A 115343-nucleotide genomic window follows, 5' to 3' on the forward strand; every position below is an offset into this window, starting at 1 on the left:
GATCTTATGTATATAGTTGATTCCTTAGTGAAAGTACCAGTAGAAAAAGCAGATGAAGTTATATCTATTTACCAAAATAGGTCCAAATCCGTTGACGAACAAGACGGATTCATAAAATTCCAATTGTTACAGAACGATAAAAAACCTGAAGAGTTGACGGTCCATACCGTCTGGGAAACGAAAGAAGACTATTTGAATTGGGCAAGAAGTGAAAACTTTAAAAAAATCCATGATATGGAGAAGAACTATCCAGATCAAGAGCTTGCCAGTATTGTGCCCATTGTTAAAAAGTATAAGGTGGTGGCGGAATGAAACTACAATCAAGAAATATTACCTTTGACCCAGCAATCGGAGAGGTAGTAAAGTCGATTGTGGATGAAATATATCAGGAAAACCCTCAATTGCACGATCGTTTCGGTCAACGAGGTATAGAAAAATGTACTGAAGATAATTTCTATCACATGCGTTATCTTCACACTAGTTACCAATTAAACAACCCATCTATTTTCGAAGATTACACACATTGGTTGAATTCCGTACTAACAAATAGAGGGGTGCCTACGGAGTATATCATTCAAAACTTCGACTTGATGATTAGAGTTTTTGAACGTCAAGATGAAGGGCTGACTTGGTCGTTTTATATTGAACTATTAGAAAAAGGCATTGACGACTTACAAAAAGAAATCTTAGACAAATAATAAATAACATGGGGAGATTATTAATCTAATCACTCCATGTTATTTTTATATCTCCAGAAATCTCATGACCATGATAGATAAGTTTTATTTCACCTTCTTTATCAGCTTGGAAACGATAAGTCCAGTCGCCTGTTCCTTCAACACTTCCAAGAGATAAATTGTCTTGAGGCCATTTCAATCCTCTTCTACCTGAATCTTCAACATCCCAGTCCACTTCAACAATATATTGCTCCCCCGCTCTTACAGGTATGTAAACTTCTTCTTGGCCATTCAAGTTTTCAAATGTTGCGATGTATCGGTCGCCTTGATATTCACTTTTAAAATGGTCGCTTAGCGTGGGATTGACCCAAATCAACAGGAAGATCGTCGACAATGCAACGGTAAGCGTTAAGATCATCCGACTTAATGAATCTGAGAGGATCTTTTGAATTCCATAGAATAAAATGAAACCTATTCCTAAAAATATACCTAAATACATCACCACGTAAAAATACCAGCCCGCCGAACCGGAAAGAGCAGGTAAAAAAAGAATCGCTCCTCCAATATATCCTGCTAGTGCATAAGAAAAGGTGAAACCTTTTTTTGAATCAATCTCCATTCTCCTAAGGACATACTCAATAATAAAGGAAGCCAGAACTGCATAAGTCACACCATACAACCAAATCTTTGACGTTGAAAGTAAATCATATGATGCTGATACATCATAACCGGTATAGAAAAAATGCCCTATAAGTACTAAGAGGATTGCTGTAATAGCTGATGTTATTTTATTAATCAATGAATGAACGCTCCACACGGAATTCCCTCCCCCCTTTAATCAGTTTAATATACTTTTTTTCAAATTCACGAAAGTGTCTAAAACTTTTCACTTACTTTCTAGTCGAATATCTACTATAATCTTCTTGTACAATGATTTATGAAGGAGTAGCCATGAATAAAAAGAATGAGAACTTAATGATATTTAGTTGGGTGGTAGCTTTTGCAGCGACACTAGGGTCTTTATACTTTTCAGAGATCCGTTTATATGAACCATGTAAACTTTGCTGGGTCCAACGTATATTCATGTACCCAATCGCCATTATATTATTAATCGGCGTTATATTGAAGGACTCTAAAGCATTTGTTTATAGCACAGTTTTTGCAGGGATTGGTTTTTTAGTTTCAACCTATCACTATGGCTTACAAAAGCTCCCATTCCTCCAAGAATCGTCACCTAGCTGTGGAAGGGTCTCATGTACCGCTGGATATATTGATTGGGCAGGCTTTATCACGATTCCATTCTTAGCTATGACGGCATTTTTGATCATTTTGATTATCAGTATCGCTGGATGGAAACATTCCAAGGAGGTTTAATATATGAAAAAATTACTTATATTCGGTGGAATCATCGTTATTTTATTTATTGCAACGGCATTCTTAACTAATATGGCTGAAACGGAAAATGTCGAGGAGGATAACCCGTATGGTAAAGATCGCCTCCATGCTGAGACAGCTGACCTTTTAGATGATCCGCACTATCAGAACATCATCACACCTGAAGAACTTGATGAAAAGTTAGAAAATGGTGAAGATGTGACGGTTTATTTCTTCAGTCCTACTTGTGGCATCTGTCAGGAGACTACACCTGAGATCATGCCTCTTGCTGAAGAAATGGGTGTCGACTTAGTTCAATACAATGTGTTGGAATTCCAAGAAGCATGGGATAGCAAAAGTGAAGGCGGCTTCGGGATTGAAGGAACTCCAACTGTCGTTCACTTTGAAGATGGAGAAGAAGTAGACCAAAGAGTAGTTGGTCGGACTCCTAACGAAGGTTACCAAAGCTATTTTGAAAAATATGTATTAGATTAATAATTAAAGCCCCCTTTCGGTAGAAAGGGGGCTTTGCTATATCACTAAACTAATTATAGTTCAAAAATTTCATCTTTAATCTTATTTTCACCTGTAATCAAATCGAACCCTTTATTATACGATTTAGGGTTATCAATCAGGTGGAAGATGGTAAGCGCTACATCTTCTCGAGGAATGGAACCTGGTGCAATTCCCTCTCCTATCTTAATTTTACCAATGCCTTCATCGTTTGTAAGACCACCTGGACGAACGATAGTGTAATCCATATCACTTCGCTCAAGTGCTACATCTGCATAATGTTTTGCGACATAATAGTGTCTGATTTTATCGTTCCAGTTTTCACGATTATTCGCCTGATATGCGCTAACTTGGATATACCTTTTGATTCCTGCTTTTTCTGCAGCCTCAACAGATTTAACTGCGCCATCAAGGTCGATCAATAATGTTTTATCTGAACCAGTATCAGGACCTGAACCAGCTGCGAATACCACCGCATCGCAACCTTCAGCCGCTTCTGCGATATTATCAACGGAACCTTCTAGATCTGCCAGTACAGCCTCGATTCCTTCCTGTTCGAATTGTTTCTTCTGTTCTTCTTTTCTTACCATTGCACGAACTTCGTGCTCTTTGCTGTCTTGTATAAAATGAACTAATTGTTTCCCTATCTTACCATTTGCACCTACTACAAAAACCTTCATGATTAAAGTCTCCTTTATTGTTGAGAGTTAAATATAATCTCACACTACAACTTATACCCGGAATGGTGAGATTGTATTCAGGTATGTAGTAATTGAGGGTTTGAACGAGATTTTAATTAACCAATATAACATTAATGACGCAAAATCCAAACTACAGGAAGCCCCAAAATTGATCCTTTTCCACACCGCGACTATCGCCAAAATCAAAAAAAGATCCTTGGTTAATCAATAACCAAGGATCTTCCTTTCAATGACTACTCTTTATTATCAGAATCGGAGTTATCATCATCGCTTTTCTTCTCGTCTGGTAAAGGATCCACTTTATGTTCATATGCGTAACCTTTAGAAATGGCATAAATCGTCAGAAACATAACGGCTATGATAATTGCGATTGATACAATCATTATCTTGACCATAGGATTACCCCTTTAGAATCTGTATGAATTTATCCCCATTATACTAACGTGCTCAAAAAGAAACAATTCTAATTTATTAAGAGCGTTTGTTGTTGTAATTCTTACCGCGTGAGTTTTTGTTGCGATCGTTGTTGCGTCCGCCGCGACCTTTGTTGCGGTCGTTACGTCCGCGGCCACCGCCGCCTCCACGGTAATTGCTGCGCTTTTTATTGTCGTTGCGAACACGTTTACCACGCAATGGTGCAACTTCAGTCAGCTTAACTGGTGTTTGGTCTGGTTCTTTAGCTAACAATTTCAACGCTGCTGCAACCACGTCAACCGCATGATGATTTTCTAGCAACTGTTCTGCTGCGTGAGTGAATTTTTCCGCTTCGCCTTTATCGATCATTTCGATCAGTTCATCTCTAGCTGCTTGTTGAACTCCCTCTACAACCTCATCGTAAGAAGGGATGTTTTTCTTAATCATACGACGCTTAGTCATACGTTCAATCGCTTTAAGATGCTCAGATTCACGGAAAGTCGAGAATGTAATCGCCTGACCTTTTTTACCTGCACGACCTGTACGTCCGATACGGTGAACATAGCTTTCTGGGTCCTGAGGCAAGTCAAAGTTGTAAACATGGGTTACACCTGAAATGTCCAAGCCACGAGCTGCTACGTCCGTTGCTACTAAGATGTCAGTAGAACCTGACTTAAAACGACGGATAGTGTGTTCACGCTTGTTCTGAGGGATATCACCATGGATTCCTTCTGCGAAGTATCCACGTTTTGATAAACCTTCCGATAGTTCATCGACACGCTTTTTCGTACGACCAAAAATGATCGCCAAGTCAGGTGACTCGATGTCTAACATACGGCAAAGCACGTCAAACTTCTGGTTTTCCTTCAATTCAACATAGTACTGTTCAATATTATCGACTGTCAGTTCTTTTGATTTTACCTGGATCAATTCAGGTTCTTTCATGAACTTCTCAGCCAACTTCTGAATTCTCTTAGGCATTGTCGCTGAGAACAATAGCGTCTGATATTCAGATGGAATAGAATCCATAATCGCTTCGATATCTTCGATGAATCCCATGTTCAACATTTCGTCTGCTTCATCTAAAACAACTGTTTTGATATTGTCCAAACGAATCGTTTTACGACGGATGTGATCCAATAAACGACCTGGTGTAGCTGCTACCAGTTGTGGTTTGTTTTTCAACGCACGAATTTGGCGGTTGATGTCTTGGCCGCCATAAACTGGTACCGTTTTGATTTTTTTTGTTTGACCTATACGATTAAGCTCTTCGGCTACTTGGATTGCTAGCTCACGTGTTGGAGCGATAACAAGTCCTTGAATAGCTGATAGATCCATATCGATGTTTTCCATCATTGGCACACCAAATGCAGTCGTTTTACCTGTTCCGGTTTGTGCTTGTCCAATTAAATCTTTTCCTGTTAATGCTGTAGGGATCGATTGTTCCTGAATCGGTGTTGGATTTTCGAATCCCATGTTTGATAAGGCACTTAAAATATCCTTATCAATGTTAAAATCACTGAATAATTTCAAATTGCTTTCCTCCTAAATTTACCTCTGTAAATTTTCCTATTATATTTTCCAGAGAAAAGTTAGAGTACTTTTCAACTTTTCTTATACATTTACATTCATTTTTATTGTAAATTGTTCCGAGTATAAAAATAGCTACTATAAATTGTAGGAAATAACTGAATTGCCTACATCTAAAGTAGCTACGTAATCTATTTCCTTATTTATATCTAACTTTTCACAAGACAATTTAGTATAACTGTTTCAAGGGTCAAAAGTCAACCGTGATCAATTAATCATCGAGCAAATCTTTAGCAAATTGTTCTAATACCATATCATCCATGGGTGGGTTGTGAAGACCCGCCCGGACATCACGATAATATTTTTCAAACAACGCATCTTTCGAAAGACCACGTCCACCAGACACACGCATTGCTAAATCAACGATTTTCTGCGCGTCATTTGTTACAGAAACTTTGGCAACAGCAAGAGATGACATAAGTTCCGGGCGACGTTCAGGATACTGATCCCATTTTTCCGCCACACGGTACAAGAGGTGCCTGGAACGCATGAGTAACATCTCCATCTCACCTATCTTCTCGCGGATATGATGTTCTTTTGAAATGGTATGGTCGAGACTATTCGGTTGGAAACTCTTAGAAAATTCAACAGCTTCCCTTGTTGCGGCACTCGCAATCCCTAAGTAACACGCAGGGATATGTAAGAGCCACCCTTTTGGACCCGAACGCTTACCTGACTTACGCTCGACTAATCTTTCTTGTTTTACACGGACATCTTGTAAAACAAGATCATCACTTCCTGTACCCCTCATACCTAATGTGTCCCATGTTCGGTCAACTGATACACCCAAATTGTTCATATCCACTAAAAAAGACCCTACTTGGTCATCGTCTTCGATATAAGCTGAAACGATTGCGTAATCCAAATGAGAAGCAAGAGTAGTGAACGTCTTTCTTCCATTCAAAATATACCCTTGTCCGTCCCAAATAGCTGTTGTTTCTGGACGACCTCCTCGCGTCGGACTACCTGTATTTCTCTCAGTCGAAGCACGGTTGACCAACTTCTGTTTACTAACTTCCCGAGCTAGAAATTCGAAATTCTCTTCGGTCCATTTATGCTCATCCCTTAGTTCCATGATGATACCTAAATGCCAACCGACTGAGAGCGCAGTCGCGCCATCACCTTCAGCTATCTTTTCCTGCATCACTAACCACTCGTATAAAGATAAGTGCTCCCCGCCATATTCTTCCGGAAGGGTCATTGATAAGTAGTGATTATTTTTTAATTGTTGTATTATTTCTTCAGCTAATTGACCTTTCTTATCAGATTCTTTTGCAAATGGTTTAATTTGATCAGCCAATTGGCTTGCGCGGTCATATAATTGATGTTGCCGTTCATTTTGTAAAAACAATCCATTTCCCATTTATTTCACCCTTCTCTATTAACCGATAAACTATCATATGTTATTACCCGAAAATCGGAAATGATAAATGTCTGTTCAAGAATAATTTTTTAACAATCTATGCTTATTTCCAAGCAGCAACAGTCCTACAAATAACAATGCTAACCCGATACTCGACAGAAATGTCAACTCTTCTCCCAAAAGGAAAATTCCAAGCACAGCCGCGGTCAATGGTTCTGCCAAGGCTAAAGTTACTGCTGAGGATGACTGTATCTTTTTCAACCCTCTTGCGAATAAAATATAGGCGACGCCTGTTGCAATAATCCCCAAATGTAAAACACTTAAGCTCCCAGACAATGTCCCAATCCACTGGAAATTATGAAAAAACAATATCGGTAGCAACATAACTGCAGCAGAACTGAAAACTACCGCGACTACTAAATCAGAGGAGTGATTTGTTACTAAAGATTTACTGACGAAAGTATACACAGCAAACGAAAATCCAGCTAAAAGTGAAAAAGTTATTCCTAGTGGTTCAACCACAATTGATTGATTCGATTGGAATAACAACATACAACCGATAACTGCTAATAATGTTGAAAGGCCCCATACCCAGTCGGGAACCTTTCGGTATAGAAAAACCTCAAATAGACCCGCAAAAATAGGCGCACTGCATAAAGCAACGACGGTTCCGACAGCTACCCCTGTAACAGCGACTCCCGTGAAAAAGAATGGTTGGTAAGCAGCCATGGCCAAAGCGCTGAAAAACAGTGGGAGTAGCGGAAGGTTCCATTGATAATTTTCACGCGATATAAATATGTATACGAGTAAAGCAATTCCACCAACTAGTAATCGAAGAGCCCCTACAACTAACGGAGTTGCTTCTTCCGGTGCAAGTGCTTGAGCCGTTCCTGTGGTCCCCCACAAGATGGCTCCCAGCAAGACGAAAATAATATATCTATTCATAAATAGACCCCTGAACATTTTTATTTTGTATCATTTTAACACGAAATAAGTGAGAAAAACTTGGCTTGTCGCCAAGTTCTAATGGCGAAAGCCTTTGTTTTTCACATACTTTAATCATTTAACAAAGTTAAACATTCTTAAAGTGTTAAAAAAGCTGATGTGTCATCTACACATCAGCTCTTAAATCAATATTTTATCGGGTTCAATTTTTGTTCGATCTCTTCTCTTTTCGATTCTAAGAATGGAGGCAATGCGAGTGATTCACCAAGATAATCTTGATCCTCGTCGGTCGCAAAACCCGGTCCGTCTGTTGCTAGCTCGAATAGGATACCATTAGGTTCCCGGAAGTAGACGGACTTGAAATAAAAACGATCAACAAAACCTGAATTACCGACACCAATTTCATTAAGTTTAGCTAGCCAATTTCTTAATTCACTCTCCGTGCTCACTCGGAAAGCGACGTGGTGAACTCCACCTCGTCCTAGACGTTCTTGTTTCAACTCAGGACGCTCTTGGACGTGAAGCTCTCCACCCGTACCACCTTCACCTGTCTCATATACAACTACAGAGTGACTGGATTGATGGTGTATATAATCACCCGCTCGTCTGAAGCCCATGACTCGTGTAAGGATGGCTTCTGTCGGTTTGATATCTGGGACGGTTAAATGGATTGGCCCAAGTCCTATAATTCCATGAGTAGAGTCGACAGGACTCTTCTCCCAAGGGTGACCACCTACCACACCAAGGTTTTTCTCATCACTGACTAAGATCAAACGCTGTTTTTCAAAGTCTTCGAAAGGTAGAACTTTTCGGCCAAATTGTTCAATGATCCCTTCATTTTCTACTTCATATTGATTCAAACGGTTCTCCCAGTAACTCAGAGCCTCATCAGATGGAACCCTGAGTGAAGTGGTTGAAATGCTATTATTTCCGTTATGATTTTGTCCGGCTCGTGGAATTTCAAAAAAAGTCAGCTCTGTCCCAGGATTACCAACTTCATCCCCATAAAATAAATGGTACATGGAAGGTTCATCCTGATTGACCGTTCTCTTTACCATTCGCAACCCCAATATTTTCGTATAAAAGTCGACATTTTTTTGTGCATTTGCCGTCATTGCTGATAAATGGTGGATACCTAGTAGCTCCATGTTATTACCTTCTTTCCTCTTGTTAATAAATATTTTAACAAGAATTATCTCGAAATCAAAATAAATAGCATTTTTGAATATTTGTACTATAATGTAGAAAAGAGGTGAGGAACATTTTGATAGCAATCGAACCATTCAGAAAAAATCATATGGACTTATGGGCGAATTTTCGCCAAAAATTATGGCCAGAGCACTCACTGGAAGACATGACTATTGATGTTCAACATATTTTCGAAGGAAAGAAACTCGTTGGAGATGAAAAGACTTATGAAGGCTTTCATTTATTAAAAGATGATGAACCGATCGGCTTTATCGAGGTCAGCCTCCGTGATTCAATCGATTGGTACGATGCTTCTCCCATTGCTTATATAGAGGGATGGTTTGTTGAGCAATCTGAACGAAAAAAATCATTCGGAGCGAAATTAGTAAAGCATGCAGAAGAATGGGCCCAAGAACAAGGCTGCGATTATTTAGCTTCAGACTTAGAAAAGGATAATCGAATCAGCTTGCTGGCACACCAACGACTCGGCTTTACCATCGTCGATGAAAATGTAAAAGAGTACTTGTTGATTAAAGAAATAGAGTGATATATTAAGGCACCCCACTGCTTTGGGGTGCCTTTTTTAGAGAACATCGATCCAATAACGTTCAACGATATTACCGCTCTCTTCAACAAACGATTCGTCTTGCTTTCCACCGTTTTTCAATATAACTTTTTGGGATGCTGGATTGTCTTGATTACACGTGATCAATGCTCGTTCGATATCCATTGCCTTTAAAATACTCAAAGACTCTCCTAACATTCGCGAAGCGTATCCCTTCCCTCGCTCAGTCGGCCGAACACCATACCCTACGTGACCTCCAATTTGAAGAAGTGGTTCATTCAATTCATGACGAATGTTCGCAGCTCCAAGGATTCTTCCGCCCGAATCCAATAGAAAATATGTAGAACTCGGAACCCAACCAGGTTTAACCCCGCTTGGATCTTCTTTCTTAATCAGACGCTTCATAAACTCACTAAAGTCATCAGGGATTTGTCTAAGTCCCGATGGTACAATCTTTTCATCATAATCTAGCCAATCATTGATGTATGTAAAATATTCTTTCTCAGAAACTTCATTTGCCTTCACAAAATTCATCTCGCATCCCCCTAATGAATGAAAAAAGCAGGGGGCTCCTGCTTTTTACACTCGTTCGTTCACTTCCTGTACAACTTCTTCTGCTGTCTTTCCGTTACAATTTATAACTGGTGCTTGAGTGGTTGCCTCACTCATACCCATCACATTCTGATCTTGTCCTGAAACGCAACAACAATCACAATCTTGTGCTTGGTCCGCTTCTAATGCAACTACTTGGTGCCCGTTCTCTTGCAATGCTTGTTTCACATCACTCAAATTACCTTCTACTGCTATTCTAGCCATTCATTTCACCTCCCGTTTTCCCACGTTAGTTTGCATAACGAACAGGAAAATTATTCTCAAGGAGGTGAATTTTTTCTTTTATAGGATTATATCTTTTCCCAACTTGCAATCGGTCCCTCTTTTTTTTCAAATAATGGATGAGGGATCAGTACTTTACTCTTCGATTCACTAATCTTCTTCAACCTTTCGGGATCCCGTTTTCTAAGCTTGGCACGCAAATGTGCCCACTCGTAATCTAATTGGCCTGTTGTTACAGGAATCGGGTCACACGCTTCGGGTTGTAAAATCTTTGAAGAATCAAAATTGTAACCTCTTGATTTTGCTTCAATATATACATATTGAAGATAAATGCCAATTGCTTTCATCGGTTCCTCGTGTTGATAAAACCTTTCTAACTGGGGGTGGTTTTGATAACCCTTCGTTTGTCCAGCTAACACTTTCTGTGCTAACAATGTTTCTCGCCATAGCGCAACTAACCCTTTGGCGTCCAAATAACTAGGATTGATTGACCATAACCTCATTCAACACACCCCTCTAAAACAACGAATCTAACCGTTTGAATTCAAGCTCTTGGAATTTCTCCATTGCACGTTCACGATTGATTCGAAATTCAGCTTCATTCAGGTCACATGTCACGCCTGTTTCGCAATTGATTTCAGCCAGTTTTCTAGATAAATGAACCATCTCTAGATCATTCTCGAATTTTGCACGCTGCGCTTTTGTCAATTGGTCCAAATTGGCCAAAATATCTTCCAAAGTCCCATGCTTTTGTAATAATTTCAAAGCAGTTTTCTCACCAACACCACGAACGCCAGGGTAATTATCGCTCGTATCACCCATCATCGCTTTCAGCTCGATCATCTGGTATGGCGTAATTCCTTTTTCTTCAGTAAATCTCTCAGCATGGTAAATATCATAATTTCCATACCCTTTTTTCAACAAAATCACTTTGATATTCTCATCCAATAACTGAAGAATATCTTGGTCCCCTGTTAAAATATGTACCTCCGCTTCACTTTGATAGGCTTTTGCAAGTGTACCGATACAGTCATCCGCTTCATAACCGACTTCTCCAATATTCGGGATTTCCATCGATTCAGTCACTTCTTTGACTAGATCGAATTGTGGTACTAATTCTTCTGGAGGTGCTCCTCGATTGGCTTTATAGTCTGGATACAGATCATTCCTGAACGTATGTGCACCCATATCCCAGCAACAAATCACATGGCTAGGTTGGAAGGTGTTGGCTGCAGTCATCATATGACGGACGAATCCGTGCACGGCATTTGTCGGAACCCCTTTGCTATTGACCATGAAATAACCACTCATCGCAGTTGAATAAAACGCTCGAAATAACAATGCCATCCCATCTACTAATAATATCTTTTTTTCCATTATGTTCCCCTCACTTTCGCTCTACTTCTCTGAATTTCTCTATGAATTCACTCGGATTCTCTTTGACCTGCAATGTAAAAACACCCTTAGAAGTATGCAAATAAAAGAATCCATATCCCTCAGATAACATTTTGTAAGATAGATCGAACACTTTCTCTATAGAAAAAACAAGCTCATCTGTCGTAATCTTCTCTTCGGTCAATTCGACCCAGAATTCCTCTTCGATATATTTCTGTTCGAAGTTCCAATGGTCTATTTCTCTTCGCACTTTCACATAAGGATGTCTGAAAACCATTTGAATCACTCCTACTTTGATTGCCCGCAGGTGACTAGAAGCATCGCCAACAAGGCACTTCTTTTTGGCATTTCTTCTATGATCACATGTTCATGTGAAGCGTGTGCTCCATCACCAACTGCCCCTAAACCATCAAGGGTCGGGGCTAATTCAGCCGTGAAATTAGCATCACTGCCACCACCTGTAGACTCTTCTTCTAATTCAAACCCTAGATATTTTTTTGATAAAACACTCGCCTGATCGAATAGGGCTTCAATTTCATCCGTCCGCTCAAGTGGGGGACGGTAGATTTCACCTGTAACTTCAATCTTAACCTCATCATCTTGAGGAGAGAGCGCTTCAATCAATGGAACGACTCGGTCCATTTCTTCTTGAGTTTGGACTCTTACATCCACTACTGCGTGCGCTTCTTCAGCTACCACATTCTTGGACGAACCTCCGTCAATAATCCCAACATTGACTGATGTCCCTTTAACTAAATCAGTCAAAGATGATAGATAAGTGATTTGTTCAGCAAGCTCTGTAATAGCACTTGCTCCCTTTTCAGGCTCAATTCCGGCGTGAGAAGAAACTCCAGTCACACTGACATCGAATGTTCCAACGCCTTTACGCGCCGTTTTTAACGCACCGTTTTCCCCTAAAGGTGGCTCCATTACAAATACATGTGAACTCTTCTCAGCTTCCTCCATGATGGCTTCCTTGGATGTCGGGCTTCCAAGCTCCTCGTCACTCGTCATTAACAAAACAATTTTTTTGTTCAAATGGATATTCAGCTCATGAATCGCTTGAATAGCGAATAAAGCCTGTACAATGCCAGCTTTCATATCAAAAGTCCCTGGTCCGTATGCTTTTCCATCTTCCACGTAAAATGGCATTTCCTCAATTGTTCCTTGTGGCCATACGGTATCAAAATGAGTGAGGATTAATAACTGCTCCTCACCTGTTCCCCATTCAGCACGTATATGATCGGTATATTCGTCACTTGAAATTCGTGTATAAGTTCCCTCTGTCATTTTCGTAAAACAGATCGTCAGATATTCAGCAATTTGCGAAGTAAGTATCGGCTCCTGTGATGGGGATTCCATTTTCACCAAATCTTCCACAAGCTCAAGCATCTCACCCTGACGATTCTTCAAATACTCAATTATTTCCTCCATGTATATCCTCCAATGTTGCATCTCGCTAGTTAATATTATACACGTTTTCGTTTAGCGTTTCCTACCAAAAGGGAACTGGAATTATAAAAATGCAACCACTAATGTAAAGGAAGCGTCATATTAGGTAAGAAAGGAGGTTGGGGATGTCAGTGTTCGAACACGATAAAGACTATAGTCAAAAAATGACCGAACAAGATAGATTACGAATCGTAGAAGAATGCATGAATGAATACGGGGACGAAATCAAACGTCTTGTTTTCACATACGTGAGCAATCATGCCGATGCAGATGACATTTCACAAGAAGTATTTCTTAAGGTTTATCAAAAGATAGACCAGTTCAAAGGTGAATCAGAGCTCAAAAGTTGGATTTATCGCATTGCTATTAATAAGAGCAAGGATCACTTAAGAAGTTGGAAATACCGGCAACAAAAGTTAAAAGATAAGATGGAAAGAACGTTCAAGAAAGAATCAGCTGTAGAGCATCAAACGCCTGAACATATTTCCATTGAAGATGAAGAGGCGAATACATTAATGGAACATGTATATGAATTACCGGTGAAGTATCGTGAAGTGATTATTCTTCACTACTTTGAACAATTATCCACAAAAGAGATAGCTGAAGTATTAGAGACAAATTTGAATACTGTCAAAGCTAGATTGAAGCGCGGTAGAGAGCGTCTAAAGACATTCCTTGATGGAAACGGGGGTGAACAGTTTGGATAAAAAGTTAGAAAAAATGCGAAAAGCATATCAAAATAACGAGAATTTACGCTTTACTAAATCGGACAAAGAAGAAGTGTTTGATAAAATCGCACGTCACAATGAACCTCCTCAAAAAGCTCCCCTATTTCCTTGGAAAGTTGTTATGTCCATGTTAGCTGTAATATTGATTGGCGCAGTCATCTTTGCCAGCGCTGACGGGGATTTCTTTAATACTGCCGAAGCCCCTACTACGGACGATGAACCTTCAAACGAGGAAGATCCATCTATTGAAGGTTATGTAATGGAGATGGACGAAGATCGAATATTGGTCGTTGAACCTGAGCTTTCTGATAATGATCAATACCAAGCTGTTTGGTACAGTGACGTACCGGATGGAATAGAAATGGGACAGTTTGTGTATGTATGGCATGAAGGTCAAGAAGAATCTTATCCAGCTCAAGCTTCTATTGATGAAATCGAAATTCAAGAAAGCGAAACGGTCGATGAATCTAATTTGACCGAACAAGAAGCTTTGAATACAGCATTATCGTCTACTGATTTCGAAGATACTGAAGTTTTAGTGGTTGATTCAGTTTCATTTGATTCAGATTCAAGTATTTGGGAAATTTCTCTGAACGATAGCGAAGGCACATCAGTAAGCACCATTCAAGTTGACGATGAAAAAAATACGGTCGTTGAAGAGGAAGAAGAATCTTTCTTCGATTATGAACCGTATGGCAAACCTTTTACAAAACTTGAAATTGATGTAGTCGAGGCAATGCAAGATAGCGAGAACATCTTGAATCAACTTTCCGGAGATGCCACGTTGAATGCTGTTGCCATTGACGAAAAGGGCACAGTAACGATGGACTTCGAACCTTTTGAAGAATCTATAACGAGCGGGGAAAAAGGAGAACTGACTCAGACGATTGCTGAATTAGCATTTGCATACGACGAAAGCGAAGAAGTCTACGTTCAGTTCGAAGGTAGTAGCGAAGCATTCCGAGATTATATGGAAGCTGAAGCAGTTACTCCAATTACAAGGGATAACCTAGAATCCAATCAAGGACCACCTGAACCTGATTTAGAAGAAGTTCTGACCGAATATGAGGAAAAGGTTAATAATTTTCTTGAAGGCCAAGCTGACGATCAAAGAATCACAACGCACGACTCAATTGAAGAAATTCGAAACGATTTCATGACAGTCATGTCTAGAAGCCAAGCACAATATTTGATTGAGACCTACGTCCGGGAAGATAATGGACTATATCTAGTAGCAACTGGCGGGCCAGTATTTATTAACCTAGAAGAGCCTTATAGTACAGAGCAAGTTTCTGAAAAGGAATATCAGGTTATCCAGGAAAAGGACGGACAAATGAGAAACGGAATATTCACATTTAACATTGTATACAATGGAGAGGCCTATGTCGTTGACTCAATAGAGCATGAGGAAACTCAATAAATAAGAACCATCAAAAATGATGGAGGATTTAATCGGTTAATCGACGTATAGCTTCAGTTAATTCTGTTATAGATTCAGTTAATTAACGCGTAGCTTCAGTTGATTCTGTTTTAGGTTCAGTTAATCAACGAATAGATATAACTTTGGTTTTAATTAAACCAGAAAAAACGGAGCTCACCTTTAGAGCTCCGTTTTTCTTATGACTATTTTTTCTTAAATGGGAACCAAGCAACTTTTCCGAGCAACATTGTTACAGCTGGGATGAACAGTGGCAGAACAATCAACCCATACATGAGTAACCCAGTGATAACAATTGTTGCAATCTGAATCAGACTAAGTACACCTGATGGGAGCATGGCACCAAAGGTACCTGCTAGAATGATGGACGCTGTGATGATCACAGTACCCATTTTCGCCATTGCTTTCTTCATTGCAAATTGTAGGCGAACGCCATTAGTCGCTTCTTCGTTATATCTTTCTAGTAAAAAGATCGAGTAATCCACACCAAGTGCGATTAACATGACAAACCCGAAGAATGGTACAGCCCAACTGATTCCGTCATAACCTAATAGATTCACGAAAATCAATTCTGCTGCAGAGACAGATGCAAAATAGGTCAATAACAACGAACCAATCATGTAAATCGGCATGACGACTGATCGAAGCAAGAATAGTAAAACCACGAATAAACTACTCAACATGATAATAATCGTACGAGTGTAGTCATCGGAAGAGATTTCATCTAAATCATGGTTAATACTAGTAACCCCACTATATGCTATCTCCGCATCACTCAGTGCACCACTTAAATCTTCTGAATCCAACTGGGCTTTGATTTCTTCCAGAGTATCCATCGCTTCTACAGAATATGGATCATCTTCTAGAACGACTTCAACAGTCATCCCATTACCTTCACCGAATGTATACTGATCTACTAATCTACTGAACGACTCTTCTTCTAAGACCTCTTCAGGAACATAAAGACCTGTCGATTGAGCTGCTTCACTCTCTTCAATTGAAGTTACCATTTCTTCAGCATCTTCTAACCCAGAACGGATCTCCTCAATTCCAAGTCGTGATTCCTCAATGCCTCCTGACATTTGTCCGAGTGCTTCTGCTAGGGCTTCTCCCTGAGATCCTTGCTGTGAAAGTTGTGACTGGAGTTCTTCCATATCACTTTCAGCAGTGTCCAGTTGATCTTCAACCTCTGATAATCGAGTGACTGTAGAAGGAAGATCCTCAGCTTGGTTCAATAGACTTTCAGCTTCATTCAATCTGTTGAAGGCAGTTGCTAGATCATTTTGAATATTCACAAGCTCTTCAGACATCTGAGGTCCTGCTTGGGAAGTCAACTCGCCCAAGTTTTGTTGAATGGATGAAATTCCACCCGATACACCAGACAATCCTTCTCTAGCCTCAGGAAAATTCTCTTCGATTTGTTCATATTGTTCATCGACTTTCAAGTCTTCTAATAAATTGCCATCAGGTCGAGTAATGGTTCTGACAGATTTAACACCTTCAACCGATGCAACTTTACTTACCACTTGTTCAACATATGGAATTTCTTCTGAAGTTGCTAGTTCTTCTTCGCCATTCAGAACAATTTCTATCGGTAAAGAATCCCCTGTGCCGAAGGCCTCTTCGATTCTTTCAAGTCCTTGAACAGACCCATAACCATCGCCAATTTCATCTACCATGTTAAAAGATAGATCCTCTTCATACATCAGCAGTAAAGGGACTGTGATAATGGCCACGATGAAAATTGAAAAGATAGGTCTCACCACGGAGACTTTACTCATCCACGCCCATAGCTTGCTATCGCTATGTTTTGCTGCCTTTTTAGATGGCCAGAATAGTTTATCTTTCAGTACTGCCATGAAAAATGGCATGACTGTAAACAGTACTAACAGCAAGATAGCAATACCTATTGCGACCCCTGCTGCAGATTTATAGATTGGAAAGTCAGCAAAAATAATCACCATGAACGCTATAAACCCTGAGATCGCGCTTGCCACCAATGTTTTTCCTGCAGTCCGATATGTCTCAATGATTGCATCGTTTACTGACTTCCCTAATGTCAGCTCTTCTTTATACCTACTCAATAGCAAGATGCAATAATCCGTTCCGATCCCGAAGAGCACCGCTACTAAAAAGATCTGTGTATAATTTGATACCGGGAAACCGAACCAATCAATGAAAAATGCCACAACCGACTGACTCATAAGGTAGGTCAAACCGACAGCTACCAGAGGAACTAAAGGAGTTACAATCGAGCGGAAGACCGCCAGTAGTAAACCAAAAATAAGTACGACGGTTATAATTTCAGTTCTTTCCAGCCCTTCTTGTGCACTCTCATTCACTTCATGATTAATAATTGGTTCGCCCGTAACATAAGCGGTCCACTCATTCGGGATGATATCGGCCCTTATGTGCTCAGCTAGTTCATTAATTGCGACCTCTTCACCATCTACCTGTATTGGTAAAAGAACAGTTTGCTCATCTTCTGAAACAAACTGAGATTCTAGTTCATCTGATTCAAAAGGATTCACCACTTCTTCAACTGGTGCACCATATGAATCGATTTCATCGACCATGTTTTCAATCGATGAACGTTGATCTTCATTCAGCTCACTTTCAAGGGCAAATACGATTGATATGGTATCTGAAGTTGAACCAGCTTCCTCCAGAATTTCAGCCGCACGCTGTGAATCGGCATCGTTCGATAATTGGAAGGTGCCAGCTTCCTCCGCCTGCTCCGTTAAATTTGGAGACAAAACAAACAAAGCCCCTGTAAGAGCAATTATTCCTATCAAAATGTACCATCTGAACTTTATGACTTTACCCATCTGCTACTCCCCATCCACTTTCAATATCGATTTTATTTTTCGGAACATGCTGATGAACTGTTCCAATTCCTCTTCTTCTATATGCTCAGAGAAGATTCTTTCAATATATTGAAAGACCATTTCATTCGTCTTCTCCACCACTTGTTTTCCTCTCTCAGTAAGCATGATCAACTTCGTCCGTTGATCATTTTCATCAGGAATCATCTCGACAACTTCTTTATCTAATAACTTTTTCAAACGGTTCGAGACTGCACTTTTATGTACCCCTTGCAGTTCTGCGAGTCTATTAGATGTCATTCCTTCTTCTTTCTCAATAAGCTTCATCATCTGGACTTGTTCTCGAGAAAAATCTCGCCAAACGTCACCATCAACAGATTTCAAGATTCTACTCGTACCATAAATCATCACTTCTTCAAAAAGTTCTACTGCTTCATACAATCGCTTATCCAAAGGTTTACCCCCTAAACTAAAAACAACTATCAATTAGTTTAGGGGGTAAACAATCTGTCTGTCAACTGAAGCTTATAAATTTTTTTGATAATAATAAACATCCAACCAGCGGTTAAATTTCCAACCTACTTCTTTTAAAGTTCCTCGATGCTCGAAACCGAACTGTTCATGCAAGTACACACTAGCTTCATTTCCCGAAGCTATCAAACTCAATACAGAATGGAATCCATTATCCACAGCCTGATCAATCAAAGCTTGCATCATCCTTGCACCGTAACCCCTGCCACGGCATTCAGCTTTCAAATAAATCGATAAATTACTGGTGGGACGATACCCTTCCTTGGATGAGTGTGGTGAGATCGAACCATAACCGACCACGTTGCCATCAATTTCTCCAACTAACACAAAGAAAGGGTCTTCATGACTTTTCAACCAATTTTCCCGCTCTTCTAAATCCATCTCTTCGTTATCCAATGTGGCTGTCAGCGTCCGTATCGCCTCATTATAAATCTCTAAAATGACCGGTAAATCCTTTTCTGTAGCATGCCTAATGTTCATAGTTGACTCCTTTTTCAGAAAAATAACTCAAATCTCTATGTAAAATGATTAAATCGAGATAAAATAAGTATCATTGGTATATTATTCGAATTCCGAATTATATCTCTATATAGAATAACATCAATCGGTGGAGGAGCCATCATGAAACAATCAATTTTATCTTATTTAAAACCATATAAATTACACGTAGGCATCGCTTGGACTTTAATGCTCATTGAATTATCAGTTGAGCTGATGCTCCCTTTCATATTGGGTAAAATGATCGATGACGGAATTGAAGTAGGCAACTACGATCAAGTCATATTCTGGGGATCCATCATGATTGGTCTAGCGTTGTTGTCTTTTTCAGCGGGAATAACCAATTCTTTCTTCGCATCACACGCTACATATCGTTTCGGCTATGATGTACGGGAGAAATTATTCGAAAAAGTACAATCATTTTCGTTTAAAAATTTGAACGACTATCCAACTTCATCGTTAATTACTCGCTTCACAAACGATGTAAGGCAAGTTCAAACAGGGATATTCATGGCACTTCGAATCATGTTACGTGCACCTTTGCTTGCGCTCGGCGGAGTCATTATGGCATTCATCGTCAATTGGAGAATCGCACTCGTTTTTTTCATATCCGTACCGCTTTTGATCGGATTCTTGTTCTTTTTATTGAAAAAGGGAAGCAGTCTGTTCAAAAAGGTGCAATCGCGACTGGATTTCGTCAACCGTGTCATGCAGGAGAACTTAGCGGGTATTCGGTTGATCAAAGCATTTTTACGCAAAAACCATGAGAAATCAAGGTTCATGGACGCGAATACAGATTTGATGAAACGCACGAAAACCTCCTATCGAGTGATTGAATCCTCGATGCCCGTCCTACTTTTCGTAATGAACATGAGTTTAATAGCAATCATCTGGCTCGGTTATATCGAGGTAGGTAATAATCAGGCAACAACAGGAGAAATTGTATCAATCGTGAACTATGCCTTACGAGTATCGATGGCGATTTCCATGTTCGGCTTTCTAACGATGGCTTTTGCCCGTGCCAAAGCATCTGTAGAACGTCTACAAGTAGTGATGGATGCCGAAGTGGACTTATTGGAAGCAGATGATGCGGATGACTCTCATAAGATCACCGAAGGAAAAGTGGAGTTCTCAAACGTCACTTTCCGTTACCCAGGATTAAAAGCGAATGTACTTGATAACGTTTCATTCACAGCAAAGCCGCGCGAAAAGATTGCTATTATAGGCTCCACCGGATCAGGGAAGACTTCTTTATTTCAATTAGTGCCTAGACTTTATGATACGAATGAAGGAAAAGTATTTATCGATGGGTATCCGGTCGAACGCTTGAAACTCGATAACTTAAGAAAGGCAATTGGTTATGTGCCTCAAGCGCCTCTCTTATTTACCGGATCGGTCTTCGACAACATCGCCTGGGGGAAAAACGATGCGACAGAAGCCGAAGTCATGCAGGCCGCCAAAGATGCCCAAATCCATGATACGTTAGCTAATCTTCCAAATGGTTATCAAACGAAGATCGGCCAAAAAGGTGTCAATCTATCTGGAGGGCAAAAGCAGCGTGTTTCCATAGCTCGTGCTTTGATCCGTCAGCCCAAGATATTAATGCTCGATGATAGTACCAGTGCACTGGATTTAAAGACTGAATCGAAATTGCTTGAAGCCATTCAGGAATACGAATGTACCACGTTGATTGTCACCCAGAAAGTGACTACGGCAATGGAATCCGATCGTATTTTACTATTAGACGACGGGGAATTGATTGCAGAAGGAACGCACGCAGACTTATTGCAAACGAATGATCTCTATCAAAAGGTTGTCGAGTCTCAGTTCGGAAAGGAGGAAGCATATGATCAGAAAGCAGCTCGCTGAACCGTTCCGTTACGAAAAAATTGACCTGAACGAAGCCGAACATGTCCAGGATGAACGTGCCAAACCTCGCGTGCGAGATTGGAAAGGGACCATCAAACGTATTTGGAGTTTGTTGATGAAAGATAACAAAATCCTGCTGTTCGTATTTATGATGGTTGTAATCAGTTCAGGGCTCGCAATACTGGGTCCTTACATGATTGGTTCATCTATTGACCGCTTCATCGACAATCAAAATGTCGAAGGACTAAGTAAGACGTTATGGGCACTGTTTTTCATATATCTCTTTTACTCACTAGCGATTTTTCTTCAAAACTTTTTTATGGTGGGAATTGCTCAGAACACTGTTTTCGACCTGAGATCTCAACTGTTCAACCAACTACATCAATTGCCGATTTCATTTTTTGATAAAAGACAATTCGGCGAAATCATGAGTAGGATTACCAATGATGTAGATAATGTCAGTAATACGTTGAATCAATCAGTAATCCAGATCTTCTCAAGTATCTTGACACTGCTTGGGACGGTCGCAGTAATGATTTATTTGAGTCCAATTCTGGCACTTGTTACGATGTCGATCATTCCAATGATGGTGTTCGGCATGAAATGGATTACGAAGCGTACCGGACCCCTTTTCAAAATCCAACAGAAAAGGTTAGGAGATTTGAACGGGTATGTAGAAGAAACGGTTTCAGGACAAAGGATCGTGAAAACTTTCTCCCAAGAAGATCGTGTGAAAAGTGAATTCCATCAACGTAACGACCGTGTTATGAGGTCGAGCTATTGGGCGTCTGTCTTTTCAGGTTTCATTCCTAAGCTGATGAATATGCTGAACTCTTTCAGTTTCGCAATCATCGCTTTTATCGGTGGTATTCTCGTAATTCAGGGGTCTGTCACAGTGGGTACGATCGTTATTTTCACTGAGCTTGCCCGACAGTTTACACGCCCACTCAACGAATTATCCAATCAATTCAACCAGCTACTATCAGCAGTAGCCGGGGCTGAACGCGTCTTTGATATTATTGATGAAGACAGCGAGGAACTAGACGAATCAGAGGCCATAGAGATTGATGAACCAAAAGGTGAAATGGAGTTTAAGGACGTCACATTTTCTTATGACGAAGATGAAGTTGTTTTGAAAGGTGTATCTTTCAAGGCTAATGCCGGAAATACTATCGCATTCGTCGGGCACACAGGCGCAGGAAAAACAACAATCATCAACTTGATTTCCCGCTTCTACAATTATGATAGCGGACAAATCCTGCTAGACGGAACCGAAATCAAAAATATTAAGCGTGCTAGCTTAAGAAAACATATGGCTTTCGTATTACAGGATGCATTTTTATTCCAAGGAACAATCCGAGAAAATATCCGCTATGGCCGACTGGATGCAACAGATGAGGAAGTGGTCGAGGCAGGCAAAAATGCTAATGCTCACTCATTCATCATGAAAATGCCCGACCAATACGACACGTTACTAAGCACGGACGGAAGTGGGATTAGTCAAGGACAAATGCAATTGCTGACAATTGCCAGAGCGATTTTAGCTGATCCAAAAATTTTAGTGCTAGATGAAGCAACAAGCAGTATCGACACTGTTACAGAGGTGAAGATCCAAGAGGCTCTAGGACGACTAATGGAAGGACGCACAAGCTTTGTCATCGCACACCGACTCAACACGATCCAAAGTGCTGATCAAATCATCATGCTCGAGCATGGTAAAATCATTGAACAAGGTTCTCACGATGTGTTGATCAAACAAAAAGGACGCTACGCAGACTTATATCAGAGTCAATTACGAACAAGCAGTTAAGAAAAAATGAGTTTATACTAAGTAGTTCAGTTTTGGAGTACATATTCCCTGTACCCATGATTGGACTACTTTTTTCATACAAAGCATTTGTCGGAGATTGTAGAAAAGTAAATTTATTGAATTTTAAGCGATTTGGTATTTTTATGGTAATATAACAATAATAACTGTTTCGGTTAACTTATAGGAGGACAAAAATATTATGAAGAAATACTTAATCATTGTTGGATTGTTTCTCTTAGTAGGGTGTGGGCAAGAAGCTGGCAGTCATTCAGATATTAGTGATGAAATAAATAATCATTTAGGAATTGCACCTTACTTGCCTGAGATAGATGACCCCATTGGCCATGTTCATGTAGAGTATAGTCCAGAATTCGAGGACGGTGAACCTATTAATGGTGAGCCCTTTCAAGCTACGGTAGAATATAAAGTTTCCCTTGATGAAAAAGTTGATGAAGAATTTAAAGAATCATGGGAAGAAATTAACCCACGCCGAGAAATTATTTACGGTGAATTATATAAAGATAGAACTGCTGTCATGGTAAGAGTCTCTAAAGGATCAGGGGAAATTCAAGGCGCTAAAACGATTGAATTTAAGAATCATGATGTTCGATATCAACTAATTGAAAGAGAAACTAAGACAGTTTTTATGCTTATTAACTTTGAAGATATCGGATATGAAATCCAATATCGAACGGAAGAAAACGATATCGAAGAAGAAGCTAAAGCATTTGCGAAGGATATAATAAACAATAATGATTAATATAAAAAGAGCATTAAATTACTTATTTAATGCCCTCATATCATACATTCTTATTGTTTACGTTCCGAAAATGGATGCTACTTAGTCAAGTGAGCACCCGATTTTTTTCCGTTAATTTGGTTCGACTTTCTATTCACTTTGAAATCTTTTTAGCCACTCATCGTCTATTAAATCTTTTACTTCGGAAATTGGAATGACGACTTCAGGCATGCCTGCAGCTCCAGCTAAAACTTCATATTTATTGAACTTGAAAACAAAGGCACCGTCTCGTACGTAGAGGTTTGAGAAGTCATAGCCCTCCTGACTCAACCACTTATTTAATTCATCTTCCAGTACGTACCCTTCATATTGCTTAACTAGACCTTCTTCCACCAATGGTAAAAGTACATCCCTTGCTTGATTAGGATCTTTGAAAATTTTCGACCGATCGACTAGCTCTTTACTCTTCATATCTACCAAAAAGACTTTTGTTCTTTGGTTTACATTTGCTCCGCCTGTGTAACTTTCTTCATCAATAACAATTGAATACAGACCTTCTCCACCCTCATAAATGTCAGTGGTGATGTATAGACTCCCTCTACGCTCAGCACTAACTTGATCATACATTTTAATCGCTGTTAAAAATTGAGTTTTCATTGTCTGAACTTGCTTTTCGAAAAAGTTCGTAAGGTTTTCATCTTTAAATACAGGAACCTGAAAATTCAGTTCATAAGTCTTTGCCTGCTTATGAAGTGGTTGGATTCTTATTTCTTCATATTCTGTTGCATTTGCTTTTACCACCTCTTCTGTGAAAACAGGCATACTTTGTTCATCACTTTCCGTATACCAAAGATACAGTTGTCCTAAAGCAAGACTGATCAGCAATGTTACTAGAAACATTCTATATATATTCATCTGCTCAACTTCTTTCATAAGATGTCGTTTTGATTCCTTAATCAAAGTATGAGCAGAACAGGAGTGTTTTTATTCATAAGAAAAGAGATGCAGTCCTGCACCTCTTCACTTTATTCTCTATACAAGAACTACCCAGAGCAGGATAGAAACAGTGATCGCAACTAAACCTTGTACGAGTGTACCGCCTGTTTGAGCTTTGTATGCCTGTGTTACAGACATACCACTAAATTCTTTTACGACCCAGAAGTAGCTGTCATTGATATGAGAAACCACCATTGCACCTGCACCGACTGCCATGACAACTAGAGCCAATGGTAGAGCACCATCGATTCCTACGTCAGTCAATAACGGAGCGACTAGTGTTGATGTAATGACTAGTGCTGTCGTTGAAGAACCTTGAGCCGTTTTCAAAGCTGCTGCAATCAGGAATGGTACAAGTAAGAATAAAGCACCTGTCAAGAAGGAGTTACTTGCGAAACCTTCTATAAATCCTGAAATATTCGTAGAAGAAATGACCGTTCCAAAGGCACCACCTGCACCTGTGATCAGCAAGATTGGAGCTGCCTCTTTAATTCCTATTCCTACCCAGTCATTCATCGTTTCTTTATTGAATTTAGGAACTAGGGCAAAGGCGAAAATTACACCCACTAACAATGCGACAACTGGTGCGCCTAAGAATAATAGAATGTCAAAAAATAGTCCTTCCCATCCCGCGAATGTTACGACTGAACCTAATCCAATAAGCAGGATCGGAACAAGAATAGGCGCAAAAGCCTTTCCAGTTGAAGGCATTTGACCGAATTCACTAACAACTTCGTCATAATCAAAATCCCACTCGTCTTCACCTTCGACTTTAATTTTCGTACCGACTTTGATCGCCCAGAAATAACCTGCCATAATTGTCGGGATCGCTACGACAATACCGATTAGAATGATGGTTCCTAAATACTGTTCAGCACCAATGTTTCCTGCGGCCGCAATCGGACCAGGTGTCGGAGGAACTAGCGTGTGAGTCGCAAATAGTCCAGTCGACAAAGCAATCGCCATTGAAGCTACTGCCACTTTTGCACGTTTCGCCAACGCCTTTTTCAAGGATGATAAGATGACATATCCTGAATCACAAAACACAGGGATACTTACAATACTGCCGATGACACTCATCGCTAGCTGGGGACGTTTCTGTCCTACTATTCTCAGGACGACCTCTGCCATACGATAAGCAGCTCCTGTCTTTTCTAATAAGACCCCAATGATCGTACCGAATACGATCACCAGTCCGATGCCACCCATCAAGCCACCGAATCCGTCGTTGACCGCTGCAACAACGTCACTTAACGGTAACCCAGCTACGATTCCTAATGCGAACGCCGCAATTATGAGTGATAAAAATGGATGCAAATTCAATTTCGCCGTTAAACCGATGACCAGTAGAACTGACGCAATGATTACTAGTACTAAGCCAAAACCTTCCATCATTGACCTCCTCTTTGTTATCTATTAATTCTTTAAATATTTGTAGAACTGAAGTACTCTAACTGTTTGATTAAAAAGTAATTCCTCCGCTCGTTCCATGCTTTCTTCTACAGACATAGGACGCTCCATAATCGAAAACACTCCAGAAAAATGTTTATTCAATTCTTGATCTTCATCATCTATTCCACCGGATATCACTACCACAGGAACATCATGTTTGTTAGCGAGTCCTGCGACATATCCCGGAGCTTTCCCAAACAATGTTTGTCGGTCCGACTGTCCTTCACCCGTCAAAACCAATTCACTTTTCATAATTTCTTCTTCTAATTTAATGATTTCACTAACCAGTTCTGCTCCAGATACCAGTTTTCCACCGGCAACCAGTAAAGCAAAACCTAGGCCTCCTGCCGCTCCCGAACCTGCCGCATTACTGTATTCATGACCAGATTTCTTTTCAACCATTTCAGCGAATTTATTCAGAGCATCATCGAGCTGGGCAATTTCATTTGAAGAAGCGCCCTTTTGTGGACCGAATATGTAACTAGCTCCTTCTGGCCCACATAACGGATTCGTTACATCAGTAGCAACAGATATTTCAGTGTGTTGTAAACGTCGGTCTAACCCAGACAAATCAGCTTCTTCGACGTTCAACAGATCTTCACCAAACCCTCTTCCAATTAGCTTTTGTTGCGAAAAGAACTTTGCGCCTAAAGCTTGAAGCATTCCTAGCCCACCATCGTTGGTTGCACTCCCTCCAAGTCCGACGATGACTCTTTCAGCTTTATTGTCTAAAGCGTGAATGATTAATTCACCTAACCCATATGAAGTAGTTTTCATTGGGTCGCGCTTTTCAACAGGTATTGAAACCAAGCCTGCAACTTCAGCAATTTCTATATAGGCCGTCTTCGTTGCGTCATTCCACCCATACAAAGCTTGAACTTTTTCCCCGAATGGCCCGGTTACTTCTTTATGAAAACGCTTACTTTTTGTTGCAAAAATCAAGGCATCTACAGTACCCTCCCCGCCATCAGCCATAGGCTTTGTGACGACTTCTTCTACAGGGAGCACTTGTTTACATGCCTTTTCCATCACCTGAGCTGCTTTCTTTGCCGAAATACTTCCCTTGAAGGAGTCCGGGCAAATCGTAATCATAACCTCTCCCCTTTCTGACTACACAGTTTAAATTATGACAATTTTATAAACAATCATCATAATGAACAAAATATTTAAATTTTCTGTTAATTATTTTGTGCAAATGCCCAATCAATTCTGATGAATGAGCATCCATAAAGTCATCAAATCCTTAGTGTTGCGAGGGTCCAAGCCAGTCTTTTTCTTAACCATTTCCAAACGATAATTCAGAGTATTTCTATGAATATGAAGCATCTTGGACGTCCGGTTGATCTGCAAATTATTTTCGACATACGCAAGAAATGTATTTAGATAGATTGGTGACAAGTCAGTCAGTTGTCTATCTTCATATGGGTAAAGAAGGTCAATTGATTCATAATCCAAATAAGATATCAATATTTCTAACCTGTGGTTTTCAGAAAATATAACCTTACCCTTAGTATTTATTGCCGATTGTTGTTTAATCTCAGATGTCTTCTTAGCAGTAAAGTACGATTGCCTGATTCCTTTTAAACCACTTCTGAAATCACCAATAATCACCTGTTGGATAGCTAGTGAGTTTATGAAGGGGTCCAATTGCTCTTCTTTAATTTGCATAGGTAAGGCGACGATGATTTCATGCTTTTGTGCAATCGTAGCAAAAAGGTGTGAAGGAAAGTATTTGGTCATGAAATGTTTCACTTCATCTATGACAAGGTTTTCGTGTTCACAGACGAATAGAAGTATTTGATATGATTGATCCTCATCGAAATTAATCACTTGCTTCGATTCTTCCCTCACTTCCTCTATATCTACCGTTGAAGGATGTAATAAGTGTGAGAGCCAATTCTGTAGCCTCTGTTCTTGATAAAAATACTGTCGTTCATTCAAGTTTTGTTCAATTAATATTTCAACTGTGGCCTTGACCACATTTGCGATTAATGTCGTGCGCGAAGGGTTACCTGTAATTCCAACTACTCCGATTATCTCATCATGCAATACAATCGGTACATTCGCTCCAGGCTTTGAATTCGCGTATTCGTCATTGTTTTCCTCTGTAACGATGATTTCTTTTTGTTTCTCTAGTGCACGCTTAGCACCGAAATGGATACTTCCAACTCTCTTAGGGTCTGAACTTGCTACAATCATTCCGCTATCGTCCATAATATTTATCGGAAACTCTATGTCATCAGCCAAACGCCGAATGACTGCTTTGGCTAAATCTTTTGTTAACCTCATGCTGGTCACGACTCCTCATTTTGAGAAAAACTTGGCTTCTCGCCAAGTCCTAATGGCGAAAGCCCTAGTTTTTCACATACTTTGATCCTTTAACAAAGTTAAATATTCTTAAAGTATAAAAAATACATTCTAATTATACACATTCAACGAAAGTTAAAAAACGCAAGTGTCCTCCTACCAGCTTATAATAGTGGCGCAATTATTAAAGAAAGTGGCGCAATAATACCTATAATTTCCCAAATTAACATCTACTCAGTCCTTTATTAACGAAAAAGGGAAGAAAAGTGGCGCAATTCAATTCTTATCAACAAAACTCCGTGCTAATTCTTCATTTTTTCTTAAACATAAAAAAACGGATGTGGTTTACCACACCCGTTTCAAACTCTATTCTTTATTGTCTTCTTCAGCAGCATTTTCCAATCTCTGATGGCGTCTCAAATCCCGTTTCGAGATAGGGATTGGTTCTTTTTTGAGCATCTTGAAAATACCGGCTAGCATAATCAACATGATCACCGTGAACGGTAAGGCGGCCACCAGCGAAGCGGTCTGCAACGCATCAAGTCCTCCAGCAAGTAGCAACACTGCTGCTATTGCTGAAATGAGGACACCCCATACTAGTTTTAAGAACATCGGTGGATTCAAGCTACCCTTCGATGTCATCGTTCCTAAAATATATGAAGCTGAGTCTGCTGAAGTCACTAGGAATGTAAAAATCAATAGGATGGACAACAGCGACATGACAGTAGTTAATGGTACAGTCTCATAAACCTGGAACAAGGCCACTGTGATATCATTATCTACTGCTTCAGCAATCTCTCCTCCGCGATTCAAATCTTCAAATAATGCTGTACCTCCGAATGCTGCAATCCATACACATGCAATGACTGGAGGCACGACCATGACACCAAAGATGAATTCGCGGATCGTACGTCCTCGTGATACTCGAGCTACGAACGCACCGACGAAAGGAGACCAAGCAATAACCCAAGCCCAATAGAAAATCGTCCACTCACGAACCCATGTGTCTCCCTCATATGGGGTTAACCGCAAGCTATATTGGAAGAAGTTTGTGATGTAGTCACCTATCCCTAGAGTAAAGGCATTCAGTATGAATACTGTCGGGCCTGCGATTAGAACGAATAATAATAGCAAAATACATAGACCTAAGTTCACATTACTCAAATATTTAATACCTTTATTCAAGCCTGTCGTTGCTGATGTCATGTATGCAACAAAGACGACTAATGTGATGATCAACTGGACCCACACCGCGTTAGGAACGGCTGAAACTGACGTCAGACCACCATTCATTTGTAAAATACCTAAACCTAATGAGGTTGCTACACCCATTACTGTCGCAATAACAGCCAATGAATCAATGGTATTCGTAACGATTTTATTTTTACCAGTGATTGGCTCCATTGCTGTCGAAATCAAACCTGCATCTTTTTTACGGAATTGCATGAAACCTACTACGAGACCAACAATGGCAAATACTGACCATTGGCTGATTCCCCAGTGGAAGAAAGAGTACCCCATAGCAACACGTGCTGCTTCTTCTGTCTGTGGTTCAATGTTATCAAATGGAGTTGTAAAGAAGTGAGACATTGGTTCTGCAACACCCCAGAACACTAGCCCTGCACCAAAACCAGCAGAGAACAACATCCCGATCCAAGTGAACCATGGATATTCTGGTCGTTCATCCTGGCCACCAAGACGAATCTTACCAAATCGACTGAATGCTAGACCTGTTAAGAAAATTAGGATAACCATTACTGAAATTAAGTAGAACCACCCAAAATTAGCGGTGGTAAACGTGAACAATTTACCTGCTACCGTACCAAATTGCTTCGGTGCTATAGCTCCTATTATTACGAGTATCGTTATAACAGTAGCTGATACATAAAATACAGGATTCTTAAAATAGTCTGTGTTCAATGTTTTCACCTACATTTTCTGAATATTTTGTGTCCATGTTCATTTTTTACCCCAAAAAATGTAGGCGTAACCTTCTATTAAACAATTAATCCATCAGTACTATAGCACTTTTGCTAGAAAATCCTTGGCACGCTCCGTGTGAGCTTCCTCAAAGAATTTTTTCGGAGAATTTTCTTCGACTATCTTCCCGTAATCCATAAAAATGATTCGATCAGCGACCTCTTTTGCAAATCCCATTTCATGGGTTACTACTACCAAAGTCATGCCTGAGTGTGCTAGCGATTTGATAACATCAAGCACTTCTTTTACCATCTCAGGGTCAAGAGCAGAAGTTGGCTCGTCAAATAACATTAACTCTGGTTCCATAGCGAGTGCTCGAGCAATTGCAACACGTTGCTTTTGCCCTCCTGACAAGCTGGTTGGATATGCATCTGCTTTTTCATTCAAACCAACTTGATTCAAGAGGGACATTGCTTTCTCCTTTGCCTCTTTCTCTGACATCCCTTTGACTTTCATCGGCGCGTACGTCAAATTATCGATCACTTTCATATGAGGAAACAAATGAAAATGTTGGAATACCATGCCGACCTTTTGGCGAATCTCTAAAATATCTGTTTTAGGCTGGGTTATATCTTTCCCATGTACATAAACAGATCCTGAAGTCGGTTCTTCTAATAGATTGATACAACGTAATAGAGTTGATTTACCAGATCCAGATGGACCGATAATGGCTACAACTTCCCCTTTGTCGATCGTCGTATTAATATCCGTAAGCACTTCATTTTTTCCAAACTTTTTATGCAAATTCTCAATTCTAATCACTTTGTCTCATCCTTTTCTCAACATATTTGCCGAGCAATGTCAGAAGCATGACCATAATATAATAGATGATTCCCACAAATAATAGTGGCTCGAAGTTTCGGTAGATTTGTGAACTTACCACCTGTGCACGACGCATCAAGTCTAAATAGCTGATTACCGACACAATCGCTGATTCTTTGGTCAATGTAATAAACTCATTCATTAAGGCAGGAAGAATATTCTTCATCGCCTGAGGTAGAATAATTTTCAACATCATAGGTCTGTATGGAATACCTAAGGCTTCTGCAGCTTCACGTTGACCTTTATCAACAGCTTGAATACCTGCACGGATAATTTCTGATACGTAAGCGGAAGAATTCAGTCCAAACGTCAAAATTGCTGATAAGAATGGAGATATGTCGTAACCCGTCAGTTGCGGGATCGCATAATAAATAAGTAAAAGTTGCAAGATCAGAGGTGTTCCTCTGAAGATGGATGTATAAAAATCTGCCATCCATCGTAACCAGCCTGTTTTACCAATTTTAATCAAGGCAATAACGGAGCCTAATATAAAACCAAAAATAATTGCTATAATTACGAATTGTAATGTGACCCATATTCCTTCCAACATAAAAGGAATATAAGGCACGATTTGGCTAAAGTCCAAATTCATGCCTTATTCACCTCTTTCTACTAAGCTAATTGTCTAGTTGTCTTATTCGTCTTCCCCAAGCTCCCACTTTTCTTCAAGCTCTTCGATCGTTCCATCTTCTAGGAACTTTTCAATTACTTCACTTACTTCATCAGTAAGTTCACTATCTTTTGGAAAAGCAACTGCCATTCCTGGTGAAGCTGTTGTTGGATCTTCAAATCCAGCTAATCCTTGCTCTTCGATATGTCCCTCTGCAACAGTCGTGTCCATGTAAGCAATATCGACACGCCCAGTTATCAATTCTTGGATTAAAGTAGAAGATTCAGTCATTCCTTTGATTTCAAAATCATAGTCTTCTTGAAGTGTTTTTGCTCCTTCTTCTTGGATGGTACCTTGTTGAACACCTATGACTTTGCCTTCAATATCCTCGATTGAAGTAATGTCCGAACCATCTTGAGTGACAAAATATTCACCTGAGTGGTGATAAGCCGGTGAGAAATCAACGTTCTCTTTACGCTCTTCCGTTGCTGACATCCCAGCTAGCACCATATGCACACGTTCAGATTGTAGTGCACCGATCAAACCGTCAAAGCTCATATCTGAAATTTCTAATTCATAACCTAACTCATCAGCAATCTTATGTGCTAAATCAATATCGAAACCTACAAATTCTCCTGATTCATCTATGGATTCAAAAGGAGGAAAATCTGCTGATGTACCCATTTTAAGTACTCCATCTTCAATAGCCGCTTCTCCGCTAGATTCAGAAGACCCTTCAACTTCTTCATCACTTTCTTCCTCTGCACCTGATGACTCTTCAGATGACTCTTCCTCTAAGTCCCCCACTGCTTCGTCTTCACTTTCTGCTCCGCATGCTGAAATGACCAGCATCGCAGCTACAATAAACAAGATTGATAATAACCACTTCTTCATTTATAAAACCCCTTCCCAATTTATGAATATTTATTCGATTAAATGAATATTATCACACAAATATACAAACTTAAAGGGTTTTTGCTGCATAAAAATAAAATAAAACTATTCAGATAATTGAAAGGGTTTTCAATTCTAAGTTACTCTTTAACAACGTCAAACATAAAAAAGACGAAGCGTAACCGCTCCGTCTCTTCATTCTCCTATTCAATTAACTATCTGAGTCGTCATCTTCTTCTTCTGATTCTTCCTCTTCCATTTCTTCTTCAGCTTGGTCAGATGCTTCATCAACATCATCTTCAACTTCTTCTCCTACATCCTCTACTTCTTCGCCAGTGTCCTCCATCTCTTCTTCCATTTCTCCATCATCTCCACAGGCAACTAACCCTAGCGAAAGAACTAAAAATAGACTGAATAAAAGATTTCTCATGCTTATGAACACTCCTCATATAGATTCTATTAATGCTGTTGCTTACCAAGAAGATACCCCTATGTATGAATTCTAAACAATTCATAAACAAACAAAAAAGCAGGGACAGAATCCCTGCTTTTGCTTATAAGTTAATATTATTCAGTGTCTTCAGAGTCGCTCATGTCGTCTTCAGAGTCGCTCATGTCGTCTTCAGAGTCTTCCGTGTCGCCTTCTGTATCTTCAGAATCTGTTTCTGTGTCTTCAGAATCGCCTTCTGTACCTTCAGAATCCTCTGTGCCTTCAGAATCTTCTGTGCCTTCACTGTCTTCCATTTCTTCAGTGTCTTCTGTGTTTTCTTCTGGCTCTTCATCTCCGCCACCACAAGCAGCTAGCCCTAATGTAAGAACTAAGAATAAACTAAATAGCATTTTTCTCATTTTAAAAGCACTCCCTTTTTTTGTGATTATCTTGCACAACTTTATGTTTTTCGCTGCGCGTATTAGAGAGATACCCGGATAAAAATATATTTAAACAATATTTCCAAAAATGGAACTTAAGTCATGGATAGAACATATTTCAAAAATAGTTTTGATGCTTCTTGCCTATGGTTGTCCTATGACCTATCAGTGACTACTTTCCTAACAACACTAGAAATGTACGATGATTCCCGATGGATCTCGCACTTCATAGTAATCTAGTGATTGATTCACATCATAATCCAATTCCAGCAAACCTCTTAAAGTGTTCTTCCGTTCGCTTTCAGTCATCTTCACTCGAAACCAATTCAACCCCGCTTCAGTTGATTCTTTAGGTTGGCTATTGGCACTGCGCCATATGTTTAATCCAATGTGATGATGATACTTTTGATCAGCTATGAAAAAGGCTTGGCTACCATAGTTAGCTACTTTCTCAAAACCTATTTTTCTATAAAACGGTTCGGCCAGTGCTAAATTGTGAACTTGAAGGTGTATATGGCCGATAGTCGTTTCCTGAGGAAGCCCATTCCATCCCCCAGGTGTTCTCCTAGCGATCAATTCTTCTGATTGGATTGGTTCTGTCATCATTTTCACTTGACCGGCACTCCATTTCCAATCCTTTTCGTCTCGGTCAGCATAGATTTCGATTCCATTGCCATCAGGATCTGCTAAGTAAATAGCTTCTGAAACCCCATGATCCGATGCTCCTTGAATCGGAAACTCTTCACTCAAAAAATAATAGAGGGCATTCGCCAAATCAGCTCTTTTAGGTACTAAGTATGCTACATGAAATAGACCAGTCTTATTAGGATCTAAAGGTTCAGCATTTGCTGGCTGGACTAACTCGACTAATGCTCTCTCTCCATCTAAAGTCAGTTCAACATGGTTTTCATGCTTTGTAAGAATATCAAAGCCTAAGATATGTTTATAAAACTCAATTGATTTTTCAAGATCGGTCACATTCAGTGATATTTTTTCAATGTGTTTAGTCGGTAACTGGTGAAAATTCATTCAAACACCTCCTACCACATGTATACCACTTATCGATCAATCCTAAATGATTTTTTCATAAAAATATTCTATCCTTCGGTCGTTACACCATAGGTTGAAAGCCAGTATTCAATTTGGCATAGATGCGCAATCAACTGAGGTCCAGCCATCAGTTGGCCATACCATGGTGTAGAGAAAGCTTTTCCGTCGGTGTCGATCAGTTCTTCTAATCTTTTTTTATTCAAAAATTCATGTATCCTTGCATCTTTATGCAACAATATTTTCTTTGCCCACTCGTTCACCAATCTTGTGTACTCAGGCTGGAATGTTTTCGGGTAAGGATTCTTTTTCCGGTAAAGCACTTCATCGGGGAGTACTCCCTCCATGGCCTTCCTTAATAATCCTTTTTCATATCCCCCGACTCGCTTCATCTCCCAAGGTACATTCCACACGTATTGGATCAACCGATGATCAGCGAATGGTACCCGTACTTCTAAGGTAGCTCCCATACTCATCCGATCTTTTCTTTCCAGTAATTGCGCCATGAACCAATGCATGTTCAAATAAAACATTTGTCGCCTTTTCGCGTCAGCCGCTGATTCTCCTTCGAGTTTTGGAGATTCATCCATTGTTTCTTGAAACCTTTGATGAACATAATCTTTTATCGACAGTCGATCTTTCCATTCATCATGCAGTAAATTTTCGCGCCCTTCCAACGAACGAATCCACGGAAAACTGTCAGCCTGACTGAGCGTCGGTTCTTCAAACCAAGGGTAACCACCGAATATTTCATCAGCGCATTCACCGGATAGACTGACTGAAGTATGTTGTTTAACCCTCTGGCAAAACCATAGTAAAGAAGAGTCAATATCCGCCATCCCTGGTAAGTCTCTCAACTCAACTGATCGTTTCAACAATTCTGCAAGCTCATTTTCACTTATTCGTTCATCGTGATGTTTCGTTTCGAATTTCTGTACCATTTTTTGAATGAATTCACGATCACTTGAAGGTTGAAATTCATTCTTCTTAAAATATTTTTCGTTACCTTCATAATCTATGGAAAAAGTCGAGAGTTGCCCTCGATGATCTTTTTCAAATCGACGGGCTGCTATAGCAGTGATTGCACTTGAGTCTAACCCTCCAGACAAGAAAGTGGATAGGGGAACATCTGAGACTAGCTGCCGTTCAATTGCGTCTGTTAATAAAAAACGCACCTTTTCCACAGTTTCTTCAAAAGAGTCTTCGTGAGGATGACTTTCTACATTCCAATACCTCCAAGACTTCAATCCATTTTTCGAAAAAATCATTGCATGACCAGCGCGGAGTTCTTTTACTTGTTTAAAAATCGCATGGCCTGGTGTCGATGATGGACCAAGGCCGAATATTTCTGCGAGTCCGTCACGATCAACTACAGGATCGACCGCTGAATGAGCAAGAATTGCTTTTACTTCAGACCCGAAGATAAGGTTCTTACCTTTTTCAGCGTAGTACAGAGGCTTTACCCCTAAACGATCTCGAGCGATGAAAACTTGTTCTTTACTTGAGTCCCAAATGACGAATGCAAAAATCCCGTTCAAATGATCGAGACAATCTTCTCCCCAGTGAATATAAGCACAAAGCAGGACTTCTGTGTCACATGTGGTATTGAATGTATACCCCTGACTTTTCAGAGACCGTCTAAGTTCTTCAGTATTATATAATTCACCATTATAAATAATCATATATTCATCATGATCGATCATTCTTTTCATCGGCTGCTTACCTTTTTCAACATCGATAATAGCTAATCGTCTATGGCCGAATGCCACATGTTCGTTCATGTAATACCCTTCATCGTCTGTTCCCCGATGTGTGATTGTAGCTGTCATCTGTTTAAGCATGCTGTATTGGTCCGGTTGAACCCCATTCCAACTGACCCATCCTGTTAGTCCACACATATTTTCCCCTCCATATGTTCACCCTGTGGTCATCATATGCGAGAGGGGCTGAAAGATTGCAACTTTTGTATTGAATTCTCCAATATTAGACTGTTTAAAGGAAGTATTGGTATCATAAGATATAACGAATCCTAAAAAAAGAGGTTTTGACATGTCCAATCGTTTCAAACAAGCGCAGATCGCATCTATAATCGGCATCGTAGCAAACTTACTCTTAGCAATCCTCAAAGGGGTCACAGGGGTCGTGGCAAATAGTAAAGCTTTAATTGCCGATGCCTTCCACTCCGCTTCAGATGTTGTCAGCTCAGTAGCAGTCCTTGTCGGTATCCGCGCTGCCCAAAAACCACCTGACTCAGAGCACCCGTACGGTCACGGTAAGGCAGAAAATATAGCAACCTTGATTGTTGCTATTCTTTTAGTAGTCGTCGGATTCGAAATTTTAATGGACTCTGCTACCGCCGTCTGGAGTCGCGAATCCAGTAACACAAGTATCATTGCTCTTTATGTAATTATTTTTTCTATCATATTAAAAGAAATTCTTTTTCAATATAAAAATCGATTAGGAAAAAAAATCAATAGCCCTGCGTTAATTGCAGACTCTTGGCATCACCGATCAGATGCAATCTCGTCTGTCATAGCCTTAGTGGGTATTGGTTTATCCATACTAGGAAACCGCCTAGATATCGCTTATCTATTCTTATTCGATCCAATCGCCGGAGCTCTTATTGCCCTATTAGTAATGTGGATGGGCGTCAAAATCGGTAAAGATGCAATCAACGTCTCCTTGGAAACTGTTCTAGATGAAGGTAGAACGAAGAAGTTCGAACACACCACATGGAAAGTTGATGGAGTGAAACGAATCGATACCCTAAACGCACGGACCCACGGTTCATATGTCATTATTGATGTTAAAATCAGCGTTCAACCATATATTACAGTTGACGAAGGGCACGCAATCGCAGCCCGGGTAAAAGAACAGCTGATCAATGACCATTCAGAAGTCCAAGACGTCTACGTACACGTAAATCCATATCACTAAATGAAATGCCCAAGCGCTTGATGCGCCTGGGCATTATTTGTGCATGATTTATAGGTCCCGTTGGAGGGGAAATTCGAATCCTTTCAATGATATTCAGATGCATTCACTGAAATTTTAACTGATTCACTGAAACTTTAGGGCATTCACTGAAACTTTAGGGCATTCACTGAAATTCGGGTTTGAATCCATGAAATTTTAGAGTTATTCCATGAATTCTAGCCTGGTTTCCATGAAATTGAGGATGGATTCCCTGAAATACAGCTTCGTTCCCGTAACTTTCAGCATTTGCCCGTGAATTCTCCTTCATCTCACACATCTTACATCGATTGTTCTTTTTTCCTCAGTTCTATTCTGCGAATTTTTCCTGAAGTTGTTTTCGGTAGTTCATCGATGAACTCGATTTTCCTTGGATATTTATATGGTGCAGTTAGTTTTTTCACGTGATCTTGTAACTCTTTTTCAAATCCTTCTTTATTTGGATCGACTCCATCTTTTAACACAACAAACGCTTTGACCACTGCTCCTCGGACTTCATCAGGGCTTGCGACGACGGCACATTCCTGGACGTCTGGGTGTTTGACCAGCGCATCCTCTACTTCGAATGGGCCGATAGTATAGCCTGAACTGATGATAATGTCATCACTACGCCCTTCGAACCAAAAGTACCCTGCGGAGTCTTTCGAAGCTTGGTCTCCAGTCAGATAATAGTCGCCTCGGTAGGAAGCGCTCGTTTTCTCTGGATCTTTATAATATTCTTTGAAAAGAGCTGGGGTCGTTCGATGAACAGCGATATCACCGACCTCTCCTTCTTCGACCGGATGTCCGTCTTCATTAATGATTTCAACGGAGTTCCCTGGTGTCGGCATCCCCATTGAACCAGGGCGCACCTCCATGTCCTTCGTGATACCAACTAATAAAGTGTTCTCAGTCTGACCATAACCATCTCTTACAGTTACATCGAAATATTTTTCAAAAGTGTCAATTACTTCACGATTCAACGGTTCACCCGCAGAAACTGCGCTGTGTAAATGAGTCAGTGAATATTTATCCAAGCCGTCTACTTTTGACATAAGACGATATTCAGTCGGTGTACAACATAGCACATTAATCTGTTGCTCTTGTAGTAACTGCAAATATTTATTCGGGTCAAATTTTCCATTGTAGACGAAGCCCGTACCACCAGAGCCTAGAACGGAAAGGAATGGGCTCCATAACCACTTAGCCCAACCAGGGCCTGCAGTCGCCCAAACTCGATCACCTTCATTGATGCCGAGCCAATTTTCAGAAGCTGTCTTCAAATGGGCATAACCCCAACCATGTGTGTGGACAACACCTTTTGGATTCCCGGTTGTACCCGATGTATAAGATAAGAAAGCCATGTCATCACGATTGGTTTCAGCCATATCAAATGATTCAGGTTGCTCCCCCATAAGTTCATCTAAGAACAACCAGCCATCAGTCTTTTCTCCGATTGAAAACTTTACTAAGTCCTTCACACGATCGACTTTTTCAAATTCATCTGTGAACGGATGATAGCTGACGATTGCTTTTACTTCACCGTGGTGAATACGGTATTCAATATCTTTTGCGCGAAGCATCTCTGAACTCGGAATGACCACGATCCCTGCTTTAAGAGCTGCGACATAAACCTCGTAAGCTTCTATTAATCTAGGAATCATAATCAGAACCTTGTCACCTTGTTCTAAACCGTTTCTCTTAAAAGCATTCGCAATCTGATTCGCTCGCTTGATTAAATCATAATATCCTATCTCTTTCTGATCTCCACTTTCGTTTTGCCAAATAATCGCTGGACGGTTACCTTCAGTAGCATACTTCTCGAATTCTGAGACAATGTTATAGTTTTCGGGTGCTATTAATTCTTCTCTTTTCAATGCTTTCCCTCCAATGACTTGATGCTTATGATTAAAATCTCAATTCTAATTATAACAAAAATTCAGAATACGAATGTTATATCTTTTTATAAATAGTCATATTTTGCTATGATAGGTAGGAAAGGAGAATGATGATGAAAAAGATATATACTACTGACAAAGCACCAGCAGCAATTGGTCCGTACTCTCAGGCAGTAGGGGTTGGAGATCAAGTATTTATTTCCGGTCAGATTCCTCTAGTACCTGAAACGATGGATTTAGTGAGTGAAGACGTGAATGAACAAACACATCAAGTAATGAAAAATTTAGGCGCCATTCTAAAAGAGGCGGGTCTGGATTACGAAAACATTGTTAAAACAACGATTCTATTGAACTCAATGGATGATTTCCAGACGGTCAATGAAATCTACGCTAGTTATTTAGAAGAACCATTCCCGGCAAGAGCAGCCTATGAAGTATCAAGATTACCAAAAGACGTCAAAGTCGAAATCGAAGCGATTGCGACAAAAGGTTAATTAAATCTACGTTAAATTATTCATCTACAAGCAAAAAGCAGGGCATCCACGCCCTGCTTTTCTAATATCCGCTATAAGAATCCCTATGAAATTGGCCATTAGCTTGGTAAAGGTAATTCTCTGGCACTGTTTTCTCTACTATCGGAAAAAATTCACGTTCTTCGAGTCTAACATGTTCATCCAGCAATTCACCTAACCGCTGCATCAACTCAGCCTTTGTTTCAGTATCATTTCTAATTTCCATCAATATACTTCTGAACTGAGCATGTTGATAGAGCAATTTCTTGATCATTTCTTCCTCTACTTCCTCAGCGTAATTCATATAAAGAGGTATTAGAATATCTTCCTCGTCTTTAAAATGATTTCTTCCATCTTGTTCCCAGAAATTAATCAGATCACGCAAGACTTGTTTATACGTTTTCTTTTCATTACTCGTTCCTACTCGTTTCATGTCTAGCGCCAAAACAAGCGCATGATGATGGTGGTGAGATAAAGGATTCAAAGCTTCATGCCGTTTCATTTAACCCTCTCCCTAGAATCATTTATTTTCATTCATCATACTATTCAACGTGAATGGTCGCAACCATTTCTGAGTGGCCAGCTCCACAAGGAACGCTACAACGAACAGTATATTCACCAGGAGTTAATTTAACTACTTGAGATCCTTCATTTTCGATTTCAAAACCATCGACTCCATCTATTGTGATGCCGTGCATACCTTCTTCATTCACTAATTCGATTTCAACGTTTCCTGCATTTACGTGGTACTCTTCCTGATCGAAGTCGAAGTTGGTAGCTGTCAGTGTTACCGATTCATCCGCTTCAGCTGCCTCACTACTTGAAGCGTCGTCTCCTCCGCATGCTGCCAAAACTAAACCCATCATCAAAACAACCGCTAATAATACTAATTTTTTCATTATAAATCCCTCCAATTTTTTATTAAAACCTACCAGAACTTGAATCCTTTAGACCCAGGTGGTGAATGTTGAATCATATCCATGATCGGAATGGTGTAAGCGAATAAGATCAGCGCAAATGCGATTCCAATCCAGACTTTCCAGTTTTCTAAAATTTTTGGTGTTTCTTGTGCGTTCTCACTTGCCTCAGCAATCGGAAATTCTTCGTTACCTTTTGGAGCGAAGAAAGATAGATTGATCATCAAGATGATATATAGAATCAGGGAGATGAATAAGAATGAACCTCCTACAGCCATCCCAACTTCATAAGCCCCCCATTGAGAAGCAACTTCGTGACCGTTGTAAGACGTCACTTGAGTACGCCTTGGGTTACCTAACAGACCTGAGAAGTGCATAGCGCCAGACATGATCAACATACCAAAGACCCAGATGACTGTTTGATAGATTCCTAAGTCATTGACTCTCTCAGTCATGACCCGACCTTTCAAGTGAGGAATCAACCAATAGCTAATTCCGAAAAATGTGATTGCAACCGTTGCCCCTACGGTCAGGTGAAAGTGTCCAGTCACCCAGATCGTATTATGGATTACCTGGTTCATTTGGTTACTTGCATTGATGATTCCGCCTGCCCCAGCTGGAATGAAGATGACCATACCAGCAAATGGTGCGAAGAATCTAACGTCTCTCCATGGAAGTTTCTTGAACCATCCAAAAAGTCCTCTTCCTCCTCTTGCTCTACCACTGATTTCAAATGTTGCGAATAAAGCGAAGGCAGTCATTAAAGATGGGACGATTACTGCGAAAGTCAGTACAACCTGTAAGAACTTCCATCCGTGGCTAATTCCTGATTCCAACAACTGATGGTGGAAACCGACTGGAATGGAGAATAAGATGAATAAAAGAAAGGCTAATCTTGCGAGTGAATCACTGAAAATTTTTCCTTTGATTACTTTCGGTACGATTACATACCATGCCATGTACGCTGGCAATAACCAGAAGTAAACGAGTGGATGGCCGAAGTACCAGAAAAGGGTTCGACTCAGAACCACATTAATCTCATCAACCCATCCAAGTGACCAAGGGATGAACTGGAAGACTACTGCGATAACTACGCCGATGGTTGCGATCAACCACAGTACAAGTGTCGCTACAGCCATGAAAGCGATGAGTGGGCTACGCTGTCCTGGGTTGGCTTTACGCCAATCCGCATACTGTTTGATGATTGCGAAAGAAGCAAAATAAGTTCCGATGATAATTAGAGCTAAAGCTATATAAAATAGTGGATTCGCTTGCAAAGGAGCATAGAAAGTATATAAAACTGTAGCTTCATTCGCTAAAATCATTACGACAGTCAAGATAACTCCAACAGTCATTATGATAAAACCGATCCAACCTGATTTTCTCGCCATATTAGAAAGCGACCCAGTCGTTCTTGCTACACTCGCGTACATGAATCCGAAAATGAAAAATGTTGTAAAGACAATTGCCATCAAAATCCCGTGTGCAGTTAAAATTTGATAATAGTTCATGCTTGGCGGTAAAGTAATCATTTCACTGCGAACAAGCGCTTGTAGAAGTCCGAATAAACCACCTACAAAAATTGCTGCGAATGCTACATAAAAGTGAGCCATACTCAATCTTGAATCTAGCTGGTGTACCATTTTACTTCACCTCCAATTCAGCGCTCATATAATGATGACCGATGCCGCAATACTCGTTACACAAAATCAAGAAACTGCCTTTTTCATCAAAAGTGTAAGTCATGGAGTTGATGTGTCCTGGTGTAACCATCATATTGATGTTCGTTCCGGCAACTTCAAAACCATGAACGACATCTATTGAAGTAACAATGAATTTCACTTTTGCGCCTTGAGGAATTTCCACCTCACCCGGAGTGAAACCGAAAGACTGTAAGATCATCACAAGTTCGTATTCATTTTCTCCAACCTTTTTCAATCCTGGTTCATCGAAAGGTGCTGTAGTTTCCACCTCTTCAGGTTCGATGGTCGTCAAGTCACTCGGTGGAGCATGATCGGGCGATGTAAATGCCTGAATTCCTATTGTCGAGAGGAATGCAACTAATGTAACTGTTCCTAAAATCAACCATATCTTTTCAAATTTGTGTATGTGCATGAGAAACCCTCCTTAACGTGATAAAAATAAGAAATAAATAGCAAGCCAAGAACCTACAATAAATAATCCAACAATTAAAACTGATATGAATGCACCTGATAACTTCGGTTCTTGTTCTTGCTTGGATTCATTCACCAAGCTCGGTTGTTCGTTCTTTTTCTTCTCTTCAACTTGAAGGCTCATGTTAACCCCTCCCAACCATTTGATGTTTGATTCAAACTAAGCATAACTTGATTCCAAAACAGACTTTGTGATTTAAATCACAAAATGCCATATATTTCATGACGGAATTGTGAATTATTTCACATAGTATAAAAATAAAAATCCACCCGTGTATAGTCACTAAGTGGATTCGCACCAAAATCTATATTCGATTCAATTCTGCAAAGTTATGTATCACAATTTCTTGTCGGTTGTAAGACAGAATTCCTTCCTTTTTCAACTTACTGAAAGTACGATTCACCGTTTCACGTCGAACACCGACCAAATTAGCGAACTCAGAGTTGGTGATCGGCACTCTTACATGAATACTCCCATCTGATCTATCCTCTTCACCTAATTCATGGATGAAACTACAGAGAGTTCCTACAACTCTTTTCATGACATCCGGGGTAGTCATCGTTTGGACCCTTTCTTGCAATTGAAGAAGTTTCTCGCCAATCACTTTCATGACTTTTATCGTCACTTTTGGATTTCGGATCAACCATTCTTCAAATGCTTCAATCGGAATAGACAACAACTCAGTATCTGTCAATGTGAAAGCTGTTGCTGGATATGGACTATCGTCAAAGAATCCGACATGGGGGAACATTTCATTGGAATGCAATATAGAGATAATCTGCTCCTCACCTTCCTCACTCAATTTATAGATTTTAACCAACCCACTTTGAATGAAAAATACTTCTTCTCTTCTGTCCCCCTCTAAAAAAATATTTTCATGTTTTTTAATGGATTTCTGATGTGAGATATCAGAGATCTCGACCAATTCTTCATCAGTCAAGTCGCGAAAAATAGTAAATTGCCTAAAAAATTCAATTGGGCAACTCATAAAACATTCCCCTTCAATAATATATTTCTTACTTTTATTATATAGCTCTCACCCCAAATTAAAATACTAAATATCAGAGCAACCTAAAAATTTCATGCCATCCACGTGAGAATCACAAGCTATTTTTTCTCAGAGAAAATAAAAAACAACCATCCTAAGATGATTGTTTTTCAACTTCTACTCTCCGTACGGTATAGTCTCCTACTTCCAGCACTTTAAAATAGACTCCATTATATTCTTTTTGATCTCCAACATCCAGCTCTGGGTTCAAGGTCATAAGCCATCCACCAAGTGTATCAACACCATCCATGTTGATATCAAGATCCATTATTTCATTTACATCATGGATTAAAACTCGCCCGTCCATCCGGTACGAGCTCTCATTCAATTTCTCAATCATTTGTTCCTCTTCTTCATCGAACTCATCTTGGATTTCCCCAACGATTTCTTCGAGTATATCCTCTACAGTTACTATCCCAGAAGTACCTCCATATTCATCTACTAACACGGCCATATGGATTTGGTCTTTTTGCATCTTTTTCAATAAACTTTTAATAGGCATCGTTTCGATCACCCGAATAATTGGACGCACATAACTTTGGATGAATTCCTTCTCATAGTCATCGATTGATAGTAAAGAATTAGCCACTTGTTTGACATTGATCAGACCGATCACGTGATCATTATCTCCGTCAACTACAGGGTAACGAGTGAACTTCGACTCACTAATTTTCCCCAAAAATTGTTTCACTGTTTCATGTTGCTCAAACGTTTCCATTTCAGTCCGAGGTACCATGATTTCTTTAGCAACCCTATTGTCAAATTCGAATATCCGGTTGACGTAGCGATATTCAGACTGATTGATTTCTCCCTTCTGATAACTTTCAGATAGAATGATTCGTAGCTCTTCTTCTGAGTGAGCTACTTCATGTTCAGAAGCTGCATGCAATCCAAATAATTTTGTCAGCTGACGGGCAGAACCGTTTAACAACCAAATTAACGGAAACATAATGCGATAGAACCATATCAAAGGCTTGGCAACTAGCATCGTTATCTTCTCAGCTTTTTGGATCGCTAATGTTTTAGGAGCAAGCTCCCCCACCACTACATGCAAAAATGTAATGATGAAGAAAGCAATTCCGAAAGATAAAACTGATGTTACTGATGAAGGCAAAGAAAAGTAACCGAAAACAGGATGGAGGATCCGTTCGACTGTAGGTTCACCGATCCACCCTAACCCTAATGCAGTAATTGTTATTCCTAATTGACAAGCTGATAAATACTCGTCTAATTGATTGACTACTTTTTGAGCAGCCAAAGCCCGTTTGTCCCCACTTTCAATAAGGTGGTCAATCTTACTACCTCTAATTTTAACGATCGCAAACTCTGAAGCGACGAAGAAAGCAGTCAGTGCGATTAGAATGACAATTAATATCAAATATAATACAGTTGTAAATTCCATATTATTCCTCCAAAAATATAAGTAAATACCCAAAAACACTATATTCTATTTAAATAGCATACCCTTTATCATGGCTCGATTATCATATTCCATAACATTCCTCTGATTTATCAAAATTTTCAAGCAAAATTATGGTATAATTTTTTTGAGAAATAAAGAGAGGATGTTCTTAATGACAGAAGTACAAACCATGCAGCAAGTGCTATTCCACGAGATTGAAGTCGGCGTTCGTTCCACTCAGAACCTTCTATTGAAAATCAGAGACCAAGATTGGGATTATCGTCCTCATGAGAATATGCGTTCAATCAGAGAACTCGTTGAACATTTGATATCCATCCCAGCGGTTGATCTATATATTTTACAGGAAGAACCACATGAGTCCATCAAAGCTCTTGAAGACAAATATTCAAAGTTAAATTCTGTGGATGACATGAATGTTGTATTTGAAGACGGCTATAACAAGCTGAATAATTATATGACCTCGCTGTCGAATGAAGAATTTTTGAATAAAAAAACTAAAGCCTTCTATATGGAAAATGGTCAAACTCAAGCAACATGGCTGACTGAGATCTTGACGCACATCTTCCACCACCGTGGTCAATTATTCAACTATTTGAAGCAATTGGATTATGAAGTAAGTATGTTTGATTTGTATGTATAAGAAAAGCGCAAGCGTCCTCTTATTAACGTATAAATTGGAGAGGAGAAACTAGATATAAAAAACACGGTGAGTTTACTATCCGAGGTTGACTTATCGATAGCTTCTTCTCGAAATTTACTAGTTGATGGGAACTTGGGCTAGACAATTAAGCGCCAAACTTTTATCCTTTTTAACTAAAAAAACGCCTGGCCTCTCCATACAAGAGGTCAGGCATTCTTTTTAATTCTTAACTTTCCTTAGCAGTATGAACCAATCGACTCTTCCTGGCAGTTTCCAATGCCTCGTAACTGAAAGCATTCTCAACAATACAATGACCACAACTAGAAGTAAGTGTTGCCACGTTTCTCCCGCAATACCAATCCCTATTGTAAGGGCACCTAACACAGCCCACACTGCATAAATCTCTTGGTGTAGGACAAGTGGTTTGCGTCCAGCTAAAATATCTCGGATAATCCCGCCACCTGTTCCTGTCAACACACCCGCTATAATGATTGCACTTAACGGATAGCCAGCAGCAGCCGCAAAAAGCGCCCCTTGAATAGCGAAAGAAGCCAAACCTATTGCATCAAAAAAGACTCCCCATCTTTTCCAGCTTAATACCCAATGGAATGGAATGAAGAACATTAATGTCATCGTCAAGAAAGCTACTGTAAATAGCATATTTTGATTCCATACGTCTGAGACAGGTAAACCAAGTAATACGTTCCGTATGATTCCCCCACCAAAAGCGGTAGTAAAACCTAATAAATAAACCCCGAACAAATCATATTTTTCTTCTAACGCTACGATCACTCCACTTATCGCAAAAGCCATCGTACCGATTATATTTAAAATCTCCCAAGTCATATCGACACCCCGTTTCTTCTTGCACACCAATAATACAATGTACAGTCGATCGAAGGTATTTGTCAATAATTTACGGTTTTAAGTTTAGATTATTTTACGGATTGAGTTCATCGTTCCTAAGTGAAGCGATTCATGCGCAGTTAAAAACTGACACATCTCACCAAGAGAATTCATTTGAAAAAACGAATGTTTTAAAGGAGCATTTAAATTTCCCTCGATCAATAGGGAGAACTCTTTTGGCTGATCTTTTAAATGGCTAACTAGTTCTTTATATGAAGGAGGAGTTTCCTTCCAATCAGACGGACTCGATCCATCACCGAACATAAGATGATATTCTTCCGGGAGCCTACGCTGTTGTTCCAATGTCTTGGTTACAACATCGTCCCATCCCACCAAAAGATGCCCCATGTTCCAACGGATATTATTGTTGAAACCTTCAGGGATGACGTCAATTTTGTGCTCAGGTACTTCTTCTACTAATTCAATGACATATTCTCTCCAAATGTTCCATTGATTTGTTACAGCTTTCTCGTTCATATCACTTGTCCCCCTAAAAAATTAAGCACATTCTCTATACTTCTATTAAATTCAATTAATAACTTCCAAAAGAATCTTCACAGTGTATTTCTACCAAAAATCGTAAAACTCCTTTATAATCCCCATTTTTTATATGAATTCGGTGGGAGGGTAGAAACAAAACAAAAAAGAACAGGCGATTCGCCTGTTCTTCCTAATTTAATCCATATAACGTTTGTTTTCATCGACATTCGCTACTTTAGTTTCTTCAGTATTTTCAAACTCTGAGACGTAGCCATCTCCACTACATACCGTACATGTATAGCGCCATTCCTCATCATCCATTAAGAGGCCGTCGCCATCACATGCTTTACATCTGAACTGCTGTGAGCCCATTGAATTAAACCTCGCTTTCTTGTTTATCCTTAATCCAATTGATCACTCCACCTGCTAATAGTATGTCCAGATGACGGTCTGTTAACTCATGGAATACTCGAATCGTTTCATTTTTATCTTTTACAGTTATATCGAATTCTTTACTGTTCTGTACTTTCTCACGTATATCATCGAATACCAGTACATCGCCCTGCTCGATTTTTTCGTAATCTTCCTCATTTGCGAACTGGATCGGCAAGATACCGAAATTGATCAAGTTCTGTAAATGAATTCGAGCAAAGTCTTTTACCAACACTGCTTTTAAGCCCAGATAACGAGGAGCAAGTGCAGCGTGTTCACGGCTCGATCCTTGACCGTAGTTATTTCCTGCTACTACGACGTGACCGGATTCATCTTTCATATTCATCGACTTCTCATAATATTGATCGTCGATTATTTCAAACGTAAACGTACTGATTTTTTGTAAATTACTTCGGAATGGTAGCACACGAGAGCCACCAGCTAATATTTCATCAGTAGAAACGTTGTCGCCCATCTTCAGTAGAACAGGAACCTCAAACTTATCTTCTAATGGATCCATTTGTGGTATTGAGTTGATGTTCGGTCCTTTTTCAAGCTCTACTTTCACTCCGTCCGTTTCAGAAGAAGGTGCTTCTAACATGGCCTGCTCAGCTTCTAAATTTCTATTTTCAGGTTCTTTGATTTTCGGGCACTTCATATCAAGTGTTCGAGGGTCCGTGATCACACCAGTCAGCGCGGAAGCTGCAGCCACTTCAGGACTACATAAGAATACACTATCCTCTTTAGTACCAGAACGACCAGGGAAGTTACGAGGGGTTGTTCGTAAGCTGTTTCGTCCTGATGCAGGCGCTTGTCCCATACCGATACAACCATTACAACCTGCCTGGTGAAGACGTGCCCCAGAACCTAACAGGCTTGCGATGTGCCCTTCCTCAACCATTTTCGTTAACAATTGACGAGATGTCGGGTTAATATCAAACGATAGCCCCTCAGCAATCGATTTACCTTTTACTATTTCAGCTGCAATCGCGAAATCACGATAACCAGGGTTGGCTGAAGAACCGATATATGATTGATAAATTGGTTCCCCAGCTACCTCGCTGATAGGTACCACATTACCAGGACTTGACGGTTTAGCAATCAACGGCTCAAGTGAAGATAAATCGATTTCTTCATCGATATCATATTTAGCCCCTCGATCAGCCTTCAATTCCATCCACTCATCTTCACGACCTTGAGACTTCATATAACGCTTGACTTCCTTATCAGAAGGAAAGACCGTCGCTGTTGCACCTAGTTCTGCACCCATATTTGCAATTACATGGCGGTCCATTGCAGATAGATCTTTTAAACCAGGGCCGTAATATTCAATGATCTTTCCTACGCCACCTTTCACATCATGACGGCGTAACATTTCTAAAATAACATCTTTCGCACTTACCCAGTCAGGAAGTTTACCAGTAAGCTTCACACCCCAAACTTGAGGCATCTTTACGTAGTATGGTTCGCCAGCAATAGCCATTGCAACATCAATACCACCAGCGCCCATAGCTAACATACCCATACAACCATTTGCACAAGTATGGCTGTCTGAGCCTAATAATGTTCTTCCAGGTCGAGCAAGCCGTTGCATATGGACAGGGTGACTTACCCCATTACCAGGTCTACTAAAATAAAGTCCGAACCGATTAGCTGCACTTCGTAAAAATAAGTGGTCGTCCGCATTTCGATAATCATCTTGTATCAAGTTATGGTCGACATATTGAGCTGAAGCTTCTGTTTGAGCACGATCTACCCCCATAGCCTCCAACTCCAACATAACCATCGTTCCAGTAGCATCCTGTGTCAACGTCTGATCAATTTTCAGACCGATTTCTTTTCCGGGTTCCATTTCACCTTCAACTAAATGATCTTTAATCAATTTCTGGGCAACATTCAACTTCATTTTGTTTCCCCTTTCTAATGTTATTTTCGTACTCTTCATCATTAGTATCTATGTAATAAAAATACCCTTAAACTGGCATATTTAAACACGTGCAGATTGATGAGCTAGTACTTATGATGTGTAATTCGCTAAGGTTTATGACCACAATTAGTAATTTTGAAGCAAAAAAACAAGAACACTTTACGAACATGTGTTCTTGTTTTATACTACTTACACAAACATTTTATCGGAGGAATTTAAATGGAAACATACGGATACGTACTCATCGTCATTGCGTTCGGTTCGTTCGTTCTGGCTCTCTTATCTTTAGTCGTACAGATTATTGTAGCTATCAACCGAAAAAAATAATCAGCTTAACTTCTTATAGAAGCCAGTTGCACTAGCTTCAAACCCTTGATTTATATAAAATTGATGGGCAAGATCGCGCTCTGAACGATTCCCACTATTCAAAGTCACCATGACTGCATCGTTCTGATGCGCCCATTCTTCTGCTTCATTGAGTAGTTCCTTGCCAATTCCCCTACCTCTAAAACGTCCATCCACGACATAGGCTACGATTCGAACATAGCTATCGGTCTTTTCATATCGGAAACAATGCATCATGCCAATCATACCGATTATTTCTTTATCCTTTTCACACACAAGCGTCAAATAATTACCCTGATTATTTATGCGTTCCATACGTTTCTCCATTTCATCAGGAGATGTAGGGTAACCTAACTCCCCCATTAAAATTGCTAAGGATTCAATATCTCTACTTTCCGCTTTTCTGATCATTACTTCACCTACTTCTCTTTTATTAACTTATAAAAGTGCCTTCTTCAACTAATTTTAAAAATCCTTCATATAACTTTACAAACTTTTGTTTATATAATAAACTTTTGTTAGAGAGGGGGTCAATCATTGAATAAAGAAGAACAAATCCTCAATTACATACGTATCAACCCATATATTTCACAACAACAACTATCTGAAAAGGTAGGGATTTCCCGTCCAGCCGTCGCTAATTATATTAAAAAATTGGTGCAGTCAGGACAAATTAAAGGACGGGCCTATATCTTAAACGATCAGGAAACCATTACATGCATTGGTGGAGCAAACGTAGACAGGAAAGCAATCGCATCACAGACCGTTCGCTTACAGTCTTCCAATCCAGTCAATACAGAGGAATCTCTAGGGGGAGTAGCCCGAAATGTCGCAGAAAATTTCGCAAAGCTTTCTCAAACAACCAGCCTCATAACATTTGTAGGACAGGATAAAGAAGGTGAATGGTTGCTTAAAGAGTCTAAACGAATGAACATCGATATCAGCCAAACCGCTGTCCTGCCCAACCATCGCACAGGGACTTACACAGCACTGCTCGAACCGACTGGAGAACTAGTCGTTTCCTTAGCAGACATGGATATATATGATGAGGTCACATCAAAAATGATTGAGGATCGATGGAACCACATTTCATCATCACAGATGATTTTTGCTGATACAAACATTACAGAAGAAAGTTTAATTTATTTGATTAATAACTGTAAAAAGGACGACTGCCAGCTTTACTTAGACCCCGTATCTTCGATCAAAGCAGAAAAGTTACCTGAAGATTTATCAGGAGTTCACACTCTTCTTCCTAATCAAGAAGAAGCAGAAATTTTATCGGGAGTCACCATCAAAGAAGTGGAAGACTGCTCAAAAGCTTGTGAATTTCTTCACGCCCGCGGGGTAAAACAAGTGGTCATAACTCTTGGATCATCAGGCATATATTTTTCTTCAAAAGAAAATCAAGGTCACATTGCTCCCCCTAAAGTAGAAGTGGTGGACGTCACTGGAGCAGGAGATGCATTTGCAGCCTGTCTCATGTATGGCCAACTTAAAGGGGAATCATTAGAATCAGCTTGTCGTCTAGGGCTTTCAGGAGCAGCGATCACATTACAAGCTAATGATTCAGTATCTCCTCAAATGAGCGCAGAGAATATCAACCATATGGCAAAGGAGTTTTTTCAATGAACCAATATCTATCCTTCACAGAAGAAGTGAAACACGCAATAGAGAATGACCTACCAATCGTAGCATTAGAGACGACAATCATCTCACACGGAATGCCTTATCCGGATAACATCCAAATGGCTCAAAAAGTTGAACAAATCATACGCGATCAAGGTGCAGTGCCTGCAACGATCGGTATTATGGACGGAAAAATTAAGATAGGATTAAACGAGGAAGAACTTGAAATCTTCGCTACTCGTGACGATGTCCAGAAAGTCAGTCGCCGCGATTTTCCTTATGTACTTTCGACAGGTCAAATCGGCGCCACCACTGTTGCTGCAACAATGATCGCTGCAGAGCTTGCAGGTATTAAAGTATTCGCAACTGGAGGAATCGGTGGAGTACACCGTGAAGGAGAAATGACTTGGGATGTATCTGCTGATCTTCAGGAGCTTGCTCAAACGAGTGTTGCTGTTGTATGTGCAGGAGCTAAATCCATCTTAGATATCGGAAGAACTTTAGAATACCTAGAAACCCATGGTGTACCAGTAGTCGGCTATCAAACGGAAACTTTCCCTTCTTTTTATTCGAGAGAAAGTGAATTCAACGTCGATTTCGGATTGAACAAACCTGAAGACGTAGCCTCACTTATGGATAAAAAATGGGCCTTAGGTTTAAATGGAGGACTTGTCGTCGCAAATCCAGTACCAAAGGAATCTGCTATTGATTATGATCAAATCGAAAACGTCATCCAGCAAGCATTGAAAGAAGCGAAAGAGAACGGCATCCGGGGAAAAGAAGTGACTCCTTTCATCTTGGATAAAGTCAAAACGCTGACTGAAGGCAAAAGCTTAGAAACAAACCTGGCACTTGTTTACCACAATGCAGAAGTTGCGGGAAAGATCGCCAAATCATATCAAGTATTATAGAAGCAAAAAGGGATGCTACCAAGAGCATCCCTTTTTCTATTTATGACTTCACCGCAGCTCCAAATTTCCCATCTCGGAAATCTTGATAAGCCTTCTTCATTTCTTCCATCGTATTCGTGATAAATGGTCCACGAGCTACCACCTCTTCACGAACAGGCTTTCCAGTGTAAACCAAAAATTTAGAGCGGTGGTTCGCATGAATTTTCAAGTGACTATCGGATTCATCACTTGCTTCTTCATCAAAATCCAAAAGTCCTACAGAGCTTTTTTTCAATGTTTGACCTTCTTCGCCCACTTCTATTTCTCCTTGTAACACATAGACGAATGCATTGTGGTTGGCAGGAATCGTCAGCGTGTGGTCTACTCCTTCTTTCAATACCATTTCTGCTAAACCGAACGGAACTAACGAATTTAGAGGACCTGATTTCTCATCAAAGGAACCAGCATAAACCCTCATCATTCCTCCATCAAAACGCTTCACTTCTGCATCTTCAGCATACACATTTTGATAATAAGGATCTGATTTCTTCTGCTCCTTCGGTAGGTTCAACCATAACTGAAGTGAATGGACGATATCATCTTCAACTGGCTCTTCAGCATGTCTCGCACCCTTGCCAGCATTCATATATTGCATATCATTCGCCTCAAGCACTTCATGTCCACCCGAATTATCGATATGCTCTAAACGACCATCGATCACATAAGTGACGGTCTGAAAACCGCAATGAGGATGGTCTGAGAAAGTTCCGCGCTTAAACCAATCCTCAGCCATCAAAAGAAAAGGATCAAAGGCTTCAAACTGATCTGGAGGTAAAACAAATGCTTGCTGTACATGTGGATAACCATTTTCGTTATAAGTTACTTTCCAATTATTTATCACTTTCCGATTAAAACCTGGATTCATAGCTGCTTTCCCCTCCACTCATAAGAATTACCTTTATTTTAGTCCAAAGTAGAGGTGTTAAAAAGTAAACTGCTTACTGATTATCTGGAAGGGTAATTTCAAAAGTTTCATCAACTTCTACGTCGTATGATAAATTTTCAATCGTAAAAAACAAACGCTCAGCTTCACCGATAGATTCAGTAGGAATAGATAATACCAACCCTCCATCTCCTCTCCGGTCAATAGAGTAATCTTCACTTAAATTATCACCTTCCGAGTTTTGAATCCGAAGAATATTTCCAGTCACAGTTTCTTCGTTAAAAGGAAATTGATGAATAGACTGCAGTTGAAACTTTATATTTGGTTCGCTCTCACCGCTTTCCGATAGGAATAGTAATCGAAGTTCATCATCCACGAAAGAACTTTCTTTAAGGTATATGTTATTCCCCTTAAACTGAGCTACATTAATTGAGGTTTTCACGTCGTTCCTATCAGTTAATTCTGAAATGGGTAGATTAAATTCCAATCGCTTATCCGTTATAGCTCCGATAGAAGTAATCTGAATAGGCATTTGATCACCCTTCATGATCTCATCTCTTAATGAGACGGTGAATTCCTCACCCCCGGATAATTGAGAGATGTTTTCACCAGTCTGGTCTCCGAACCTTGTATTTACACTCTTAACGTTTATTCCTTCTTCGCCCCTCAGTGAAAGATTGATCTTCTCAGAATCAAATCTTGTTTCTATACTTTCAACATCTAATTTAATTTCACCCAAGTCCTCTTCTTCGAATGAAAATGTTTCCCCTACATCCATAGTCTCGTATTCATAATTAGAAGAATCGTATTTTAAAGGTAAATAAACATCATCAATCAAAAGTCTTTCTCCGAAATAGTTAAGATAAAAATTAACGTTAAATTCATTATCGTATTGCTTGAGAGAATCACTACCTTCAGTTTTTAAAGGTTGCGTGCTATATACACCGTACATCCGATCCTCAAACAAAATCCCAGCCAGGTGGACCTCATTCATTCTGTGATGAGGAAAGTTGATATTCCCTACTTCTTCATTTTTATAAATATACAATTCAGATAAATGGAATCGGTAGTCAGATGTTTTTAATTCCTCTTCAGAAACAGGCAAACTATACATAAGGTGCATATGTTCATCTGTGACCCAGACTTCTTCTACTCTGAGATTGATCTCGGAATCAGGAACATTATACTGTTGGTTTACTTCCTTTACTAGACCTTTCTCCCTAGCTTCTGAAAGACCGTGAAGGTGCTCTTCAAGAATTCGATCCATTTCTTCTTCACTTTCAGCTATTTCGATCTGATTTTTTAAATGCGGGTCAATCTCTAAATCAGTTTGCCCTTGTTCAGATAATGGTGGTATTCCCACATTTATGATAAGGATAAATACACTGAATACCAAAACGGCAGTAACAAATTGCGGAACTAGCCTACGCATGAATCTCATACCTTTTTTCTTCTTGAAAAACCGGTTTTTATCGGATGAGGAGTCATAATACTGTTTTTCACCTAAAAAGTGGTCAAAGTCTTTCTTCGAGAGTTTATCCATCTAAATAACCCTCCTTCAATTCATTTTTCAGTTTTGCTTTAGCCCTTGAAATCCTCGTTCTTACTGTCGAAGCATTCATTTCTAACAAATCGCTGATCTCTTCGATTTTCATTTCTTTGTAATACTGCAAAACCAATACTTCCCGATCCTTTAACGGCAAACTCAAAATAGATTCGATTAACTCCTCTTTTTTTTCCTCTAATAGAAGTCTGGATTCAGGTGTTTCCTCATCTTTTGAATCAAACCAGTTATTTTTCCAAAGAATTAGCCGATTAGCAGGTGATTTTAAATAGTCTTTGCATTTGTTAACCGTAATTCTGAATAGCCATGTCTTAAAAGCAGAATCGCCTCTGAAGCTATCTAGTTTTTTATATACGATGATCATAATTTCCTGAAAAACGTCATCTGTTGTTGCCCGATTTTTTACATAAGTAAATATTAACCGCTTCAATTCTTCTCCATATTCATCCATTAACCAGCTGATCGCTTCGTCTCTGTTCATCTCATGAATGAAAGTAGAAGACTCTTCGTTTTGCTCCAAACTCTTCACCTCATCTTTCACTTCTACCTATTAGACGCACATCCGTTCAAAATGTCTCAAAAAAATAAAATCGGGCAACAATCACCCGATTTTTATCGTTTAAAATCATTTAATTTCAGCTTACTACTTTCCTGAAAGATCTATATCAACCGACTCCTCGATTTCAACTCCATAGATCAACCTCTCTAACTTAAAATAAACCGTCTCTGAATTGTTCAGGAAATAGCTTTCAACCAAATATCCAGACTCACCGTTTTCTTCTATATACATGCCATGATCAACAGAACTGAAGCTATTTTCATCATTAGCTATAGACACCTTATTACCTTGTTGACCCTGGATTCCCGAATGGTCGCGCCTACCTATAAAGTATTCATCTGAATTTTCCTCATTCAATTGGTTGAGGACAATAAACCAATCATCCCTACGTTGTTTTAATCCTTTAAAGTAGATTTCTGACCCTTTAAATTCTTTAACCTTTTGATCATACTGAAAGGACTTTTCTTCAGTATCATTGAAGTCAACGTCAACTGGTTCAAAATCGAAGGTTAATTCTTTGTCAGAAATAAAATCCACTTCAGTAAAATGAATCGTCAAGTCTTCTGGAACCTCAGGGAGACTTCCAAAACCCACTCTCATTTCATTGTCATTGTTCCCTTGGTGATCAATCCAGGTTCATTTCTATGGTACATTCCCATATATTTCATACTTTCGTTTCCAACATTTTCATTTTTATAAATATACAACTCATCTAGCACCAAATTATAAGTTGGTTTTTGTAAATCAGCTTCACTGACGGGTAAACTATATATTAGATGCATTCCTTCCCCTGAATTGTACATTTTTTCAAACTTCAGTTCTCCATCTCTCTCAGGCAATTTCACAGATGTTTCCATATCCTTTACAAGTCCATCACTCTTAGCTCGTTCCCAACCAGGAACATTCCTCGTGACCATACGCATTAATTCTTCTTCGTTTTCAGGAAATTGCAATGTTCTCTCTAGCTGCTCGTTAATGTCCAGATCAGCACTAATAGCCTTGTTCGCTTCCTGATATTGAACGAAAAGAATGATACAAGCAATGCTCAAGAACATAACAAACTGCACTTTGATATTCCTCGGAACGTGAAACTTGTTTTTGTTAGCACTTCCATTTGATTCTGCGGTAATTTTATGTAATCTCTTTGATCCGATATAGAAATCGATATCCTTTGAAGAAATACCACTCTCATCAACTCGAGCATTTAATTTATCCTCAACTTTTACCCACCTCGAGTTTAATTCAGACGCAGAAATATTTAGTATTTGATAGATATCGTCAGGGTGAAAACCGCAATAGATATGCAGGATGACGACTTCCCGTAACTTCACGGGTAACTCCATGATTAAATCAATTAAAGTCGACTTTTCACTAGACAAACTCTGTTGAGTTTCAGGAATGAAACCCTTATTAAGATGAACCCAGTGATCCACTGCCCATAACCCTCTAGTAAAAGGTAATCGCAAATACCTCTTGCTTTTTTTAGCGGCCGCTTCAAATAACATTATTTCTATCTCTGAATCTTGATCAGAAGACTTAATCTTTCTCTTCGATGAATGAATGACAGATTTAAAAATCTCGTCAGTTGTTTTATAGTTTTTCACGTATGTAAAAATGAACCGTTTTAACTCTTCTCCCTTATTTTCTAATAAATTTGTTAACCGTTCGTGTTTCCAGCCTTTTCCGCCCACATTTTTTCACCACCGTTTTATTGGTATAACATAAAAAAATTCCTTGTATCTTTACAAGGAATTTTAACATAAATCAACTATTACTGGTGAATTTTCTCAGCAACTTTATCTTCTATTTCGTAGCCAAAGACTTCCGAGAAATCTCCTTCAGGAGGATTTTCAAGTTCCCACTTGACTGTTCGGTTCAATCCTTCTTCCAATGAGACTTCCTCAGTGAAACCTGTAATATCACGGAACTTTGATGTATCTAAGTGTAATTCCTGGTCCGTGTTAATACCGAGATCATCAACTAATTCTCCAGCCGGAGCGACGATAATTTCTCCAGACCAATCCAACACTTTCTTCAAATGTTTTACCCATTCAAGTTCGGTAATAGGTGTTGGTTCCCCTAAATTGAATATCTCACCGATTGTTTCTTCGTTTTCAATGGCTTCTACAATAGCTTGAGCAATATTTTCAGAATAACCTTTTGAAAAAAGAGCATTCGCCATCCGATCATCCATAACAAGGTGTGGTCGCCCATCGTTCATCTTATGAATATAGTTCATAAACCTTCGATTAGGGTCTTTGGCTCCGTATACCATCGGCAACCTTAATACGGTTCCCTTGAAATTTTTACTGTTCAAGATCTTTTGCTCGATTGGGATCTTGTCATATTTTCGGGCGAATTCAGTATCCAATTTGTCTTTGAAAGGATAAAGTCGTGTTCTCAATTCATCATTTTCTCTAATTGGCGATGGCTGCACAGGGTCATCCGTTACCTGATTCAAAACTTCAAACGCACGATAAACATCGGCACTGCTTATGACAACAAGTCTTTCAACGATGCCTTCAAGTGCTTGCTCCAACTGATCGACATTTCGTTCAAACATGCAGACCATATCAACAACCACATCCGGTTCAAAATCTTTTGCTTCATCTTTAAGCTTCACGATGTCTTCCCTGTCACCTAAAACTTCTTTCACACCTTCAATTTCAGGTGCTGGATTACTACCGCGATGATAGACCATGACCTCGTGCCCTTTATCAATCAGTTGCTTTACAACATGTGGTCCCATAAAATTTGTACCACCAATAATGAATACTCTCATAACTAACTCCACTCCCTATCCTAATATGGAATGAACGCTCAACTATAAAATATATGCCGACTTTGAAAGTTTCATGATACTTGCCGTATATATTGATTCTACAAATTTATAGGAATACCTTTATTTGAGATATTAATTTTCAGCCAGTGCTTGATCCAGCGCTTTCCCCACGTGCACATGCGAAGTATCAAATAGTGGTAAAGAAACATCCTTCTGTTTAATCAATAACCCAATCTCCGTACACCCTAGAATGACTCCTTCAACTCCCTGGTCGACTAACCGACTGACTATTTCTAAATATTCTATTCTAGAACTTTCCTTAATTTCCCCCATAACGAGTTCTTGGAAAATAATATCGTTTACTACATTTCGATCTCTTTCTTCAGGAACGACGATTTCAATACCATGTGAAGCGACACGTTCTTTATAAAAATCCTGCTCCATCGTGTACTTCGTGCCTAATAAACCTATTTTCTTTAAGTTCCTAGACTTGATTACTTCAGCCGTAGCATCAGCTATGTGAAGAGTCGGAATAGCAACTGCTTGTTCAATTTGATGCATCACTTTGTGCATCGTATTCGTTGCAAGAATGATCAAATCAGCTCCCGCTTCCTCTAATGATTTAGCAGCATCCGCCAACACCTTCCCTGCTTGCTCCCAGTTCCCCGATGATTGATATTTTTCAATCTCTTCAAAATCAACACTATAAACAATACATTTCGTTGAATGCAGACCACCGAGTCGCTCTTTCACCCCTTCATTCAACAACCGATAGTATTCAGATGTGGATTCCCAACTCATTCCGCCAATAATTCCAATCGTTTTCATTTTAATCAGCTCCTATAATTCGACATTTCCCGGGAAATAACGTTTTTTCTCTACAACTTACATTTATCCCGATTTTACCATATATGAGGAATATTCCTTTACTAATTAAATGTCATACTGTATATTAAGTATGCACTGTATACACGTATTTATAAAAAAAGGAGGGGATGACATGATTAGGCGAAAGGTGATCCAATCAGGCAATAGTTTAAGCTTGAACATGACTGAAGTCCTCAAGAAAATAGATGCTAAGAAAGGAGATACCATGGTGATTGAAGTAAATGAAAATAATGAAATAGTTATTAAAAAGCAAGCAGAATATGAATTACCCAAAAACGTCAGTAATGATTTCTTTAAAGTTTTAGAAAGAAATTTAAATGATTATGACAAAACAATCAAAGGATTGATCGATAGGTAATGAAAAATATTCGATATCTAACAGAAGAAGAAGTTATAACCCTAAACGTCTATTTAATTGAAATATATAGCTCAGAAGAGATTTCTGGGGTAAAAGACGCTTCGTTATTACAATCTGCTGTGAATAGGCCATTACAATCAGCTTTTGGAGAAGACGCATATCCAACAATAGAAGAAAAAGCAGCTGCTTTGTTTGAGTCACTAGCTAAAAATCATCCTTTTCATAACGCAAATAAACGTACAGCCTTTATGGCAATGCTTCAATTTTTAAGTTACAACAACAGAGACTTCAATATGGAACAAAAGAAGGCTGAAGATTTTGTAGTAGACGTAGTTACACATAAAGTAACTTTCGAGGAAATCATAAATATCATAAAAGCTCATCAATAATTTTAGGAGGAGATGAAAAATGGAAAAACAAATTAAACACGCCATACAGGATCAATACCCAAATGACGTAGCCTATTGCTATGGCTGTGGTAGGTTGAATGACGATGGACATCATTTCCGAACAGGTTGGGAGGGTGATCAAACGGTTACTTACTTCAAGCCTGAAGCTGAACATACTGCAATTCCAGGCTTTGTTTACGGGGGATTGATCGCTTCTTTAATTGATTGTCACGGGACTGGTTCAGCATCGCTAGCACTACATCGAAAAAATGGTCACGAGCCATTAGATGATGTCACTCCTCCTAGATTTGTAACCGCATCTTTAGAAGTGAAATACTTGAAACCGACACCAATTGAGGCAACTTTAAAGGCTGTTGGCACCATCGAAGAAATCCACCCAAAGAAATTCAAAGTCATCATCGAAGTATTTGCAGACGATGTTCAATGTGCAAGCGGAGAAGTAATCGCTGCTGTCATGCCCGAAGGTTTCGGGAAGTAAAGAATCCGCTTCTTTCGAGAAGCGGATCAAGATTCATCTATCACATAAGTATCTGCAATAAAGTCGTGAATCGCACGTTTATCTTCACGAATCCCCACCATAAATGCGCTAACAATAGCTGCGATACCCAGAGTGATTCCATAAACAATTCCCGCGATAATTACACGCTTAACCATCGTCCACAAAGTCACATCCACACCGTCCGACTGCACGATTCGTATATTCCTCAATCTTTTTCCAATCACATAACCTCTCCAAAAAACAGGCAATAGCAAGCCGTAAAGAAATGATATCAAGTCAACCCCGGCTTCAGTAACGTCATTAAAACCAAAAATCAGCCCAAACAAAACAAACAAAGGCAAATAAAAGCATAATACATCTAGCACAATTGCTTCCAGCCTTCTCCAAAAACCAGCCAATTTATAATTGTCTACCATATAATCGATAGTGAATCATCCTTTTTGTAAATTAAAACCATTTTAGCATAATAGATAATCTTATTCTATTAATCTAATAATAAATATATGTACTATCATACCTTAAATCACAGAGTGCAAAACCCGTTTAATTCTATTGAGAATAACGCAAATTCAAATCATTTTAGCATAAACAAAATCCAAAAAAACAGGACCCCCTTTAAGGAGCCCCTGTATAAAGTCACTTATTAAAACTTCTGCTTTTTTAACCTTAATGAATTGGACACGACTGAAACTGAACTGAACGCCATTGCTGCGCCTGCAACCCATGGAGCTAGGAAACCGACAGCTGCAATTGGTATTCCTCCACTGTTATAGAATAATGCCCAGAACAAGTTCTGTTTGATGTTGCGCATTGTTTTCTTACTTAATTTGATCGCTTTAGAGATGTTAGTCAGATCACCACCGACCAACGTCACGTCAGCGGCTTCAATTGCTACATCCGTACCGGTTCCGATTGCCATACCAATGTCAGCTGTAGCGAGTGCTGGTGCGTCGTTGATACCATCACCAACCATTGCTACTTTTTTACCTTCATTCTGTAGTTTTTTGACTTGATCTGCTTTGTTTTCAGGTAGAACTTCTGCGAAAACATTCTCTTCTGGGATGCCTACTTCTTTAGCAACAGCTTTAGCTGTAAGTTGGTTATCCCCTGTCATCATATATACTTCGATGCCTTCATCTTGAAGTTCTTTGATTGCTTGTGTTGAAGTAGGTTTCACTGTATCAGCAATAGCGATGATGAAACGTAATTCGCCGTCAATCGCTGCTAACACAGCCGTTTTACCTTCTTTTTCAAAAGCAGCTAACTGTTCTTCTGAAGCAGAGCTATCAATATTTCTTTCCTTCATCAATTTACGAGTTCCTACAAGAACTTCTTTTCCGTCAATACCAGAAGTTACCCCGTGACCAGATACTGCTTCGAATGAGGTAGGGTTCTGTACTTCAATTCCTTTTTCTGTAGCATATGCCACGACAGATTCGGCTAATGGGTGCTCTGAACGTTTTTCAGCTGAAGCGACTAACGAGAAGTCTTCTTCAGATCCAGAAAGCGTCACAACATCCGTCACTCGTGGCTTACCTTCTGTAATCGTTCCAGTTTTGTCTAATAGAACAGCTTGAATTGCTTGGGTTCCTTCTAAATATTCTCCACCTTTAAAAAGAATCCCACTTTCAGCTCCACGACCGGAACCAACCATAATGGATGTTGGAGTCGCAAGCCCTAAAGCACATGGACACGCAATTACGAGTACTGCAATTGACGCTTCTAAGGCTGGTCCCCAAACACCTGGATCTACTATAAAGAACCAGCTGGCAAAAGTCACAACTGCTATAGCAACAACAATCGGAACGAAGATACCTGATATCTTATCCGCCATTCGTTGGATCGGAGCCTTTGAACCTTGAGCATCCTCGACAATTTTAATAATTCCAGCAAGAGCTGTATCTTTCCCTACCTTTTGAGCTTCCATAGTGATCGTACCGTTTTTGTTAATCGTTGAACCAATCACATGATCCTCAATCTTTTTATCAACTGGAATGGACTCCCCTGTAATCATCGACTCATCGATAGAGGACGATCCCTCGATCACTTTACCGTCCACCGGTATTTTTTCACCAGGCTTCACAATGATCTGTTCGCCTACTTGTACTTGGTCGACTGGAATCTGTTCTTCCTTACCGTTTCTAATGACGGTTGCTTCTTTTGCTTGGAGACTGACTAATTTAGAAATCGCTGCAGTCGTTCTCCCTTTCGCCATCGCTTCGAAATATTTTCCTAAAATAATGAGCGTAATTAATACGGCACTAGTTTCAAAATATAACTCTGGATGCATAGTCGCACCTGTCTGCCATAAAATTGTTTGTACGACACTGTAAAAATATGCTGCAGAAGTTCCTAATGCAACTAAAACATCCATATTGGCGCTTTTATTGGATAATGCTCTGTAAGCCCCTGTATAGAAAGGCAGACCAACATAGAACTGCACTATCCCCGCTAATACAAATTGAGTCCATGGATATTCAATGAAGGCAGGTGCTGAGAAACCTAAATCAAATGGCATATGGCCAATCATCGTCAGCAATAATGGAAAAGATAAAATAGCTGAGAAGATGAATTTATTACGTTTATCTCTAATTTCTTTTTCTTTTTTAGAAGCGGTATCTTGATTTTCCTGTTTGACTACCGCATCGTATCCAAGCTTCTTCACCTTTTCGATCACTTCATCAACCGATACCACCCCAGGGGTATAAGAAATCGTCCCTGTCTCAGTTGAAAGGTTGATATTAGCATCTGAAACCCCCTGCATACGTGAAAGGCCTTTTTCTATTCGAGTAGAACAAGCTGCACAGGTCATGCCGGAAATATCCAAATCAACTTTTTCTTCTTGGACACCATATCCAAGCTTATCTATTTTTTCTATCAGATCATTTACACTATGTTGGTCCTCATCATAAGAGACGGTAGCACGTTCCATAGATAAATTGACATTCGCTTCCACCCCGTCCATTTTGTTCAGAACCTTTTCTATTCGTGATGAGCATGCGGCACATGTCATCCCTGTAACATTCAGTTGTGTTTGTTTCATAATCAGACTCCTTCTTCCTAGCTATTATTTCGTAAACTGACGAATCACTTTCATCAGTTCATCCATATATTCTTCACCATTTCCTTGTTTAACTGATTCAGTGACACACATTTTTGCATGTCGTTCCATCATGGAATAGCCCACTTTGTCTAATGCCGCGTTAACTGCAGAAATCTGCACAAGAACATCTACACAATAGCGATCATCCTCAATCATTTTCTGAAGGCCACGTACTTGCCCTTCAATTCTTTTCAAACGGTTGAGCATTTGTTCTTTCTCAGAATGACTGCGTGGCACAACGGGCTCTTCATCAGTGACTAGCTTTGTATTCAATTCTTCTTCATTTATTTTATTGGTCATTTTTTCTTCACCTCTAATTATTACTATACCCCCCTATAGTATATTTGTAAATGCTTCTGCATATGATTTACAAAATACTTTAAAAAGGAGGGATAGAGATGCTACTAATAAGTGTGTCTATCTTGGTTATATTCATTACTTTTATGAACTTGATGAGGAATCTGAATTTCCGTTCATACAGTGGTATGGAAGGAATGGTTCTGACTATGGCTTTTAGCACATTTTTTGGACTAACCATAGGCTTTACCACGATAATAATTATCAAAGATCTGTTTTCAGCGTTCTTATTCGCAATGGTTCTTTCAATAGCAATCGGATTCATTTACGGAAAAAAGTTCTCTTCGATCGGACAAGTAGAAGGAATGATTTCAGGAGTAATGGCAGCAATGATGGCCACCATGATGGGAGCCATGCTTTCCATTCATGAGCAAATTATAACTTTAATCATTTTCTTGTTCATGCTAACAATCGCTTCATATCTGGTGGTCATAAAAAAAAGAGTTCATGATTGATTCTGTTCATGAACTCTTTAAAAACCTTTATACGTTACTTTTTTTCCTCGTTGATTTAGTCGTCAATAGAAGACCTAACCACAATCCGAACCCACCTATGAAGAATACAGTGAATGTGGAGATTGCGATGAACATCTCACCAGTTGCGAGCCCAGAGGTAAGTGCGACAAAGATAGAAAATAACATGACGCCTACAGCAATTGCATAGAGACCAGCACGAATCTTATTCATCCCGAACACAGAGGAAGATTCTCTGGTCAGGATGCTGTATGTCAAAATTGTTCCACCAGCAACAGCGAATATCCCCGTCGCTGGTACAGCAGCCCGTTCAATATCCATAAAAAACATACTTAATGACATCAGTAATCCGAACAATATCAATATGGATCCGATCACAATTCCACCTATAGAAATCCGGTTCGTCATAGATGAATAAACCTGCTGTTTAGCCTCGTTTTGGCCGTGAGTTCTCATATCATCCACTAAGCCACTTAAATCACCCATCGATACTTTCGCCTCCTTGAAAGCTTCTTCTTCGCTCATTCCTTTTGTGCGGTAATCCTTGATTCTTTCGTGCATGTTCGTGATTAGTTCTTGCTTTAAATCAAATAATTGCTGACTTTCTCCAACATCTTTGAATAAACTGTCCACGTATTCTTTCACTTTTTTATTCAGATCCATCTTCCGAACCTCCCGTAATCAATTGATCTAATATCTCTTTAGCGAACAACCACTCATCTTTGCTCGCTTCATATTTGTTCTTGCCTTCTTCAGTGAGCCGGTAATATTTCCTTCTCCCACCTTGGGTTTCATCTCCCCAGTAAGATTCTATGAAACCGTCTTTTTCCAAACGACGGAACGCTGTGTAAAGTGTCGCCTCTTTTAATTCATACTGATTATCGCTAAGTGAAATAATCTTTTTATATATTTCATATCCATAGCTATCGCCTTGTCTTAACACATTCAAAATAATTGTTGTCGTGTTCCCTCGGATCAGATCTGTAGATATACTCGATGACATGTATTTCGCCTCCTCAAATACATCATATACAATATTACTTTGTCTGTCAAAGTAATATGCGTAAAATATTTAATTAAAAAACCTACTGCATACTTAAACATGAAGAAATCCTGTTAAGGTAGAATTTTTGCAGGGCTGCTTTGTTTAGAGGGATCAGTGCTTGATTCTTGATATTTCATCGTATAAAAAAAAGAGTAAGTGACTTATATCACTTACTCCTTTAAACTAAATATCTTAAATTGATTATTCTGATCCACCAGTCCACTCTTCAATTAGATCCCTGTTATCATCGATCCAATTCTGCGCACCTTCTTCTTCTGATTCAGCTTCATTTAATTCTGCCATTAAGCTTCCTAACTGATCATCATTAAGCATGAAGTTATCAAACCACTCAACAATTTCTGGATGTTCATCTTCTAAGCCTAATCGAGCGGCATATAGAATGTTCTCAGAGTCCCCATAAATATTCTTCGGATCCTCGAGGATTTTAAGATCCATTTCTGCGAAGGCCCAGTGTGGTTTCCATAATGTAACAACTACTGGTTCTTCACTTGACATACGGTTATCTAATTCAGCCATCATACTTGGCTCAGACGAAGGAACTAATTCGTAGTCAAGATTATATTCAGCAACTACCTCTTCCGTTAGTCCCATAAGGCTTGATCCCGGATCGATTCCATAAATTTGAGATTCAAACTTCTCTTTATTGGCATTCAAGTCCTCAATACTATTAATATCTTCCATGTAAGAAGGGACAACTAGCGCTAAATCAGTTCCTTCATACCAGTTCTCACGCCAATCAATTTCTTCTTCGTATTCATTATAGAAAGATTTATCTGTATTAGGTAACCAAACCTCCATACCTATATCTAAGTCCTGATTTGCTAATCCTTCATAAAGAATAGCTTTCTCAACAGGCTCTAATGAAACATCATATCCTTTCTCTTCTAATACAATCTTCCACATATTAGACACAGCAACATTTTCTGCCCAGTTGTTCATTCCTATAGATATAGAACCTTTTTCCTCTTCAGCTTCATTACCGTCCCCGCTATCAGCCTGATCATCTTCGCCACCACAGGCAGCAAGAAGCAAGATCAGTCCTAGCACTAAGACTGGAAATAACTTTTTCACGTTTTTCATATAAACACTCCTGATTGAATTAATAAATGATTGTTTCTTAAATGTTCTTACTAAGTAATTTTATTTATCTATTTTAAAAGCTTTTCTTCGAATGGAAACGAAGAAAAATTTTCGACGCCATCTTTTGTTACTAGAAGTTGCTCTTCTAGTTTGACCCCTTCTTTACCTCCAGGCGATCCTATATAGCTTTCTACACTGATCACCATGTTCTCTTCAATGACACCATCGTATCCTTTTTCATCGAAATCTTCCGAATAGACAATGTAAGGGTATTCTCCACTTAACCCAGTACCATGAGCCACTGTAAAGTAACGGTTCGGGAAAAATTCATCTGGAATTTGCCAACCTTTTTCTGCATATTCCTTAAAGGTCATACCTGGCTTAAGCAACTCTTTATTAAATTGAACCTGCTCATATGCAGTTTGATAAAGGCGTCTCTGTTCATCCGTCGGTTTACTGTCACCACAATAAAACGTACGACTAATATCTGTGAAATAGCCTAGTGGTCCGTTCATATCCGTATCGAATGCTACGAGTTCACCCTCATTGATCACTTTATCACTACACTCCTGAAACCATGGGTTCGTTCGTTCCCCAGAGCTTAGCAATCGAGTTTCTACGTAGTCCCCACCTTGAGCAATATTTGTTTGATGAAGGTGTGACCATAATTCATTTTCAGTAACACCAGGTTTAAGTTCTTCCACCATTCGCACCATACCGGCTTCCGCTGTACGAACAGATATTTTCATTGCCTCAATCTCTTCTTTACTCTTTATGCTGCGTGCATGCTCAATCGGTTCTTGGCCGTCAACCACACGCATCCCTTCTTTTGCTAGAGCTATAGCCCCTGAAGGATGAATTTTATCAACAGCAATCTTATTATTTTCTCCGGCGTGTTGTCGCATGAGATCAGCGATTTCTTGGGCCCATTTCTTAGCTGTATCCTCTAAATTATAGCCAGACGCTACATAAGACATAGTCAGTGCCGATCTGACTTCATCTATTGTTTCAATACCTTCTGATAAATGTTCACAGTTAGGGAAGTCAAATAATACAACTGGCCCGTCTGCTGGTATAAAGACATAACGTCCAGGGTTTCGTAACATAAACACTTGCATGTTCCTACTGCCTGTTGCGTACCTCAAATTGACTGGATCGAATAACACAATCCCACCATAACCTAATGATTGTAACTGTTCACGAACTCGTCCAAGTCGGTAGTTGCGCAATTTTACTAGATCGATTTGAGTTTTATCATGTCGAATACTCGTTAATTTATCCATAGTATTTCACCTCCTGTTGCATTAAGTAAGTTATTAACTCTCACCTAACTTATTGTAACATGTTAATAACTTATTGCAACAAGTTGTGACATTTCATCATTTACCGACCGATTTCTATATTATAATTAAAGTTAGATGGTACGTATTTCGTCTTGGAAAATTCGATTGGAGTATGATCTAACCCTAGTGTTAATCTAGTTATTTCGATCAAGGGATCCCCACTCATAATGCCTAATAAATCAGCTTCATGTTGGTTCGCTAGACAAGAAGTCACATTTTCTTTAATGGTTGAATAATTAACCATATGTTTTCCTAACACTGGAAATATATCGAAATAAGTGAAGCCTTCCTTTTCCAATATCTCTCCGATGTAAGTAGGTGTGAATAATTGCTGTAATCCGATTGGGATTCCATCTGCTATACGAATGCGTTCCAACAAATAAACATCAGTATGATCATCGAGTTTCAGCTGATGCTTTGCGAATTGGTGATTATCTGCCTGGTAAGCTCTTAACACTTTCACAGAAAATTCTTCTCCAACTTCATGATGCACAACCCCTGTGTTATTCACATCCTCCTCTGGTGCCGATTTTAACCGAGCCGCCGCACCTCTACGTGTTTCAATGATTCCATCTTGCGCTAAGTCCCGTATTGCCTGACGTACAGTCGTTCGACTAACGTTGTAATACTTCATCAATTGGCTTTCAGAAGGAATTGCGTCACCAGGGTTCCATTCGTTCTCATTTATGCGGTCTATTAATTTACTTTTAATTTGCATATATAATGGGATTTTTCTTTGATTTTCTGACATTTTCACTACTCCTATATTTATCTTTTGATTTAATCTTGTATCCTACTTCTCTCCATTCCACTCCATATAAAACTGGTCTAGGTATATTTCCATGAACCTATGTCTTTCCTCAGCAATTTTTAGGCCTGTCTCGGTATTCATCAAGTCTTTTAACTTCAGTAGTTTTTCATAAAAATGCTGAATGGCTGTTCCGTCCTTTTTTCGATAATCTTCCTCAGTAATTTCTTCTCTTGGTTTCACTTCGGGGTCGTGGATGATGTTCCCTGCTGAACCAGCGTAAGTGAAGCACCTTGCAATCCCAATCGCCCCAATAGCGTCCAGTCGATCTGCATCTTGGACTACTTTTGCTTCTAATGTGGAAGGCGTAGGTTTATTTCCTCCTTTAAAAGATATCGTGGTGATAATTTCGATAATCCGTTTCTGCTCTTTTGAGGGTATCTCCATTTGATCGAACCACTTCATCAGTTGATTCATTGCTCTTTTTGTTTTATTCGTCACTTTTTCATCAATCAGATCATGCGTCAAAGCGGCCATCAAACAAATAAAGTAATCAGCATTTTCTTTTTCCGCAATCTTCTTGGTAAGCTCGGTCACTCGATGGATGTGCCACCAGTCATGGCCTGTACCTTCTCCTTCTAACTGTTTCTGAACATATTTTTCTGTTTCCATAATTATTATTTGTCGTTCCATAAAAATTACCTCTCTAACTGTTTACAAATTTCCAAATGTTGATTATTCTAAGATTATAACAAACTGCATATTCGAACAAACACTAGGGGAGCTACATTTTGTGGCTGAGAAGGCATTGCCTGACCCTTTGAACCCGATCTGGATAATACTAGCGTGGGGAAGTGTAGTAGACTGTATGATTAATAAAATTGAAACCATACATGTAAACTGCATTCCCTTCGGAGTGCAGTTTTTTATTTTTAGGCTAAGTTAAAGTCCGTTTTTGATTTGAAAGGTTAGATTCAATACTACTTCGTTGGTTCTGACGAATTGTGAGCGGTGGCGACTCCTAGGGGATCAGCACGAGCTGAAAATCACGCAAAACTCGCAGTGGCGAGTTTTGGGAAGTTAAAGCCGTGCCCCCAGGAACGCGTCCGCCTTCAAGCAATTCGGCAGAAACAACAACAAACTTTAACAACGCTTATTTTTTAAAAATATTTTAGGAGGTTATTAGTATGAGTAATGATTGTGGAACAAGCAGAATTGCAGGGTGTCAGTTCACTCTTCACCCCATGACAGACAAATTTGTCGATGTAATCCTAGGGGCACTTGAAGAGGTAGATACTACGAATGTCTGGAAGGACACGGACGATGTGAGCACTTGTATACGAGGAAAAATGGTTCATATTTTTGACGTCACTAAGGCGATTTTCCTCCATGCAGCAAAAACGGGTGAACATGTAGCAATGAGCGGGACGTTCTCGATTGGTTGCCCAGGGGATTCTTCCGGCGATGTGTATATGGACGTAACGGATGAAGTATTGAACGAGGTAAAATCGAAAGATATATCTCAAAAAGCAGGCTGTAAATTCGCCCTTTACCCTATGGGCCGTGAAGATTATATGGATAAAATCTATGAACAAATCGATCTATCAAAAGCTCGAGGTGTTGATGTCAGTGCTTCCCACTATGCCACTCGTTTGGACGGGGAAGTTAATGATATTTTTCACACGTTAGAAGAATCATTCGATAAAGTACAAGAAAAAGTCTCACACGTAACGATGACTTTCACAATATCTGCGAATAGTCCATCGACGAAAAAATAGGGGGAATTGATGTGTTAGCAAATTGGAAGTTAAAAGAGATCGTTTTAATGTCCATACTGGGTGTGGTCTTTGCTTTAGTATATTTATTGTTTTTCTTTTTCGGTCAAGTGATTCGAAATATCTTGACTCCGTTCGGCCTTGCGGCATTTGGCTATGAGATCATTTTCGGCATTTGGTTCATCGTTTCGATCATAGCAGCTTATATCATCCGAAAACCTGGAGCTGCATTCACTTCTGAAGTCATTGCCGGGGTGGTACAGGTGCTAGTTGGTAGTCCTGCAGGTCCTGCGTTGATTCTTACTGCCGCTGTTCAAGGGGCTGGTGCAGAGCTTCCATTTGCACTGACTAAATGGCGAGATTATCGTCTAAGAATATTAGTCTTAGCCGGAGTATCTGCTGCCTTCTTCAGTTTCTTCTGGCATCTATATTCTTCAGGGAACATCATTTTAGCCCCATGGTTGATTATTGCTACGTTTGTCGTCCGACTGATCAGTGGTGCATTACTGGCAGGTGTACTCGGCAAATGGCTGAGTGACCAATTAGCGAAGACAGGCGTCGTGCGTGGATATGCTCTTGGAAAGGAGAAGCAAGAACAACGTGAAGACCGTGCAGCATAACTTTCAAAATCAACCACCATTAATCGAGTTGAAGAATTTCTCTTTCGGCTATGAAAAAAGTGAATGGACGTTAAATAATTTATCGTTTTCAATCAATGATGATGAAACCATTTTATTAATGGGGTCTAGTGGATCAGGCAAAAGCAGCCTCGCTCTTTGCCTGAACGGCTTGTACCCAGAAGCCGTAGAGGGATATTCAAAAGGTTCAGTCTTATTTATGGGCCACGATATTTCGGAAATGAAAAAGGGTGTACTGAATCAAAAAATAGGTATCGTTTTCCAAGATCCAGAGAGTCAATTTTGCATGATCACTGTGGAGGATGAGCTTGCTTTTACATTGGAGAACTTAAGTGTTCCACGTGAGGAAATCGATTGTAAAATCGGGAATATCCTTCAAACCATAGGGATGGAAAAATACAGACATGAGAAGATTCATGAACTTTCTGGAGGTCAAAAACAGAAAATAGCCTTAGCTGCTGTATTGTTGATGGAACCTGAACTACTCATATTAGATGAGCCAACAGCTAACCTAGACCCTGTATCAAGTCTTGAGTTTATTCAATTAATTGAGAGAATCCAACAAGAACAGAATATAAGTTTACTTGTAATAGAGCACCAAGCAGAGGATTGGCAAGAAGCCGCTTCTAGATTGATTGTTATTGATAGTAAAGGAGAAATACTTCTCGACGATAAGCCTGAATATATTTTCACCAACCACCAAGAGTTATTGAATGAGGAAGGTATATTTCTGCCGAAAGAATTTCAGGATACACCAGCACTCGCCTTTACTCAACCTAAACCTCGTGTATCATCAGAAAAAATTTTATCGCTTGAAAATGTATCTTTTTCAAGAAAATCAAAACAAATTCTTAATGATATTTCCATGGATATCCACAGAAGAGAAATCATCGCAATTGCAGGTGAAAATGGAGCAGGAAAATCGACTTTACTACAGATAATATCTGCCCTTCTCCCTATAAATGAAGGGAAAATTAACTTCCTTGGTCAACCCATTTCAGAATGGGGCGAAAATGACCTCCGTAAAAGGATGGGGTTCGTTTTTCAAAACCCTGAGCATCAGTTCATCACCGACACTGTATATGATGAATTGGCTTTTGGATTGCGGTTGAATCATGCAGATGATAAAAAAATCAATTCCACTGTTAGTGAGTTGATGCACTTCTTTCATTTAGAAAAAGAAAAATGGAAGAATCCGTTTTCGCTGAGTGGAGGGCAAAAAAGAAGATTAAGCGTCGCCACGATGTTGGATGAAACACCAGATCTACTTCTTTTCGATGAACCTACGTTCGGACAGGACGCAAAAACTTCTAGTGAATTAATGAAAAAAATGATCGAGTTGACTGAAATGGGGGTTGCTATAGTTATGGTTACACACGATATGGAATTAGTGGACCGTTATTGTGACCGGGTAATGGTATTGAATGAAGGAAGTATAGCTTTCCAAGGAAAGCCTAAATCACTTTGGAGAAATAACGAGTTACTGAACCGTTCAAGGTTGAGGAAGCCTCACCGAGTTCGCTTTAGAAATGATATGGATGAGGAAGCTGTTTATGATCTCCTCTATTAATCCGAGTGTAAAAGCTATAGCGGTCTTGATCCCTGGAGTTCTCCTGGGGTTCATGTTTGATATATTCACACCACTAGCCTATTTCATTTTCATCCTATTAGTGACGTTTACCATTTCAGGAATATCAATTGTTAAATGGCTCAAGATCTTCAGTGCATTCTTAGTATTGGTTTTGGGTTTCGCGTGGATGACGATGCTTTATGCCAGCGATACATACGCTGGTGGTGAAGTATTATTCGAAGTGTGGGAATTTGATGTAACAACGGGCAGCGTGATGATTGCGATTAGCTTGGCATTAAGGTCCATGTGTTTCTTATCGTTATCATTGCTGTTTGTGCTAACAACTGATTCGACGAAATTCATGTTAAGTCTGATGCAGCAATTAAAGCTTCCGCCAAAGTTGACCTATGGAATCTTGGCTGGGTATCGATTCCTCCCTACTTTCCAAGAAGAGTTATCTGTTTTGCGAAAGGCACACCGCATTCGCGGCGTGAAAAGATCTCGTGGCATTCGAGGGAGAATCAACCAGTTCAAGCGTTATTCGATCCCTTTACTAGCTAACGCTATCCGAAAAGCTGAAAGGGTGGCCATTGCAATGGAGTCTAAAGGCTTCACCGATGAGCGCGACCGTACCCATTATCATGAGATGAAGGTGCGAACAAGAGACTGGGTCTTCTTCGGGGCTATCGTAGGGATGTTTTTCGTTATCGTCATAACCTCTTACTCCCTCGGTTACCTAAATATATTTGGTAGGAAAGTTTAGTAGATATTGTCCGATAGGGAGCTCCCTATTGGACTTTTGTCTGCCTAATAAATCGTCTCGTGGATATCAACCTTTTCATAGACCTCTCCACCCGCTACTGCCATGCGATAGAATGACTCAGGGTTTCCAGTGGTATCATTCAAATAATTAATCACCAAAAAATCTATTTCGTCTACCTCGTTACTAAAAGCAACTCCAACCGAAAGCTCAAGTTTTCCGTCAGCAATTCCTTGAAGATCGACTTCATCTAATTCTGGAACAAACTCATAACCTTCTTCTTTACCAAAGTCATATTGGTAAATTTGCCTGTTCTCCATTGCTCCTCTCACTTCTACATATTTATATCCACGAAAAAATTCAACAACGTTTTGTTTCGTCCAGTTTAGTTGTACGTGCTGTTTAATGAAATCCATTTTTTCTTCCTTTGGTTGATCTGCTACCTGCTCAAAGTAGGTGCTAGAGTCATTACTTCCCGTTTCTCCATTTACAGATACTTCGCCCTTTCGCTTTTCACCAGCATCAACCTCAGCATGTTGCTTAGCACCAAAGGTAAGGTTTGGCTGTTCCGATTTGATTTCAGGTATCTGAACAATAAACAGTACTGCCATTAAAATGATGCACAAAGTTAATATAACAGGCCAAACATGCTTCTTCATCCTACGTCCTCACCTTCATTATCTATCATTTCATCCCGTTCACTCTGAAGGATGAAGTTATTTTCAAACAACCTTCGATTGATCGTGTCCAGAACAAAAAATATATGGGCTACCATCAGTATTATCAATCCAAGCGCTAAGATACCGACACCTATAGGTACCGAAGTAAATAGTAATATAAATCCAATGAATGTAATAATTCCACCTATAACCTGTAGCAATTGCCCAATATCACTCTTTTTCTCCACTTTCATGTGTACATCCGCATTACTCATTAAGAATTACCCCTTAAACAATATTCGTCCCTTGGTGAAAAAACATCTGCCACCTATCCTCATTCAACTTCCAAATCGAACTTCTGAGCGAGTATTGATTGTTATTTTCTTTGTATACCTTGAAAGTTACATGAGCAACATCTTCTGCAAGCCTGTTCAAGTGAAAATCAGTTAAATGCATGACTAACACTTCATCAGATGCGTTTGTGGCTTCTAATTGCTCTCTCTTATCAAATACTCTTCCAGAACTCCCGAACTCCACAAAATCATCAGCTAACAATCGATCGAAATCTTCATAAGAAGTTCTCACTTCATGGTTTAATAGATTCTTTTCAAGCCCTTCCAAATGCACTGCTAACTCTTCATCATTCCAGTCATTGTTCAATCCAGCTCCCTCTCTTCTACCGAAAGTAACTTTTCCACTCAGCTACCTCTATTCTTTTGCTGATATTTTCACATTGAAAACTAGTATATTCTTTGCGTAATCTATTGCTTCTTCGTAGTTTTCAAGTTCAAAGCCCCTTATACCATCATCGTGTGATTGATAACAAAATCCTACTACTTGCTCTTCTCCTTCTTTTAAAACCATTTCCTCGTCTGAAATAGAATGTCCCCCACGAGACAGACCCTCTTCAAAAACCGATTTGTCTTTATGCTCATTTCGAAAACTACCATGACTAGCCTTATCGGAAAAAATGACTACAGAAGAATCTTTGCCTGGATCTAATATGGAAAAACCCACTCGGTCATTCACCTTACCCTCTTGATAATAATTACTCAATTTAAACAAGGGATTTTCTTCTAATTTTACCCCGTCTTGGTAGGCATCGACCCACATTTCTACTTCTAAATCATCAGCGCCTTCCAACTCTAAGTCATACTCCATGATCACACCGGCATTCAGTCTGTTGAACATCTTCTGAGACTCCGAATCCTCAACGAAAGTGATTGTACCAATACCCCCGGAACCCGAAACTGAACTACATCCGGCCAGTACGAGCAAAGCTAATCCTAACATTATTTTCTTCAAAAAAATTCCCCTTTTATCGCTTTGTGTCTACTAATAAATCAGAAATTGTAGCTATATCCACATTACCGCCTGAGATCACACAGACCACTTTCTTTCCTTGTATTTGATCTCGCTCCTTGATAGCCGCAGCTACAGCCGTAGCGCTAGAAGGTTCGATCATCTGTTTCATCCGTTCTAAGACAAAGCTCATCGCCCATTTGATTTCTTCTTCCTCTACCAATACGATGTCATCTAGATATTTTTGTAAGATTGGGAAAGTCATATCTCCAGGTTGCGTTGTTCTTAAGCCGTCTGCAATTGAGTTTTCAGTGCCATTTACCGGAGTGATCTCTCCATTCTTCAATGACAAATACACGTCGTTGGCAATCGATGGCTCCACTCCTATAACTTTTATGTCTGGATTTGTTTCCTTCACGGCTGTTAAAATCCCAGAACTTAATCCCCCGCCACCTATAGGGATATAAATCACTTCCACACCTTTAACTTGTTCAAGTATTTCTAAACCGACAGTTCCTTGCCCTGCCATGATGTGTGGATGATCATAAGGTGGAACAAAAATACCACCATGTTGTTCAGCCAATTCTTTGGCCCTCGGGATTCTTTCAGCAGAAGTTGTCCCACAGTATTCAACTGTGCCATTGTATTGTTCAATCGCCCGAACTTTACTTTTAGTTGCATCTTCTGGTACCACAATAGTCGCAGGTATGCCTAATTGATTCGAGATATAAGCTACTGCTTGTCCATGGTTCCCTGAAGAGGCTGCTGTAATGAACTTTGCTCCCTCATCCACTGCTTGCTTCACTCGATTAGTTGCTCCACGGATTTTGAAAGATCCAGTTTTCTGAAGATGTTCTGATTTCAAAAAGATTTGTGCACCTATCTGCTCCGACAATTGTTCAGATTGCAGAATTGGTGTTTCATGGATTGTATCTTTAATTCTCTTTTTGGCTTCCTGAATTTCTTTTAAATTAATCATTTAATCACCCCACTCTATATTTCTACACACCCGTTTGCAATTCCTTTTACTAACAATGATAAGCTTTTCTTCCTGAAAATTATGTCGTTTTATGAGCAATAAGTATTAATTATATGGTATAATTTATTAAATATTTCAACATTCAGAAAAGAGGTGTGTGCCGCTTATGCTCAGTGACTTGTTGGTTAATGTTTCTATTCTGATGACTTTTATTTTCGTCTGGCATCAACTATTCCGAAAAAGTCCGCTAAAGCTTCACTCACCTCTATGGATTAAACTTTCAGACGGAATATTAGCAGGTTTGCTTGGAATCATTTTAATGCATTATAGTATTGCCACAAATGATATTACTATTTTGGACTTGAGACATGTACCTGTTGCGATTGTCGCATTTTTCGGTGGTATTGTTCCTTCACTGATTGCTGCGGGTGTCATTTCAATTGGCCGCTATATGATCGATATTAACTTTTCATCTCATGTAGCGTTGTTCATGATGTTCTTCATCGGACTCGGTGCCGGGATTTTATCCAAGTATTTGACCTTAGGAGTATGGAAAAAGTGGACAGTCATTTTACTCTACACACAGCTGATTTTCTCCATCGCTTTATATATCGTTTCACCTATATATTCGAATGTGCTTTATGCAGCATTCTTGCATGTAATATGCACAGTTGTAGGAGGTATGCTTGCATTCTATTTCACCCTATATATCCGAAAAAGCAGTGAGCTTTTTTTCAAATACCGTGAATTCTCGAGGATCGATTATCTAACAGGGCTATATAATGTGAGAACTTTTTATCACTATTATGATGAGTGTTTGAAAAATGCCCGGGACAATGAAGTACCCTGCATATTAGTGATGATGGATATCGATCATTTCAAAAAGATCAACGATACTCACGGTCATAAAGCCGGGGATGAAATATTGAAACAACTCGCAGATATTTTCAAAGATAATTTAGGGAATGAGGCCACGATTTCTCGAAATGGTGGTGAAGAATTTTCCATCATTTATTGTGGTAAGAAGATTGATCAAGTAATAGATATTACTGAGAACCTTCGCAAAAAGGTCGAGCATCATCCTTTCAAACTAAATAAAACAGACCATATCCAACTAACGATTTCGATTGGGATTGCACAGTATGACCGTGAAATGAATTCTGATGATGCACTCTATCAAGAAGCGGACAACGCCTTGTACCGAGCAAAAGAACAAGGAAGAAATCATACGGTCGTTGCAGAAAAAATTCCGGTAAGTTAACTTTCTTTTTGTAACATTGAGGCTTCTGATATCGTCTATGTCATTAAAGGAGTTTTTTCATGAGATTTATAACAGGTCTTTTAATGATACTTAGTATGATCTTTCTACTTCCAGTTACTAGTACAGCTTTATCCAGTGACTCCCCTTCAATCGAAGAATCTTTTGAAAGTTATGATGGGGTTGTGATCGGCTCGATCGATGCAGTCTATAAAAAGAATTCCAGCAATAATTATGTTCGTGTAAAAGTAGAAAAGAGCTACAAAGGAGTAGAAAAAGACTGGATCATTTTTGAAGAAGATGTCTCATGGGGACAGCGTACAGAAGAGGGATCGACCTATATTCTTTTCTTGGATGAACAAATCAGAACTTGGGAAAATCCACTATGCAGCCCTTCCAAAGTGATAAGTGATACATCTGAAGAAAATGAATTTCTCAAAGACCAGAAAACATTAGCTTTAAAAGAGGTAGAAAAGCCAGATAAACCGATTAATACAAGCTGGTTCCTCTTAGGCGGTGGAGTTTTATTCATCGGGGGACTTTTCGGCTTAGTAGCATACCAAGTAAGTAAAAATTAAACTTTTTCTTGACATTTAATATTTACCGTCATATGATAGGTTACAACATTCATAACGGAAATGGCATTGACGAAGAAGAGTACTTTTAATCGAGCACTTCAGAGAGCTAGTGGTTGGTGTGAACTAGCGTGATCGTTGAAAGGAATGGCCTTCTGAGCCTCTGACCCAACGTAACTTTAGTTATCAGTATGGTCAGCGAACGTCTCATCGTTACAAGAGACAGGTATTCAAGCTTATGCTTCGATACTGTTGAAGTGATCTGACGTTTTACGTCGGTTAACGAAGGTGGCACCACGGGTTTCCCGTCCTTTTCTAGGACAGGAAACCCTTTTTTTATCCACTTTTTTCAGCAGTAAATCGTATATTGCATAGCTGGATACTGGTTCGAGTGGAGAAGTTTATCTTCTCAACTGAGGTGGCACCGCGAGTGAATCGTCCTCTGTAAGCACAGTTTTTTGTGTTTGCAGAGGATTTTTTTATGCATTACTTAATCACATTAAACCAAAAGTGAGGTTCTGAAGATGACGCATATAAATGTTTCATTCCGAGAATTAGAAGGTGATCAACATACACCGATTTCAATTTTCATGAACTTAGAAGGTACCCATAAATTTTTACTTGAAAGTTCATTGAAGCACGAAGATTCTGGTCGATATTCCTTCATCGGCTCTGATCCCTTCTTTGAAATGAAAGCTGACAAGACGCAAATGAAATTAATAGATTTGGTTAAAAGCGAATCGGAAACTAGTGATGAAGATCCTTTTACCTGGTTGAAAAGACACCTAGAACACTCAGTAGATAGAGATTTCTCTCTCCCCTTCCCCTCTGGGGGTATCGGTTATTTTGCTTACGATGTAGCCAAACGGTTCGAAGCAATAGATGAAGCAGAATCGGATGATCTCGAGATGCCAGATATACATTTTTTATTTTATAACAGGCTCATTGTCTATGATCATTTGATGCAAAAAATTTATATTACGGTTGTGGATCAGTGGATCACCAACGAAACTGTCAATCACCAGAAAGCGCTATATGATATGGAACAACAACTGGCTCAATCAATTGCACTTCAAGAACTCGAGCCATTCCATGCCACCGATTACCGGTCGAATATGAGCACGGAAAAATATGAGGAGTTAGTCAAGAAGGCACGCACTCACATTGAAGAGGGAGATATATTTCAAGTCGTTTTATCTCAAAGGTTAAGTAGCCCTTATACAGGCGATCCGTTTTCTTTTTACCGTAAATTAAGAAAAAGAAATCCATCACCTTATATGTTCTATATCGACTTTAATGAGTACGTCGTCCTTGGAGCCTCACCAGAAAGCTTGATCAAAGTAGATGGACGTAACGTAACTACGAATCCGATTGCTGGCACCAGAAAAAGAGGTAAAAGCGAAACAGAAGATCGATTGCTTTCTAAAGAACTGCTTGAAGATGAAAAAGAAATAGCGGAACACCAGATGTTAGTTGATTTGGGAAGGAATGACGTGGGACGAATAAGTAAACCTGGAACGATTCAATTGAGTAAATACATGCTGATTGAAAGGTACCGGACGGTGATGCATATCGTTTCTGAAGTAAAAGGAGTTCTGGATGATTCATCCCAACCGATTGATGCCCTGATCGCTTGCTTACCGGCAGGAACAGTTAGTGGCGCTCCGAAAATTCGTGCGATGCAGTTAATCAACGAAATGGAAAAGACGAAGCGAGGCGTATATTCAGGTGCTGTCGGATACTTAGGAGTGAACGGGAACCTTGACTTAGCACTGGCTATAAGGACGATGGTCCTCAAAGACGGCAAAGCGCATGTTCAAGCAGGTGCAGGAGTCGTTTATGATTCCGTCCCTGAAAATGAATTCGAAGAAACATTGAATAAAGCAAAATCCTTACTGGAGGTGCAATGAATGATTTTACTGATTGATCATTATGATTCTTTCACGTATAACTTATCACAATATTTACAAGAGCTTGGGAAGAACGTTCAAGTTGTCAGACCGAATCAAATAACCTTCGATGAAATCGAACATATGAATCCTGAGGCAATCGTCCTTTCCCCTGGACCAGGAAAACCTGAAGAGGCGACGCAAACAATCGAAATTGTTCGGAACTTCTATCAGCAAACACCGATTCTTGGTATTTGTTTAGGACATCAGATCATCGCAAAGGCTTTTGGTGCAACAGTCAGTAAAGCTAAAAGATTGATGCACGGTAAACGTTCGTTCATTCGTCATCAGGGATCTGGAGCCTTTCAATTTCTCCCTCAACCACTGGAGGTCATGCGATATCACTCATTAGCAGTCGATCCATTGACCCTCCCTCCTTTTTTCAAAAAGGTTGCGATCGCAATGGATGATGGAGAGCTGATGGCAATAGAGCATCAAGCGTTTCCGGTTGTAGGTTGGCAGTTTCACCCAGAATCCATTGGAACAGAAACTGGGAAACAGCTGCTTGAAAATTTCTTAAAAGAAACGACAGAGGTGAAGATCAAATGAAAAAATTACTTAATCAATTATTTGAAGGAAATAAATTATCTCGAGATGACATCAAGGGGCTTTCTAGAGAGTTATTCGACCCATCGACATCTGAAAGTGAGATCGCATCTGTTTTAACCGCTTTAAGAGTGCGAGGTGAAACACCAGAAGAAATCACAGGAATTGTAGAAGTACTTCGTGAAAAGGCGATGCCTATAGAAAAGAACATCCCTCATATAACAGATAATTGCGGCACGGGTGGCGACGGGTCACACAGTTTTAATATCAGTACCACATCAGCATTCGTTTTAGCTGGAGCTGGTGCAAGAGTTGCGAAACACGGGAACCGCAGTGTTTCCAGCAAAACAGGAAGTGCCGATGTACTAGAGGAACTTGGCGTGGCTCTTGATTTCTCTGGCAACGAAGTAGAGGAATTACTTGAGACAAACGGAATCGCCTTCTTGTTTGCTCCGCACGTACATCATCAGTTGAAGCCAATCATGAAAGTAAGGAACGCTCTAGGTGTCCCGACCATTTTCAACTTAATCGGGCCCTTGACGAATCCTGTGACTCTAGAAACGCAATTCCTCGGAGTCTACCAAAGAGATATGTTGATGAAGATGGCAACGGTTCTCCACAAACTGGGAAGGAAGCGGGCTATTGTAGTCAATGGAGCTGGGTATATGGATGAGGCTTCTCTTGCTGGAGAAAACCATCTGGTCTTATTAGAAGATGGAGAGCTGATTCCTTTCACACTTAAACCGGAAGATGTCGACCTACCGACGTATTCGAACGAACAAATAGTTGGCGGAGATGCTAAAGAAAACGCACGAATTTTAGAAAGCGTCCTAAATGGTGAACCGAGCGCTTACCTAGATACGGTTTTACTGAATGCAGGACTAGGACTGTTCGCATCTGGCCTTGCAGACAATGCTAAAGACGGGATAGATAAAGCCCGTCAAAGCATTGAATCAGGGGCTGCCAAAGAGAAGTTGAATTACTTAGTTAGATATAGTCAAACCAGAAAGCAGGCGATGTCGTCATGAGTGAAACAATCCTCGACCGAATTTTAAATGAGAAGCGTAAGGAAGTAAGAGAGCTAAAATTTTTGGGGTTGAATTATCAAGACAGTCCTCTGAAAGAACAGAAGAAAAGTTTATATAGTCATTTCAAGGACTCGGATCATCTAGAAATCATCGCTGAAATCAAACGCGCCTCTCCTTCAAAAGGTGACATCAACATCCATATGGAGCCTGTAGATCAAGCTTCTATTTATGAACGAGGTGGAGCTGGTGCTATTTCAATCTTGACTGATACACCGTTCTTCAAAGGAACGATGGATGATTTATACCGAGTCAGCCAACAAATCAGCCTACCAGTTCTTTGTAAAGACTTTATAATCGATGAAATTCAAATTGATCGAGCAAAGCAAGCTGGAGCGGACGTTATTTTGTTAATTGCTGCGGCAATGGATCAAGATCAATTAAAAAAACTGCACGACTACGCTACCAGTCAAAACCTTGAAGTCTTGCTGGAAGTACACAATGAGGAAGAGTTAGTCAGAGCACAATCAATCGAAGCAAAAATCATCGGAATTAATAATCGGAATTTGAAAACATTTGAAGTTGATTTAGGAACAACTGAACACTTAGCTTCCAAGATCGATCGTGCAAAGACTGCGATTATTAGCGAAAGCGGAATGAAAACACAGGAAGATGCAGAAAGAGTGGCAAAAGCTGGTGTCGATGGATTACTGATTGGCGAAACATTAATGACAAGCGGTACAGTAGCTGAGATGATCTCAAACTTCAGAGTTAAAAAAGGAGACACCTTGAAATCTGATTTGGTCAACAAAGGAGAATTCACATCATGACTGGAGTAAAGATTTGTGGCATACAACAAACAGAACACGCTAAAGCGGCTGTCGATGCAGGAGCAGAAATGATTGGATTTGTTTTCGCCGAAAGTAAACGGAAAGTTTCATTGAATCAAGCTCGAGATATCGCTCAACATGTGCCGGAAACAGTAAAAAAAGTCGGAGTATTCGTCAACGCTCCTAAGCAGGAACTTTTAGAAACCGCGCGCTTGGTAGGTTTGGATTACGTTCAATTACATGGCGATGAGGAACCTGACTTTTGTGAAACACTGAGTATTCCATATATCAAATCACTAAGCGTACGACACGAAAGTGACTTACAGATCCTAGACCAATACTCAAGCGCCTCATATTTTTTATTAGACAGTGCAAACGGCCCTTACCGAGGGGGAAACGGCACGACTTTCGATTGGTCATTGATCGACCAAGATACCCTTGACCGCGAACGTTTTATTTTAGCTGGTGGATTAAACGAAGACAATGTCACTGAAGCGATCAGCACAACTAACCCTGCAGTAGTCGATGTCTCAAGTGGTGTCGAAACAGATGGTGTAAAAGATATCGAGAAAATTCAGCGATTTATTAAACAAGTCAAAAACAATAACTGATAATTTTTAAAGGAGTGTTTGACATGAGTTATGCTTTTCCAGATTCCAAAGGACAATTCGGGCCTTACGGAGGAAGATATATTCCTGAAACATTGATGGGTGCAGTAAAAGAATTAGAAGTGGCATATGATGAAGCTAAGCAAGATAAAGAGTTCCAAGACCGTTTGAATTCTTTATTAAAAGACTATGTAGGGCGCGAAAACCCTCTATATTTTGCTGAGAACTTGTCTAAACAAGTAGGTGGCGCAAAAATCTATTTGAAGCGCGAAGATTTGAACCATACAGGGGCCCATAAAATAAACAATACAATTGGGCAAGCGTTATTAGCCGAACGGATGGGCAAAAAGAAAGTAGTAGCTGAAACTGGAGCAGGTCAACATGGTGTTGCTACGGCGACTGTGTGTGCTCTGTTGAATCTTGAATGTGTGATTTTCATGGGAACTGAGGATATGAGACGACAGAAACAAAATGTCTTTCGCATGGAATTGCTTGGAGCTGAAGTACGTGGAGTCGACCAGGGAAGCGCAACTCTGAAAGACGCGGTCAATGAAACGTTGAGATATTGGGTCACGAATATCGAAGACACCCATTACATCATGGGTTCAGTGTTAGGACCACATCCATTTCCTAAGATGGTCCGCGATTTTCAAAGTGTCATCGGCCAAGAGACGAAAACACAACTATTCGAAAAAGAAGGAACGCTACCTGATGCCGTTGTAGCTTGCGTCGGTGGTGGAAGCAATGCGATGGGAATGTTCTATCCTTTTATCGAAAACGAAGGTGTTCGATTGTACGGTGTTGAAGCGGCTGGATCAGGTGTAGATACCAACAGGCACGCTGCAACGCTAACAGAAGGGTCAGTCGGCATTTTACATGGGTCGATGATGTATTTACTTCAAAATGAGCACGGTCAAATTCAAGAGGCACATTCCATTTCTGCTGGTCTGGACTACCCAGGTGTCGGGCCGGAACATAGTCTTTTAAAAGACATGGACCGTGTACAGTATGCAGGTATTACTGACGATGAAGCCTTAGAAGCATTTCAAAAAATGTCTCGAACAGAAGGAATCATACCCGCTTTGGAAAGCTCGCATGCTATTGCCCACGCGATTAAAATCGCATCAAAAATGAACGAAAATGAAACCTTGGTGATTTGTTTATCCGGTAGAGGTGATAAGGACGTAGAAACCGTGAAAGACATATTAGGACAATAAGGAGAGGAGGAATCATGATGAAATCAGTTAAGAAGCAAACTACTCACGGAAAAAATTATATGAAAGAAATTTTCGATAAGGACTTGGAACAGGGAAACAAATTATTCATTCCATATATTATGGCAGGTGATGGGGGAATCGATCAGCTATTACCCACACTAGAATTTCTCGATCAATCAGGTGCAAGTGCCATAGAACTAGGCATACCATTTTCTGACCCCGTCGCAGATGGGCCGACGATTCAAGAAGCGGGCAAACGCGCACTCAGTGAAGGGGTTACTTTACATCAAGTAATTGAAACCCTCAAGTCCGGACGAGAAAAAATTAAGGCGCCGATTATTTTCATGACGTATATCAATCCCATTTTTAAATATGGAATCGAGTCATTCGTATCAGACATAGTAGAAGCTGGTGTTGACGGGTTAATCATACCTGATCTTCCACTTGAACAGAAAGAGTTAATCTCAGAATCTCTCGATGCACATGAGGTCGCCCTAATCCAACTTGTTTCACTAACCAGTTCTGAAGAAAGAAAAAAAGAAATTGCTCAAGCTTCACAAGGATTTTTATACGCTATAACTGTCAATGGAATAACAGGTGCCCGTAAAAATTTCGAAGTAGATTTACAGAAACATTTTCAAAGTTTAAAAGAAGCTTCTAAAGTTCCTGTTTTAGCAGGTTTCGGTATCTCTACTACTGATCACGTACGGGATATGTCTTCAATTGGTGACGGGGTAGTTGTTGGTAGTAAAATCATCGACCTACTACAAAAGAATGAACGTGATGAAATCCAAAGCTTGATCGATGCGAGGAAGACGAAATAAGAGTTATTACATTAAAAAAACACTCGTATCTCAGTCTATTTTCTTCGCCTTATTAGCCATGATGTGTTACTTTAAAATTGAAGATAATTTATTTTATTAGGTGGCGAATAGGATGAAAAAATTCCTTCTGACAGGCCTTCTAGTTGTTGGCGGACTTTTGATCACTTGGAATCTATTAACCACTGATTCTGAGGATGTGACAGCCGACCAAGATGAAGAAGTCGGACTTGAAGATTCTGATACAGATTCTGATTCAGAAGAAGAAGAAAAAGAATCTATTGAAGTTGAAGAACTCGTTAAACAAGCTAAAAATGAATATAATCGTTTATTGAAACAAAACAATACCCTTACAGTCAACAATCAAGAAATAGAGCTTTCCAATGATGATGTACGAAGATGGATTATCAAAACGTATATTCAGACTCGCATGTCTGCTCAAGAAGATTTAGAGGGTACAAACCTAGTAGATGTATCTATGGAGTATCGCCAGAGAGCTCAATTGATGAAGGACTGGGCGCAAGAAGAATACCAGGTAACCATTACTGATAATGAAGTTGAAAATTTCATCGATGAACAAATATCGTATATCAATGATAGTTCAGAATCGAACCCATTTTTCATAAAAATGAGCAATGCTCTCGACATTTCTAAAGAAGAATATTTCTATGAATGGGAGTATGATAGTTTTGCTCAACAATTACTAGAGGATCGAGTCCTTAAAATTATGGCGGAAAGACACCCTAAAGAAGAGGATGAATCGCCCGAAGCACACCAAGAACGCATCATTCAAAAGATGGAAGAAGAACTCAACGAATATATTGACGAACACTTATAACATCCGCTACTTCTGTTGAGGTATGCGGATTTTTTGTGTGAAAGAGGTTTTTCAAAATGGATTACATATGGTTATTTATGATTGGTATAATTGCAACTACCTTAGGAACTCTAGCTGGGGGTGGTGGTTTGGTGAGCTTGCCCGCTATGTTATTGCTTGGGATGCCAGTTCACTCGGCGATTGGAGCAAACAAGATTTCTAATACATTCAGCTCTTTATCCAGTTTTATCATGATTTATCGAAGAAAAGGTGTGAGCCTTAAAGAAGGGCTAAAAATCATTCCGATCAGCCTAGCGGGTGGTGTTACAGGCGGATTGATCGCTTCCATGCTTGCAGAGGAAATATTGATGAAAATCGCTATATTCTTGCTTATATTTGCTTTTATCATGTCTTTTGTGAGCAAGGCACCTTTTACTGGTAACGACCATTTCTATTTGAATAAACAAAGTGCCCCCTCCCTCTTCGGCATCGGCATTTATGACGGTGCATTCGGGCCAGGGCAAGGGACACTGATGCTTTACTTATTTTCTTATCTGAAAATCAGCTATTATAAGGCGGTTGGACTTGTGCGGGTCGCTACCTTCTCATCATGTTTTGGTGCTGCAATCAGTTACATAGCAACAGGCCAAATTATTTGGGGCTTGACCCTTGCATTGCTCCTCGGCTCATTGACAGGAGCCCAAATCGGCGTACGGCTAGCCGGAATGATCAAAGTCTCATACGTAAAAGTGTTGCTACGTTTAGTTACAGCATCATTAATCATACAAATGGTTGTTGATATGTTTTTTTAATTTTTTGCGAGGAACGCATCAATTTGTTTAAAGTGATGATCGTCGTGTCTAATCATAAATTCAAAATAGTCATAAATCGTGATCTTTTCATCTCTGATTTGAATTTCTTTATCGAAATCATCTTCATCTAGCTGATTCAACGTATCAATGAATCTCTTTCTGTGATCCTTGAATCGTTCGATGACCTCTTCTTGTCTATTTTCTCGAGCAAATTTTGCCGCTTCTTTATTACGTTCATCTGTTTCAAATCCTTTATCCGGAAATGGTTCATCTGAGAAAAAATATGGAACACGCTTTTCCATTACTAGCTCATCCCAAGGCTTGAAGTGTGCGATCACTTCACCGACTGACCACTTGCCCTCAGACATAGGGCTATTCCATTCCTCGTTAGTCAATTTGTCGAGAGCATCAACATATTCTAACGTACGTTCATTGTGTTGTAAGACTGTATCTTTTTTAGAGAGCATTAAGAAGTCCTCCTTTAGGGTATTCATTTATCATTACCCGCTCATCACTTATACTAGACATAAGGATGGTGATGGAATGTCACAAGATTCGTTCGAGACAATCTTTGAAGAATTAAAAAGTTATCTGAAAAAGTATGAGGAACACTTGGTTGTTCAGCAAGATACTGATGAAGTTTATTACCTTGATTCAGAAAAGAAATTTCCTAAAAACAATAAACCATATTATTTCGGGTCTGTTCATATTAAAAAGAACTACGTAAGTTACTACCTTATGCCGGTTTATATGTTTCCTGACCTTTTAGAAGATATAACCCCTGAATTAAGAAAAAGAATGCAAGGTAAATCATGTTTCAATTTCAAAAAGTATGACGACACTCTTTTTAAAGAACTTGAAAACCTTACAAGTCGCTCATTCAAGCGTTTCGAGGAAAAAGATCTCATATAAGGGGTGGTTCAGATGAAAGTGAAAATCATTCAGTCCTTTACTGGCGCAGCAAAGCTAGAAAAGAAAGTGAATGAATTCATCATCCAAAAAGGCGTGGAAGTAGTTGATATCCAATTTAGCACCAGTTTTTGGAGAGCTGAAGCGATGATCATGTATCACAAAAAAGAGATTAATTAGTTGGCATAGAGTGCATATATTTTTAGTGTGGTTATAGTTTGTTATGAGAAAATCTACACGCTGGTTGAGTTCATTGTAGAGCTATATTATATAATTCAACCTAGGCTTTTTTAAGGAGGACTTATGATGGGAATTTTTGACGGAATGATGAATAATGCTTCAGAAGTGGACGCCAAGAAAGTGGAACAAGAATTAAGTGATCTACTAGCTTCGTCTGAAGAGGTCGAACATGCGTATAAACTTGTACGCGACTTATTTGTCTTTACTAACAAACGACTGATATTGGTAGATAAACAAGGTGTCACTGGCAAAAAAACTGAGTACCATTCAATCCCTTACCAAAATATCGCCCACTTCTCAGTCGAAACGGCAGGTACGTTCGACCTAGATGCTGAGCTGAAAATTTGGGTCTCAGGAAGTTCAACCCCGATCGAGAAGACCTTCAACAAACAACTTAACATATACAAAGTGCAAGCTGTATTAGCTGAATACGTCTGTTAAATTTCTTTTAACCCTTAATCAAAAATGAAAGTGGTAAAATCCGAGCTTATTATTCGAAATTTCGTACATGATTTCGAGAAAGTTCGGGTTTTTTAAATTGTCGTTTATTTATGAGGTTCTCCAACTATCAGGATCAAGTAATTGAGATCAGGTTGTGGTTTATGACTAGTAGTTCCATGGTTACGACTAGTAACTCTTCGTTTACGACTAGTAACCCCTCGTTTTTGTCTAGTATTTGGATTCATCACTAGGTTTAGCGGGTACGCAATCTATAAGGAGGTTCCCATATGAATATCCAACTTAAAAGAATTTATGAAAAAGCCAACAAAAATGATGGCCAGCGTGTGCTTGTTGACGGAGTTTGGCCGAGGGGTGTCTCAAAAGAGGATGCTCACCTAGATAAATGGTTGAAGGAAATCGCACCAAGTAAAGACCTCAGACAATGGTTTGGTCATGATCCTGATAAGTTCAATGACTTCAAGAAAAAGTACAAAGAAGAATTAAAGGAAGATCAACGGAAAGAAGCTTTCAATGAATTGAAGGGTATGGCGAATAAAAAGAAGTTGACTATTCTGTTTGCTACAAAGGAAGAAGATTATAATCATGCCCAAGTTTTGAAAAATCTATTAAAATAGTCATAAGATGTTTATAAAAAATTCAACTTGGCAATTTATTATACTAACAATACAAAGGAGTGATGATTCATGTCTAAACACGAAAACCAATCATTGATTTCAGCATTACACGACTGCATGGCCGCATGTAACCATTGTTATGATTCATGCTTGAAAGAAGATGACGTCAAGATGATGGCAGAATGTATTCGCCTTGACCGTGAGTGCGCAGATATTTGCGGATTTTTTGAACAAGCTTTACTTAGAGATACTCCATTCAAAGCGGAGCTGGCTAAAGTTTGTGCCGAAATTTGTGAGGCATGTGGTAAAGAATGTGAAAAACATGATCATGACCACTGCCAAGAATGTGCGAAAGCATGCTTCAATTGCGCTAAAGAATGCAGAAAAGTGGCATAAGACCAAGAAAAGAGGAAGCCTTATCTGGCTTCCTCTTTCTTATGCTCATACCACTGGAAAGTATTTTTCCCATCATCTTTTGCTTTATATAATGCAATGTCTGCCTTTCTGATCAAGGTTTCGGTATCTTCCCCATCATCAGGATATACAGCTATTCCGACACTCATGGTGACATGGAAAACTTCTCCTTGTAACTTCCATGGTTCACTTGTTGTTTCAAGAATGCGATTGATTACACACAGAATGTCACTTTCTTCTTCCACGTTTCTCAAGATCACCGTGAATTCATCGCCACCAATTCTTGCAATCACATCGGTTTCACGAATACAATTCTTAAGACGTTTAGCAAGATAGATTAAAAACTCATCTCCCGCACTGTGCCCCAGCTGGTCATTGATTTTTTTGAAATTATCACAATCAAGATATAAAAGTGCCAATTTTTTCCCTTTACTATTCGTACTAGTAATCTCTTGATCTAATACGGTTTGCAAATATCTTCTGTTGGGTAGTCCAGTCAACGGGTCATTATTAGCTAAATAATGCGCGCGTTCTTCCGCTTCTTTACGATCAGAAATATCTAGTAAAACGCCCTCTATATGAGTTAAATTTCCATTCTGATCCCATACCAGGACTGTACGATCGTCTATCCATCGAATATCGCCATCCTTAGTAAAAATGCGATACTCTTGTTGGTAGTTCGTTTCTCTATTTTGAATATGTTCATTTACTTCTTTTTGGACTCGACCTAAGTCGATCGGGTGAAGAATTGAAGCATAATTGATTTGATCTTCTAAAAACTCTTTAGGTGAATATCCAAATTGAACGATATTATTCGAAATATATTCAACTGGCCAATTTTTATCAACCTTCCAGCGAACCACGACAACTGGACTATTTTCAATCACTGTATTCGAAAGACGAAGTTGATTTTCTTCTTGTTTCCGTTCAATGATCAACTTAGCCAAATTAGCAAATGTCTCAAGGATTTCAAATTCTTGATCCAATTTAACGTTTTTATTTTTTGAATAGAAAGCCATCGTCCCAAGTAGCTTATTCTTCGATGAAATTATTGGAATCGAGGAGCATGAACTCAGATGATACTTTTCAGCAATCTCCCTGAAATCTTCCCATAAAGGATCACTCGATGTATCTTCCACAACTACTTTTTGGCGGTGAAACGCAGCAGTTCCGCATGAGCCAGCTTTCGGCCCTGGTTTCAATCCATCTACGGTATCCAAAAAGTCCTGAGGAAGGCTTGGTCCAATTCCCATTCCTAGAATCTCATTTTCCTCATCAAATAAAAGGATGGACGATTGAATATCGGGAATGACGTAATCCACTGTATTCGTTAAATGTTCAAGAATGTCTTGCAAAGAATAAGTACCTAATGCAATCATCTCAATCATTTTACTTTGTTCCTTTAGCACCACATTCAACTCAGTCTGTTGTCCCATTATCCATCACCCACTTCTCTTTTTGTGGTATAAAAGTCCCAAAATCACTCTAACTATAACATATATACCCCAAAATTTCGCTTTAACGTATTAAATAAAAAATATTTTATATTTTTTTCTTTTCTGTACAAAAATCAATGGTGCTGTTGCCATTTCGTCAGTGGGTAAATTATTAAACTTTGAACAACCAAAGATAAAATGATAACGCCAATTGTCAGCGAAAAAATCAGCTCTGCTTCTCCACTATATTGATCTTTGAAACCTAATAACAACGCAATAGACATCGTTCCCTTAATTCCTGCCCACGTCATCAGGTTTATATTTTTTAAACTGAACTCATGTCTCCATTTAGGAATAGCTTGAAAGACACCATACAGAACTAAGAATCTTACAACTAAAGTCAATAGAAAAAGAACGCCAATTGCCCAAAGGTGGTTCCATTTCAGCAAATCCATCGCCTCTATTCCCATCACGATGAACAAGATAGATAGTAATACAGGATTCACTACCTCCCAAAAACCATCTAAATAATTACGGTATTTCTCTTCATTCTCTAAGTCTTGAATCTCATAAGAGAATAGTAAGCCCGCAGCAACCGTGGCAAGAACACCAGATACCCCAAAATGCTCTGCTACCAAGAATGCACCATAAGCCATGACGACACTTACCATTACCTGGTATTCCTCATGGTGGGTGACATGGATGATCTTACTTACGGTGTAGCCGATGACTAACCCGATGGCTAAGCCTCCAAAAGCTACTAGGGCAAACTCCTTAAAGAAAGTCAGAATTGCAAAGTTTTGTTCATTTGTATAAATGCCTGCTACTACAGTAAAAAGTACCACACTTGTCCCATCATTGAACATCGATTCACCTTCGACAATATCAGCAAGCTGAGCCTTGTCAGTCGACTTTTTCAAGATATTGACGACGGAAACAGGGTCTGTCGGAGTCAATATCGATGCAATTAGTAGCGTTCCAATAAACCCAATCGATAAGGCGATTCCTATTGTTGCCGCCATAGCCCCAGCTAAAAGAAACGCAGTCAATAGCATTCCTACCGTAGCTAACGCTGTAAAAACTCCAAAATATTTCTTGAAATCTTTTAGTGGAAACTGATAAGCAGAAACAAACAGAATGGCTGGAAGGAACCACTCAAAAATAATTTTTTTAGTCAATTCCGCTTCTGCATAGAAAGGAATAAACGAAAGGGCTATTCCTAACGTCAATAAAATAATCGGGACCGGAAAGTATTCCTTCCTCTTATCGATTGCGTATATGATGAATCCAATCGCAACAAAGGTTATAAGATGATAGGCATTCATTTATACGACCTCCTACCAGTCTATTCTTGAGTTAAAAAATAACGACAACCAAGAACCAAATAACCATCACGAGGGTGATGATGAATTTGGCCACTGAACCACTCAGGAAACCGAGCAAAGAACCTATGGATGCTCTTCCAGCATCATAGAGAGTCCTTTTTTGAAGTAACTCAGTGATGAATACAGCTACAAATGGTAGTACCAGTATTCCAAACGGAGGTATGATGAATGAACCGAAAATTACCGCAATCGCAGCGACCCATTCCCCTTTTTTAGAACCTCCGAACCGTTTAACAAAATAACTATTCGCAATCACATCTGCGATTATGAGTATCGCTGTCAAAATAATCATGGAAGTCCAGAAAACCCATGTGAGCTCACCGGAGTCGATGAAGAAGTGATAAACCAAGAAACCACCCCATAAAACAACTGGAGCAGGAATAATCGGATATATGATTCCAATAAAACTTAAAATAAATAGCGCAATCACTACTAACCATAAAATGAAATCCATAACTTGTCTCCTTTATTGAATAAGCTTAACTTGAATTGCCAACGTCCCCCACTTTTTCTCTTGTTCAGGGGTATAAATATGATAAGTACTTTTAACCATCTCTTCTATCGTCTTACCCTCTGCTCCTAAATCTGAAGCAGGAAAATTTGAATACATTTCGTGAAAACTTGAGTAAGAGACCATTGCTGTGACTTCTACTTTTATTTGTTCAGTCTCCTCTGGCACCTTGGTGAAAGTGATTGTATCACCAACACTAATCTTCCTTCTTTTTTCGTCATTCAAACGAACTTCTATCTTTTTATTTCCCGATTTGATTGCTTCCATCGGTTCTTCATATAATCCCATATGATGATTCATGTGACCCCTCTTTTCTTATTACGAATATGGTTGTTCATCCCACGGTTATAGTTGACCGACCACATGACGCTTTTCGTTATTTTTAATCGCATCTATAACCCCTGTTGATATCTCTTTATGGGTCAACCAGCGAGTAGAATTTCCTTTTTTAATAAACCCTAATTGAACTTGATGGTATCTACCATTCAAAGGTCGCTTAACTGTTTGATCAATTTCGTCTAAATCCGTACTACTACCTAGCACATGAAAAAGGCTCCATTTTTTATCCTTATGTAAGCATTCTATGATTATATTTAACGCCTGTGGAGCATCAGAATGAATCCACGCAATCACTAAATCATACCCACCATTGTCTTCAATGGAGTGAGAGATAGTACTTTTTAGTTCCGTATCTTTTTTATAATCGACTAAGAGTGGCTCTATGAGTTTGGGGTGTTCAGCTAGTTGAATCAACTTGTCCATCTTCTCATGACTTCTTCCAATTACAGAGACCCGGTAACCTTGATGATGTAACCATATAGTGGCCTCCTTCAACATCCCCGTACCACCGACTACCAGTGCACGTTTCAATTTCGAAACCTCCCATTATCAAAAATGTATATATTGAATTGCTATGAATATGAGTCCGACCAACGAGGAGAATATATCTATTAATCTAAAAACCTCCGGAAGCGTTATCCATTTTGAGAAAAAAATTACTTGATAACTCTTCACTATTTCTCTTCAACCGACAACACTTCCTTCTTTAATTTTCATTTTACCAAAAGAAAAAACAAAGGAACCTGTCATGCAAGTTCCTTTGCTAACTTTCTACTTCATTCAAGTCGAATGAAATCACTCGGTTCGTTTGGGGGTTATAAATGACATTTCCTCTTACCTTGATTCTCTCTTGCGGTGAAGCTAATGTGAATTCATAACTTTCCTTTACCCTGTTAGAGGCTACTTCCTCCCTACCAAGAAATTGATAATCTACTACTCGATACATTGGATATGCAACTTGTGCCACTTCTACTAGATATCTACCGAATTGCTCTTGCTCTAGTTCAGGTGAAGGAGTGATCATCACGTTAATGATGCCCATATCGGGATTGGCACCCAAAGCTTCAAAAGCCTTTTGATGTAAATTGATTTTGTTTGGTGGATAGCCTGGAACAGTATCTACAACTTCAACCAATACCTCTCGCCCCGTTTGGGGGTAATCGACTTTTAACGTTTGCCCACAGGTGTAAAGGCTATTTGGACTGACAGCTACCGTCAGGAATTCATTATCTGACCATGGAATATTACATTGAGTCACTGATCCGCCCGTCGTCCATGAAGCCTGACCTCTTATTGGTTGCTGTCTCCAATCATAGTTTGTTCTCGGATTATAATACTGATATGGAAAATACATTTTTTCCTCCTATGAATCTTTTCTCATATAGCCTATGCCTATTTAAAAAAGCATGTGCGTCTCCATAATTTTTTGACGTTCTAGTGAACAAATATCATTAAGGGTCACTTTCGTTTTATGAAAAGGGTTTGCGTGGTATAATAAAATAAATAAATTAGAAAATTTGCAGGGGGAAAAGCAGTGGGTAAAAGAATTCTATTTTTCATACTTACAAACATATTAGTAATGACCACAATCATCATCGTTTGGTCACTGATCACTACATTCACTGACTTTGGCGGTTCATTCGAAAGCCAGAGTGGAATTTTAGGATTAGATTTAGTATCAATTGGTATATTCAGTATCATTGTCGGTTTTGCAGGCTCCTTCATTTCACTAGCCATGTCTCGTTGGATGGCTAAGAAAATGATGAAAGTGAAAGTGCTAGACCCAAATGGCAGCCTTTCACCTCAAGAGAAAACAGTCGTCGAGAAAGTTCACCGTCTATCACGCGCTGCAGGACTAATGCATATGCCAGAAGTCGGTATTTACAATGCACGTGAAGTTAATGCTTTCGCAACAGGACCTTCGAAGAAACGTTCGTTGGTAGCAGTCTCTAGTGGTTTACTTCAATCGATGGATGACGATGCCGTTGAAGGTGTTATCGCTCACGAGGTTGCACACGTTTCAAATGGTGACATGGTCACGATGACATTACTTCAAGGTGTAGTGAATACATTCGTGGTGTTCTTCTCACGTATCGCAGCGATTCTAGTTTCTCGATTAGTGAAACCTGAACTACAATTCGTCGTGCGATTCGCAGCGATTATCATTTTCCAGATTCTATTCTCAATCTTAGGTTCACTAGTCGTCATGGCGTACTCTCGTTACCGTGAATTCCATGCTGACAGAGGTGGTGCAGACCTAGCTGGTAAGGATAAGATGGCTCATGCGCTTCGTTCATTGAAAAATCAAGTGTTCAATGCGGAAGAAACAGATGATGCGGCTATTCAGACTCTTAAAATCAACAACAAGAGATCAACTAGCATGTTCTCATCTCACCCAGATATCGATGAAAGAATCCGTCGCTTAGAAGCGAAATAATATAATTAAATCCTGCAGAATTCAATCTGCAGGATTTTTTATGTAACATAACCAAGTCTAATTCATCGATTGCATGATACTGACTATTACCACGACAGAAATAAACACAATCACGTATAAGATTCCCATTTTCTTATAAGCTTTCTTCGTCATTTTTCCATCTTCATCAAGATCTCTTCTCGTAATGACATAACCCACGATGGCCAACCCTATTAATAAAAGAATAATTCCTACGTTATCCATTTTGATTCCTCCTACATCTTTTTCGAAAGATAAATCCAAATCACCCAAACATGATAATCGTGCTATTGGCAATGAGTGCGATTGTTTCAAAGCTAGTTAACCCCACTAATTGTAGTTGAAGTAAGAACATTAGCAGGAACATATAAACTAACATAGCCATCAATGAATATTGCATTGCTTTTTGGCGAATATGTTTCATTCTTTCATCTTTTTGGATGACTTGCGGTTGTAAATAACCAACGGAAACACTTGTTACGGCTAGCCCCATATATGAAGTCATTTCAATAATGGAGAATTCACCTAAAGTTATCATCATTCTAAACCTTAAAATAACAATGGATAGGAAAAGCCCTCCCATAAAATAATAAATTTTAGATATAGCGATCTACCCTCATCCTTCCACACAGTGCTGAGGTTACGCTTTTTTGGAAGCTACCATCCCAGTGAACAATAAGGAGATACAGTGCACAAGATATAATGCTGTCAGTAAAAAGAAAGCAAATGAAATACCATCAAAAATGATTACTACGCACCATGCAATCATCATGGATACTAAAGTCACATTCCATGATAAAGCTTTAGCATAATTCGTAACAAATTGATTGCGCTCATCAAACCAACGTTTTTTCTTTCCAACCTTCTTGAATATCACATAAGTAATAATCATTCCAACTGCAGCAAAAGCAATACCTGATAATCCCGCCAAAGTGTTCAACATACTCTCACTCAACATTTTCATCTCCTTCAAAAATAAATATTTCCTCTATGGAACACCCAAATACCTGGGCTAATTTATTTGCTAATACTAAGGATGGTTTATATTTCCCTTTTTCTAAGGAGATTACTGTCTGTCTAGAAACATCAAGTTTTCTTGAGAGATCATCTTGCGTCATGTGCAGGGAATTTCTTTTTTGCTTAATTAAATTTTGCATGTTACCTCCATAAAGTAAAGCTAACTTTACGTAAAGTCTACTTCACATTTCAGGCTGTGTCAAGTCAGCTTTACATTCAATTTAAGATTAAATACTAATTCCGCACAAAGTGTTGACGATAACACTCAGTTTCCCCCTTTTTTGAAAAAATAAAAATCGCCCTTTTTAAAGGGCGATTCTAATTAGTGAGTCTGTTTTTTTAATTCATCAATGAACTTCCATGCTTCGGTAAGGTCTTCGTCAGTAAAGTTCTGTTTACTTTTCACCGTCAGTACCTTTTCCTCAACCTCATCTTTTGAAAAATTATCAAAGTACATCATCGTTGAAACTAGTTCCAAAAATTTAGAGCTTTGTTCGTTCATTTTGGTGATCATCGGTGACAGTTTCGGTGTATCAACTTCTGCATCCTTCAAGAAGTCTTTACCGCTATCCGTCAGTTGATAACGATATTGATAATAACCTTTTTCTTTTTCCTTCTCTTCATCTAAAAATCCTAAGTTACATAATTCTTCGATACGAGTAGATAATTCTTCTGAATATGGTCCATAAAAGTGAAAAGAATAACGTTCAGAAAAATCGATATCACATTTTTTCATAATATAAATCATTTTCTGTAGACGTTTGCGCCCGACGACTTCCTCTGCTTGATTAAAAAAGTTGATAAGTTTCGCGTGATCTTCTAACAATTCATTCAGCCCCTAACCTTGTAAAATTTCCAAGATCCGTTGTTTCAGTTCGCTATCTTGTGGAAGCTGTTCGATTAAGTCTTCCGCATAATATAATTTATGATCGGTGCGCTTTTTACCCGAAATGGCTTCAACAATATCGGACTGGCGCGACAATTCTTTAAAGTCTCCGTTCGGCATCATCAAGTGGATCGGCAAACGTTCCTCTTCTTCACCTGGACGATAGAAATCGTAAGGTAAATCCGATGAGGAATCGACTTCTAAATAGTAAGTTGGATCAATTCCCGCTTCAATGAAACATTCCTTCAAATCCATCAGTTCTCTGTACTGATTGCCTGGATTGAACTCAATATATTTATACAAATCACGGTCGACAAAACGACGACATAAATCAGATAAAATCGCGTCGTCTTCTTCTTGCCAAATATGAAAATAGTAGAAAGCAACATTTTCATCCAACTTCAAATAATCTTCGAGAGACACTTTTTTTTCAAAAAAGCTCTTGAAATGACGTGGCTCCAGTTTGAATTTGAAATCGGAGTGATACAATTCCTTCGCGCGGTGCAGAATCTTCGTCAAAATCACTTCAGCACTACGTGTGACTGGATGAAAATAGACCTGCCAATACATCTGGTATCGACTCATAATGTAGTCTTCAACGGCATGCATGCCACTCTCTTTAATAACTACTTGTTCTTCCATCGGGCGCATGACACGTAGAATCCGCTCCATATCAAAATGTCCGTAGCTTACGCCTGTAAAATAAGCGTCACGTTGTAAATAGTCCATTCGATCAGCATCAATCTGACTTGAAATCAAACTGACAACCAATTTATTAGAATACGTCTTATGGATGACATCAGCTACTTTTTGGGGAAACCCTGGATCCACTTTTCGTAAAATCTTGTTTACTTGAGTGTCGCCTAAAATAATTTCACGTGTATAATCTTCGTGGTCCAAGTCGAATACTTTTTCAAAAGAATGTGAAAAAGGGCCATGTCCTAAATCATGCAACAGGGCTGCAGCTAAACATACTAAACGCTCGTCTTCATCCCAATTCGGATGACCTTTGAAATTTTCGATGATTCTTCTGACAATCTCATACACCCCTAACGAGTGACTGAAACGGCTGTGTTCTGCTCCGTGGAAAGTTAGATAGGTTGTCCCTAGCTGTTTGATTCTACGAAGTCGTTGAAATTCAGAAGTCCCTATCAAATCCCAGATGACGCGGTCTCGAATATGTATGTAGCGGTGAACAGGGTCCTTGAACACTTTCTCTTCGCTTAATTTTTCATCACGATATGCCATGCTTTCCGACCTTTCTACATCGTCTAACAATCTTTTTATCATTATATCTTTTTTTAAATTAAATTCATACCTTGACATATAGAAAAGGGTAAACCTCTTTTCAATTCGAAATTCAGCATGGGCTAACTATGTTGATAGAAATTTATGATAGATCAGGTAAGATGTAACCTTTTCCTGAATGATATAATATCTCTTAGGAACAAGTTTTTTTTCGATACAAATTCATTTAAAAAGGAAGATTTATTTGCTGAATCAAGCACTAGACAAACTCAATGAATACTTTGGCTATTCTTCTTTCCGACCAGGACAAGAAGAAGTCATTAATCATATATTACATAAAAATAATACCTTAGCGATCATGCCAACTGGTGGTGGGAAATCTCTATGCTATCAGATTCCAAGTCTTGTATTGGATGGAACAGCCATAATCATCTCACCTCTCATTTCGTTAATGAAAGATCAAGTGGATGCTTTGCAAACGGTAGGGGTTTCCGCCACTTATATTAATAGTTCGTTACATACTTCAGAACAGCAATCACGTCTTAATGGAATGGTCGATGGACAATACAAAATTTTATACGTTGCGCCCGAAAGGTTTGAATCTGTCTCTTTTATTCGCTCGATAGAGAAAATAGACATCTCCCTGATCGCATTCGATGAAGCACATTGCGTCTCACAATGGGGTCACGACTTTCGTCCAAGCTATAGATCTGTGGTGCCGACTATCCAAAAACTTCAGATGTCCCCACCACTCATCGCACTTACAGCTACCGCTACCAAAGAAGTGATCAATGATTTAAAAAGACTTCTAAAAGTAGAGACCAATCACACGGTCGTAACTGGATTCGCAAGGGAAAACCTGAGTTTCAAAATCATTAAAGGTACGGATAAAAAAGATTACATGTTGAATTATATACGAAAAAACATTGATGAATCAGGGATTATTTACACACCAACTCGTAAAATTACCGATCAAATCCATTCGTTTTTAATCAGTAAAGGAATTCAAGCTGGACGATATCATGCTGGGCTGACTGAGGAAGAGCGTCAAGAGGCACAAGTGACATTTGCATCAGACGACACAAAGGTGATGGTCGCAACTAATGCGTTTGGAATGGGGATAGATAAATCAAATGTGCGATTTGTGATTCATCATTCGCTTCCAATGAACATTGAATCCTACTATCAAGAAGCTGGTCGTGCTGGTCGGGATGGTGTAGATAGTGATTGTCACTTGCTATATTCGGCTCAAGATATTCAACTGCAAAAATTCTTAATTGAGAACTCTTCGCTGGATGAAGAATTGAAAAGGAATGAATACAATAAGCTTCAATCGATGATTACTTATTGCCATACTAGCCAGTGTTTGCAAAGCTATATTTTAGAATACTTTGGCGACGAACAAGAATTTTCTGAATGCGGCAATTGTAGTAATTGCCTTGATGATGGATATAAGGAGGATATGACGAAAGAAGCTCAAATGATTTTGTCTTGTGTAAAGCGAATGGGGGAACGATTTGGGGTAACCCTCACAGCTAAGGTTTTAAAGGGGTCAAAAAGCCAAAAAATTATCGATTTCAATTTTCATCACCTTTCCACTTATGGACTATTGAAGCAATATACCGAAAAAGAAATTATCCATATCATAAACTATCTGGTGGCAGACAGCTATTTAGCAATTACAGATGCTCAGTTTCCAGTACTAAAACTAACTCCCCGCTCGATTAACATCCTGAAAGATCAAGAAAAGGTTTGGATGAAAGTCCGTGATGAAAAACGAGAAGTTTCATCAAGTTATTCGGAAGAATTATTCCAAATTTTAAGGGGGTTAAGAAAATCAATCGCCAGTGATCATGGCTTGCCTCCATATCTTGTCTTTTCTGATGCAACACTAAAAGATATGGCTCGCCGTATACCTGACACCAAATCCTCCATGCTTCAGGTGAAAGGTGTTGGTGAGAAGAAATATGACCAATTTGGAGAGGAATTTCTAACTGAGCTAAAGAAGTTCCGCGAAGAACACAGCGATGAAATAAAAGTTGATGAAAATACCAATGACGTTTCAACCATCTCCAAAAAGAATAATGAATACGGTGATAAACCAGGCTTTGTCATCTCATACGATTTATTTCAAAACGGTAAGAGCATCAAAGAAATCGCAACTGAACGCGAACTCTCTTCCATAACAATTGAGAATCACTTATTTAAGGCCAACAAGGAAGGGCACAAACTTGAACTAGATAAATTTTTCACTGATGAAATCGAAAAACAGGTATTACAACAATTAGAGGAGTCCGACCAATCGGAGGTCAAACTGAAGCCTATTAAAGAACGTCTTCCAGATGATATCAGCTACACGATCATCAGAGCAGTTTTGACGAAACATGGAGTACTTTAAGCTAAAGTTCTCACGGAACACTTACCGATTAACTTTTTGACTTGGCGTTGTGATAGTTTGTTGTTGATAAAGAAAAATAGCTCGCTTTCCGCGGGCAACGTCTCAGCCTCCTCGAAAGCTACGCTTTCTGCGGGGTCTTCAACTGTTGCTTTTCCCGCAGGAGTCTCACCATTTTTTCTTTATCAACGCTAAATATTAAAACCGAACTTAACAGCGCCTTGACTTAAAAACCTATTCGCAATTTTTCACGAAATCCTATAAACTTTTGTATGGAAGAGTAATTCAAGATGAACTAGAGGAACGATAAAAAATGGAACACTCATTACTACAATTTGAAAAACTGAGACTGATTGATCATAGCGATCCAGATGAAGCTGAAATCCTGAATTCATTTGCCGCAGACGATACACTTTGCCTCGCTGCGAGTGAAAGTGATGAGTCAGCCATGCGCTTTTGGGTACATCGCCCAACAGTTGTGCTTGGAATCCCTGACAGCAGGCTCCCTTTTATAGTTAAAGGGCTTTCGTATCTGGTCGATCACTCATACGACACGATCATTCGTAACTCTGGTGGACTAGCCGTGGTTTTAGATGAAGGTATACTTAATGTCTCGCTCGTTTTCCCTGATTATAAAAAATACGACATACATGACGGATACGAAGCGATGGTTGAATTCATTCAATGGCTCTTCAAAGAGTACAAATCTTCCATTGAAGCATACGAAATCGAAACCTCTTACTGCCCAGGAACTTATGATTTGAGTATTGGTGGGAAAAAGTTCGCTGGTATTTCCCAACGGAGGGTAAAGAATGCATCCGCTGTACAAGTCTACTTATGCGTGGAGGGTGACGGAGCTGAGCGCGCTCGTCTTTTAAAAGAATTCTACGAGCGATCTATTAAAGGTGAATCCACAAAATTCACTTATCCGGAAGTTGACCCTGATGTGATGCAATCATTGGAGCAATTGTTGCAGACCCCTTTGACGGTCGAACAAGTGATGAAAATGATCACTGATAAACTGACCGAACATGGGGTACAAGTGGATCATCGACCTTTTAATCACCAAGAGCTCGAATGGTTCGAATCTAGACAGAAATTAATGGAAGACCGTAATAACAAAATCAAGTCATCAACCGACGACACAAAACGTTCATGACTGTTTCTTTTAAACGTCTTAGCCCCTTGTGTTATAGTGGTAGTGGTATATAAATAGAGTAATATTGAATATAGAAGGAGTGACAAACATGCCAGAAGCAGTTGAAACATTAGATGGATGGTATTGTTTACATGATTTTCGTAAAGTAGATTGGGCAAAATGGAAGAAAGCATCTAGTGAAGAGCGCGAACAAGCTTTAAGCGAACTGAATCATATGATGGCAGCTTGGGAAGATATCGAATCGGACAAGATAGGTAGCTTCGGTTTTTACATGATTGTCGGCCACAAAGCGGATTTAATGTTCTTGAATGCTCGCCCGACTATGGAAGAACTTACTGAACTAGAATCATCATTGAATAAATCAAAAATGGCGGAGTTCCTTACTCAATCGTATTCATACATCTCAGTAGTTGAATTATCGACATATATGGCTTATGGGAAAGATCCTGACACTGACCCAGAACTTCAGGCCCGTCTTAAGCCGATTTTCCCTAAATGGGATCACGTTTGCTTCTACCCTATGGACAAACGTCGCTTAGGAGAAGATAACTGGTATATGGAATCAAAAGATGAACGAGGCAAACTGATGTATGCGCACGGCCAAACAGGACGTAAATATGCTGGTAAGGTTCGTCAAATGATTACTGGTAGCCAAGGTTTAGACGACTGGGAATGGGGCGTAACATTATTCGCACATGACCCGTTACAATTCAAAAAACTAATCTATGAAATGCGCTTCGACGAAGTAAGTGCGCGCTTCGCGGACTTCGGTTCTTTCTATGTGGGCCACCGCAGAGATCGCGAAGAGCTTGAAAAAGTATTACACGTATAATATGTTAAAAGATCCTGTGTGAACGAAAACACAGGATCTTTTTTAAAATTAAACTTTATTCAGGTGTGTATCTTTAAAATCTGTAGGATATTTAAGTCCATAGCCTATCATTCTATCCATACCGATATGGGCAGCCAAAATCAACCCTATGGCTAATACAGCATCGACCGCTCCAAAATACCCAACTCCAATTAACAAAATCGCTAGAGTGTAAGTATGAACCAAGTTATAACACATAGCTCCTACACTATTATTGAAGATATAGCCCAACATGGAAAGATCGGGTGTGAACAATAGTATTAAAAACAACAACCAACTATACTCCATTTGATAATAGACAAAAACACTTACAGCTAGAATGAATAACCCTTCTAAATGAAGAAGTGACTTAACCAACACTTCTCCTCCTTTCAAGAATGCACTTATTTTTTACTAATCTGATCGACGATACTCGCATTGCGGATGATCATCCAAGAAAGGATAAGCGTCACACCTATGACATAAGCAAGGTATTCAGGTTGATAGTTCGGTCCAAAAATATTCATATTAATTACGAACTCTCCTACATTCAATAGTATTGGTTCTATGAAGAGCATTGCGATAGCTACTGCAAAGATAAGCCCTCCGATTAAGAAACCAAACCTGAAGAAAATCATACCAATTAGAAGGCTCGAAGATAGAATCAGTGAATAAATCATCATTTCATAACCCAACGTACTTAGTAAAGGCAAACTCTCTTCTAGCTCACCATTGAATGTGAAGATCTCGAAGTTCCCTACACCCAAACCTTGCTGCAATTGCATAATCCCCCATGTAGTCGTTTGGCTGATTATTGTCATCACAATAGCAAACAAAATTATATATACTAGCACCGATACAAAATAAGTATGACGAGTAGATCCTAACTTAATAATATAAGGAAATGTTTCTTTTACTAGCATTATCCCGAATATGACAGTGAAAATAACGGCTGGCAATACTGTTGTCATCATGATGGTTGAGTTTGGAGTGTAGCTTGCCAAAAGTAAGAAAGCAGCTATAAACAACAAGTAAATCGACCAAAAAATCACTATAGAATTCAAGGTATCTTTTGCCATGAAATAAAGGTTAGCTTTCACATTATGAAACATGGTTCGTCACCTCTTCTTTCGTTAAATGTACAAACAACTCCTGAATGGAGCAGTGTTCTGTTTTCAAGCCTATCGCTTGTGCTTCTTGTTCATCGAACTCTCCACCATAAATGATTGCTGATTTTTGACCGATCAAATTCGTTTGATGAATTACATTTTTGTCCTTAACAAACGACTCAACCTGTTCATCTTTTCCAGATACTAAAAGGTGTTGCTCTGATAAATCTGTCGCCTTCTCGTGTAGCATAAGCTCACCTTCATGTATGATGACAACCTCTTCAAAAAGCTTACTCACTTCATCGATCAGGTGAGTCGATAAAATGAATGTTCTTGGATGTAGCTCATATTCCTCTAACAACAAGTCATAGAAAGTCGAACGGAATGATGCGTCTAGCCCGATGTATGGCTCATCAAAGATCGTGATTGGAGCTCTACTCGCAAGACCGATGATAATCCCCAATGCTGAGGACATTCCTTTCGACAAGCCCTTTACTTTCTGGCGTTCTTTTAATTTAAAGACTTTCACAAGTTCCATCGCACGAGCATGGTCCCAGTTAGGATAATACTTCGAAGCTACTTTTAAAACGTCGCGTACTCTGAATTTCTCTTTAAAATTATTTGCCTCCGCTACAAAGCAAATATCTTTTGAGACATTACGATTATTGAACGGTTTCTCCCCGCCGACAGTCAAGTCACCTTTTGAAGGCTGAAAATGCCCCGCCAACAATCGTAGGAATGTCGTTTTACCGGCTCCATTCTTTCCTAATAACCCTATAATCTTATCGCCTTCAAGTTTAGAACTGAAAGATTGCAAAGCAACTTCTTTCCCATATACTTTACGTAACTCTTTTGCTTCAATCTTCATGTTTCATCCCCTCTTTCACCCAATTAGTAATTTGTTCTTCAGTAACTTCAATTCTCTTCGCTTCAAGAATCATAGGTTGAATGAACTGGTGATAAAATTCGTTCTTCTTCTTCTTGATGATTTTCGATTTCGCAGTTTCCGAAACGAACATACCGATCCCCCTTCGCTTATAAAGAACTCCCTCATCGACGAGTAGATTGATTCCTTTTGCCGCTGTTGCAGGGTTGATCTGGTAGTGTTTGGCTATTTCATTCGTGGAAGGTACTTGCTCTCCCTCCTTGATGCTGTCATCTATAATATTTGCTTCAATCAATTCAGCAATTTGTTGAAAAATTGGTTGATCGTCATTCAGTCGAATAGTCAATGAACCTCACCACCTATTTGGTTAGTTACTTATGTAATTAACCATATAACAAACCAACCTAAAAAGCAATAACTTTTTACTTCTTTTTCAAAAATATATTTCATATACATTGAACGAGTGATGCACGTAGGAAAAGAGGTGGTTACGAGTTGGCAGTTATCGCACACAATGAAGCTCAAATAAGAGAACTCGCTCGATTAATGCGTGCAGAAGCAGAGGGAGAAGGCCAGCAAGGGATGCTTTTGGTTGGAAATGTGGGGGTGAACCGGGTACTCGCTGATTGCTTGGATTTCACTGAGATTCGAACGTTACCACAGATGATCTATCAGTCACCTGGTGGCTTCGAGGCCGTACAAGAGTCATATTTTTACCAACGCGCTAGGGAAAAGGATATTCGACTAGCCAGAAGAAACGTAAGTGGGGAAAGGTTCAATCCAGGGCGAAATTCTTTGTGGTTTTTTATGCCTGATGGCCCTTGTCCACCTCAATGGTTCGGCCAATGGAATACTGGGAGATTTAAATCTCACTGTTTCTATGCTCCATTAGCATCTGAATGTCCTAATGTGTTTTAAAAGTCTCACATGGTTATTTCAAAGGGAGGTTATATAATGGCAGATGATTCAAAGAACAACAAGAATCAAGGACCTAAAAAAGATTCACGTGCAGGATATAAACAGCCTGCGCAACAGCCCTATACAGGGAACAATCCAGGGCAGGGCTGGTATCCAAACCAGCAAATGACTGCAGGGGCACAGAATAATATGAACCAAGCAAAACCAAACGTTCAAGCCCAAAAAAATAACAACAGCTACGGGTCACATGGTGCTGGAATGCCTTGGGGGAACCAAGTAGCTGGGTCAGGGTATAATGGTATGCCGCAAAATATGAGCGGATACCCTAATATGGGGCCTGGTTCATATGGAATGGGGCCTGGCTCACAAGGAATGGGACCTGGTTCGCAAGGAATGGGCCCTAGCTCACAAGGAATGGGGCCTGGCTCAATGGTTGCGGGAGCTGGATACGGTGGTTACCCAGGAACAAGCGGTCCATCAGGAATGGGCATGTTCCCAACCTCAGGTGTCGGTGGACTCGGTCGAGAACAATCCTATATAGAAAATATACTACGGTTGAATCGAGGCAAAGAAGCGACTGTGTATATGACTTTCGAAAACAATGCTCAATGGGGAGAGAAAATCTTCAAAGGGATTATTGAAGAGGCCGGAAAAGACCATATCGTCGTAGCGGATCCCCAAAATGGTAAATGGTATCTGTTATTAATGATTTACCTGGATTATGTTTCATTCGATGAAGAAATCGAGTATGAGTATCCGTTTAACGGGTAACATGTAGCGCAAATCGAACCGATTACTCTGTAGGTGAGCATGATTATGAAGATACAAAACCCTGCCGTTTGATAACGGCAGGGTTTATTATTTTTATCTATTACATTTTTTCTGGAGCGTGTACACCGATTAATTTCAATGCATCAGCAATTACTTCACGAACAGCTTTCATCAAGGCAATTCTTGATTTAGTCAATTCTGGCTGTTCTAAATCAATGACCTTCACCGCATTATAGAAGCTGTGTAATTCAGCTGCTAATTCGAACACATACTGAGGGACCCGATGCGGCATCTTCTTGCTCGCCGCTTCAGCAATTACTTGAGGGTAATCACCTAAACGTTTCAGCAAGTCATTTTCCTTTTCAGAACCAAGTAAGCTTAGATCAGGCGTACCATCTATATTCACGCCTTTCTCTTCTGCTTGGCGTAACATACTGCAAATGCGCGCATGTGCATACTGTACATAATATACTGGATTATCATTTGATTGAGATTTAGCCAAATCCATATCGAAATCCAAGTGAGAGTCGTTTGAACGCATGATGAAGAAGTAACGAGTAGCATCTAATCCTACTTCATCAATTAATTCATTCATCGTTACCGCGTTCCCTGTACGTTTACTCATCTTCACTTTTTCACCGTTTTCGAATAAGTTGACCATCTGAGCAATTTTAATTTCTAAAATCCCTTTTGGATAGCCAAGCGCTTGAATCGCAGCTTGCATACGATTCACATAGCCGTGATGGTCCGCTCCCCACACATTGATCAACTGGTTGAAACCGCGCTGAATCTTATTCTCGTGATAGGCTATATCAGGAGTCAAATACGTATAAGTGCCATCGTTCTTTACTAATACGCGATCTTTATCGTCGCCGAATTCAGTCGATTTAAACCAAGTCGCACCTTCAGCTTCATAAACGTAGCCGTTCTCACGAAGCTTTTCAACTGCCTTGGATACCAAATCCTGATTGTATAATGATGTCTCTGAAAACCACGAGTCGAATGGTACTCGATAATTGATCAAATCTTGCTCGATTCGATCCAACAAGTATTTTAATCCAAACTCTCTGAATTTACTTAAACGATCTTCACGCTCAAGACCCGCTAGATAATCTCCTTGCTCTTGGACAAGCTCTTTTACCAACTCAATGATATCCTTGCCTTGATACCCATCTTCAGGCATTTCAACATCTTTGCCTAATTCCTGAAAATAACGAGCTTCCATGGACGCCGCTAGATTATCAATCTGATTTCCTGCATCGTTAATGTAGTATTCACGTTCCACCTCGTAACCTGCTTTTTCCATCACATTAGCAAGAGCATCGCCGAAAGCTGCGCCACGAGCATGACCCAAGTGCAACGTTCCCGTAGGGTTTGCAGATACGAATTCTATTTGGACTCTTTTTTGATCGCCCACGTTCGTTTGTCCATAAGCTTCTCTTTCATTCAAAATCGTTGTGACGACCTTCGTTAAATAAGATTTGTCTAGAAAGAAATTAATGAATCCTGGACCAGCGATTTCGACTTGCTTGACCGACCCTTTATCTTTATCAAGATGATCGACAAGTTCCTCAGCGATTTGACGAGGTGCTTTTTTAGCGATTCTTGCCAGTTGCATCGCCATGTTTGTTGCATAATCACCGTGATTTTTATCTTTGGGGGTTTCCAAAACGACTTCTGGCAGTTCTTCCCTAGTTGCCAAACCCGCTTCTAATACCGCTTCTTCAATTGCTGTTTTGAGTTGCTCTTCTATTTGCCCAACGACATTCACCTATACGTCCTCCTCTTCAAACTCGACCGCCAGAGTATAATTTCTCGGCTCTTCTTCATTCATTATTACGTCGTATACTATGAATAGCTTGCCCATTTTATTATCAATACTCTTATGGAACTCCATTCGATATGTTTCTGTTTCCATACGGAAGCTTCCATACGGATGATAGTAAACACTTTCCGTATGTTTACCAATGCGAAAAATCTGTTGCATTTTAATCGCACCTTCCCGCTTTAAAGTAATCTTTGAATCTTGGATGATCAGGGTAGTTGATACATCGCCGATCTCCTCAATGTGTTCCTCATACTTCAACACATGGAAACCTTCTTTATGAACGTATTGACCGTTTTCTTTTCTTGTAATAGTTTCTTCCCCGTTTTCATCCTTGATCTCTGTTTTGATCTGGATGCTTACATCAATCATTTGATCTTGCAAAATGATCGTCCTCTCTTTTAGACATATTCGATAAACGACTTCAAATATGCCATAAAATCTTAAGATGAATTTCTCCTAGTTGACCCCTGATAGGGACGATGTCTCTCTATCTCGTTCTATGTATTTAATAACTTTTTCTCTATAGACTACTAAAAAATAAGAATAAGTCTATTATAGCGAATTTCACGCCGTAAGAGAAGTATTTTATTGATGTTTAATTCTTTCTCTCAACTCCCATACTAAGTAATATCAAGGGTTGTTTTAGGAGAGACTGATATGATTAAAAAAATACTTACTTTGATTACAGCTTTTGTGGCATTTTCACTTACATTTGCTGTGGTTATAATCATTTACTCAGTATTACAAGGGCCACCGATTTATGATATTGAGGAAAACACTGTCATATACGACCAAAACGGTGAGATCATATCTATCGAACGAGGGATAGAAAACCGGTTCTGGTTAGAACTCGATGAGATTTCTCCACATGTTATCGATGCATTTATTGCAGCAGAGGACCAACACTTCTATGACCACTTCGGTTTCGATTTCAAAAGGATCGGTGGGGCGATATATCATAATATTCTCTCCATGAATAAAGGTCAAGGAGCAAGCACAATTACCCAACAATACGCGAGAAACATTTTTCTTACTCACACCAAATCATGGGAAAGAAAAATCAATGAAGCTTTGATCGCACTTCGTTTAGAGATTTTCCAATCTAAAAATGAAATTCTTGAAGGTTATATAAACACCATATACTTCGGTCATGGACAATACGGAATCGAGGCTGCCAGCCAGTATTATTTTGATAAAGAGTCTTCAGAACTTGAGTTAGAAGAAGCTGCACTTCTCGCAGGAATCCCGAAAGGTCCATCCGTTTATTCTCCGATTCAATCAGAAACCAATGCTCTTGATCGACAGTCTTGGATTTTAAAAAGGATGCATGAAACTGGTAAAATCACAAAGTCCCAATATAATGATGCAGTCGCATCGGATGTGAATGTGATTACAACCGCTTCTGTTGATGATCGTTCGTCCGGACAATATTTCACAGATTATGTGTTGAACCAAGCTTCAGAGCTGCTTGATATCGACCGGGATCAGTTAGAAGGAGAAGGATATCATATTTATACAACGATGCAACCCGAGGCTCAAAAAGAGCTAGAATCCACTGTTCTCGAGACGATACCTGAAGGAGAACTACAGATTGGCGCAATCACAATCGATCATCATTCGGGTAAAATCGTGGCCCTGCAAGGTGGAAAAGATTTTGACAAAAGCCCATACAACCGGGTGATTCAATCAAAGCGTATGACAGGGTCTACTTTCAAGCCATTTTTGTACTACGCAGCGCTTGTATATGGATATACACCTTCAACCACCCTTGAAAGCCGACCGACTTCTTTTACCTTAGACAATGGAAAAGAATATACACCAGCAAATTTTAATAATCATTACGCTGAACATCCGATCACTTTAGCTCAGGCAGTTGCTCTGTCAGATAATATTTACGCAGTTAAAACGAATATGTTCGTACAACCGGAAAATCTCATTGAAGCAGCACGAACCTTCGGAATTGAAAGCGATCTTCCAGCAGTACCTTCACTCGCTCTAGGTCCAGCTTCCATCTCTCCCTATGAGATGGCACGTGCTTATAGCATCTTAGGTAATGAAGGATGGTCGGTGGAGCCATATGCCCTTGAAAAAATCGTCGATCGCAATGGTAATGTAATATACCAACACAGTCCAGAACCGCCAGAGAGATTACTCGAAGAAAATTACGCTTTCGTGTTAACACATTTACTAACAGGGATGTTCGACACACGTCTCAACGGTTATATGCAAGTAACAGGTGCAACCGTGGCTAATCAGCTCTCAAGACCCTATGCAGGTAAATCAGGGAGCACACCAAGCGATAGCTGGATGATTGGTTATAGCCCTGAGTACACGACTGCAGTATGGACAGGGTTCGATGACAATACAGAAATCAAACGCACCCAAGACCAACGTGTAGCTAAAAATGTTTGGGCAACCTATATGGAAAAATTACACGCCGACCTTCCAATCGAACCATTCCGAGTCCCAACTGGGGTCCAAGGTGTCAAAGTCGATCCAATAACCGGCCTTCTCGAAGGGCCTGCCTGCGAAGACCGAACCAAGATTATGTATTACCTTAAGGGAACAGAACCGACTAAGACCTGTAGTGAACCCAGTTCTTCATAAATTAACATCTGCCTATGTAGCTTATAAAGTTGCATAGGCTTTTTTGATGTTCATTCCTCCTAAAATTTATTACAAAATGAAACTATAATTGGAAAAATATACGTTAATTTGAAAATAAATAATTAAAATCTCAGTTATATTGATGTGTTTATTATCATTTCCCCTTGCATAATGACGAAATAACACCCTAATCTTGGCATTTTATTTTCAATATGAATATATTTTTGCTATAAAATTTACAAAATGTAATTTTAATTTATTTTTTATTTATATTTAGGTATTAATTTATTGATTTTTTAATTTTTTTGTTTATAATTAATATCATATTCATTTTTCAGAATAAATAGAATTGAAAGGAAGTTTCCTTATGGCAGGATTAATTATTCGACGATTCGTTCAGATGTTCTTTTTATTGATTGGAATCTCAATCATCGTATTTTTCAGCATGCACTTGGCACCCGGAGATCCTGCCAGAATAATTGGTGGTCCTACCGCTACGGATTCAGATATCCAAGCCATTCGAGAAAATTTAGGGCTTAATCAATCGTTACTTATTCAATATTGGAACTACATAAGCGGAGTTTTCCAAGGCGACCTTGGATATTCATACCAATCAGGCCAATCAGTTAATGAGGCAATCGTAACTCGTTTTCCAAATACATTGAATTTAGCAATCGCTAGTATCATTGTCGCAATCGTTGTCGGTGTTACAGCTGGTATAATCTCAGCCTTAAAACAAAATTCCTGGTTAGACGTCTTCACGACAACAGGTGCTTTAGCAGGAATATCCATCCCTAACTTTTGGCTAGGAACATTGTTGATCCTGTTATTCGCTGTCAATTTACAGTGGCTCCCAGCTGGTGGTCTTAGTGCTCCACTATGGACAATTGAAGGAGCTAAGCAGTTAATCTTACCGGCTATAACTCTCGGCACTGGCGCGGCAGCATTAATTGCTAGAATGACTCGATCATCTATGTTAGAAGTTGTTCGGTCCGACTTCGTTCGAACCGCTCGTGCAAAAGGGGTCCACGAACGCGTGATCATCATGGTTCATTGTATGAGAAACGCAATGATCCCTGTCATAACTGTAATTGGAATGAATTTCGGTTTTCTATTAGGTGGCACCATCATCGTTGAGCAAGTTTTCGCAATTAATGGTGTAGGTCGGTTGATGATTGACTCCATTGCCGACCGTGATTTCCCTATGGTCCAGGGGGCCGTATTATTAGTCGCGAGCTTGTTTGTGGTAGTCAACCTAATGGTTGATATCATTTATATTTTTATTGATCCAAGAATTAGTATTGATTAATCGAAAGGGGGGGAGACCATGGTGTCAGAAATCACTTCAAAATCTGTAAATCTAAATGAATTAGAGAAAGAAAGCTATACAAAGAACATTGCAAAGCGATTGGTTAAAAACAAGCTGGCCGTAATCGGTTTAATCATCATTTCCATCCAAATTTTATTAGCAGTTTTTGCCGAGTTCATTACATTTTACGATCCAGATTCACAAGATTTAACAAGCAGGGAGCTGCCAGTAGGTTCTGAAGGTCACTGGCTAGGAACAGATAATCTTGGACGAGATATGTGGAGTCGAATTGTTTACGGAGCGAGAATCTCAATTCTAGTGGGGATTGGCGCAGTCGGTCTCGGTCTAGTCGGAGGAGTCCTTCTAGGAATGGCAGCGGGTTATTACCGCCGGCTCGATAACTTGGTCATGAGAATCATGGACCTCCTCTTCGCATTTCCAGGTATTCTCTTAGCAATGCTTGTTATTGCAATACTTGGCACAAGTCTAGTAAATGTGGTCATCGCTATCAGTATTTGGTCCATTCCCGTCTGCGCCAGAATTGTCAGAGGTAGCGTTTTATCAGCCAAAAAGGAAGAATATGTACTCGCCCAACGATCACTTGGTTCTAGTAATCTTCGGATTATGTTTAAGCACATTTTGCCGAATATTACAGCACCGATCATTGTATTTGCCACGATGAGAATGGCAACTGCAATCCTATCGACATCTGCATTAAGTTTCCTAGGCTTAGGAGCTCAGCCTCCTACTCCAGAATGGGGTGCGATGATCGCAGCAGGACAAGATTACATGTGGACCTCACCTCACATGACGATTATTCCGGGGATTGCAATTATGTTAGTCGTATTCGCTTTTAACGTCGTGGGCGATGGATTAAGGGATGCATTAGATCCAAATATGGATCTAAATAATTAATATAGGGGGAAAAAAGAATGAAGAAACTCATATTTATGTTGGTATTGTTGTTAGGACTTCTCTTGGCAGCATGTAGTGGTGATTCAGGAGATTCAGAAGAATCAAGTGATGAAGGTTCTACAGATACTTCAAGTGAATCATCAGAGGAAGCCTCAAGCGATGAAGACACCGCCGTTACTTATGCATCAACTTCAGATGCTGTTGGGCTATCGCCAATTTTGACAAACGATAGCGTATCTTCACGAGTCATTGAGCAAATGTACGAAACATTATTCACAAGAAACTTAGAATCAGGTGACATCGAACCTCGTTTAGCTGAATCATATGAAACCCCAGATGACAAGACTTGGGTGATTTCGTTAAAAGAAGATATTCAATTCCATGACGGCACACCCTTTAATGCAGAGGCTGTCAAATATACATTCGATACATTTTTAGATCCAGAGACTGCGGCACCAAGAGCTTCATTACTCGAACCAATTGAAAGTGTTGAAGTACAAGATGAATACACTGTCGTGATCAACACGACTGAGCCATATGGTGCAATGCTTGCAGCACTCTCCCATTCGAATGCTTCGATTGTGAGTCCAGAAGCCAATGAAGGACAGAACTTAAACGAGGAACCTGTTGGAACAGGTCCTTACAAATTTGTCGAGTGGGCTAAAGGTGATCAGATAGTGTTAGAGAAAAATGAGGACTACTGGCAAGGTGAACCAGAAATTGATCAAGCGACATTTAAAGTTGTCCCTTCTGTTTCTACTGCAATTTCTATGATGGAAACTGGTGAAGTAGACTTTATAGATGGAGTAACGGCAGAACATTTAACTAGATTAGAGTCTAATGATTCAATTGAAGTCGTTACGAAAGAAGGAACACCCGTCTATTACTTTGGCTTTAACCACGAAAAAGAACCAATGAACGAATTCGACTTCAGAAAAGCACTCTCTCATGCCATTGACCGGGACGCATATGTGGAAACATTAGATGGACTAGGAGTTCGCTCAAACAGTATTATTGGACCGAAAGTATTTGGCTACGACGAAAGTGCAGAAGAGTTAGGGTTTAACTACGATCCAGAACAAGCTCAACAAATTATAGAAGAAAATGGCTACGATGAAATCGAATTAAATTTACTTGTTGCAAATCGCGACTTATTCCTGAACATGTCAGAAATTGTACAAGCACAACTCTCTGAAGTAGGACTGAACGTCAATATTGAAATGATCGAGTGGGGTACTTTCTTAGATATGACCGCTGAAGGTGATTTTGACCTTACTTTCTTAAGCTGGTCCAATACAACCGCAGACGGTAGCGAGCTACTCTATCCAAATCTTCACACAGATAACATCGGTTCATCCAACCGCATGCAATATTCTAATGAAGAGGTTGATGAGTTAGTTGAAGCTTCAAGAACGACTACAGACCAGAATGAACGAGCTGAGTACTTACAACAAGCAAACGAAATTGTTGTAGAAGATGTCGCGTGGGCTCCCATGCATCACGGTGTCGTAGCAGCCGGAGTTCATGAATCAATTGAAGGCTTTGAAATGGATCCAACAGGAAGATGGGAACTCTATCAGTTCTCTAAAAACTAGGAGTGTTTTCAATGTCGCAAAAGTTATTGCAAGTAAATAACCTGACCACTTCATTTCGGACAGCAGACGGATTACTTCCCGCTGTCCGGGATGTTTCTTTTCATGTTAATAAAGGAGAAACACTTTGTATCGTTGGTGAATCAGGTTGCGGAAAAAGCATTACTTCCCTT

Annotated in this window: 133 protein-coding genes, 1 riboswitch and 1 other annotated feature (2 of these 135 running past the window's edge); of the genes, 52 read left to right on the forward strand and 81 right to left on the reverse strand. The window is 39.5% G+C overall.

The features are described from left to right. The 3 genes in view from CEY16_RS09940 to CEY16_RS09950 are tightly spaced (at most 4 nt apart) and all read left to right on the forward strand, a layout consistent with a single transcriptional unit that may run on beyond the window. A protein-coding gene (locus CEY16_RS09940; protein ID WP_162297916.1) for a cobalamin B12-binding domain-containing protein crosses the window boundary here: on the forward strand, positions 1–2 show a 2-nt sliver of it. It extends 640 nt beyond the left edge of the window; a 2-nt sliver of its 642-nt coding sequence is all that appears in the window; the start codon falls outside the window, past its left edge; the stop codon is cut by the window's left edge — 2 of its three bases fall inside, at positions 1–2. 4 nt (positions 3–6) lie between these two features. After that, positions 7–312 carry an antibiotic biosynthesis monooxygenase family protein gene (locus CEY16_RS09945; protein WP_101331863.1) on the forward strand — a complete coding sequence of 102 codons (306 nt, stop codon included), beginning with the start codon at positions 7–9 and terminating at the stop codon, positions 310–312. After that, positions 309–698, forward strand: a complete 390-nt coding sequence (locus CEY16_RS09950) for a globin family protein (RefSeq protein WP_101331864.1) — start codon at positions 309–311, stop codon at positions 696–698. The genes CEY16_RS09945 and CEY16_RS09950 overlap by 4 nt, the downstream gene beginning before the upstream one ends. A 25-nt stretch (positions 699–723) precedes the next feature. Here the strand turns inward: CEY16_RS09950 and CEY16_RS09955 are convergent, their stop codons facing one another. Next, positions 724–1494: a hypothetical protein gene (locus tag CEY16_RS09955; RefSeq protein WP_101331865.1), complete on the reverse strand. Its 771-nt coding sequence runs from the start codon at positions 1492–1494 to the stop codon at positions 724–726. Between the two features lie 134 nt (positions 1495–1628). Between CEY16_RS09955 and CEY16_RS09960 the strand changes: the two genes are divergently transcribed. Beyond that, positions 1629–2051 carry a disulfide oxidoreductase gene (locus CEY16_RS09960; RefSeq protein WP_101331866.1) on the forward strand — a complete coding sequence of 141 codons (423 nt, stop codon included), beginning with the start codon at positions 1629–1631 and terminating at the stop codon, positions 2049–2051. A gap of 3 nt (positions 2052–2054) precedes the next feature. After that, positions 2055–2546: a thioredoxin family protein gene (locus tag CEY16_RS09965; RefSeq protein WP_101331867.1), complete on the forward strand. Its 492-nt coding sequence runs from the start codon at positions 2055–2057 to the stop codon at positions 2544–2546. Positions 2547–2599: 53 nt separating this feature from the next. Here the strand turns inward: CEY16_RS09965 and CEY16_RS09970 are convergent, their stop codons facing one another. The 6 genes from CEY16_RS09970 to CEY16_RS09995 form a co-directional block, all read right to left on the reverse strand. After that, the gene (locus tag CEY16_RS09970) at positions 2600–3244 is read right to left on the reverse strand and encodes an SDR family oxidoreductase (RefSeq protein WP_101331868.1); all 645 of its coding nucleotides are present in this window, start codon (positions 3242–3244) and stop codon (positions 2600–2602) included. 254 nt (positions 3245–3498) lie between these two features. Beyond that, entirely contained in the window at positions 3499–3660 is a 162-nt protein-coding gene (gene ytzI, locus CEY16_RS09975; protein ID WP_101331869.1) for a YtzI protein, read from the reverse strand. A 76-nt stretch (positions 3661–3736) separates the two neighbouring features. Then, positions 3737–5212, reverse strand: coding sequence for a degradosome RNA helicase CshA (gene cshA, locus CEY16_RS09980; protein WP_238378827.1), 1476 nt, complete (start codon positions 5210–5212; stop codon positions 3737–3739). A gap of 268 nt (positions 5213–5480) precedes the next feature. Next, positions 5481–6632 (reverse strand): acyl-CoA dehydrogenase family protein, encoded by a 1152-nt coding sequence (locus tag CEY16_RS09985; RefSeq protein WP_101331870.1) that lies wholly within the window; start codon positions 6630–6632, stop codon positions 5481–5483. 75 nt (positions 6633–6707) lie between these two features. Continuing rightward, entirely contained in the window at positions 6708–7577 is an 870-nt protein-coding gene (locus CEY16_RS09990; protein ID WP_101331871.1) for an EamA family transporter, read from the reverse strand. A gap of 185 nt (positions 7578–7762) precedes the next feature. Continuing rightward, positions 7763–8725 carry a ring-cleaving dioxygenase gene (locus CEY16_RS09995; protein ID WP_101331872.1) on the reverse strand — a complete coding sequence of 321 codons (963 nt, stop codon included), beginning with the start codon at positions 8723–8725 and terminating at the stop codon, positions 7763–7765. Positions 8726–8841: 116 nt separating this feature from the next. On the opposite strand from CEY16_RS09995, the gene CEY16_RS10000 reads away from it, so the two are divergent. Next, entirely contained in the window at positions 8842–9312 is a 471-nt protein-coding gene (locus CEY16_RS10000) for a GNAT family N-acetyltransferase (protein ID WP_101331873.1), read from the forward strand. A 36-nt stretch (positions 9313–9348) separates the two neighbouring features. Here the strand turns inward: CEY16_RS10000 and CEY16_RS10005 are convergent, their stop codons facing one another. From CEY16_RS10005 to CEY16_RS10030, 6 genes are all read right to left on the reverse strand, one after another. Then, on the reverse strand, positions 9349–9864 hold the full coding sequence (locus tag CEY16_RS10005) for a GNAT family N-acetyltransferase (protein WP_101331874.1): 516 nt from the start codon (positions 9862–9864) through the stop codon (positions 9349–9351). Between the two features lie 45 nt (positions 9865–9909). Continuing rightward, positions 9910–10146, reverse strand: a complete 237-nt coding sequence (locus tag CEY16_RS10010; protein ID WP_101331875.1) for a YkuS family protein — start codon at positions 10144–10146, stop codon at positions 9910–9912. An 86-nt stretch (positions 10147–10232) separates the two neighbouring features. Further along, entirely contained in the window at positions 10233–10667 is a 435-nt protein-coding gene (locus CEY16_RS10015; RefSeq protein WP_101331876.1) for a pyrimidine dimer DNA glycosylase/endonuclease V, read from the reverse strand. 13 nt (positions 10668–10680) lie between these two features. Further along, positions 10681–11541, reverse strand: a complete 861-nt coding sequence (locus CEY16_RS10020; RefSeq protein WP_202908624.1) for a 5'-3' exonuclease — start codon at positions 11539–11541, stop codon at positions 10681–10683. Positions 11542–11551: 10 nt separating this feature from the next. Then, positions 11552–11836 carry a hypothetical protein gene (locus CEY16_RS10025; protein WP_101331878.1) on the reverse strand — a complete coding sequence of 95 codons (285 nt, stop codon included), beginning with the start codon at positions 11834–11836 and terminating at the stop codon, positions 11552–11554. A gap of 11 nt (positions 11837–11847) precedes the next feature. Continuing rightward, positions 11848–12993: a M20 family metallopeptidase gene (locus CEY16_RS10030; RefSeq protein WP_101331879.1), complete on the reverse strand. Its 1146-nt coding sequence runs from the start codon at positions 12991–12993 to the stop codon at positions 11848–11850. 143 nt (positions 12994–13136) lie between these two features. On the opposite strand from CEY16_RS10030, the gene CEY16_RS10035 reads away from it, so the two are divergent. Both CEY16_RS10035 and CEY16_RS10040 read left to right on the forward strand, forming a co-directional pair. Beyond that, positions 13137–13718, forward strand: a complete 582-nt coding sequence (locus CEY16_RS10035; RefSeq protein WP_101331880.1) for a sigma-70 family RNA polymerase sigma factor — start codon at positions 13137–13139, stop codon at positions 13716–13718. Further along, positions 13711–15159, forward strand: a complete 1449-nt coding sequence (locus CEY16_RS10040) for a DUF3221 domain-containing protein (RefSeq protein ID WP_101331881.1) — start codon at positions 13711–13713, stop codon at positions 15157–15159. The genes CEY16_RS10035 and CEY16_RS10040 overlap by 8 nt, the downstream gene beginning before the upstream one ends. Before the next feature lie 203 nt (positions 15160–15362). Here CEY16_RS10040 and CEY16_RS10045 read toward each other — a convergent pair whose 3' ends face one another. The 3 genes from CEY16_RS10045 to CEY16_RS10055 all read right to left on the reverse strand — a co-directional run bounded on the left by CEY16_RS10045 (position 15363) and on the right by CEY16_RS10055 (position 19013). After that, positions 15363–18005: an MMPL family transporter gene (locus CEY16_RS10045; protein WP_101331882.1), complete on the reverse strand. Its 2643-nt coding sequence runs from the start codon at positions 18003–18005 to the stop codon at positions 15363–15365. Between the two features lie 3 nt (positions 18006–18008). Continuing rightward, a complete protein-coding gene (locus CEY16_RS10050) occupies positions 18009–18455 on the reverse strand; it encodes a MarR family transcriptional regulator (RefSeq protein WP_101331883.1) in 447 nt (148 codons plus the stop codon). Between the two features lie 72 nt (positions 18456–18527). Further along, the gene (locus CEY16_RS10055) at positions 18528–19013 is read right to left on the reverse strand and encodes a GNAT family N-acetyltransferase (RefSeq protein ID WP_101331884.1); all 486 of its coding nucleotides are present in this window, start codon (positions 19011–19013) and stop codon (positions 18528–18530) included. A 141-nt stretch (positions 19014–19154) separates the two neighbouring features. Here CEY16_RS10055 and CEY16_RS10060 point away from each other — a divergent pair, with 141 nt between their 5' ends. The 3 genes from CEY16_RS10060 to CEY16_RS10070 all read left to right on the forward strand — a co-directional run bounded on the left by CEY16_RS10060 (position 19155) and on the right by CEY16_RS10070 (position 23470). Then, positions 19155–20900 (forward strand): ABC transporter ATP-binding protein, encoded by a 1746-nt coding sequence (locus CEY16_RS10060; protein ID WP_101331885.1) that lies wholly within the window; start codon positions 19155–19157, stop codon positions 20898–20900. Further along, entirely contained in the window at positions 20878–22710 is a 1833-nt protein-coding gene (locus CEY16_RS10065; protein ID WP_101331886.1) for an ABC transporter ATP-binding protein, read from the forward strand. Before CEY16_RS10060 ends, CEY16_RS10065 begins: the two co-directional genes overlap by 23 nt. A gap of 199 nt (positions 22711–22909) precedes the next feature. Further along, positions 22910–23470 (forward strand): hypothetical protein, encoded by a 561-nt coding sequence (locus CEY16_RS10070; protein ID WP_101331887.1) that lies wholly within the window; start codon positions 22910–22912, stop codon positions 23468–23470. Between the two features lie 129 nt (positions 23471–23599). Here the strand turns inward: CEY16_RS10070 and CEY16_RS10075 are convergent, their stop codons facing one another. The 12 genes from CEY16_RS10075 to asnB form a co-directional block, all read right to left on the reverse strand. Beyond that, entirely contained in the window at positions 23600–24364 is a 765-nt protein-coding gene (locus tag CEY16_RS10075; protein WP_162297917.1) for a DUF3298 and DUF4163 domain-containing protein, read from the reverse strand. A 117-nt stretch (positions 24365–24481) separates the two neighbouring features. Continuing rightward, entirely contained in the window at positions 24482–25837 is a 1356-nt protein-coding gene (locus CEY16_RS10080; RefSeq protein ID WP_101331889.1) for a GntP family permease, read from the reverse strand. Between the two features lie 24 nt (positions 25838–25861). Further along, positions 25862–26989: a glycerate kinase gene (locus tag CEY16_RS10085; protein ID WP_101331890.1), complete on the reverse strand. Its 1128-nt coding sequence runs from the start codon at positions 26987–26989 to the stop codon at positions 25862–25864. A gap of 111 nt (positions 26990–27100) precedes the next feature. Beyond that, positions 27101–28186, reverse strand: a complete 1086-nt coding sequence (locus CEY16_RS10090; protein WP_101331891.1) for a CdaR family transcriptional regulator — start codon at positions 28184–28186, stop codon at positions 27101–27103. A 384-nt stretch (positions 28187–28570) separates the two neighbouring features. Next, positions 28571–30124, reverse strand: a complete 1554-nt coding sequence (locus tag CEY16_RS10095) for a BCCT family transporter (protein ID WP_101331892.1) — start codon at positions 30122–30124, stop codon at positions 28571–28573. A gap of 99 nt (positions 30125–30223) precedes the next feature. Beyond that, a complete protein-coding gene (locus CEY16_RS10100; protein ID WP_101331893.1) occupies positions 30224–30946 on the reverse strand; it encodes an amino acid ABC transporter ATP-binding protein in 723 nt (240 codons plus the stop codon). After that, positions 30939–31598, reverse strand: a complete 660-nt coding sequence (locus CEY16_RS10105; RefSeq protein WP_101331894.1) for an amino acid ABC transporter permease — start codon at positions 31596–31598, stop codon at positions 30939–30941. Before CEY16_RS10105 ends, CEY16_RS10100 begins: the two co-directional genes overlap by 8 nt. A 42-nt stretch (positions 31599–31640) precedes the next feature. Continuing rightward, complete coding sequence (locus CEY16_RS10110; protein WP_101331895.1) at positions 31641–32510, reverse strand: substrate-binding periplasmic protein; 870 nt, start codon at positions 32508–32510, stop codon at positions 31641–31643. Between the two features lie 211 nt (positions 32511–32721). Beyond that, positions 32722–32940 carry a hypothetical protein gene (locus tag CEY16_RS10115; protein WP_101331896.1) on the reverse strand — a complete coding sequence of 73 codons (219 nt, stop codon included), beginning with the start codon at positions 32938–32940 and terminating at the stop codon, positions 32722–32724. 137 nt (positions 32941–33077) lie between these two features. Then, on the reverse strand, positions 33078–33359 hold the full coding sequence (locus CEY16_RS10120; protein ID WP_101331897.1) for a hypothetical protein: 282 nt from the start codon (positions 33357–33359) through the stop codon (positions 33078–33080). A 210-nt stretch (positions 33360–33569) separates the two neighbouring features. Continuing rightward, positions 33570–34409 carry a VOC family protein gene (locus CEY16_RS10125; RefSeq protein ID WP_101331898.1) on the reverse strand — a complete coding sequence of 280 codons (840 nt, stop codon included), beginning with the start codon at positions 34407–34409 and terminating at the stop codon, positions 33570–33572. Positions 34410–34477: 68 nt separating this feature from the next. Then, on the reverse strand, positions 34478–36325 hold the full coding sequence (gene asnB / locus CEY16_RS10130) for an asparagine synthase (glutamine-hydrolyzing) (RefSeq protein ID WP_101331899.1): 1848 nt from the start codon (positions 36323–36325) through the stop codon (positions 34478–34480). 151 nt (positions 36326–36476) lie between these two features. Between asnB and CEY16_RS10135 the strand changes: the two genes are divergently transcribed. Continuing rightward, positions 36477–37364 carry a cation diffusion facilitator family transporter gene (locus tag CEY16_RS10135; RefSeq protein ID WP_101331900.1) on the forward strand — a complete coding sequence of 296 codons (888 nt, stop codon included), beginning with the start codon at positions 36477–36479 and terminating at the stop codon, positions 37362–37364. 317 nt (positions 37365–37681) lie between these two features. Here CEY16_RS10135 and mbcS read toward each other — a convergent pair whose 3' ends face one another. Then, on the reverse strand, positions 37682–39256 hold the full coding sequence (mbcS, locus tag CEY16_RS10140) for an acyl-CoA synthetase MbcS (protein WP_101331901.1): 1575 nt from the start codon (positions 39254–39256) through the stop codon (positions 37682–37684). Between the two features lie 134 nt (positions 39257–39390). Here mbcS and CEY16_RS10145 point away from each other — a divergent pair, with 134 nt between their 5' ends. Then, positions 39391–39771, forward strand: a complete 381-nt coding sequence (locus CEY16_RS10145; protein WP_101331902.1) for a RidA family protein — start codon at positions 39391–39393, stop codon at positions 39769–39771. Between the two features lie 61 nt (positions 39772–39832). On the opposite strand, the gene CEY16_RS10150 is transcribed toward CEY16_RS10145, so the two are convergent. The 7 genes from CEY16_RS10150 to CEY16_RS10180 all read right to left on the reverse strand — a co-directional run bounded on the left by CEY16_RS10150 (position 39833) and on the right by CEY16_RS10180 (position 45331). Beyond that, positions 39833–40291 (reverse strand): hemerythrin domain-containing protein, encoded by a 459-nt coding sequence (locus CEY16_RS10150; protein WP_101331903.1) that lies wholly within the window; start codon positions 40289–40291, stop codon positions 39833–39835. A gap of 40 nt (positions 40292–40331) precedes the next feature. Further along, a complete protein-coding gene (locus CEY16_RS10155) occupies positions 40332–40688 on the reverse strand; it encodes a cupredoxin domain-containing protein (RefSeq protein ID WP_101331904.1) in 357 nt (118 codons plus the stop codon). Between the two features lie 29 nt (positions 40689–40717). Next, on the reverse strand, positions 40718–42349 hold the full coding sequence (locus CEY16_RS10160) for a b(o/a)3-type cytochrome-c oxidase subunit 1 (protein ID WP_101331905.1): 1632 nt from the start codon (positions 42347–42349) through the stop codon (positions 40718–40720). A 1-nt stretch (position 42350) separates the two neighbouring features. Further along, a complete protein-coding gene (locus tag CEY16_RS10165) occupies positions 42351–42821 on the reverse strand; it encodes a cytochrome c oxidase subunit II (RefSeq protein WP_101331906.1) in 471 nt (156 codons plus the stop codon). Between the two features lie 12 nt (positions 42822–42833). Beyond that, positions 42834–43004 carry a cytochrome c oxidase subunit 2A gene (locus CEY16_RS10170; protein WP_202908625.1) on the reverse strand — a complete coding sequence of 57 codons (171 nt, stop codon included), beginning with the start codon at positions 43002–43004 and terminating at the stop codon, positions 42834–42836. Between the two features lie 181 nt (positions 43005–43185). Beyond that, positions 43186–43869, reverse strand: coding sequence for a Crp/Fnr family transcriptional regulator (locus CEY16_RS10175; RefSeq protein WP_101331907.1), 684 nt, complete (start codon positions 43867–43869; stop codon positions 43186–43188). 154 nt (positions 43870–44023) lie between these two features. After that, positions 44024–45331, reverse strand: a complete 1308-nt coding sequence (locus CEY16_RS10180; protein WP_101331908.1) for a hemolysin family protein — start codon at positions 45329–45331, stop codon at positions 44024–44026. Positions 45332–45503: 172 nt separating this feature from the next. On the opposite strand from CEY16_RS10180, the gene CEY16_RS10185 reads away from it, so the two are divergent. Beyond that, positions 45504–45992, forward strand: a complete 489-nt coding sequence (locus tag CEY16_RS10185; protein WP_101331909.1) for a DinB family protein — start codon at positions 45504–45506, stop codon at positions 45990–45992. A gap of 219 nt (positions 45993–46211) precedes the next feature. On the opposite strand, the gene CEY16_RS10190 is transcribed toward CEY16_RS10185, so the two are convergent. The 4 genes from CEY16_RS10190 to CEY16_RS10200 form a co-directional block, all read right to left on the reverse strand. Next, complete coding sequence (locus CEY16_RS10190; RefSeq protein ID WP_101331910.1) at positions 46212–46838, reverse strand: trimeric intracellular cation channel family protein; 627 nt, start codon at positions 46836–46838, stop codon at positions 46212–46214. 84 nt (positions 46839–46922) lie between these two features. Next, complete coding sequence (locus CEY16_RS10195; protein WP_101331911.1) at positions 46923–47375, reverse strand: DinB family protein; 453 nt, start codon at positions 47373–47375, stop codon at positions 46923–46925. Between the two features lie 198 nt (positions 47376–47573). After that, a complete protein-coding gene (locus CEY16_RS15330) occupies positions 47574–47750 on the reverse strand; it encodes a hypothetical protein (RefSeq protein WP_202908626.1) in 177 nt (58 codons plus the stop codon). Positions 47751–47754: 4 nt separating this feature from the next. After that, positions 47755–49716, reverse strand: coding sequence for an aconitate hydratase (locus CEY16_RS10200; protein WP_101331912.1), 1962 nt, complete (start codon positions 49714–49716; stop codon positions 47755–47757). A 240-nt stretch (positions 49717–49956) separates the two neighbouring features. On the opposite strand from CEY16_RS10200, the gene CEY16_RS15430 reads away from it, so the two are divergent. Beyond that, on the forward strand, positions 49957–50064 hold the full coding sequence (locus CEY16_RS15430) for a putative holin-like toxin (RefSeq protein ID WP_238378828.1): 108 nt from the start codon (positions 49957–49959) through the stop codon (positions 50062–50064). Here the strand turns inward: CEY16_RS15430 and CEY16_RS10205 are convergent, their stop codons facing one another. Continuing rightward, positions 50065–50493 carry a GNAT family N-acetyltransferase gene (locus CEY16_RS10205; RefSeq protein ID WP_101331913.1) on the reverse strand — a complete coding sequence of 143 codons (429 nt, stop codon included), beginning with the start codon at positions 50491–50493 and terminating at the stop codon, positions 50065–50067. A gap of 126 nt (positions 50494–50619) precedes the next feature. On the opposite strand from CEY16_RS10205, the gene CEY16_RS10210 reads away from it, so the two are divergent. Further along, on the forward strand, positions 50620–51714 hold the full coding sequence (locus CEY16_RS10210; protein ID WP_101331914.1) for a carbohydrate kinase: 1095 nt from the start codon (positions 50620–50622) through the stop codon (positions 51712–51714). Then, the gene (locus CEY16_RS10215) at positions 51711–52622 is read left to right on the forward strand and encodes a pseudouridine-5'-phosphate glycosidase (RefSeq protein WP_101331915.1); all 912 of its coding nucleotides are present in this window, start codon (positions 51711–51713) and stop codon (positions 52620–52622) included. The genes CEY16_RS10210 and CEY16_RS10215 overlap by 4 nt, the downstream gene beginning before the upstream one ends. Positions 52623–52662: 40 nt before the next feature. Here CEY16_RS10215 and CEY16_RS10220 read toward each other — a convergent pair whose 3' ends face one another. The 7 genes from CEY16_RS10220 to CEY16_RS10250 all read right to left on the reverse strand — a co-directional run bounded on the left by CEY16_RS10220 (position 52663) and on the right by CEY16_RS10250 (position 59277). Further along, positions 52663–53526, reverse strand: coding sequence for a pirin family protein (locus tag CEY16_RS10220; RefSeq protein WP_101331916.1), 864 nt, complete (start codon positions 53524–53526; stop codon positions 52663–52665). A 73-nt stretch (positions 53527–53599) separates the two neighbouring features. Beyond that, positions 53600–55087, reverse strand: coding sequence for a hypothetical protein (locus CEY16_RS10225; protein WP_101331917.1), 1488 nt, complete (start codon positions 55085–55087; stop codon positions 53600–53602). Then, entirely contained in the window at positions 55080–55628 is a 549-nt protein-coding gene (locus tag CEY16_RS10230) for a sigma-70 family RNA polymerase sigma factor (RefSeq protein ID WP_238378829.1), read from the reverse strand. Before CEY16_RS10230 ends, CEY16_RS10225 begins: the two co-directional genes overlap by 8 nt. A 123-nt stretch (positions 55629–55751) precedes the next feature. Further along, a complete protein-coding gene (locus CEY16_RS10235) occupies positions 55752–56267 on the reverse strand; it encodes a hypothetical protein (RefSeq protein WP_101331918.1) in 516 nt (171 codons plus the stop codon). Continuing rightward, entirely contained in the window at positions 56264–57358 is a 1095-nt protein-coding gene (locus CEY16_RS10240; RefSeq protein WP_101331919.1) for a hypothetical protein, read from the reverse strand. Before CEY16_RS10240 ends, CEY16_RS10235 begins: the two co-directional genes overlap by 4 nt. Before the next feature lie 80 nt (positions 57359–57438). Further along, a complete protein-coding gene (locus tag CEY16_RS10245; RefSeq protein ID WP_101331920.1) occupies positions 57439–58449 on the reverse strand; it encodes an NAD-dependent epimerase/dehydratase family protein in 1011 nt (336 codons plus the stop codon). 132 nt (positions 58450–58581) lie between these two features. Continuing rightward, positions 58582–59277 carry an aspartate/glutamate racemase family protein gene (locus CEY16_RS10250; RefSeq protein WP_101331921.1) on the reverse strand — a complete coding sequence of 232 codons (696 nt, stop codon included), beginning with the start codon at positions 59275–59277 and terminating at the stop codon, positions 58582–58584. A 172-nt stretch (positions 59278–59449) separates the two neighbouring features. Between CEY16_RS10250 and CEY16_RS10255 the strand changes: the two genes are divergently transcribed. The 3 genes from CEY16_RS10255 to CEY16_RS10265 are packed head-to-tail and all read left to right on the forward strand — an operon-like array spanning position 59450 to position 60583. Then, entirely contained in the window at positions 59450–59695 is a 246-nt protein-coding gene (locus CEY16_RS10255) for an AbrB/MazE/SpoVT family DNA-binding domain-containing protein (protein WP_101331922.1), read from the forward strand. Next, complete coding sequence (locus CEY16_RS10260; RefSeq protein WP_101331923.1) at positions 59695–60084, forward strand: type II toxin-antitoxin system death-on-curing family toxin; 390 nt, start codon at positions 59695–59697, stop codon at positions 60082–60084. Before CEY16_RS10255 ends, CEY16_RS10260 begins: the two co-directional genes overlap by 1 nt. A 19-nt stretch (positions 60085–60103) precedes the next feature. Beyond that, positions 60104–60583, forward strand: coding sequence for a PaaI family thioesterase (locus CEY16_RS10265; protein ID WP_101331924.1), 480 nt, complete (start codon positions 60104–60106; stop codon positions 60581–60583). A 26-nt stretch (positions 60584–60609) separates the two neighbouring features. On the opposite strand, the gene CEY16_RS10270 is transcribed toward CEY16_RS10265, so the two are convergent. From CEY16_RS10270 to CEY16_RS10280, 3 genes are all read right to left on the reverse strand, one after another. Next, positions 60610–61020, reverse strand: coding sequence for an RDD family protein (locus CEY16_RS10270; protein WP_101331925.1), 411 nt, complete (start codon positions 61018–61020; stop codon positions 60610–60612). A gap of 227 nt (positions 61021–61247) precedes the next feature. After that, positions 61248–63647 (reverse strand): heavy metal translocating P-type ATPase, encoded by a 2400-nt coding sequence (locus CEY16_RS10275; RefSeq protein ID WP_101331926.1) that lies wholly within the window; start codon positions 63645–63647, stop codon positions 61248–61250. A gap of 24 nt (positions 63648–63671) precedes the next feature. Continuing rightward, positions 63672–64007 carry a metal-sensing transcriptional repressor gene (locus tag CEY16_RS10280; RefSeq protein ID WP_101331927.1) on the reverse strand — a complete coding sequence of 112 codons (336 nt, stop codon included), beginning with the start codon at positions 64005–64007 and terminating at the stop codon, positions 63672–63674. A 98-nt stretch (positions 64008–64105) separates the two neighbouring features. On the opposite strand from CEY16_RS10280, the gene CEY16_RS10285 reads away from it, so the two are divergent. After that, the gene (locus CEY16_RS10285; RefSeq protein ID WP_101331928.1) at positions 64106–64519 is read left to right on the forward strand and encodes a hypothetical protein; all 414 of its coding nucleotides are present in this window, start codon (positions 64106–64108) and stop codon (positions 64517–64519) included. 27 nt (positions 64520–64546) lie between these two features. Here CEY16_RS10285 and CEY16_RS10290 read toward each other — a convergent pair whose 3' ends face one another. The 6 genes from CEY16_RS10290 to CEY16_RS10315 form a co-directional block, all read right to left on the reverse strand. After that, positions 64547–65200, reverse strand: coding sequence for a permease prefix domain 1-containing protein (locus CEY16_RS10290; RefSeq protein ID WP_101331929.1), 654 nt, complete (start codon positions 65198–65200; stop codon positions 64547–64549). Then, positions 65187–65540 carry a PadR family transcriptional regulator gene (locus CEY16_RS10295; protein WP_101331930.1) on the reverse strand — a complete coding sequence of 118 codons (354 nt, stop codon included), beginning with the start codon at positions 65538–65540 and terminating at the stop codon, positions 65187–65189. Before CEY16_RS10295 ends, CEY16_RS10290 begins: the two co-directional genes overlap by 14 nt. A 243-nt stretch (positions 65541–65783) precedes the next feature. Next, on the reverse strand, positions 65784–66683 hold the full coding sequence (locus CEY16_RS10300; protein WP_101331931.1) for a glycine betaine ABC transporter substrate-binding protein: 900 nt from the start codon (positions 66681–66683) through the stop codon (positions 65784–65786). Between the two features lie 68 nt (positions 66684–66751). Then, a complete protein-coding gene (locus CEY16_RS10305) occupies positions 66752–67966 on the reverse strand; it encodes a M24 family metallopeptidase (protein WP_238378830.1) in 1215 nt (404 codons plus the stop codon). A 100-nt stretch (positions 67967–68066) separates the two neighbouring features. Further along, complete coding sequence (locus CEY16_RS10310) at positions 68067–68777, reverse strand: GntR family transcriptional regulator (RefSeq protein ID WP_101331932.1); 711 nt, start codon at positions 68775–68777, stop codon at positions 68067–68069. 42 nt (positions 68778–68819) lie between these two features. Continuing rightward, positions 68820–69467, reverse strand: a complete 648-nt coding sequence (locus tag CEY16_RS10315; protein WP_101331933.1) for an HD domain-containing protein — start codon at positions 69465–69467, stop codon at positions 68820–68822. A gap of 74 nt (positions 69468–69541) precedes the next feature. Next, positions 69542–69644, forward strand: a riboswitch (TPP riboswitch). Positions 69645–69961: 317 nt separating this feature from the next. Here CEY16_RS10315 and CEY16_RS10320 point away from each other — a divergent pair. Genes CEY16_RS10320 through CEY16_RS10335 form a run of 4 tightly spaced genes read left to right on the forward strand, consistent with a single transcriptional unit; the run spans position 69962 to position 73520 of the window. Then, entirely contained in the window at positions 69962–70552 is a 591-nt protein-coding gene (locus CEY16_RS10320; RefSeq protein ID WP_101331934.1) for a YkoF family thiamine/hydroxymethylpyrimidine-binding protein, read from the forward strand. An 11-nt stretch (positions 70553–70563) separates the two neighbouring features. Then, positions 70564–71169: an ECF transporter S component gene (locus tag CEY16_RS10325; RefSeq protein WP_101331935.1), complete on the forward strand. Its 606-nt coding sequence runs from the start codon at positions 70564–70566 to the stop codon at positions 71167–71169. Further along, entirely contained in the window at positions 71150–72757 is a 1608-nt protein-coding gene (locus CEY16_RS10330) for an ABC transporter ATP-binding protein (RefSeq protein WP_238378831.1), read from the forward strand. Before CEY16_RS10325 ends, CEY16_RS10330 begins: the two co-directional genes overlap by 20 nt. After that, positions 72741–73520, forward strand: coding sequence for an energy-coupling factor transporter transmembrane component T family protein (locus CEY16_RS10335; protein WP_101331937.1), 780 nt, complete (start codon positions 72741–72743; stop codon positions 73518–73520). Before CEY16_RS10330 ends, CEY16_RS10335 begins: the two co-directional genes overlap by 17 nt. Positions 73521–73564: 44 nt before the next feature. Here CEY16_RS10335 and CEY16_RS10340 read toward each other — a convergent pair whose 3' ends face one another. From CEY16_RS10340 to CEY16_RS10360, 5 genes are read right to left on the reverse strand one after another with little or no spacing between them, the layout of a single operon-like run. Continuing rightward, positions 73565–74176 (reverse strand): hypothetical protein, encoded by a 612-nt coding sequence (locus CEY16_RS10340; RefSeq protein ID WP_101331938.1) that lies wholly within the window; start codon positions 74174–74176, stop codon positions 73565–73567. Then, positions 74173–74451: a hypothetical protein gene (locus CEY16_RS10345; RefSeq protein ID WP_101331939.1), complete on the reverse strand. Its 279-nt coding sequence runs from the start codon at positions 74449–74451 to the stop codon at positions 74173–74175. The genes CEY16_RS10340 and CEY16_RS10345 overlap by 4 nt, the downstream gene beginning before the upstream one ends. Before the next feature lie 13 nt (positions 74452–74464). Beyond that, positions 74465–74836, reverse strand: a complete 372-nt coding sequence (locus CEY16_RS10350) for a nuclear transport factor 2 family protein (RefSeq protein ID WP_238378832.1) — start codon at positions 74834–74836, stop codon at positions 74465–74467. 48 nt (positions 74837–74884) lie between these two features. Continuing rightward, on the reverse strand, positions 74885–75481 hold the full coding sequence (locus tag CEY16_RS10355; RefSeq protein ID WP_101331940.1) for a hypothetical protein: 597 nt from the start codon (positions 75479–75481) through the stop codon (positions 74885–74887). A gap of 13 nt (positions 75482–75494) precedes the next feature. Beyond that, the gene (locus CEY16_RS10360; protein WP_101331941.1) at positions 75495–76457 is read right to left on the reverse strand and encodes a threonine ammonia-lyase; all 963 of its coding nucleotides are present in this window, start codon (positions 76455–76457) and stop codon (positions 75495–75497) included. Between the two features lie 166 nt (positions 76458–76623). On the opposite strand from CEY16_RS10360, the gene CEY16_RS10365 reads away from it, so the two are divergent. From CEY16_RS10365 to CEY16_RS10415, 11 genes are all read left to right on the forward strand, one after another. Next, a complete protein-coding gene (locus CEY16_RS10365; protein ID WP_101331942.1) occupies positions 76624–77718 on the forward strand; it encodes a diguanylate cyclase in 1095 nt (364 codons plus the stop codon). 59 nt (positions 77719–77777) lie between these two features. Continuing rightward, positions 77778–78293, forward strand: coding sequence for an SH3 domain-containing protein (locus tag CEY16_RS10370; protein ID WP_101331943.1), 516 nt, complete (start codon positions 77778–77780; stop codon positions 78291–78293). 57 nt (positions 78294–78350) lie between these two features. Next, positions 78351–78606, forward strand: a binding site (T-box leader). A gap of 208 nt (positions 78607–78814) precedes the next feature. Further along, complete coding sequence (gene trpE / locus CEY16_RS10375) at positions 78815–80200, forward strand: anthranilate synthase component I (RefSeq protein WP_101331944.1); 1386 nt, start codon at positions 78815–78817, stop codon at positions 80198–80200. Further along, a complete protein-coding gene (locus CEY16_RS10380) occupies positions 80201–80788 on the forward strand; it encodes an anthranilate synthase component II (protein ID WP_101331945.1) in 588 nt (195 codons plus the stop codon). Beyond that, a complete protein-coding gene (gene trpD, locus CEY16_RS10385; RefSeq protein WP_101331946.1) occupies positions 80785–81813 on the forward strand; it encodes an anthranilate phosphoribosyltransferase in 1029 nt (342 codons plus the stop codon). Before CEY16_RS10380 ends, trpD begins: the two co-directional genes overlap by 4 nt. Next, a complete protein-coding gene (trpC, locus tag CEY16_RS10390) occupies positions 81810–82640 on the forward strand; it encodes an indole-3-glycerol phosphate synthase TrpC (protein ID WP_101331947.1) in 831 nt (276 codons plus the stop codon). The genes trpD and trpC overlap by 4 nt, the downstream gene beginning before the upstream one ends. Beyond that, a complete protein-coding gene (locus tag CEY16_RS10395; RefSeq protein ID WP_101331948.1) occupies positions 82637–83251 on the forward strand; it encodes a phosphoribosylanthranilate isomerase in 615 nt (204 codons plus the stop codon). Before trpC ends, CEY16_RS10395 begins: the two co-directional genes overlap by 4 nt. Positions 83252–83274: 23 nt before the next feature. Then, positions 83275–84465 (forward strand): tryptophan synthase subunit beta, encoded by a 1191-nt coding sequence (gene trpB / locus CEY16_RS10400; protein WP_101331949.1) that lies wholly within the window; start codon positions 83275–83277, stop codon positions 84463–84465. A 17-nt stretch (positions 84466–84482) separates the two neighbouring features. Beyond that, positions 84483–85289: a tryptophan synthase subunit alpha gene (trpA, locus tag CEY16_RS10405; RefSeq protein WP_274379939.1), complete on the forward strand. Its 807-nt coding sequence runs from the start codon at positions 84483–84485 to the stop codon at positions 85287–85289. 112 nt (positions 85290–85401) lie between these two features. After that, entirely contained in the window at positions 85402–86124 is a 723-nt protein-coding gene (locus tag CEY16_RS10410) for a hypothetical protein (protein ID WP_101331950.1), read from the forward strand. A gap of 56 nt (positions 86125–86180) precedes the next feature. Then, complete coding sequence (locus CEY16_RS10415) at positions 86181–86915, forward strand: sulfite exporter TauE/SafE family protein (protein WP_101331951.1); 735 nt, start codon at positions 86181–86183, stop codon at positions 86913–86915. On the opposite strand, the gene CEY16_RS10420 is transcribed toward CEY16_RS10415, so the two are convergent. After that, the gene (locus tag CEY16_RS10420) at positions 86912–87382 is read right to left on the reverse strand and encodes a DinB family protein (RefSeq protein ID WP_162297918.1); all 471 of its coding nucleotides are present in this window, start codon (positions 87380–87382) and stop codon (positions 86912–86914) included. The two genes, CEY16_RS10415 and CEY16_RS10420, sit on opposite strands and share 4 nt — an antisense overlap. A 76-nt stretch (positions 87383–87458) precedes the next feature. On the opposite strand from CEY16_RS10420, the gene CEY16_RS10425 reads away from it, so the two are divergent. The 5 genes from CEY16_RS10425 to CEY16_RS10440 all read left to right on the forward strand — a co-directional run bounded on the left by CEY16_RS10425 (position 87459) and on the right by CEY16_RS10440 (position 89536). Next, entirely contained in the window at positions 87459–87827 is a 369-nt protein-coding gene (locus CEY16_RS10425) for a hypothetical protein (protein ID WP_101331953.1), read from the forward strand. A 12-nt stretch (positions 87828–87839) separates the two neighbouring features. Beyond that, positions 87840–88004 carry a hypothetical protein gene (locus CEY16_RS15240; protein ID WP_162297919.1) on the forward strand — a complete coding sequence of 55 codons (165 nt, stop codon included), beginning with the start codon at positions 87840–87842 and terminating at the stop codon, positions 88002–88004. 126 nt (positions 88005–88130) lie between these two features. Beyond that, positions 88131–88505 (forward strand): PH domain-containing protein, encoded by a 375-nt coding sequence (locus tag CEY16_RS10430; RefSeq protein WP_101331954.1) that lies wholly within the window; start codon positions 88131–88133, stop codon positions 88503–88505. 287 nt (positions 88506–88792) lie between these two features. After that, positions 88793–89140: a DUF488 domain-containing protein gene (locus tag CEY16_RS10435; protein WP_101331955.1), complete on the forward strand. Its 348-nt coding sequence runs from the start codon at positions 88793–88795 to the stop codon at positions 89138–89140. A 69-nt stretch (positions 89141–89209) separates the two neighbouring features. Further along, positions 89210–89536 carry a four-helix bundle copper-binding protein gene (locus CEY16_RS10440; RefSeq protein WP_101331956.1) on the forward strand — a complete coding sequence of 109 codons (327 nt, stop codon included), beginning with the start codon at positions 89210–89212 and terminating at the stop codon, positions 89534–89536. 20 nt (positions 89537–89556) lie between these two features. Here the strand turns inward: CEY16_RS10440 and CEY16_RS10445 are convergent, their stop codons facing one another. The 6 genes from CEY16_RS10445 to CEY16_RS10470 all read right to left on the reverse strand — a co-directional run bounded on the left by CEY16_RS10445 (position 89557) and on the right by CEY16_RS10470 (position 94579). Then, positions 89557–90990, reverse strand: a complete 1434-nt coding sequence (locus CEY16_RS10445; RefSeq protein WP_101331957.1) for a sensor domain-containing diguanylate cyclase — start codon at positions 90988–90990, stop codon at positions 89557–89559. Between the two features lie 134 nt (positions 90991–91124). Further along, on the reverse strand, positions 91125–92315 hold the full coding sequence (locus tag CEY16_RS10450) for a cation:proton antiporter (protein WP_101331958.1): 1191 nt from the start codon (positions 92313–92315) through the stop codon (positions 91125–91127). A gap of 31 nt (positions 92316–92346) precedes the next feature. Further along, complete coding sequence (locus CEY16_RS10455; protein WP_101331959.1) at positions 92347–92829, reverse strand: DUF456 domain-containing protein; 483 nt, start codon at positions 92827–92829, stop codon at positions 92347–92349. Positions 92830–92841: 12 nt separating this feature from the next. Then, the gene (locus CEY16_RS10460) at positions 92842–93186 is read right to left on the reverse strand and encodes an ASCH domain-containing protein (RefSeq protein ID WP_101331960.1); all 345 of its coding nucleotides are present in this window, start codon (positions 93184–93186) and stop codon (positions 92842–92844) included. A 45-nt stretch (positions 93187–93231) separates the two neighbouring features. After that, positions 93232–93756: a short-chain dehydrogenase gene (locus CEY16_RS10465; protein WP_101331961.1), complete on the reverse strand. Its 525-nt coding sequence runs from the start codon at positions 93754–93756 to the stop codon at positions 93232–93234. Between the two features lie 232 nt (positions 93757–93988). After that, positions 93989–94579, reverse strand: a complete 591-nt coding sequence (locus CEY16_RS10470) for a DUF3889 domain-containing protein (RefSeq protein ID WP_101331962.1) — start codon at positions 94577–94579, stop codon at positions 93989–93991. A gap of 180 nt (positions 94580–94759) precedes the next feature. Between CEY16_RS10470 and htpX the strand changes: the two genes are divergently transcribed. Beyond that, a complete protein-coding gene (gene htpX / locus CEY16_RS10475; protein WP_101331963.1) occupies positions 94760–95662 on the forward strand; it encodes a protease HtpX in 903 nt (300 codons plus the stop codon). Between the two features lie 57 nt (positions 95663–95719). On the opposite strand, the gene CEY16_RS10480 is transcribed toward htpX, so the two are convergent. The 6 genes from CEY16_RS10480 to CEY16_RS10505 all read right to left on the reverse strand — a co-directional run bounded on the left by CEY16_RS10480 (position 95720) and on the right by CEY16_RS10505 (position 98831). Next, positions 95720–95905: a hypothetical protein gene (locus tag CEY16_RS10480; protein WP_101331964.1), complete on the reverse strand. Its 186-nt coding sequence runs from the start codon at positions 95903–95905 to the stop codon at positions 95720–95722. A 40-nt stretch (positions 95906–95945) separates the two neighbouring features. Next, the gene (locus CEY16_RS10485; RefSeq protein ID WP_101331965.1) at positions 95946–96221 is read right to left on the reverse strand and encodes a hypothetical protein; all 276 of its coding nucleotides are present in this window, start codon (positions 96219–96221) and stop codon (positions 95946–95948) included. A gap of 99 nt (positions 96222–96320) precedes the next feature. Continuing rightward, positions 96321–96635 carry a DUF2178 domain-containing protein gene (locus CEY16_RS10490; RefSeq protein WP_101332360.1) on the reverse strand — a complete coding sequence of 105 codons (315 nt, stop codon included), beginning with the start codon at positions 96633–96635 and terminating at the stop codon, positions 96321–96323. After that, a complete protein-coding gene (locus tag CEY16_RS10495; RefSeq protein WP_101331966.1) occupies positions 96628–96837 on the reverse strand; it encodes a helix-turn-helix transcriptional regulator in 210 nt (69 codons plus the stop codon). Before CEY16_RS10495 ends, CEY16_RS10490 begins: the two co-directional genes overlap by 8 nt. A 182-nt stretch (positions 96838–97019) precedes the next feature. After that, positions 97020–97523 carry a YwgA family protein gene (locus CEY16_RS10500; RefSeq protein WP_101331967.1) on the reverse strand — a complete coding sequence of 168 codons (504 nt, stop codon included), beginning with the start codon at positions 97521–97523 and terminating at the stop codon, positions 97020–97022. 12 nt (positions 97524–97535) lie between these two features. Further along, positions 97536–98831 carry an HD domain-containing protein gene (locus tag CEY16_RS10505; RefSeq protein WP_101332361.1) on the reverse strand — a complete coding sequence of 432 codons (1296 nt, stop codon included), beginning with the start codon at positions 98829–98831 and terminating at the stop codon, positions 97536–97538. Between the two features lie 244 nt (positions 98832–99075). Between CEY16_RS10505 and recQ the strand changes: the two genes are divergently transcribed. The 3 genes from recQ (at position 99076) to hemQ (ending at position 103217) form a co-directional block, all read left to right on the forward strand. Then, complete coding sequence (gene recQ, locus CEY16_RS10510) at positions 99076–101229, forward strand: DNA helicase RecQ (RefSeq protein ID WP_101331968.1); 2154 nt, start codon at positions 99076–99078, stop codon at positions 101227–101229. Positions 101230–101539: 310 nt separating this feature from the next. Beyond that, the gene (locus tag CEY16_RS10515; protein WP_101331969.1) at positions 101540–102385 is read left to right on the forward strand and encodes a lipoate--protein ligase family protein; all 846 of its coding nucleotides are present in this window, start codon (positions 101540–101542) and stop codon (positions 102383–102385) included. A gap of 88 nt (positions 102386–102473) precedes the next feature. Beyond that, positions 102474–103217, forward strand: coding sequence for a hydrogen peroxide-dependent heme synthase (gene hemQ, locus CEY16_RS10520; protein ID WP_101331970.1), 744 nt, complete (start codon positions 102474–102476; stop codon positions 103215–103217). 48 nt (positions 103218–103265) lie between these two features. Here the strand turns inward: hemQ and CEY16_RS10525 are convergent, their stop codons facing one another. Genes CEY16_RS10525 through CEY16_RS10540 form a run of 4 tightly spaced genes read right to left on the reverse strand, consistent with a single transcriptional unit; the run spans position 103266 to position 105576 of the window. Next, the gene (locus tag CEY16_RS10525; RefSeq protein ID WP_101331971.1) at positions 103266–103613 is read right to left on the reverse strand and encodes a DUF4260 domain-containing protein; all 348 of its coding nucleotides are present in this window, start codon (positions 103611–103613) and stop codon (positions 103266–103268) included. A gap of 26 nt (positions 103614–103639) precedes the next feature. Continuing rightward, positions 103640–104347: a hypothetical protein gene (locus tag CEY16_RS10530; RefSeq protein WP_101331973.1), complete on the reverse strand. Its 708-nt coding sequence runs from the start codon at positions 104345–104347 to the stop codon at positions 103640–103642. Then, entirely contained in the window at positions 104337–105212 is an 876-nt protein-coding gene (locus CEY16_RS10535) for an ABC transporter ATP-binding protein (protein ID WP_101331974.1), read from the reverse strand. Before CEY16_RS10535 ends, CEY16_RS10530 begins: the two co-directional genes overlap by 11 nt. Next, positions 105202–105576 carry a GntR family transcriptional regulator gene (locus tag CEY16_RS10540; protein ID WP_101331976.1) on the reverse strand — a complete coding sequence of 125 codons (375 nt, stop codon included), beginning with the start codon at positions 105574–105576 and terminating at the stop codon, positions 105202–105204. The genes CEY16_RS10535 and CEY16_RS10540 overlap by 11 nt, the downstream gene beginning before the upstream one ends. 149 nt (positions 105577–105725) lie before the next feature. On the opposite strand from CEY16_RS10540, the gene CEY16_RS10545 reads away from it, so the two are divergent. After that, entirely contained in the window at positions 105726–106148 is a 423-nt protein-coding gene (locus CEY16_RS10545) for a cell wall hydrolase (protein ID WP_101331978.1), read from the forward strand. A gap of 258 nt (positions 106149–106406) precedes the next feature. Then, positions 106407–106919 carry a spore coat protein GerQ gene (gene gerQ / locus CEY16_RS10550; RefSeq protein WP_202908632.1) on the forward strand — a complete coding sequence of 171 codons (513 nt, stop codon included), beginning with the start codon at positions 106407–106409 and terminating at the stop codon, positions 106917–106919. Positions 106920–107019: 100 nt separating this feature from the next. On the opposite strand, the gene argS is transcribed toward gerQ, so the two are convergent. Both argS and CEY16_RS10560 read right to left on the reverse strand, forming a co-directional pair. Continuing rightward, positions 107020–108690: an arginine--tRNA ligase gene (argS, locus tag CEY16_RS10555; protein ID WP_101331980.1), complete on the reverse strand. Its 1671-nt coding sequence runs from the start codon at positions 108688–108690 to the stop codon at positions 107020–107022. Continuing rightward, positions 108691–109128 (reverse strand): YwiB family protein, encoded by a 438-nt coding sequence (locus CEY16_RS10560; RefSeq protein ID WP_101331981.1) that lies wholly within the window; start codon positions 109126–109128, stop codon positions 108691–108693. It abuts the gene before it with no gap. A 276-nt stretch (positions 109129–109404) separates the two neighbouring features. On the opposite strand from CEY16_RS10560, the gene CEY16_RS10565 reads away from it, so the two are divergent. The 5 genes from CEY16_RS10565 to CEY16_RS10585 all read left to right on the forward strand — a co-directional run. Continuing rightward, positions 109405–111354 carry a transglycosylase domain-containing protein gene (locus CEY16_RS10565; protein ID WP_101331983.1) on the forward strand — a complete coding sequence of 650 codons (1950 nt, stop codon included), beginning with the start codon at positions 109405–109407 and terminating at the stop codon, positions 111352–111354. A gap of 367 nt (positions 111355–111721) precedes the next feature. Next, the gene (gene nikB / locus CEY16_RS10570; protein WP_101331985.1) at positions 111722–112663 is read left to right on the forward strand and encodes a nickel ABC transporter permease; all 942 of its coding nucleotides are present in this window, start codon (positions 111722–111724) and stop codon (positions 112661–112663) included. Between the two features lie 18 nt (positions 112664–112681). Beyond that, on the forward strand, positions 112682–113578 hold the full coding sequence (locus CEY16_RS10575; RefSeq protein ID WP_101331986.1) for an ABC transporter permease: 897 nt from the start codon (positions 112682–112684) through the stop codon (positions 113576–113578). A 17-nt stretch (positions 113579–113595) separates the two neighbouring features. After that, positions 113596–115173 carry a glutathione ABC transporter substrate-binding protein gene (locus CEY16_RS10580; RefSeq protein WP_101331988.1) on the forward strand — a complete coding sequence of 526 codons (1578 nt, stop codon included), beginning with the start codon at positions 113596–113598 and terminating at the stop codon, positions 115171–115173. Positions 115174–115184: 11 nt separating this feature from the next. Then, positions 115185–115343: the 5' end (the start) of an ABC transporter ATP-binding protein gene (locus tag CEY16_RS10585; RefSeq protein ID WP_101331990.1), read on the forward strand. 849 nt of this gene lie beyond the right edge of the window; 159 of the gene's 1008 nt are visible here — the first part of the coding sequence; it begins with the start codon at positions 115185–115187; its stop codon lies beyond the right edge, outside the window.

The organism is Halalkalibacillus sediminis (assembly GCF_002844535.1).
GTDB lineage: Bacteria > Bacillota > Bacilli > Bacillales > Alkalibacillaceae > Halalkalibacillus_A > Halalkalibacillus_A sediminis.

Coding starts and splice junctions, on each gene's coding strand:
- CEY16_RS09945 (WP_101331863.1), top strand. CDS start 7: ATGTATATAGTTGATTCCTTAGTGAAAGTACCAGTAGAAAAAGCAGAT.
- CEY16_RS09950 (WP_101331864.1), top strand. CDS start 309: ATGAAACTACAATCAAGAAATATTACCTTTGACCCAGCAATCGGAGAG.
- CEY16_RS09960 (WP_101331866.1), top strand. CDS start 1,629: ATGAATAAAAAGAATGAGAACTTAATGATATTTAGTTGGGTGGTAGCT.
- CEY16_RS09965 (WP_101331867.1), top strand. CDS start 2,055: ATGAAAAAATTACTTATATTCGGTGGAATCATCGTTATTTTATTTATT.
- CEY16_RS09970 (WP_101331868.1), bottom strand. CDS start 3,244: ATGAAGGTTTTTGTAGTAGGTGCAAATGGTAAGATAGGGAAACAATTA.
- ytzI (WP_101331869.1), bottom strand. CDS start 3,660: ATGGTCAAGATAATGATTGTATCAATCGCAATTATCATAGCCGTTATG.
- CEY16_RS09985 (WP_101331870.1), bottom strand. CDS start 6,632: ATGGGAAATGGATTGTTTTTACAAAATGAACGGCAACATCAATTATAT.
- CEY16_RS09990 (WP_101331871.1), bottom strand. CDS start 7,577: ATGAATAGATATATTATTTTCGTCTTGCTGGGAGCCATCTTGTGGGGG.
- CEY16_RS09995 (WP_101331872.1), bottom strand. CDS start 8,725: ATGGAGCTACTAGGTATCCACCATTTATCAGCAATGACGGCAAATGCA.
- CEY16_RS10005 (WP_101331874.1), bottom strand. CDS start 9,864: ATGAATTTTGTGAAGGCAAATGAAGTTTCTGAGAAAGAATATTTTACA.
- CEY16_RS10010 (WP_101331875.1), bottom strand. CDS start 10,146: ATGGCTAGAATAGCAGTAGAAGGTAATTTGAGTGATGTGAAACAAGCA.
- CEY16_RS10015 (WP_101331876.1), bottom strand. CDS start 10,667: ATGAGGTTATGGTCAATCAATCCTAGTTATTTGGACGCCAAAGGGTTA.
- CEY16_RS10020 (WP_202908624.1), bottom strand. CDS start 11,541: ATGGAAAAAAAGATATTATTAGTAGATGGGATGGCATTGTTATTTCGA.
- CEY16_RS10025 (WP_101331878.1), bottom strand. CDS start 11,836: ATGGTTTTCAGACATCCTTATGTGAAAGTGCGAAGAGAAATAGACCAT.
- CEY16_RS10030 (WP_101331879.1), bottom strand. CDS start 12,993: ATGGAGGAAATAATTGAGTATTTGAAGAATCGTCAGGGTGAGATGCTT.
- CEY16_RS10035 (WP_101331880.1), top strand. CDS start 13,137: ATGTCAGTGTTCGAACACGATAAAGACTATAGTCAAAAAATGACCGAA.
- CEY16_RS10045 (WP_101331882.1), bottom strand. CDS start 18,005: ATGGGTAAAGTCATAAAGTTCAGATGGTACATTTTGATAGGAATAATT.
- CEY16_RS10055 (WP_101331884.1), bottom strand. CDS start 19,013: ATGAACATTAGGCATGCTACAGAAAAGGATTTACCGGTCATTTTAGAG.
- CEY16_RS10060 (WP_101331885.1), top strand. CDS start 19,155: ATGAAACAATCAATTTTATCTTATTTAAAACCATATAAATTACACGTA.
- CEY16_RS10065 (WP_101331886.1), top strand. CDS start 20,878: ATGATCAGAAAGCAGCTCGCTGAACCGTTCCGTTACGAAAAAATTGAC.
- CEY16_RS10070 (WP_101331887.1), top strand. CDS start 22,910: ATGAAGAAATACTTAATCATTGTTGGATTGTTTCTCTTAGTAGGGTGT.
- CEY16_RS10075 (WP_162297917.1), bottom strand. CDS start 24,364: ATGAATATATATAGAATGTTTCTAGTAACATTGCTGATCAGTCTTGCT.
- CEY16_RS10080 (WP_101331889.1), bottom strand. CDS start 25,837: ATGGAAGGTTTTGGCTTAGTACTAGTAATCATTGCGTCAGTTCTACTG.
- CEY16_RS10085 (WP_101331890.1), bottom strand. CDS start 26,989: ATGATTACGATTTGCCCGGACTCCTTCAAGGGAAGTATTTCGGCAAAG.
- CEY16_RS10090 (WP_101331891.1), bottom strand. CDS start 28,186: ATGAGGTTAACAAAAGATTTAGCCAAAGCAGTCATTCGGCGTTTGGCT.
- CEY16_RS10105 (WP_101331894.1), bottom strand. CDS start 31,598: ATGAATTTGGACTTTAGCCAAATCGTGCCTTATATTCCTTTTATGTTG.
- CEY16_RS10110 (WP_101331895.1), bottom strand. CDS start 32,510: ATGAAGAAGTGGTTATTATCAATCTTGTTTATTGTAGCTGCGATGCTG.
- CEY16_RS10115 (WP_101331896.1), bottom strand. CDS start 32,940: ATGAGAAATCTTTTATTCAGTCTATTTTTAGTTCTTTCGCTAGGGTTA.
- CEY16_RS10120 (WP_101331897.1), bottom strand. CDS start 33,359: ATGAGAAAAATGCTATTTAGTTTATTCTTAGTTCTTACATTAGGGCTA.
- CEY16_RS10125 (WP_101331898.1), bottom strand. CDS start 34,409: ATGAATTTTCACCAGTTACCGACTAAACACATTGAAAAAATATCACTG.
- asnB (WP_101331899.1), bottom strand. CDS start 36,325: ATGTGTGGACTAACAGGATGGGTCAGTTGGAATGGGGTTCAACCGGAC.
- CEY16_RS10135 (WP_101331900.1), top strand. CDS start 36,477: ATGTCCAATCGTTTCAAACAAGCGCAGATCGCATCTATAATCGGCATC.
- CEY16_RS10145 (WP_101331902.1), top strand. CDS start 39,391: ATGAAAAAGATATATACTACTGACAAAGCACCAGCAGCAATTGGTCCG.
- CEY16_RS10150 (WP_101331903.1), bottom strand. CDS start 40,291: ATGAAACGGCATGAAGCTTTGAATCCTTTATCTCACCACCATCATCAT.
- CEY16_RS10155 (WP_101331904.1), bottom strand. CDS start 40,688: ATGAAAAAATTAGTATTATTAGCGGTTGTTTTGATGATGGGTTTAGTT.
- CEY16_RS10160 (WP_101331905.1), bottom strand. CDS start 42,349: ATGGTACACCAGCTAGATTCAAGATTGAGTATGGCTCACTTTTATGTA.
- CEY16_RS10165 (WP_101331906.1), bottom strand. CDS start 42,821: ATGCACATACACAAATTTGAAAAGATATGGTTGATTTTAGGAACAGTT.
- CEY16_RS10170 (WP_202908625.1), bottom strand. CDS start 43,004: ATGAGCCTTCAAGTTGAAGAGAAGAAAAAGAACGAACAACCGAGCTTG.
- CEY16_RS10175 (WP_101331907.1), bottom strand. CDS start 43,869: ATGAGTTGCCCAATTGAATTTTTTAGGCAATTTACTATTTTTCGCGAC.
- CEY16_RS10180 (WP_101331908.1), bottom strand. CDS start 45,331: ATGGAATTTACAACTGTATTATATTTGATATTAATTGTCATTCTAATC.
- CEY16_RS10185 (WP_101331909.1), top strand. CDS start 45,504: ATGACAGAAGTACAAACCATGCAGCAAGTGCTATTCCACGAGATTGAA.
- CEY16_RS10190 (WP_101331910.1), bottom strand. CDS start 46,838: ATGACTTGGGAGATTTTAAATATAATCGGTACGATGGCTTTTGCGATA.
- CEY16_RS10195 (WP_101331911.1), bottom strand. CDS start 47,375: ATGAACGAGAAAGCTGTAACAAATCAATGGAACATTTGGAGAGAATAT.
- CEY16_RS15330 (WP_202908626.1), bottom strand. CDS start 47,750: ATGGGCTCACAGCAGTTCAGATGTAAAGCATGTGATGGCGACGGCCTC.
- CEY16_RS10200 (WP_101331912.1), bottom strand. CDS start 49,716: ATGAAGTTGAATGTTGCCCAGAAATTGATTAAAGATCATTTAGTTGAA.
- CEY16_RS15430 (WP_238378828.1), top strand. CDS start 49,957: ATGGAAACATACGGATACGTACTCATCGTCATTGCGTTCGGTTCGTTC.
- CEY16_RS10205 (WP_101331913.1), bottom strand. CDS start 50,493: ATGATCAGAAAAGCGGAAAGTAGAGATATTGAATCCTTAGCAATTTTA.
- CEY16_RS10215 (WP_101331915.1), top strand. CDS start 51,711: ATGAACCAATATCTATCCTTCACAGAAGAAGTGAAACACGCAATAGAG.
- CEY16_RS10220 (WP_101331916.1), bottom strand. CDS start 53,526: ATGAATCCAGGTTTTAATCGGAAAGTGATAAATAATTGGAAAGTAACT.
- CEY16_RS10225 (WP_101331917.1), bottom strand. CDS start 55,087: ATGGATAAACTCTCGAAGAAAGACTTTGACCACTTTTTAGGTGAAAAA.
- CEY16_RS10235 (WP_101331918.1), bottom strand. CDS start 56,267: ATGAGAGTGGGTTTTGGAAGTCTCCCTGAGGTTCCAGAAGACTTGACG.
- CEY16_RS10245 (WP_101331920.1), bottom strand. CDS start 58,449: ATGAGAGTATTCATTATTGGTGGTACAAATTTTATGGGACCACATGTT.
- CEY16_RS10250 (WP_101331921.1), bottom strand. CDS start 59,277: ATGAAAACGATTGGAATTATTGGCGGAATGAGTTGGGAATCCACATCT.
- CEY16_RS10255 (WP_101331922.1), top strand. CDS start 59,450: ATGATTAGGCGAAAGGTGATCCAATCAGGCAATAGTTTAAGCTTGAAC.
- CEY16_RS10260 (WP_101331923.1), top strand. CDS start 59,695: ATGAAAAATATTCGATATCTAACAGAAGAAGAAGTTATAACCCTAAAC.
- CEY16_RS10265 (WP_101331924.1), top strand. CDS start 60,104: ATGGAAAAACAAATTAAACACGCCATACAGGATCAATACCCAAATGAC.
- CEY16_RS10270 (WP_101331925.1), bottom strand. CDS start 61,020: ATGGTAGACAATTATAAATTGGCTGGTTTTTGGAGAAGGCTGGAAGCA.
- CEY16_RS10275 (WP_101331926.1), bottom strand. CDS start 63,647: ATGAAACAAACACAACTGAATGTTACAGGGATGACATGTGCCGCATGC.
- CEY16_RS10280 (WP_101331927.1), bottom strand. CDS start 64,007: ATGACCAATAAAATAAATGAAGAAGAATTGAATACAAAGCTAGTCACT.
- CEY16_RS10285 (WP_101331928.1), top strand. CDS start 64,106: ATGCTACTAATAAGTGTGTCTATCTTGGTTATATTCATTACTTTTATG.
- CEY16_RS10290 (WP_101331929.1), bottom strand. CDS start 65,200: ATGGATCTGAATAAAAAAGTGAAAGAATACGTGGACAGTTTATTCAAA.
- CEY16_RS10295 (WP_101331930.1), bottom strand. CDS start 65,540: ATGTCATCGAGTATATCTACAGATCTGATCCGAGGGAACACGACAACA.
- CEY16_RS10300 (WP_101331931.1), bottom strand. CDS start 66,683: ATGAAAAACGTGAAAAAGTTATTTCCAGTCTTAGTGCTAGGACTGATC.
- CEY16_RS10305 (WP_238378830.1), bottom strand. CDS start 67,966: ATGGATAAATTAACGAGTATTCGACATGATAAAACTCAAATCGATCTA.
- CEY16_RS10310 (WP_101331932.1), bottom strand. CDS start 68,777: ATGTCAGAAAATCAAAGAAAAATCCCATTATATATGCAAATTAAAAGT.
- CEY16_RS10315 (WP_101331933.1), bottom strand. CDS start 69,467: ATGGAACGACAAATAATAATTATGGAAACAGAAAAATATGTTCAGAAA.
- CEY16_RS10320 (WP_101331934.1), top strand. CDS start 69,962: ATGAGTAATGATTGTGGAACAAGCAGAATTGCAGGGTGTCAGTTCACT.
- CEY16_RS10335 (WP_101331937.1), top strand. CDS start 72,741: ATGATCTCCTCTATTAATCCGAGTGTAAAAGCTATAGCGGTCTTGATC.
- CEY16_RS10340 (WP_101331938.1), bottom strand. CDS start 74,176: ATGAAGAAGCATGTTTGGCCTGTTATATTAACTTTGTGCATCATTTTA.
- CEY16_RS10345 (WP_101331939.1), bottom strand. CDS start 74,451: ATGAGTAATGCGGATGTACACATGAAAGTGGAGAAAAAGAGTGATATT.
- CEY16_RS10360 (WP_101331941.1), bottom strand. CDS start 76,457: ATGATTAATTTAAAAGAAATTCAGGAAGCCAAAAAGAGAATTAAAGAT.
- CEY16_RS10365 (WP_101331942.1), top strand. CDS start 76,624: ATGCTCAGTGACTTGTTGGTTAATGTTTCTATTCTGATGACTTTTATT.
- CEY16_RS10370 (WP_101331943.1), top strand. CDS start 77,778: ATGAGATTTATAACAGGTCTTTTAATGATACTTAGTATGATCTTTCTA.
- trpE (WP_101331944.1), top strand. CDS start 78,815: ATGACGCATATAAATGTTTCATTCCGAGAATTAGAAGGTGATCAACAT.
- CEY16_RS10380 (WP_101331945.1), top strand. CDS start 80,201: ATGATTTTACTGATTGATCATTATGATTCTTTCACGTATAACTTATCA.
- trpD (WP_101331946.1), top strand. CDS start 80,785: ATGAAAAAATTACTTAATCAATTATTTGAAGGAAATAAATTATCTCGA.
- trpC (WP_101331947.1), top strand. CDS start 81,810: ATGAGTGAAACAATCCTCGACCGAATTTTAAATGAGAAGCGTAAGGAA.
- CEY16_RS10395 (WP_101331948.1), top strand. CDS start 82,637: ATGACTGGAGTAAAGATTTGTGGCATACAACAAACAGAACACGCTAAA.
- trpB (WP_101331949.1), top strand. CDS start 83,275: ATGAGTTATGCTTTTCCAGATTCCAAAGGACAATTCGGGCCTTACGGA.
- trpA (WP_274379939.1), top strand. CDS start 84,483: ATGAAATCAGTTAAGAAGCAAACTACTCACGGAAAAAATTATATGAAA.
- CEY16_RS10410 (WP_101331950.1), top strand. CDS start 85,402: ATGAAAAAATTCCTTCTGACAGGCCTTCTAGTTGTTGGCGGACTTTTG.
- CEY16_RS10415 (WP_101331951.1), top strand. CDS start 86,181: ATGGATTACATATGGTTATTTATGATTGGTATAATTGCAACTACCTTA.
- CEY16_RS10420 (WP_162297918.1), bottom strand. CDS start 87,382: ATGCTCTCTAAAAAAGATACAGTCTTACAACACAATGAACGTACGTTA.
- CEY16_RS10425 (WP_101331953.1), top strand. CDS start 87,459: ATGTCACAAGATTCGTTCGAGACAATCTTTGAAGAATTAAAAAGTTAT.
- CEY16_RS15240 (WP_162297919.1), top strand. CDS start 87,840: ATGAAAGTGAAAATCATTCAGTCCTTTACTGGCGCAGCAAAGCTAGAA.
- CEY16_RS10430 (WP_101331954.1), top strand. CDS start 88,131: ATGGGAATTTTTGACGGAATGATGAATAATGCTTCAGAAGTGGACGCC.
- CEY16_RS10435 (WP_101331955.1), top strand. CDS start 88,793: ATGAATATCCAACTTAAAAGAATTTATGAAAAAGCCAACAAAAATGAT.
- CEY16_RS10440 (WP_101331956.1), top strand. CDS start 89,210: ATGTCTAAACACGAAAACCAATCATTGATTTCAGCATTACACGACTGC.
- CEY16_RS10445 (WP_101331957.1), bottom strand. CDS start 90,990: ATGGGACAACAGACTGAGTTGAATGTGGTGCTAAAGGAACAAAGTAAA.
- CEY16_RS10450 (WP_101331958.1), bottom strand. CDS start 92,315: ATGAATGCCTATCATCTTATAACCTTTGTTGCGATTGGATTCATCATA.
- CEY16_RS10455 (WP_101331959.1), bottom strand. CDS start 92,829: ATGGATTTCATTTTATGGTTAGTAGTGATTGCGCTATTTATTTTAAGT.
- CEY16_RS10460 (WP_101331960.1), bottom strand. CDS start 93,186: ATGAATCATCATATGGGATTATATGAAGAACCGATGGAAGCAATCAAA.
- CEY16_RS10470 (WP_101331962.1), bottom strand. CDS start 94,579: ATGTATTTTCCATATCAGTATTATAATCCGAGAACAAACTATGATTGG.
- CEY16_RS10480 (WP_101331964.1), bottom strand. CDS start 95,905: ATGGATAACGTAGGAATTATTCTTTTATTAATAGGGTTGGCCATCGTG.
- CEY16_RS10485 (WP_101331965.1), bottom strand. CDS start 96,221: ATGATGATAACTTTAGGTGAATTCTCCATTATTGAAATGACTTCATAT.
- CEY16_RS10495 (WP_101331966.1), bottom strand. CDS start 96,837: ATGCAAAATTTAATTAAGCAAAAAAGAAATTCCCTGCACATGACGCAA.
- CEY16_RS10505 (WP_101332361.1), bottom strand. CDS start 98,831: ATGGCATATCGTGATGAAAAATTAAGCGAAGAGAAAGTGTTCAAGGAC.
- CEY16_RS10515 (WP_101331969.1), top strand. CDS start 101,540: ATGGAACACTCATTACTACAATTTGAAAAACTGAGACTGATTGATCAT.
- hemQ (WP_101331970.1), top strand. CDS start 102,474: ATGCCAGAAGCAGTTGAAACATTAGATGGATGGTATTGTTTACATGAT.
- CEY16_RS10530 (WP_101331973.1), bottom strand. CDS start 104,347: ATGTTTCATAATGTGAAAGCTAACCTTTATTTCATGGCAAAAGATACC.
- CEY16_RS10535 (WP_101331974.1), bottom strand. CDS start 105,212: ATGAAGATTGAAGCAAAAGAGTTACGTAAAGTATATGGGAAAGAAGTT.
- gerQ (WP_202908632.1), top strand. CDS start 106,407: ATGCCTTGGGGGAACCAAGTAGCTGGGTCAGGGTATAATGGTATGCCG.
- CEY16_RS10565 (WP_101331983.1), top strand. CDS start 109,405: ATGATTAAAAAAATACTTACTTTGATTACAGCTTTTGTGGCATTTTCA.
- nikB (WP_101331985.1), top strand. CDS start 111,722: ATGGCAGGATTAATTATTCGACGATTCGTTCAGATGTTCTTTTTATTG.
- CEY16_RS10575 (WP_101331986.1), top strand. CDS start 112,682: ATGGTGTCAGAAATCACTTCAAAATCTGTAAATCTAAATGAATTAGAG.
- CEY16_RS10580 (WP_101331988.1), top strand. CDS start 113,596: ATGAAGAAACTCATATTTATGTTGGTATTGTTGTTAGGACTTCTCTTG.